This window comes from Curtanaerobium respiraculi, assembly GCF_024609215.1.
Taxonomy (GTDB): domain Bacteria; phylum Actinomycetota; class Coriobacteriia; order Coriobacteriales; family Eggerthellaceae; genus Curtanaerobium; species Curtanaerobium respiraculi.
Window position 1 is genome coordinate 171406 of the sequence record NZ_JANIPD030000012.1, and the last position, 115343, is coordinate 286748.

Sequence of the window (115343 nt, forward strand, 5' to 3'; positions counted from 1 at the left end):
GCCATGCTCATCGCGCTCATCCTGGGCATCGCGTTCGCGCATAGCCTCGTGGAGCCCATCAACCGCATCTCTCGCGCCGCCAAGCGCATCGGCGAGGGGGATTTCGATGCCCGCACCGAATTGCGTGGCGAGGACGAGATCTCCAAGCTCGGGGAGACGTTCGACACGATGGCCGAGGCGGTGCAGAAGAACCAGAAGCTCGAGCGGCGGCTCACCACCGATGTCGCACACGAGCTGCGCACCCCGCTCATGGCCATCCAAAGCACCGTCGAGGCGATGGTGGACGGCGTGTTCGAACCGGACGCCGAACGCCTGGGCACGGTGAATTCCGAGGTCCAGCGCCTTTCGCGCCTGGTGGACGCCATCCTGAAGCTCTCGCGCCTCGAAAGCCGTTCCACTCGGCTGGAGATGCAAGTGGTCAACGTCGGCGATCTGATCCAGAGCATCATCTCCACCCACGAGGCGTTCGTCCGCGATTCCGGGCTCGACTTGGTGTACGGCAAGCAGGACGACGTGTACGTGTACGGCGACCCCGACATGATCCGCCAGGCCACGGCCAACCTCATCAGCAACGCCGTGCGCTATACTCCCGAGGGCACGATTCACGTGACGGTGGGGAAGGGCGATACCATGGCGTATATCGCGGTTGCGGACACCGGCATAGGCTTGTCCGACGAAGAGGCCAAGATGGCGTTTTCGCGGTTCTGGCGCGCCGACTCCGGCCGTAACCGCGCTCAGGGCGGCTTGGGCGTCGGCCTTTCGCTCGTGAAGGAAATCGTCGACCAGCACGACGGCTTCGTGCGGGTGGAAGGCGAGAAGGGCGTGGGCAGCACGTTCACCATCTTCATCCCGCTGTTCTCGGAGGAGCGGGCACGGGCGCAACGGCAGAAGGCGCGTCCCAAGGAGAAGGATCGCCAGATGCGAGATGAGAAGAAGCAAGCGGAGTAATCCGACCGAGGAAGAAGGACGGGCAATGAATCCCATCACCATACAACCGACCTCCCAGGGCAAGGTTCGCGACATATACGATCTGGGCGAGACCATGCTCGTGGTGGCGACCGACCGCATTTCCGCATTCGACTGCATCCTCGAACCAGAGATCCCCCACAAGGGCGAGGTCCTCACGCAGCTTTCGGTATTCTGGTTCAAGCTGTTGGAAGATGTGGTCGAGAACCATCTGATCAGCGCCGACATTTCCGACCTCCCCGCGGACTTCAAGCCGTGGGCGGACTATCTCGATCGCCGCTTCATGCTGGTCCGCAAGGCGGATATGCTCCCCGTGGAATGCATCGTGCGCGGCTATCTGACCGGCAGCGGTCTCGCCAGCTATAGGCAGAACGGCACCGTGTGCGGCATCGATCTGCCGGCGGGCCTAACCGAGGCGAGCAAGCTCCCCGAGGCCCTGTTCACTCCCAGCACAAAGGCCGAGCTCGGGGAGCATGACGAGAACATCAGCTTCGATGCCTGCGCCGACTTGGTGGGGCAGGAGGATGCCGAGCAACTGCGCGACCTTGCGCTCGCCGTGTACACCGAGGCTGCGGACCACGCTGCGAGCCGCGGCATCATTATCGCGGACACGAAGTTCGAATTCGGCCGGGTGGGTGGCAAGGTCATTCTCGCCGACGAGGTTCTCACCCCCGACAGCAGCCGCTTCTGGGCGGCCGACACCTACCGGGTGGGGGAGGCGCAGCCGAGCTTCGACAAGCAGTACGTGCGCAATTGGCTGAACGCCAACTGGGATCGCGCGGGAAATCCTCCCGTTCTGCCGCAAGACGTGGTAGACTCCACCAGCGCGAAGTATATTCAGGCCTACGAGATGATCACCGGCGAATCCTTCGCCTAAAAATATGGCAGAGCGGCGGCGCGCTGCCATGTAAGGAGCTATTTTGACCCAGCGAAACCCGATGAACGACCGCTATTCGCGCGAGGACCTTGGCCAGACGCGCAAGAGCGCTGCGAGTGCCAAGCCCGTGGCGAAGGCGCATGCGAGCGTGCGCGTCGAGGGCGAATCCAGCCTTCACGCCGACAAACCCAAGGGCTTCCTCGCGCGCACCGCCCAGCGTGCCGAGAAGAAGTCTGCGTCCAAGGCCGAGGCCGAGAAGAGGAGCGAGAAGCAGAACAGGCGCCAGCTCGAGGCCGAATACTACAATCCCGACACGCCCGAATACAAGAAGTGGCGCAAGCGCTGGTGGATCACCCTCGTGTCCGCGCTGGTGCTCACCACACTGTCGTTCGTCATCCAGATGAACCTCCCCGAAAGCATGGTCATCGTCAGCTACGTGATGCTGGGCGTGGGGTATGTGCTTCTGTTCGTCGCCATCTACATCGATATGCGCAAGGTGCGCACGATCCGCAGGGAATATACGAACAAGATGATCAATGCCAACACCAAGGCTGCCAAGCGGGAGCGCAGGAAGCTTGAGAAGGCCGCGCTCGAGCAGGAGGCGGCGAATGCCGAGAAGCTCGCGGAGGCCAGGGCGGAACGTGCCTCGAAGCGCGCGAGCATCCCCGTTTTGGGGAAGATGGCAAAGAAGCAGGCGGAAGTTGCGAAGGCTGCCGCTGCAGAGGCGGAGGCAGCCGCAGCCGAGGGCAAGATCAAATAGCGACAGACCTCAATCTGAGTGCACGCGGGCAGGCGTTTGAAGCGTCCGCCCCCGTTCTCTTTCTCGTTCGCTGTGACATTTTCGAACCGGTGCGGTGGATGGGGTTCCCAGGGGCGAGTCCAATCAGGCTATCATCGCAGGGGGGGGCTGCGCTGCCCGTTTGCCGCGCGGACCGGATTCCGCCTGCCCATCCGGATATCCTGGGATATTGCATGGGTTGAATTGCAAACTCACCCGAACACATTGGACTGTTGATGCGTTTTCGCAGGTATCCCTACAACGATAAAAGGCCTTGCGAATTGCGGGAGGTCCTCATCGGGGGATTCGATGAGGGCGGCAAGGTGTTCGGGTGAGTTCGAGAGTATGCTCCGCCCGCCCGTCCAAGCCGCGTTCGAACTCATCCGGACGAGTCATGCGATATCGGGACCATCTGCAAGTCGATATTGCATGCGCCCCCGGGAGGACGGTACGTGGCCGCTCCGCGTCCTTTTCGGATTCGGCGGGTATAATCGTGGGCGCACAACGACGGAAGGAAACACATGAAGCTTGTTTCGTGGAACGTGAACGGACTGAGGGCCGTTGCCAAGAAGGGGTTTTCGGAGGTTTTCGAAGACCTCGATGCCGATTTGTTCGCCCTGCAGGAGACGAAGCTGCAGGAGGGCCAGATCGACCTGGAATTCCCCGGTTATACCAGCTACTGGAGCTATGCTGATAGAAAGGGGTATTCGGGCACGGCGGTGTACGCCAAAAAGGAGCCCCTGCAGGTTCTGCACGGCATGGGCAAGCCCGGGCTCGATGCATCCGGCGAAGGCCGCGTGTGCGCGCTGGAGTATCCCGGGTTCTGGTTCGTGGACGTGTACACGCCGAACGCCAAGAACGGCCTTGCGCGGCTCGACGGCAGGATGGAGTGGGATGATGCCTTCCGCGGCTTCTGCAAGGGCCTGGAGGCGGGTGTGACGCCCGAGGGAGGTTCAGCCGCCACGCCCAAGCCGGTGATCATGTGCGGCGATTTCAACGTTGCCCATAACGAGATCGACTTGAAGAACCCGCAATCCAACCGCGGCAACGCCGGATTCTCCGACGAGGAGCGCGCTAAATTCACCCAGTTGCTCGACGCCGGCTTCGTCGATACGTTCCGCGACCTGAATCCGGGCGTCGAAGGGGCGTACTCCTGGTGGAGCTACCGGTTCCATGCGCGCGACACCAACGCGGGCTGGCGCATCGACTACTTCCTGGTCAGCGAGGCCCTGCGCGGGGGAGTGCGGCGTGCGAGCATCCGCAACGACATCTTCGGCAGCGACCACTGCCCGGTAACATTGGAACTCGACGTGTAGAGGCCTGGCATGAGCAACGATTTAGACGTATCCGGCACCCGGATGGATTTGGGGAAGATCGAGCAGGGCGTGCGCCTGATATTGGAGGGCGTGGGGGAGGACCCCGACCGCGAGGGCCTGCGCAAGACGCCGGAGCGCGTGGCGAAGATGTACGCCGAATGCTTCGCAGGGCTGTACGCAGACCCGGCAGAGTACTTCGAGACCACCTTCGACGAGGGCCATCAGGAGATGGTGCTTGTGCGGGACATCCCGTTCTACAGCATGTGCGAGCACCACCTCGCCCCGTTTTTCGGAAAGGCCCACGTGGCGTACATTCCTTCCGCGGACGGGAGGGTGTGCGGATTGTCGAAGCTCGCACGTCTGGTGGAGGCGTTCGCGAAACGCCCTCAAGTGCAGGAACGGCTTACGAGCCAGATCGCCGATACCTTGGTCGGCCAGCTTCACCCGCAAGGGGCCCTGGTCGTGCTGGAAGCGGAGCATCTGTGCATGAGCATGCGCGGCGTGAAGAAGCCGGGGAGCAAGACAACGACCAGCGCGGTGCGCGGCTCGTTCCGCAGCAACCAGGCGACGCGCGCCGAGGCGCTCTCCCTGATTTTCCGGTAAGATCTACCCGACGGCCCCTGTCGCCTCTGGATGAAAGGACATGCGATGCGTTGCGTAATCTCCGTGCTCGGGAAGGACCAGAGCGGCATTGTCGCCGCGGTATCCAATGTGCTGGCGGAATGCCGGGCGAACATCGACGATATCAGCCAGACCATCTTGGATGGGATCTTCAGCATGACCATGCTGGTCACGCTTGATGTCGACCATGCCGGATTCAACGAGGTCCAGGAAAGGCTTGCCGGGGTCGCGAAGGAGAAGAGCGTCCAAATCACGCTCCAGCGCCAGGACGTGTTCGATTACATGTACTCGATTTAGCGGGATTGCCCGCAGGGCGTGTGCGCAGGCGGCGGCGACAGGCCACTTGTGACGGCCAACCGGTGACGGCCAACCGTATTGTTTGTCACATGAAGCCATGTGACAAACAATACGGTTGGCCGTCACCGGTTGGCCGTCACACCAAGCGCATACATGCCTAGGGCGCGGGCTTGCTATCTGCGATAATGCTTATCTAATCAGCTGTGAACGGTAACACTCCGGTTGCTTATTTCTTCAACCCGCCCAGGATGCCGCGGAGCAGGCTGTTCGTGACCGTTCGGACGCCGCTGGTGGCCACGGAGCGGATCGAGCTTTCGAACGCCCGCTGGCGCTGCTCGGCCTTGCGTTCCTTTGCTCGCTCCTCGCGTTCCTCTGCCTTCTTCAGCTCGCGTTCGAGCCGCTCCTTCTCCTTGGCCTCAGCTTTCGCCGCGGCGGCTTCCGCCTTCGCCCGCTCCTTTGCGGCAAGCTCCTCCGCCTTCGCCTGCTCGGCGGCCTCCGCGTCGGCCTTCGCCTGTGCCGCCGACTGCTCTGCGCGGGCGATCAGCAGCTCGTGCGCGCTTTCCCGATCGACCGCATCACGGTATTTGGGATTCATCGAGCTGTTGTCCACGATGTAGCGTTTGTCGGATTCAGGCGCCGTCCCCATGCTGCAGGCGGGCGCGATAACCATCGCGCGCTGCACGATGGAGGGCTTGCCATCATCGTCGAGGAAGCTGATCAGCGCCTCGCCGGTACCCAGCTCGGTGATGGCATCCTCGGTTTTGAAGGCGGGATTGGCGCGGAAGCTCTCGGCCGCCGCCTTGATGGCTTTTTGCTCGGCAGGGGTGTAGGCGCACAGGGCGTGCTGCACGCGATTACCCAGTTGGGCGAGCACCGAATCGGGGATATCCGCGGGGTTCTGCGTGATGAAGTACACACCGACTCCCTTGCTGCGGATCAACTTGACGATTTGCTCCACCTTATCCAGCAGTGCCTTCGGGGCGTTGTCGAATAGAAGATGCGCCTCGTCGAAGAAGAAGCACATCTTCGGCTTTGCGAGGTCGCCCGCCTCCGGCAGCGTTTCGTACAGCTCGGAAAGCATCCACAGCAGGAAGGTCGAGTACAGCAAGGGCGATTGCGCCAGCTTGACGCAATCAAGGATGTTCACATACCCCTTGCCGTCGGAATCGCAGCAGAGCCAGTCCGCAATGGAGAGCGCCGGCTCGCCGAAGAAGGTGCTGCCGCCGGCGTCTTCCAACTGCAGCAGCGAACGCTGGATCGCCCCCACGCTCTGCTTGGCGATCTGGCCGTACGCGATGGTGAATTCATCGGCGTGCTCGCCGAGGTAACCGATCATCTGGCGGAGATCCTTCAGATCGAGTAGCAAAAGGCCCTGGTCATCCGCCACATGGAAGGCGATGTTCAGCACGCCCTCCTGCACGTCGGTCAGCCCGAGGAGGCGCGCCAGAAGCACCGGACCCATTTCAGAAACGGTCGTCCGCACCGGAGTGCCCTGCTCGCCGTAGACGTCCCAGAAACGCACGGGGCATGCGTGGAAATCGTAGTTCTCCACGCCGATCTTCGCCAGACGAGCTACGAGCTTCTCGCTGGCTTCCCCCGCGATCATCATGCCCGAGACGTCTCCTTTGATATCGGCCAAAAACGTCGGGATCCCGGCATCGCTCATGCTCTGCGCGATGGTTTTCAGCGTGACGGTCTTGCCGGTTCCGGTGGCGCCTGCAATCAGCCCATGGCGATTCGCCATGCTGGGGATCAGGGTGACGTCGGTATTGTCTCCCACGCTTTTGCCTATGACGAGCTTGCCATCAACGTACATTGCCTCACCTTTCATGAGCGGGTTTTCGTTGCCGTCCATCATACTCCGCCGCAGGCGTGCCGTGCGTCTCGATGGTCAGGTTGGGAAGAGGGAGGCGATAGATCTCGTTCGCCCCGGACGGCCGGACGGCTGGCCTCGGCAGGTTGAAAAAATTGAAGAAATTATCCAAATTGCAAATATTATCTTTGACAAAGAATAATAACAATTCTATAATGAAGACACTCATCCCAAGCTTTATTGCTTTCTCGTCTGGTGAAAGGCCCGCCCCGTGCGGGCCTTTCACTGTCTTAGCCCAGGTCGGAGAAGTTTTCAGCCTATCCTTTAGACCGCAAGGCGTTGAGGCGGGGCAAAGTCTTCAACTGTGCCCATGCCTGCTGTTTCAAGCCGGGGGTCTTCATCAGGCTCTCGAAATCCGCGAATGCGCGCACGGTACGGCCGCCGGCGCGGCAGGGTGCCATAAGCGGCAAGGTGGTTCGATAGGCGCGTTCAAGGCATTTCGCGGAGCCCGCATCCGCCGCGATCACGCACAGGGGGTCGAGCCCCTCGATGATCGCGAACAGGTCATCGGTGTCGAGGGGGGTGCTTGAAGCTCGCGCGACGAACGTCACGCCATTGTCTCCATAGCCCAACGCGGCTGCGGTTTTGTCCAGAGCCTCGCGCGCCTGTTCTGGAAAATCCGCTTCGCACAAGACGCAGAACAGCCCATCGCGCGATCCGCTGATGGAATCGGCGTATGCTGCCAGCACATATTCTCGTGCCGAGGCGTAAGAGGCTGTCGCTTGCGCATCCATGACGCGATTGTAGCCTTTTGATCGCCTTGTATTCCGCACGAGGTAGAATTTACCCCGCTTATGTGATTGGGGCGTGAGTTTCCTGTGCAACACTCCATGCCCGTTTTTCCATTATGGGAGAATGATCCACGTTTTACACCCCAATCGAGAAACAAGGTACGTATGAACGCTTCTACTATCGTTCGTGCCGCTAGCACGGTTGCACTTTCCGCCGTGTGCATGTTCGGCTTTGCCGCATGCTCATCCGATGACGCGTCCACTTCGATTGCTCAGGGCGCGGCGGCGACGGTCAATGGCACGGAGGTCTCTGAGCAGACGGTTACGGATTACATCGAGGCCTTCCGCTCCACCCAATCTCTGACCGACGAGGACTCCTGGGGTCAATGGATGGCCAAATACAGCCTCGACCCGACCAAGGTCCGTCAAGAGGTCATCGACTATTACGTGAACAAAGAGCTTGTGAAGCAGGCGGCGAAGGAGAAGAACGTCGAGGTTGCCGATAGCGATGTCGACGAGCAGGTCGCCAAGATGAAGGCGAACTATAGCAGCGACGACGCGTGGAAAGCCGCGCTGACCGCAGCAGGCACGACGGAGGATCTGTACCGCGATAGCGTGCAGTCCGCAATGCTCGAGAGCGCCCTCAAGCAGGCGGTTATCTCGAGTGAGAGCTCCGATCCCTCCGATGATGAGGTGCTCAGCTCCGCGCAAAGCTATCGAAATTCGTTCAATGGGGCGAAGCGCAGTTCCCATGTGCTGTTCAGCAGCAATGACGAGGCAAAAGCCCAGGAGGTGCTCGATCAGATCAACAGCGGGGCGATTTCCTTCGAGGATGCCGCCAAACAGTATTCCACCGATACCGGCTCCGCCGAAAAGGGCGGCGATGTTGGCTGGGATGTGCTGAACTCGTTCGTCACCCCGTACCGCACCGCGTTGCAGGGGCTTGATGCGGGACAGGTCAGCGGTCTCGTCACCAGCGATTACGGTATCCATATCATCAAATGCACCGAGGTTTACAACGCCCCCGATGAGATTACGAGCTTGGATCAGATTCCGAGCGATCTGGCCGATTACATCCGCATGCTGCTGAAGAACAGCAACGCCTCCACGGCATACCAATCCTGGTTCGCGGATTATAAGAACAATGCGAATGTGCAGACTGCCGATATGCCGGATGGCCTGCCCTACGCCATCGACATGAGCAAGTACGAGACGAGCGCTTCATCCGATAGCGCTGCCGCGTCGAGCAGCGCTACCGCGGAATCGTCCACGAGCGAATCCTCCGATTCGGGCGCTTCATCCGATAGCTCCTCGACGAGCTCCCAGACCGCTGCCAACTAACCCCGGGAACTCTCCGGAAACGACTTTTCGATCCGTGCCTGCGGATGCCGCGTTCTCAATCGGTGTGGCATCCCGGCGCGGTTCGTTCTTTCCGGCACGCGCGCATGGCCGGTGCGTGCGGGGGTGGGGCGGGGAAGTCCTCGCAGGAGCGTGCTCGAACGGGTTTCTCGTCATCTTTCGCCTCGGCGGGCATCCCCGTATCTTCAAGCAAAAGAGAGAGGGCATGGTTGGCCGGTCGGGGCGGCAGGTCGAAGGCATTTATGGCTTGCCCGATGCTGTGGCGGCGATGACTCGTGACGGTCGGAGCATCGCTTGAGGGACGACGAAGCAGACAAGTTGATCAGTGCTTCCCCAGATCGATTGGTTTGAGCTGCCGTCGAGCATACAGCGGGTATATCGGATCCTCACCGAGGCTTCGATGGGCTTCGGGCATTCCGCCGCCGCTTTCTTTCTGTTCGTTGTTGTTTGCGGCGGGTAAACCTGTTACCATTCCCGAATGCACTTCGCGGAGGGGTGGCAGAGCGGTTGAATGCGGCGGTCTCGAAAACCGTTTTACCTGCAACCCAGGTAACGGGGGTTCGAATCCCCCCTCCTCCGCCAGAACCGAACGCGCCCCCGACTTGGGGGCGTTTCCCATATCGGGGGCATTCCCCATGTTGGAGAAACCCGCAGGAGTTCGAGTCTCAAGGCCATGACCCCCCGCGCTATGCCAAGCGCCAGCGCATCGCATTTTTCGGCCGCCAATTCTTCTGCGAGCTGAATGGGCGGAAAAGGGGGTTCTTGCGCCAAAAAGCCGGTTGTCAGCTTTTCGACGGGCCGTCTTTTTCGCCCTTTGCTAGCAAGGCATCCATTTCCCCAGGTCGCAGGCCTATCCTGGCAGGCGGGCCTGGTTTTGCAGGTCGGTTGAAAGCTGACAACCGGCTTTTTGGCGCGATGGGACCGGATCCCGGGGTTCCAGGTCGGTGAGGAGCCGGCAATTGGATTGTTCGGCTCGTCCCACTTGGTTCGGTGTGGGATAGCGTGCTCCTCGCGGTTCGAATCCATGGGGATGGCCCCTGCAACGGGAAGCGCCCCCGGGCCGGGGGCGCGTTCGGTTCTGGCGGAGAGATGGGGATTCCCGCGCCGCTGCGCGACGCTCAACCCCTCCCTCGCAAGCTCGGTCGGGCAAAATGCTGCAAACGCTTATCAAGCGTTTGCTTGACGCATTTTCACCTCATCGGTTCGAATCCATGGGGATGGCCCCTGCAACGGGAAGCGCCCCCGGGCCGGGGGCGCGTTCGCTTCTGGCGGAGAGATGGGGATTCGAACCCCAGATACCCTTTTGGGGCATACACGATTTCCAATCGTGCTCCTTCGGCCAGCTCGGACATCTCTCCGCATATGCAATTGTGCGCTGCGTGCTGCAGCAGCTGCAGAGTATAGCGCATGGGGCGACGAGACCGCAAGGCCCGCATGCACCTCGATGTCTTCACAGATTTCCCGGTTGGTTGCAAATGTAACCCCCCACTGTTGCGTTTTGAAATTCAACCTACGCCACAGATTTCCCCCGCGAGGGGCGGTCGGGGAAAATCGCGATGCCGTCCAAACGCCTGCGCCAGCCGCGCGAGCTTCTCCGCCCTCAGCTGGATGCGCCCGCTTCAGCCCGGAATCCCATGCGTAGGGAACGGGCCCTGCCGTCGGACGGTCTGCGTAAGCGAGCCGCCATGGCCGAGGGGAGCCAGCGAGGCTATCCGAACATCCTTGGCGAACCCCCGGTTTTCCAACCGCAGTCGAACGCCCAGGTTCGTGGACGATCTTCAGCCAGGGTACCTGCGAGACGGGCAAGCGGGGAAAGAAGCGGGTGATGAGGGCCTCTCGCCTTGTGCGTCGAAGCGAGGGGAACAAACGGTATACTGAATCTGCACGTGAACTTATTCGCGGGGCGGGCGATCGCCCTCTGCGACTCAGCGAAGGGAGCTATCATGGCCGAATACGATCGCGTCGTAGAAGACGAAGTCAACGAAGTCCCCGAAATTCCCGAGGTGCTGCAGCATGTCCTGCTCGCCGCTCTCAACGAGGCGAAGGGGAAGCTTGAAGCGGGGGAGGATGTGGTCCCGTTCACCGCGCTGGCGATCAAGGACAGCCTCTTCATCGAAACGCATCCTGGCAACGAGACCGAGGAGTGCCTGGCATACGCACGCCATACCGTGCAAAATGCAACGGGCGCCGATTGCTACGCGCTCTGCTACGATGGCTATATCGACACCGACGCCGGCATGGTCGACGCAATCATCGCCGAAGGCGGCGTGCCGGGCGGTCTCGAGGGGTATGCTGTCGGTTACCTGTACGAAGTTGCTGAGGATGGGGATTCGGAAGAGCTTCCGCGGATCACGAGCGATCCGTTCTACGTGGGCCCCGCTCCCAACTTCATGATGCTCACACGCCTGCATGAGGAGAACGAGGTGGCGGATGCGGATGATGAGGCAGATGAGGAGCTCGCCTATCCCGAAGACGAGGGTGCCCCGCTCCCAGAATCTCCCGAGGATATCTAGACGAACCGTCAATGAATTCCGCCAGTCCGAGGACGGCATGCTGGCGCCGGAGCGGCTCGATCCCCGTTCGCGCATGCCTGTGCCCGCTCGGCTTTCGCCGCTTTGGCACTCAGCCTGCCGTCCCCGGCCAAGGCGGAATTCATCAGTGCTTCCCTAAGCGAGAGGGCTGAATCCGCCGCCTTCCGCCCGCAGGGGTGCGGCGCGCGAATGCCGGACGGGGTCGATCCGTTAGACCGCGCGCACTGCTCCGCAACGCTTGAGGTGCGCGAGTGGATGCGGGGAAAGAAGCCATCCGCACCGTTTCCGACTGAAGGTCGGGTGCGCGGTGCGGGCACGTTGACGAGAATCGTCCGCAGACGTCCGACCAGGTTCCGGTTTATTCAGCTCGACTGCGACGTTTCGCGGCGCATGCGCGATGATCCCGCGATACCCGCGAGGCGGCGCCGATGCGCTTGCGGGGATGTAGAGGGGATGTCGGCCCCGTATCCTGCAGTAAAGCGGTATGCCAGGCGATGTACGTGTTGTATGGAGCGGTGTGCGGGCGGTCTTGCCCCGTTTCGCCCCGTTTGATAGGATATCCGGGCTTTAATCCTGCTTCGGGCCTCTAGCTTTCATCACCCGAAGCCGTTTTCAGTCCAGAGGAGGTGAGCTGATGAAGGCTTATGAACTGCTGTATTTCGTCGCTCCGGCGATCGATGAAGAATCCCGCACCGCTGTCGCCACGCGTATCCAGAACGCCATCGCCGAAGGCGAGGGCGTGGTCGACGAGGTCGAAGAATGGGGCAAGCGCAAGCTGGCATTCGAGGCCAACGGTCTGACCGAGGGCGACTACACTCTCGTCAACTTCCATGCGGATCCTGCAAATATCGCTGAGCTGAACCGCGTCCTGCGCATCACGGACGCAGTCGAGCGCCACATGATCGTGTGCCGCACGGATCGTGATTAACGATTAGGTAGGGGGCGAGTGCTCGCCCAAGCGAAGTTAAGGAAGAGGCCATGAGCATCAACCGAGTTGTCATCAGCGGAAACCTCACGCGCGATCCCGAGCTGCGCAAGACCCAGAGCGGCATGGCCGTCATGGGCCTCGGCGTGGCGGTGAACGACAGGCGCCGCGACCCGAGCACGGGCAATTGGGAGGATTACCCCAACTTCATCGATTGCACGATGTTCGGCACGCGCGCCGAAGCGATCAGCCAGTACCTCCATAAGGGCGTCAAAGTCGCCATCGAGGGGAAGCTGCGCTACAGCCAGTGGGAGCGCGACGGCCAGAAGCGGAGTAAGATCGAAGTCATCATCGACGAGATCGAGTTCATGTCTTCCCGCAACGATGGCGGAAGCACCGGCGGCTACCAGGGCGGCGGCTCGTACAACAACGCCAACGCGTACGGTGCAAACGCCGGCTACAACTCCGGTTCGCAGAACTACAGCAACGGCGGCTACGGGGGCAATGCGGCCCCGCAACAGCCTGCTCCGCAGGCGAACCCCGCGGTAGATGCCTCGGTCTACGACGAAGATATCCCGTTCTAGGGATCGAAAGAGGTCACCAATGCCAGAATACGTAAAGCAGCCTCGTCGCAAGTATTGCCAATTCTGCAAGGAAGACACGCAGTACATCGACTACAAGGACACCCAGATGCTGCGCAAGTACGTCACCGATCGCGGGAAGATCAAGCCGCGCCGCGTGACGGGTTGCTGCGTCCAGCACCAGCGCGACGTTGCGAATGCCGTGAAGCGTGCGCGCGAGATGGCGCTCATGCCCTATGCCGTCCCGACGGTAAGCGGTCGTGGCGATCGCCGCAATCGCGGTTGATAGGAGGCTCGCATGAAAGTCATTTTGCTCCAAGAAGTGAAGGGGAAAGGTGTCGAGGGCGACGTCATCGATGTTGCCGGCGGTTTCGCCGACAACTACCTGCTCCCCAACAAGATCGCCGTGAAGGCTACAAAGGGCAACCTGAAGCAGCTCGAGCAGCGTCGCAAGAACATCGAAAAGCGCGAGACGGAGCGCATCGCCAACGCCGAGAAGCTGAAGGCGGCACTCGACGGCGCCACGGTGAAGGTGGAGGCGCGCGTCGGCGAGGAGGGAACCCTGTTCGGCTCCGTCACCAGCCAGATGATCGCCGATGCCGTTGCCAAGCAGCTCGGTGTCGAGATCGATCGGCGCCTCATCGACGCGAAGGGCGTCATCAAGACCGCGGGCGAGCACGAGGCCGTCATTTCGCTGCATCGCGATGTCAAGGCGAACCTGAAGCTGTTCGTCGGCTCCGAGGAGACGTTCGCCGCGGCAACCGCGGCCGAAGAGGCTCCCGAAGAGCAACATGAAGAGGCCCCCGAAGGACAGCCCGAAGAGGCTGCCGAAAAGACCGCCGAATAAGACGCATCGCTTTCTCGGAGAAGCCCTGCCGCACCAGCGTACGGCGGGGCTTTTTTGCGTTACCATGGTTCGACGAACAAGGAGGACCGATGCCCAGCGAAGAGAAAACGAAGCAAATTCCGCAAAATATCGAGGCCGAGCAGAGCGTGCTCGCGGCCTGCATGCTCAACAAGGACGCGATCGACGAGGTGCTCACCAAGCTTCAGCCCGATAATTTCTTCAGGCCGGCGCATCAGATCATCTTCCAGAGCATGAAGGACCTGCACAACCGCAGTATCCCCATCGACCAGATCTCGCTTGCGGAAAACCTCCGTGCGAACGGTCAGCTGGAAGCGGTGGGCGGCAAAGCCTATCTGGTCGATCTTGCGGACAACACCTTCGCGCTGACGAACTGGGTCAGCCATACCGACATCGTCAAGCGCACGAGTATATTGCGCGATTTGATTTACGCGAGCGCGCAGATCACGGCCATGGCCTACGACGCACCCGACGATTTGAACGAGGTGGTCGAGAGCGCGGAGAAGACCCTGTTCAAAGTGACCGAGCGGCGCGTGTCCTCCTCGTTCGAGAGGATCGAGAATCTCCTGGTTGACGCATTCGAGGAGATCACGAAGCTCTCCGAGCAGAAAAGCCATATGGCAGGCGTTCCCACCGGTTTCGTGGATGTCGACAACCTGTTCCACGGGTTCCGCGGCGGCGACCTGATCATCCTTGCCGCCCGACCCGGCGTGGGGAAAACCTCGTTCGCCCTGAATCTGGCGGTGAACGCCGCGAAGGCGGGATGCTCGACGACGTTTTTCAGCCTCGAGATGAGTTCCGGGCAGCTCGTGCAGCGCATCCTCTGCTCCGAGGCGCACATCGGCCTCGAGAAGGTGCGCGGCGGATTTCTCGGCGAGGGGGATTGGCAAGCGCTCGCCGACGCCATCTCGCGCCTCGCCAAATTGGAGCTCTACATCGATGATACGCCGTCCCTTTCGATTCTCGAGGCCCGCGCGAAAGCGCGCCGCGAATTGCGGAATGCCGAGAAGGGCCTTATCATCGTCGACTACCTGCAGCTCATGCAGCCTCCCCAGACGCGCAAAGATGGGAACCGCGCCGTGGAGGTGGGCGAGATCAGCCGCGGCCTGAAGGTTTTGGCGAAGGAGATGGACATGCCCGTCATCGCCCTGTCACAGCTTTCCCGCGCCATTGAGCAGCGCGGCAAGGCGAAGCGCCCTATGCTCTCCGACCTGCGCGAATCGGGATCAATCGAGCAGGATGCCGATATCGTCATGTTCATCGATCGCAGCATGGACGAGATGGAGGCGGAATCGGACGGGCGTCCGGACTACGGCACGGCGAACCTCATCGTCGCCAAGCACCGCAACGGCCCCACGCGCGATATCACGCTGTCATGGGCGCCCGAGAGCACGACGTTCGGCGATTTCATCGATGAATCGCGTTATCCGGGAGCCTATTAAATGGCGAAGAAGCACGTCACGTTCATCCATTCCGGCGACCTGCATCTGGGCGCTCCCTTCCGCGGCCTGCGCTCCCTTTCCGACGCCTGGGCGGACCGCCTGACCGAGGCGATTCCCGAGGCATTCGACCGCCTCATCGAGGCGGCGCTGACCCGGCAGGTCGATTTCGTGGTCTTGGCGGGCGACGTCTTCGATGCCAGCAGGCCCAGCTATCGCGACGTCATCCGTTTCGTGGACGGGATGAAGCGGTTGGGCGAGGCGGGCATCCCCGTGTACTACTGCACCGGGAACCACGACCCCTATACCAGCTGGAAGAGCGATTACGCCGCCCCGCCCGAGAACGTGCACATGTTCTCGGCGGAGGGCCCGAGCTTCTTCGCGCATACCAAGGACGGCAGGGCGCTGGTGCTGCTGGGGGGTCGCGGGTACTACAACCACGTTGTCCCTGCCGATGTGGACATCGCGAAGGGCATCACGCGGGCCGCCGCGGTGAAGGCTCTGGGGACGAGCGCTCCCTTCTCCGTCGGCGTGGTGCACACGGGCTTGAACCTCGATCCGACGAAGGCGCCCACCGATCCCGCACGCCTGCTCTCCAGCGGAATCGACTACTGGGCGTGCGGGCACATCCATCAGCCATGGCTCAACGATCCCCGCGACCCCCGCATCGGCTTCTCGGGGTGCATCCAGGGGCGCGATATCAAGGAGACGGGCGCACGCGGGTGCTTCGCGGTCACATTGCGCGAAAACGCATGCGCGCAGGTGGAGTTCGTCCCCCTGGCAAGCGTGGCGTGGCAAAAACTGCAGATCGACGTCTCCTCGTGCACGACGCTCGCCCAGGCGCACGATGCCATCACGCGAGCCCTCTTCGCGGCTAACGGCACCGCACAGTGCGAGGAGATGGTCGCGCGCGTTTTCCTGGCCGGCAAGACGCCGCTGCACCGCGTTTTGGTGCAGCCCGGCGTCCTGGAGGACCTGCGCCGCGAGGTCAACAACGGGTATCCGGTCTTCTTCGTCGATTCGATCGTCGATCGCACGTCGGCGGATATCAGCCGGTCCGCATTGAAGGAGGAGGGCCTGTTCGAGGCGACGTTGCTGCGCCGCAGCAAGGCCCTGGGGAAGGACAGGGATGCCACGGTGGCGCACCTGCAAGATGAGTTCCTCCAGCACAGCCTGCAGCTGCCCAGCACCTGCGTGAACCGTCTGGACCGGTTGGAGAAGGAGGCCGAGCAGCTTGCGCTCGACCTGCTCGATGGGAGCCGCTCATGAGCGAACGGCCTGCCCATTTCCTGAGGACCATACGGATCGAGCGGTTCGGCGCGATGGAGAACCGCACCGTCGGCCCGTTCGAACCAGGCATCAACGTGGTGTTCGGGCCGAACGAATCGGGCAAGACCACCACGGCGACGTTCATCGGCGGGGTGCTGTTCGGCTGGCCCGATGCCCGCGGCGCGCGCAACGACTACCGTCCGGTCGGGGCGGAGCGCGCCGGAACGCTGGTGTTCGCTCCCACCATCCCCGGGGAAGAGGAGGTTCGGTGCACGCGCGTGCGCAACGCCGAGGGGATCAAGCCAGACCCCGAACCGAGCCTGCTTTCCGATATCGACCGGGAGACGTTCCAAACCGTCTTCTCGCTCGATTCCGACGAGCTCAGGCGCATGGGGCGGACCACCGACGTGACCGCCCACCTGCTGACCGCCGGAAGCGGCACGCAGGTTTCGCCCGCCCAGGCTTCCTCCAAGGTAGACGACGCAATCGCCCGCGCGTTCTCGCGCAGCGCAAATGCCCCGAATTCGATCCCGAACCTGCAGAGGAGCCTTGCAAAGGCACGCGAGGATATGGCCGCGGCATCGGATAAGGCTGCGGAGCTTGAGCGCGAGGACCGCGAATTCTCCCAGCTGAAGGAGGCGAGGGAAAAGCTATCCGCCTCCATCGCCCGCCTGAACGGCCAAATCCGCGCAATCGCCGCGGAGCGCGAGCGGATCGCCCATGCGGGCGCGCAGCGGGAACGTGCACGCGAGGACCTGCGGAAGCTCGACGAGCAGCGCGCGGCGCTCGATGCCGACCGCGATGCCTTGGAGCAGCGGCGGACAGGTCGCTTCCCCCTCCTTGATCCCGTCGAGGAGCGCACGTTGCGCGAGGCGATCGAGGACGCCGCCGACGAGCATCGCCGCCTGGAGCACGCGCTTTCGCTGGCCGATCAGGACCTGCTTGCCTCCCAGGCCCTGCTCGACGCGGTGCGCGAGTCCGGCGCCGAACGGCTGACCCCGTCCCATAAGATGCGCAAGCGCACGGTGCAGTCTGTGCTCTCCGTCGTCCTTCCCCTGCTCTTCGCCGGCATGGGCGCATTCGTCTTCATGCACGGCCGCTCCATCGGGAGCCTTTCGGTGACGGCGTTGGGCGCGATGCTCGTCCTCTTCGCCGTGGCGATGGCGTGCGCCGCGCTGGTGATGCTCATACGGCCGAACAGCGTGGAAGAACGCGTGAGCAACCAGCTCGCCGATGCCGAATTGGTCGTCCAGAAAGACGCCAAGAAGAAAGAGGCATGCGAGGCAGCGCTGCGGGCGCATGCGGACAAGACGGCGCGATTTTTGGAGGACGAGGGGCTCGGCGATGCGCGAGGAAGCCTCCATCGCGCCCGTGCGCTCCTCGACGAGGCGGGGGATGCGCGCGCTGAGGCGACGGTGCTCGACCAGCGAGGCCAGGCGATATCGTCTCAGCGATCGCAACTCCTCCGGTCTATCGAGCGTGCGGAGGAGGAGAAGCGTGAGGCATTGGCCGCGCTGGGGGAATCGGGAGACGTGACAGCCGAGGAGCTCGACGAGCGGCTCGTCCGCCGCACCGAGCAGAGGGATGCTCAGATGCGGGCGAACGAGACGGCGAACCAACGCTACGGGGAGCTCGCCCAGATCCTGTCGAACGCACGCAAGGGGAAGGACTTCGACCTCATCAAACTCGAGCACTCCCAGCTGAAGAGCCGCTATGGGGATGCCCTTGAGGACTTGGCCCGCCTGCTGCTCGCCAAGCGGCTGCTCGAATCCTCCATCACGGCTTGGGAGGGGAAGAGCCAACCCGCCGTGTACCAGCGGGCGAGCGAGCTGTTCGCCGACATGACGGAAGGCGCATGGACGCAGATCCGCCTCACGGCGGCGGGTTCTCTGGTCGTGGTGGATGCCGAAGAGCGCACGCGTGGGCCCGAGCTTCTGTCCCTGGGCACGCTCCAGCAGCTTTACCTGGCGTTGCGCGTCGCGCTTCTGCTGACCGCGACCAATGTCGGCCGCGATGTCCCCGTGCTCTGCGACGATATCCTGGTGAACTTCGACAGCGGCAGGCGGGTCGGCGCCGCCCGGGCGCTCGCCGCTCTCGCGAAGCAACGCCAGGTCATACTGTTCACCTGCCACGAGGAAGTGGTTGACTTGATGCAAACCGCGGACCCCGCAGCCAACGTGGTTCGCCTGTAATATACTTGGGGGGTCTATCCGGCAAAGGAAAGGAAGCTCCGTATGCCCAGCACCGTGCTCGTCGGCGCCCAATGGGGCGATGAAGGCAAGGGCAAGATCACCGATCTTATCTCCCGTGATTTCGACTACGTCGTCCGCTACCAGGGTGGCAACAACGCCGGCCATACGGTCATCCATGGCGATAAGAAGCTCGCTTTGCACCTTATCCCCTCGGGCGTGATGTATCCCGACATCACGCCGGTTATCGGTAACGGGGTCGTGGTGGACCCCCACGTGCTGACCGACGAGATGGCTAAGCTAAAAGCCCAGGGCATCTCATGCGATAAGCTCGTGATCAGCTGCGATGCGCACATCATCATGCCCTACCACATCGACCTCGACGGCGCGGAGGAGAAGCGCCTGGGCAAGAACGAGATCGGCACGACGCGGCGCGGCATCGGCCCCTGTTACCAAGACAAGGCGGCGCGCACCGGCATCCGCATCCAGGACCTGCTCGACGAGCACATCTTCCGCCAGAAGCTGGAAACGGCGCTGTCCTTCAAGAACCCGCTGTTGGAGAAGATCTACGATCTGCCGCCCTATACGGTCGATCAGATCTGCGAAGAATACCTCCCTTATGCGGAGATCATCCGCCCCCATATGGCGGAGACCGCGCAGCTGCTGAACACCGCGTTGGCTCAAGGGAAGAATATCCTGTTCGAGGGTGCGCAGGCCACGCTGCTCGATATCGACCACGGCACCTACCCGTTCGTCACCAGCAGCAGCTGCTGCGCGGGCGGCGCATGCATCGGCACGGGCGTGGGCCCGAAGAAGATCGATCGCGTCATCGGAATCAGCAAGGCGTATATCACGCGCGTGGGCAGCGGTCCGTTCCCCACGGAGCTCTTCGATGAAACGGGCGAGAAGCTCTGCGAGATCGGCGGGGAGTTCGGCGTGACCACCGGGCGCCGCCGCCGCACGGGTTGGTTCGACGCCGTCATCGCGCGATACGCCGCCGACTGCAACAGCCTGACCGACATGGCGCTCACCAAGCTGGACGTGCTGGACTCGTTCGAGACCATCAAGGTGTGCGTCGGGTACGAATCCGGGGGCAAGGTCTACGACCATTTCCCCATGCAGCAAAGCGTCCTGTACCCCAAGCACGTCACGCCGGTCTACGAGGAGCTGCCGGGCTGGAATCAGGACATCACCGGGTGCCGCACGTTCGAGGAGCTGCCTGAAAACGCGCAGAGATACGTCGAGTACCTGGAGGAGAAGGTGGGCGTCCCCATGAGCATCATCGCCGTGGGCCCCGACCGCGACCAGACGATTTTCCGCGGCTGGGATTCTTAGCCCGGCGTTCTAGAGGATGTCGGCAATGCCGATGTGGCCCGACGGGCGGGCCTTTTGGCACTCGCCGGGATCGCCCCCCGTCGACTTCCCTGGGCGAACCAGGGAGCGACCGAATGAAGGAGTGTTTGATGAACATTGCAGTGCTGGGCTCGGGTGGGCGGGAGCATGCGCTGGCATGGTCTCTTGCCAAGTCGCCGAAGTGCGGGAGGCTCTATGCCATTCCCGGCAACGGCGGTACGGCGCAGGTTGCCGAAAACGTTGCCAACTTGGACATATGCAACGGTGAGGCCCTGTGCGGATTCGTGAGGTACCATGATATCGACCTGGTGGTAATCGGCCCCGAAGCCCCCTTGGTTGCCGGCGTCGCCGATGCGCTTCGCTCCGCGGGCGCGCTTGTGTTCGGACCGGGCGCCCAGGGCGCCCAGCTGGAGGGGAGCAAGACCTTCAGCAAGCGTTTCATGGAGCGGGTCGGCATCCCCACGGCGGAGTACGGCACCTTCGACAACGCCGAGGAGGCCAAGGCGTACGCGCGGCGCATGGGAGCCCCCGTGGTCGTGAAGGCAGACGGCTTGGCCGCCGGCAAGGGCGTGATCGTCGCCGATAATCTCGATGACGCCCTCGAGGCCATCGACGAATGCTTCAGCGGCCATTTCGGGGACGCGGGCAGCCGCGTGGTCGTGGAGGAGTGCCTGACCGGACCGGAATGTTCGCTGCTCGCTTTCGTGACCGCCGGAAAGGCGTTCTGCATGACCACCGCCCAGGACCACAAACGCGCCTACGACGGCGACTTGGGCCCCAACACGGGGGGTATGGGTGTGTACTCTCCGGTTCCCATCGTCGAGCCCGAGGAGCTTTCCGCCATGCAAAGGGCCATGCAGCAGGCGGCTGCCGCGACGGCCGAAGCGCCGTTCGAGCATGATTACCGCGGCGTCCTGTACGGCGGTTTCATGCTGACCCCGCAGGGTCCCAAGGTACTGGAATTCAACGCGCGCTTCGGCGATCCCGAAACGCAGGTCATCCTTCCGCGCCTGAAGTCCGATCTGGTGGACGTGATGGTGGCCGTTGCCGCCGGCAAGCCCGAAGACGTGCATCTGGAGTGGCGCGACGAGTGGGCTGTCGCCGTCGTGCTCGCCAGCGAAGGCTATCCAGGCCCCTATGAGAAAGGCAAGGTCATCCTCGGCATCGACGAGGCGGAGGCCGTCGATGACGTGATCGTCTTCCATGCCGGTACGGCGTTGAACCAAGACGAGGAGCTCGTGACCGCGGGAGGCCGCGTGTTGAATGTGGTGGCATTGGGCAAATCGTTCGAGGAGGCCCGCGGGCGCTGCTATGATGCGGTTGAGCGTATCAACTTCGAAGGAAAGCGATTCCGCACCGACATCGGTGCGAAAGCTGCTGCGGGACGAAGCAGCTGGGAATAGAACATCACCAATAAGCGGAATTTCGGCAATGCACGGGAGGGGAGCATTCCGAGATGCGGCAAGGGTGCGCCCTTGCCGCTGCGCTGTTCATCGGACGGGAGAACCGAGTACATGCTAAGTGAACGAATGCTGTCGCGCGCGGTGGGCGTGCTCATGGACTACGAGCTGCGGCTGAAGCCCTGCGAGGCGGCGAGGCTGCCAAAACCCCAGGCGGGGAAACGGTACATGCTGTACATGCACGTGCCGTTCTGCGAGCGCCTATGCCCGTACTGCAGCTTCAACCGCTACCCCTTCAGCGAGGATCGCGCGGTGCCCTATTACGAGAACCTCCGCCGCGAGATGCTCATGCTCGCGGAGCAGGGGTACGACTTCGACAGCCTCTACATCGGCGGCGGCACCCCCACGATCCTGATCGACGAGCTGTGCCGCACCATCGACCTCGCGCGCGAGACGTTTCCCTCGCTCAAAGAGGTCAGCAGCGAGACGAACCCGAACCACCTGATTCCGGAATACCTTGACGAGCTCGATGGGCGCGTGCAGCGCCTTTCCGTGGGCGTGCAGAGCTTCGACAACGGCTTGCTTGCGCAGATGGGCCGCCTGAAGAAATACGGCAGCGCCGAGGAAATCATTTCCCGCATCAAGCTCGCCGCCCCGTATTTCGAGAGCCTGAACGTGGACATGATCTTCAATTTCCCAGCTCAGACCAAAGACATGCTCATCAATGATCTCGCCGCGATCCTGGAATCCGGCACAACGCAGACGACCTTCTACCCGCTCATGGCGTCCCCCTCGGTGGAGCGCAGCTTGGCGGCGACCGTGGGCAAGGTGGATCATGCGCGCGAGGAGGAGTTCTACGACATTATCTGGCGCACGCTCACCGATGCAGGGTTCGAGATGAGCAGCGCATGGACGTTCGACCGCGGCGCCGGTGACATGATCGACGAGTATGTGGTGAACTACGAGGAGTATCCCGCCATCGGCAGCGGCGGCATCACGTATCTCGAGGGCAACCTGTACGTGAACACGTTCAGTGTCACGGAGTACAACGAGGTGATCCCCCAAGGTCGGATGAGCGTGAAGGATGTCACCCATTTCAGCAGGCACAACCTGATGCGCTACCGTCTGATGATGCAGCTGTTCGGCCTGCGGCTTGACAAGCGCGATTTCGAGCGCGACTTCGGCACGAGCATCGAGCGTGCGCTCCCCGTGGAACTCGCGTTCCTGCGCGCGGCGGGCGCCTTCGCCACCGACAACGCCGAGGAACTGACGCTGACTTCCAAAGGCAGGTACCTGTGCGTCGCCATGATGCGCCAGTTCTTCGTGGGCGTGAACAATCTTCGCGACCAGGCTCGTGCGAAGCTGGACGGCTATGAGAAGAAGCTCATCTTCGACGGCATCGACGATGGATGTGAGATGGCCCCGGAAATCAAGCCCGGTTTCCGTCCTATGTAGCCGTTCGTAGAATCGTTATCCACAAACCCTTCACAGATGGTAATCTACCGCAATCTTGTAAACAAGAGAGAAAGGAGCTGGTATGGATGTAGCTGATTTGGCGCGGTTGCAATTCGCATTCACCGCCGCATACCATTTCATGTTCGTGCCGCTATCCGTCGGCGTTGGACTGATCATGGCAATCTTCCAAACCAAGGCCTATCGGGAGAACACTCCCCAGAACGTTGCCGCGGCAACGTTCTGGGCTCGGTTCTTCACGGTCACATTCGCGGTCGGCGTGGCGACTGGGATCACCATGGAATTCAGCTTCGGCACCAACTGGGCCGATTACAGCCGTTTCGTGGGCGATATCTTCGGAGCCCCGCTCGCCGCGGAGGCGCTGTTCGCCTTCTTCCTGGAGAGCACGTTCCTGGGCGTGGTCATCTTCGGGCGCAACCGGGTGAGCAAGAAGTTCTACCTGGCCAGCGCATGGCTGGTATGGGCCGGCAGCTGCCTTTCCGCGCTGTGGATCATCATCGCCAACAGCTGGATGCAGACTCCGGCGGGCTACACGATTTCCGCTGACGGGACGCGTGCCCTCATGACCGATTTCTTCCAGGCCGCCTTCAATCCCAGCACGCTGGCGCGCTATTTCCACACGGTGATCGCGCTCGTGATCATGGGCGCCCTCGTGGCGGTCGCCATCGGCGCCTACCATGCTCGCCACGGCAAGGCCGAATTCGGCCACAAGTCCATTGCGGTGGGCACCATCGTCGCCATTGCGGCGTGCGTCGCCATGCTGCCCGCCATGCACCAGCAGGCGGTCGTCACCTCCGTGCAACAACCCGAGAAGCTCGCCGCCATGGAGGCGCAATACGAGGACGGCCCCGCCGACATGTGGATCCTCGGGTGGGTCGACGAGCAGAACGAAAGCGTCATCGGCATCGCCGTGCCCATCGACGGCATGACGAGCATCCTCATCGCCAACGACCCCGCCTACGAGACCATGGGCCTGCATTCGGTGAAGGCCGAATACGGCGAGACCGCCCCCGTGCAGGTCGTGTTCCAGGCGTACCATCTGATGGTCGCCGGTTTCGGCGGCATCGCGCTGTGGGTGCTTCTGGGCCTGATCGCCATGGTGAAGCACAAGAAGGGCAAGGAAGTCGGCAACGGCCTTCTCAAGGCGCTGTACTTCGGCCCCATCTTCCCGTTCCTCTGCATCGAGAGCGGCTGGTTCGTGGCGGAGATCGGCCGTCAGCCTTGGATCGTATGGGAGCTGCTGCGCACCGACGCCGCCTATAGCCAGTCTGTCGATCCCGTGCAGCTGACCATCACGCTGGTGCTCTTCGCCGCCATCTACCTGTTCATCCTCATCATGTACATCCGCATCGCGCTGCGCGTCATCAAGGAAAGCCCCAAAGACGAATTGCCTGCGGCATCTGCAGAAGGGCAGGTGATGTAGCCATGACGTTCTTGCAAATCCTCTGGTTTGTCCTCATCTTCGTATTGATCACCGGCTATTTCGTGTTGGACGGCTTCGATTTGGGCGTGGGGGTCCTGTATCCGGTCCTCGGCAAGGACGAGGCGGGCAAATCGATCCTGCGCCGCGCCATCGGCCCTGTGTGGGATGGTAACGAGGTTTGGCTGCTTACCGCGGGCGGCGCGCTGTTCGCTGCGTTCGGCCCCGCGTATGCGACCACGTTCAGCGGCTTCTACCTGGCGATCATGCTCGTGTTGTTCGGGCTTATCCTGCGGGCGGTCGCTCTGGAGCTGCGCGCGCACGATGCTGCCAATGCCAAGGTCTGGGATGCCTGCTTCTTCGTGGGCAGCCTGCTTCCCGCCCTCCTCTTCGGCGTTGCCGTGGGCAACGTCATCGAGGGCATACAGCTGAATGCGAACGGCGATTACACCGCCGGGTTCTTCGCACTGCTCAATCCCCTCGCGCTCGTGTGCGGCCTGCTCGGACTCGCCATGATGTGCGCCCATGGGTGCGCTTGGATCGCTGTGAAGACCGAGGGCGACCTGCACGATCGCGCAGCGGCGCTTCGGTCGAAGTTCCAAATCGTCGCTTTGGTCCTGTTCGCCTTGGCGAGCATCCTTCCCACGGCTGCGCCGTATGGCGGCGCGGCTGCCAGTGCCGTATGCTTCGTGTTCGCGATTCTCTATGCGGTTGTCACCGCACTCGGCTTTGCGAAGAAGAATCTGGGCGACATCCCCCAGTTCATCCTCAGTGCGGTCGGGTGCGTGGCTCTGGTCGGCCTGTTCGCCGCCAACCTGTTCCCCTGCATCGTCCCGGCGTCCGATATGGCCTACAGCCTGACCGTGGCGAATTCGTCCGGCAGCGAGGTGGGGCTGGGCGCCATGGCGGTCATCGCGCTCATCGGCGTGCCGCTGGTTTTGCTGTACCACGTGATCATCTACAGGAAGTTCGCGGGCAAGGTGACGGCTGAGGACGAAGGTTACTAGGCGCTTTTCAAACAGTTTGCTGTCATGCGGGGCGTTTCGGCGCCCCGCTTTGCGCATCGGGCTAGAATAATCGAGTCAGACTACGTAAGGGGTCCACCTTGTCGAAAGAGAACATCCTCGCCAAGCATCGGGTGGAATGGGTGCTTGCCGAAGCGGCGGATAACGTCGAGACGCGCCAAGCGGCGTTCTTCGACGACCCCGACGATCCGGAAACGATGCACAAGTTCCGCGTGAGCATCCGCACGCTGCGCAGCCTGTGCCGGTTCATCGCCCCTTGGCAGGATAAGAAGCAGAACCGCGCGGTTGACCGCGCGCTGCGCGATGCGGTGCGCGAGACGAGCCGCCTCCGCGAGCTCGATGTGCTCGAGGAGCAGATCGCGTCGATGGAGCCCGCACCGGCGCCCGATCTGCTCAGCGCATGCTCGAAGGCGGCGCGTGAGGAGCGCCAGCGGGTGCGCGCGGTCTTCTCACGGAAGGAGACGCGACGCCTGCTCTCCATCGGGCGCCGCGGAACCCGCGCCATCGCTTGGCGCGACGGGATAGCGGTCGAGGGGCTTCCCGCCGATCGCATTGCCGAAAGATTCCAGGAGCTCCTCGAAGCGCAGGACGATAGGTACGGCAGCCTCGATAGAGCGGATGCAGAGCGGACCCACATGGTGCGCAAGCGCGCGAAAGAGGTGCGCTATGCCGCCGTGAAGTTCGAGGGCCTGCTCCCCCCGGGTGCCGCGGACGCCGCGGAGCGCATGAAGGATGTGCAGGATGAGCTGGGTGCCCTATGCGACGCCCGCGTGAACGTCGTGTTGCTTTCGAGCCTGCCAACCGACGGCCTGTCTATTCGCGCGCATATCAACATCACGGAAGCGCTGGCGCAGAATTATGCCCGCATCGAGGCAGCATTGGACAAGGAAGGGCATGTGGCGGCGGAAAGCCCCGCCGATTCCACGACGGAGGCCGATGGCGAGCCTCCCACCCAAGGAGAACGTGATGAACAGTAGCCATATGGACCAACCTGCCCGCGAGCAGAATATCCAGGCTTTCGTCGATTATTTCAAATCGGGCATGAAACCCGCTGGGGAGGAGAACCTCGGCGTCGAAGTCGAGCACTTCATCGTGGATGCCCAGGGGAATCCCGTAGGCTATAGCGGCGAGCATGGTGTCGCGTGGATCCTTCAGCGCCTGACGGAAAGATATCCGCGCGTGACAGAGCATGATGGCGATATCCTCGCCGTGGCGGCCTCATCCATGAACGTGACTATCGAACCGGCGGCCCAACTGGAGCTATCCGCCGGCCCCTTCGCCGATATCAAGCGGATGCGCGAAGCGTACGAGAAGTTCGAAGCGGACGTGGCCGAGATCATCGAGCCGCTTGGCATGAAGATGCTCTCCGTGGGGTACGATCCCCGCATGGTGGCCGCCGAGAAGGAGCTGATCCCCAAGGAGCGGTATCGTTGCATGGACGAGTACCTCACCCAGATCTCCCCATACGGCCCCCGGATGATGCGCGGAACCGCGTCGACCCAGGTGTCGGTCGATTTCCACAGCGAGCATGACGCGATGGTGAAGATGCGCCTCGCCAGCATCCTCACGCCGGTGTTCTCGCTGATGATGGATAACTCGCCCTTCTACGAGGGATCGCCGTCGGTGCATCCCCTCATGCGCACCGAAGTATGGCGCCATCTCGACCCGGTGCGCTGCAATACCGTGCCCGGTGCGCTGGACTCCGACTTCAGCTTTAGGAAATATGCCGAGTATCTGCTCGACGTTCCGGCGATCGTCGTGCCCAGCGAAGATTGGGGCGACGTCCTCACCGATAATCGCACGTTCGGGGAGATTTACGCCGACCGCGTGATGACGGAAGACGAGATCTTCCACGCAACGGGGATGGTCTGGCCGGATGCGCGCCTGAAGACGTACGTGGAGATCCGTCCCGCAGACTCGGTTCCCGTGCCCTATGTTATCGCCTACGAGGCGCTTATCAAAGGCTTGTTCTACGGACAGGCGCGCGATATCTTGGACGCGCGGTTCACCGATATCACGATTCCCCAAGTGGAGATGGCGAAGAGCGCGCTCATGGCGGCGGGCTACGATGCGCGTGTATACGATATCCCCGTGGGGCGTCTTGCCGACGAGCTCATCGCGCTTGCCTGCACCGAGCTTTCCGATGAGGAATCCGAGATGCTGAAACCGCTCGCGGAGCTCGTGGCCCAGCGCACGACCCTCGCCAAGCAGGCGATTCGAGGAAAGCGGCCTTTCGGATGATGGTGTGGGGCAGGCCGCAAGCCTGCCTCTTGCGGCCCCGGAGGGGATCGGGGGCCAGCTGAAGCTCGGGCAACTCCGCTGCGCATCTTCCTCTTCCCCGATGCGTGTGCAGGTTCGAAGGCAACGCCGCAAAGGATTTTGCAAGTAACGGCGCATACGGTTCACCGAACTGCCGATAACCGATTCTGCCTCTCCAAGACTGGCAAAATCTTTACGGGCGGCGTTGTGACGGTACGCGCTTCAGATGGTCCCCGATCCCCTCCGGGGCCGCAGGAGCCTCGGTGCTATCGCCGATCGATGATTTCGAGACGGGGGTTCGTTTCTGCTGCGCGTTCCAGAACGGCGATGATGTGATCGAACCAGCGGCGTCCGTCGGGCCGGCTGACGCGGATCACCGTGATGGCCGTGGGTTTGTCGATGTCGCCCGCGCAGTCATCCAGCGCGGAGAGGTTGCGGCCGTAATATGGCGGGAACTGCAGCTTGCGCTGCAAGTATGCATGCAGTTGCTCGGCGTTGCGGAATTCGGATTCGTCAATTGCCACCCTGCGCATACGCACCCCTAGTACAGCTGCTCGAAATTCTCGTAGTGGTCGGCGGTGTAGAAGACCAGGCCGTCGTTCGAGAAGACGATGCGTTTCGCTCCCCGCATGCCGCCATGGTAGTCGATATCGCATTCTTTCCAGCTTCGCCCGTTGGCATCGGGAAGCTTCCCGTCGTCGTTATAAAATCGGCTTCTGCCGATGCTCTTCCCCGGGCATACCTTTTGCAGGTTGCCCTGGCTGGCAATCCAGCCCGCGTCACGTGCTTTCGTTTTCGATATGAAGTTTTCCGGAAGGCGACCGTACCGATGGATATAAGCTGCCACCTCGTATTTGCCTGTGTATTCGCCGTTTTCGGAAACGTTCGACTCGGCGGCCGCCAAGCTGTCCGCCGAAATCGAGGAAGAGCCTGCAACCGATTCTGACGTGCCCGCCGACGGTTCCGAAGTGGATTGAGCTGCAGCCGTATCCGAGCTGCCTGCGCTGCATCCTGTTGCAGAGATGTTTGCGAACGCCGCGATAGCAGCGATCAGCAGGACAAGCGCGAGTTTGGTGAATGCTCTTATCGGTTTCTCCATGCCATCCATTGTACCGTTCCCCGTATCGATGGCGCTATCGCGCTTTCGGTCCAGTTCGATGTCCAAATCGAGATGAAGCTACCGTGCCGCGCCGAACGGGAATGGCTACCCTCGATCCGTGAAAACTCTTACTCACACTCGGCAGGGCTGGATGCTTGGGGCATTCCCCGTCGTTATCGCAGCCGCCTCGCTAGGTGCTCCCTGAAGGGGGAAATGTCTGCCCCGCGAATCCTGACCGCCCGCCTTGCCTCGGCGCCAAGGCGGGCGGTCGGCGCCGCCCTGCCTACCCCGGGTTCGCGGATATGCTCGCGGGGTTCAGGCCGCGGTGGTCTGAACCGGACGTGCTCGCAATTTCGATTTGCGGCTAAAGGGACAGCTCATCCCCGGGCCGTAGCACGATCTTGCCGGGCGCGGCGAACGCATTTGCCTTATCGGGGGCGAACAGCCGGCTCGGGTCTTCCGGGTTGTCCATAGGCACCATATGCACGGGGATGCTGTGTTTCGCCTGCACCAGCTTCGCGCACGCGCCCGCTTCTTCGATGTCCATGTTGTAGAACCCGTCGACGGGGAAGACCGCATAGTCGAGATGAAGGTTCGCCAAGCTCCCGTTGCGCATATCCTCCGTGGTGCTCGTGTCGCCCGATGTGTAGAACAACACGCCGTCGAACCGCAGCACGAATCCGACGCATTCATCTATCGGATGGTTTTTATTGCAGGCCTCTACGGGAAGGATGCTCACGCCCCGGTGCTCGGTTTCGAATCCGTTGCCCGAGAACGGGGCGCCTTCCTGCCGCGCGCGGTGCAGGGCTGCGGCGATCTCCGACCCGCGGACGATGCGGCACCCGGGGCGGTGCGGCATCTTATCCACCTGGTTGTGATCGAAGTGCTCGTGGGTCACCAGGATCAGGTCGGCGGGAAGGCTGTAGCCTCCGCCTGCGAACGGATCGACGTATACCACCGTTCCGCAATCCAGCGTGAATCGGTAGGACCCATGTCCCTGGTAGAGCATTTTCGCCATGATGCGACTCCTTCGATCGTCGTTTGGCAGTGCGGGTTCCGCCCGGGGGCGGTATGCTTCAACGTGGCGGTTCCCAATTTTTCTCGGGGAGATCCGCGGATTCTGCAGTCATCGCATCCGTTCATGGCGTCACCTTCTCCTGATTCGCTTCTCGATCCAACTATACGATACCGTTGCATGCGTGCCTTGCGGAGATGGATTCTGGATTTTGGGCATGCCCGGTGGGCAGGGGACCGCTTGCTGAAGTTTCGATCTGATTCGATCTGATTCCGGCTGCGGCGGATGTGGACTGCCAGTCCACCTCGCGATGACTTCCTAGAGTATAATTAATGCGTCAAGGCGCAACTTGGCAGGATAGGGCGCCGCCCAAGATCCGACCATCTGGATAAGCGGATAGATTGGGACGAAACGCCAACATGTTGTCGATGTCGGCGATAAGGGCGATCAACTTCACCGAGCAGGTCATCTTCCTGGCGGTGTACCTCGTGTTCGTCGTATGGCTCGCGCGTCGGTTGCAGCCGAGTCCGGTGAGCCGGTGGTTCTTGGCGCTCACGGTCGCGCTATGGCTATGGGTGTCGGGGAGATTCATGGAGAGCGTCGTGTACCTCTTCCTGCCATCCAATAACGACGCCTACGTGTTCGCCGCGAACTTCCAGTACCTGGGGTTCGGATACTCCGCGGCATCCTACGTTATCTGGGTGCTTTATGTCTCGGGGCGCTGGCGTGCCACCGAAAACCTGTTCGTGAGAGCGGTGGTCCTCGGCTTTCCGGCGCTCATCGTGCTGATCGTGTTCACGAACCCGCTTCATCACCTGTTCTACACCAAGCTCGCTATGGGGCAGCAGGTGGGACACGGCCCGCTCTTCGCGCCCCTGTTCGTATTCGGGTACGTCATGCTCCTCGCCGGTTGGTGCGTCTCGATGATCGACATCGTCAAGCGCGGCGGCGACAAGGCGAGACGCGCTTTCCTCCTCTCCGCGTTCCCGTTGCTCCCGCCGCTGGCGGCTGCGGCACGGTCCCTGTCGGGCATCGATCTCGTCGACTTCACGCCGGTGGTGATGGCCGTCTCCTGGTGGTGCCTCTATTTGGCGGCTTTCAAGCACGGCTACGTCAACGTCGTCTCCTCGTCGCTCGCGGAAGCGGTCCGGCACGCGCCCAGGCCGGTTGCGGTCTACGACGCCGTACGGGGGGAGTTCGTCTACCGCAACCTGCTCGCCGATGGCGAATACGGCACCGCGTTCTCCAAGCTGCCGAATGCGGTGCCCATGTCTGAGGGCAGCTATGAAGCAAGGCTGCAGGGGCGCGAGCTCTCGGTCTCGGTCACAGTGCTGTCCGGGGGTGAGCTGATGGTGTCCGCCGCCGATCAAACCGAGGTGAACAGCCGTCTTCAGATGCTCGCCGAGCAGGCGGAACGCCTCGAGCAGCTGACAGTGCGGCTTGCGGAAGAGAACAGAAGCATCGAGGCGTATCTTGAATCCCTCGACTTGGCAGGAGATCTCAAGAGGCGCAAGGAGATGGCCGAAGGCATCTACGAGGAGCTTTCGTCCGTATTTGAGCGCATTCGGCAGAACCTGCAAGCGGCGCGTTCCGATCCCGACCGCAGCGCATCCCCGCTGGAGGAGAACCTGCAGATCGGAATTGACAGCATCGCGAAGGTTCGCGCGGTCGTTGCCGAGCTGAGGGGATGAGCGTCGTGCCCGATTGGAAGAGGCTGTTCCAGAGGCTGTCGGACACCGTGATCGTCACGGACGCATACGGCTACATTCTCGACTTCAACCGTAAAGGCCCCTTCCCATCCATGAGGAAGGGTGCAAACATCGAACGCTATGTCCCCGAGGGCATCGTTGCCGGAGAGCTAACCTGCACCGTCGGGGGCAGGGCGTTCCGACGCCAGGTTTCCCCCGTCGCCGAAGGTGGTCGCTGCGTGGGATACGTTGTGATCTTCGAGGACATCACGGAGAAGAAGAGGCTCTGCGAGCTGAACGCGGAGAAGAACAGGCAGCTTGACGAGGCCGCTCAGGAGCAGGAGAAGGCGATCGCCCAGCTGAGGGAGTACACGCACCAGATCGAGGCATTCGCCGACCAGGAGGAACGACACCGGGTCGCATGCAGGATCCATGACGAGGCGGGGCATGCGATCACAGATCTGTTCACGAGGTCGCAGATATGCCTGCTGTTGAAGGACACCGATCCCGAATATTACGCCCGGCTGCTGGACGAGGGCGTGGCGATATGCAACCACGCGCTTGCCATCGGAGAAGGGGAGGACGCCCAGAGCTTGGGCGAGCTGCTGCGACCGTTCGCCGACGAGGCCCTGATCCCCGTGCATGTAACGATTGCGGGCGATGAGCCGGGGTGGGCAGCGCCGCTTCGAGGAATCATCCACGACATATGCGACGAGTGCTACCACAACGTGCTTGCCCACTCGATGGCAGACGAGATGGCGGTGCGGCTGGACGTGGACGAGGCGGACCTCACGCTCATCATAGAGGACAACGGTAGGTTCCGCGGAGAGTTCCGCAAAGGGTTCGGGCTCTCGTTCATGGAGGAGCGCGTGCGCAACGCAGGCGGCAGCGTCGACTTCTGCGCAGTTCCAGGTCAGGGGTTCAAGGTGACGGTGGTTTTTGGGGAGGTGGGCGCGGATGAGCATATTGAAGATTGAACACCAGCGCATACTGCTGGCGGACGACCATCCGCTTCTGACGGAAGGCCTGAAAATGATAATCGACGAGTGGGAGGAATTCTCCGTCGTCGGTATCGCCGCGGATGGGCAGGAGGCTGTGGCGATGTGCGACGAACTCGCCCCCGACATCGTGGTTATGGACATGCAGATGCCCAAGCTCTCAGGGCCCGACGCGATACGCCAGATCAGGGTCGCGCATCCGGACGTGAAGGTGCTCGCGCTCACGACTTTTGACGATGACGAGACCGTTGCGCAAGCTATGGAAGCGGGTTGCGACGGCTTTCTGCTCAAGGTCATCGAAAGGGAGCGGCTTCGAGACACGCTCATCTCCATCACCCGCGGCATGAACGTCTACGACCAAAATGCCGTGCGCAGTTACAGCAGCAAGCTCAAACAAAAGCGCGAGGCTCAGTTCAGTGAGCGCGAGCGGCAGATAATGGCGCTTTTGTGCGAGGGTTTCACGAATGCCGAAATCGCTGGCAGGATCCATCTCAAGACCGGTACCGTCAAGAACCTCGTGTCGCTGCTGTTGAGCAAGACGGGTTGCGTGAGCCGCGCCCAGCTGGTGCGCTACGCCACCGAGAACCACCTCGTGGAATAAGGATGATGCTCCTCGTTGATTCGCAAGTGGAACGCGGCCGGCATCTTCCCCATCGGACAAAGCGGCCAGCAATCCTTCGACTTTATGCAGGCGATCGGTAGACGAGGCGCATGGGGCTATTCTCGGCTGAATGGCATGACCTTCGGCACTTTTCTTCCCGGTGCGCGAGCAATAGCATAAAGCTATGCCCATAGCAGAGGACATATCCCTTACCGCGACGCAGGCAAGTCCCTTCGAAGTTCCTGCCTTTGCGGGCTGCACCAGGGAATGGGCGGTTGTCCTGCAGGCGCCGACTGCATCTGACTGCGCGATGGCGGTGCGACGCGCAGGCGAGCTTCCCCCTTTCAACGTCTATCTTGCGAGGTTGTGCTGCGAGCGTGACATCGCCCCCGAGTGCGCCTTCAAGCGCGGCGGAATCGAACGAACCTATGGTTACCGTATCATGCGCGGCGAGCGCAACCCTTCCCGAAACACGGCCATCATGTTCGCCTTCGGTCTGGGTCTGGCGTTTCCCAAGGTGCAGGATCTGCTCGCAGCCGCGCGTGTGGCTCCGCTCAACCCCGGCGTCAGGCGCGATGCGGTCATCGCGTGGTGTCTGCATAGGCACAAGACGTTCGTCGCGGCCCAAATCGATCTCGATGGGCTTGGCCTGCCGTTACTTTCCAACGTGAGGTGACCTCCCTGCAGGGCGCTGCCCGCGCCCCGCACCTCTCCCGTGTTCCTACATCGAGCCAGAGCCACCGGAAAGCGACTTGGAGCTGGCGTTGCCGTCGCTGCCGGTGTAGCCGCCGAGTGTCATCTCATAGGCGCTGCCGGCGTTGAGGGTGTAGGTGTCGCCGCTGCCGGCAAACGTGATCTGGCGGTAGCGGCCCGCATCGCCGAACAGGTCGATCTCGCCGTACCACTCCTCTCCCGAGGCCACCTTGAAGCTGTGGGTGCCGCCCTCAAGGCGTATCGTCGCGGTGGCGCCAGGGTGCACGAAGACGGTTGCCGCCACGTTGCCCGCCTCGTCGTAGGCCCTGAGGTACTGGTAGCCGTACTCGGTCCCCGCGACCAGCGCGATGGAGGTGGAGCCGCCGCCGGTGTTGAGCGCGCCGTTCTCGGGGATGGGCTGCACGCATGAGGCCGCGCGGCCGGCAGCATCCTTGTAGTTGCGGCGAGCGAGGGTCTCGAACACCTTCTTCGCCTTGTAGAACTCGCCGCTCGCATAATAGCCGTCCGCCTGCTGGTAGGCCGCCTCATACGCCTGCTGCTGTCGCTCGGCTGAGTCGCGGAAGCCGTCGAGGCGCCCGAACTGGTAGGCAGCCTCTGTATAGTCGCCCTTATTGTAGCGCTGCTCGGCGCCCGCGTAGGCGAACCCGTGGCTAGCGTCGGCCCTCAGGGAGCTGATTTCCTCGTCTTCGTTTCCCTCGAAGAGGTCGTCCATCTCTCCGTTCCAAACGGCACCGCCGTTGGCGTAGTAACCGGCGATGTAGTTGAGCATCCCGTCGCCTTCGGCATAGGCAGCGGCGAGCATCTTTTCGGGCTCCGTTCTCGCCTCGGCTTTCTCGGGATCGGTGAGGAAGCCGAGCTCGTAATCGCCTGAGTGCGCCGCATATGCGTAGATGAGAACGTTTGCCCAGTCGTCGGCAGCGTCCGCCGCATGCGCCTTGCACAGGCACCGTTCCCGCGCGGTGTCCTCCCGCAGCAGGCTGAGGTCTTCGAGCAGCCCGACGGCCTCGTTGTAGTCGCCTGCGTCCTTAGCGGCCAGCGCATCGACCACGTCTTGGCATTCGGACGCCCGCTCCTGTGAGTCCTCGAATCTTCCGAGCGACGCGAACGTCGCCTGCGCCGCAGCGTAATCGCCCGCCTCAATCTGGGCGATGCCATTGTCGTATGCGGATTGCTGCATGCTGTGATGTATGGCCAGCCCGGCACCCACCGTGACAGCCACGAGAACTGCCGCAAGCGCCCCGATGATGGTCGTTCGGCGCTTCTTGGGAAGCGCCCTCCATTTCTCGCCGAGCGGTTTGCGATCTTCGGTTTGTTTCTCGGCGGGCTCCGCTCCGCCAAGGGCATCTGCAGGTTCAGGGACGGACCCTTCTTCGTCAGCGACGGGGGTCGTCCCGTCGGGGAGGGATGCGTCGATCGCAGCGTTCTTCTGCGTTGTTTCCCCGCCTTCTACAGGCGCGGTTGCCATGCCGGACGGTAGGGAATGGACATCAGCGGGCATCTCTTGAGGAATCGACGTGTCCTCTGGAGAAGCGCTCTTGTCGGCAGGTCCTACGACAGGGACCATCCCGTCGAGCAGCGCGGTTCCCCCGCCCTGTGAAACGTTGGCACCCTCCGCGTGCTCCAGATCAGCCATGACGACCTACCTTCCACTCGTCCCGGGCATGTCCAGGGTCAAGTGAACCAGATGCCGCCCATCGAAAGGTGGACTTGGTGTCCACCCTCGCGCGGTTCGGAAAGCCTAGCGTAGATGGCCAGAGGATTTGCTCGGCGTGATGTCTGCTATGGATAGGAGTGGCATGGCTGGTACGTTGTACGCGGATTACGAGACCCCGGTGTCCGGGGAGGGCGTATGGGCGGTTCTTACGAATGCAGGGACGTGGGAGAAGTGGTATGGCATCCCGGTCGCATCCACCGACTGGCGCGAGGGTGGGAGCATCACCTTCGCCGACGGTGGCACGTGCGGGATCAAGGGCTATCGGGAAGGCGAGTCGCTCACCATCGAGGATACCTGGACGGACACGACGATAACCTTGCGCTGGAGCGGCAGCGGTACCATCATCTCGCTTGTCGAGGTCGGCAAGGGCGCAACCTGGCTCGATGACAAGGTCGCCGAGGAACGGCAGAAGCGCGTCGACAAGCTTGCGACGCTTGCGAAAGCCGCCGCAAGCTCAAACTTCGCACCCGACGCGCAAGAACCTGTCCAGCCTGCGGTGCAGGATCCGCAATCGAGATCCCCGGCGCCTCCGCAGCTTGCGGCATCATGGACGCCACCATCGAACCAGCAGGTGCCACCATCGAACCAGCAGCCATCATCGCAGCCCGGGGCATGGGCTGTGCAGGCGCATCCGCAGGCGCAGCCAGCGGTGCCCGGGGTCGTGGCCAGTTCCTCCGCCGCCGTCGGCGCGCCGCAGCGCGCCCTGTGGACGGTCGGGTTCCTGATCGGCTTCTGGCTGCTGGAGTTCCTCCTGCTGCAGTTTGCCAGCTTCAACATGAGCTATATGAGGATCCGCTTCTTCACCGGGGCCACGCTCTCCCTCGTCTTCGTCGCCATCGAAGGTACCGCCGCCTACCTCGTCAGCCTGAGTGACCGGAAATGGAACTACTGGGGCATCGGGATGGGCGCGCTCGTCGCCGTCTCAGGTCTCGTGCGCTACCCGGGGATCGCCTACGGTTACGTGGCGCCGACCGCATTCGCCGTGAATACCCTCATCAGCGTGGCCTCGATCGCCCTGACGCTCGCCTCGGCGAAGTTCGCCCGTCGCATTCCGGCGATCGCGGCCAGAGGCGAGTACGCCCCGGCATACGTTGCCGCTGGCGTGTACGGCGTCTTGAGAATTGCGGGATCGCTTGTCTCGGCGGCCGTAAGGCCGGCTCTTTACGGGGAGGGTATCCTGATCGGAACGTCCCTCTTGACCGGAATCGCCTCCGCCGTGATCGCCACCGGCGTCCTTCTCGGTGCCTTCGTACTCGTCTCGCGCCTCTGCGCGCTGCGCGATCTGCGCGTGAGGTTGCACGGTCTCGGCCTCGCATGGGCGTGGCTCGAGGCCGTCATCATGACGCTCGGGTTCGTGGGCATCTTCGTGATGATGGCCAGCTCTAGATACGGGACGAGCATCTACGACTATACCCTCCTCCTTGCCGCGGCCGGATCGGTCGGCTACATCATGTTGCTCGCACACCGGCGCTACGGCATGTACGTGCTTTTCATCGGCTGCGGTGCCGCGGTCCTTGCCCAGCTCTCCGTAGGCGTGAACACCGCCGCCTTCGGTTATGGAGACAACTCGGCGCTCGATGTGGCCTCGTCCCTCTTCGGAGGCGTGGTGAACCTGCTCTTCGCCTGGCTCGCCGTGCGCTCGGCCGACAAAAGGGCGGCACAGCCTCAGATGATGACCTATCAACAATGGCAACAGGTGGCCTCCGGGCAGGCGCCCATCTCGATGCCCCAAACTGGTCAGGCGGTACCTGCGTGTCAGCCCCAGCAAGAGGCACCCGCGCAGCCGGTGCAGACGTCCTTTGCCCAGCCTTACGCCACCTGGGCACCGGCCGGCGCGCAGACCACGGCGGCGCCTCCGCAGCCCCCTGCCGCCCAGCCCCGGGCATGGGGCAACCCACCGTCTTCGGAGCAGGAACCACGGCAGGAGTAGTCGTGCGGGGATGGCACCTCAGAGGGAAGGAACGCTCATGGCAATGCTCGTACCTGTCATCATCGGTTGGATCGTCTGGCAGGCCTCCGGTAGCATCCTGATCGGCGCCATCGTCGGTGTGGTGCTCGAGCCGATCGTCATCGCCGTCTTCGGCGGCGGAAAGAAGTGACTGCCGCATCGCGGCATGCATCGCGGGTGGCATTTTACTCGCCCGCAGGGGACGGAAAGGATAGGTGAGGATATGCGAACAGTTGTACCAAAAGGGGGTAAAGCCATGAAGCGTTTGACAGCGTTGGTACTCGCAGCGGCTATGGTAGCCGTCTTGGCTATCGCCGGGTGCGGTGCCGGGGTGCATAAGATGAGGATCGAGAACGTGAACGCGCGAACCGACACGTTCGACTTCGTCGACAACGCAACGGGGGAAACGATCTCGTACGATACGCTTGTCATCTCCGGGAAAAAGGTAGTCGACCACTCCTGCATGTCATCCATGGACGGGACGGTTGTGTTCGCCTTCGAAGGGGGGCAGATCAAGCGGGACAGCAATACGACTACCTACAACGGTGGCAGGGGGATAACCACTGCGGCAGTGCTGACGTATGAGCTTTCCGACGGCGTGCTGACGGTGACGGACATAGAGTGAACCTCTGCTGGGTTAGTGTCGCGAAATGCGTAAGGCGGAATCGTTCGCGTGTTCGCGTTTCGATGAATTTTATGCCTGCCGGGCCGCGGCGCGAGAAGCGGCAGAAAGAATATCGAGGAGTTTGCCATGATGAGGACAGAGGGCAGGAGGGTTCTGGCACGCGTGTTGCTGTGCTGTGCGTTGGTGATGGCGTGCGCGGTGGCCCTCGTCGGGTGCGGCAAGGGCTACGTTGGCACCTGGGAGGTAACCGAGGTGAATCCTAGCGGTGGTGTGTGGCTCCCAGCAAAAGTCACCAATCTGGACGGTGCGACCCTCGTCCTTAACGAGGACGGCAGCTGCGAGCTGAACTGGTTTGACAAAGTGGACACGGGCACCTGGAAGATGAGTGAGGCGGACCAGGTTGCCGTCACCTTGGATGATGGCAAAGATATGCTGCTAGAGCCGGACGGCGACTCCCTGGTGAGCATCGGCAGCAACGTGCAGGTCCGATGGCGGCCGACATAGAGGCGAAGGGGTCGTATCCGGCCTGGTGCGAGGGGCGAGGAGCTCCATCGGTATGCAGATGGTGTGGGTGTCGAAGTTTCTTTCATGCGCCATTGCGCTCCACTCGGCAAAAGTATATAGTCCCTCAATACCATCTTTCCCGTGAAGCTCCTGGAACCCGTGGGGGACCGGAAGCGGAGGAAACTCTGGAGAATCTCTTTATGGGTGCCGAAGGTGCAAGGCTGCAGGTCAGCTGAATCTCTCAGGCGAAAAGGACAGAGGCATATGGGTTGTTGACTCCAAGAGTCGGCACGCGTAAGGACTTTCTCGATGGCGTATCGCAAGCTAGAGAAAGGCCCTGCATCATGGAAGCGTTCCTGCTCCCGATTGTCCAAACGGTAAACTCCTACCTGTCGAACTACGTGCTGATCATCATGCTGATCGGTGCCGGCTTGTTCTTCACCGTAAAAACGCACGCCGTGCAGATCCGTTGCTTTCGCGAGGGTTGGCACCGCGTGTTCGGCGGATTCAGCCTGAACGGCAAGAAGCACAAGGGCAGCATGAGCTCGTTCCAAGCTCTGGCGACCGCCATTGCCGCGCAGGTCGGCACAGGCAACATCGTCGGGGCATGCGGCGCCATCCTGATCGGCGGGCCCGGCGCCATCTTCTGGATGTGGATCATCGCGCTGCTGGGCATGGCGACGAACTACGCCGAGGCGGTGCTCGCGCAGAAGACGCGCAAGCTCGACGCGGACGGCAACGTGCACGGCGGTCCGGCCTACTACATCACCACCGCTTTCAAGGGCAACGGGGGCAAGTTCCTCGCAGGGTTCTTCGCCATCGCCATCATCCTGGCGCTGGGATTCATGGGCAGCATGGTCCAGAGCAACTCAATTGCCAGCACCATGGACACGGCGTTCGGATTCCCCACGTGGGCGGTCGGCCTGGCAATCGTCGCGGTCGCGGGCTTCATCTTCATCGGCGGCGTCAGCCGCCTGGCAAGCGTCACCGAGAAGCTCGTGCCCGTCATGGCGGTGCTGTACCTGATCGGCGGCCTGGTCGTGCTCATCTTGAACGCGGGGAACGTGATTCCCGCGTTCGCATTGATCTTCCAATGCGCGTTCAACCCGCAGGCGAGCATGGGCGGCGTGACGTTCGGCATCATCGCGGCGCTTTCCCAAGGCGCCAAGCGCGGCCTGTTCAGCAATGAGGCCGGTATGGGCTCGACCCCGCACGCCCACGCGCTGGCAAACGTCAAAGACCCGCATGAGCAGGGCGTTGTAGCCATGGTCGGTGTGTTCGTCGACACGATCATCGTCGTCTCCATGACGGCCCTGGTCGTCATCAGCACGCTGTACGTGGGCGATGGCGCGCTCGCGCAGGCTTTCGCAAGCGCGTCTGCCGGCTCTGATCCCGTCGACATCGCCGCATTGGTCGGTTTGAACAAGACCAATATGGCGCAGGCGGCGTTCAGCCAGTTCTTCGGCTCCGGCTTCGGCAACGCCTTCGTGGCCATCTGCCTGCTGTTCTTCGCTTTCAGCACCATCCTCTCCTGGAACATGTTCTCGCGCCTGAATGTGGAGTACCTTTTCGGCAAGCGTTTCGGCCGCGCCGCCAACTACGTGTTCTTCGTGATCGCGCTGGTTTTCATCTTCCTGGGCAGCATCCTCTCCAACGACCTGGTGTGGGAGCTCGCCGATATGTTCAACCAGCTGATGGTCATCCCCAACGTCATCGCCCTCATCGCGCTGTCCGGTGCGGTCAGCACCTGCGCGCTCTCCCATCACGGCGGGAAGCAGGGTCGCGATTTCGAGGACAGGATGCAGCAGGAGGAATACGAGGAAGAGCTCGCCTGCGAGGCTGCGGCAGCCGAATAGGAAGCGAGCTTCCAGTTCCCTCGTTTTACACAATGTCCGAATGGTTCGGAATTGCAGGGAACGGAGCGGCTTCTAACGAACGCGGCGGGAACGCCCGCGCAAGAGCTGCAGGCAAATCCGATAAGGGGCGCCGATACAGCAGGTCGGCGCCCCTTTTGTGGATGCTTGCAGCAGGGTTCTGAGAGGAAACGAAAAACGGGTCCCGATAGGACCCGTTCGATTCATGGTGGTCGGGAAGGGACTTGAACCCCTGACACGGGGATTTTCAATCCCCTGCTCTACCAACTGAGCTACCCGACCGGATGCGCTTCAAAACGCGTGTACGAACTTTACTGGTTGTCGCGGGTTCCGTCAAGCGGAATCGTTCGATGAATTCCCCGCCCCATCAAATCGGCGCACCTCGGCGCACCGCTGTACCTGCTAAAAAGCCCCGTCCTTCAACGGGTAGGCAACGTACGCTGCGGGGGAGGTCGCTTTCGGTATACTTGCGGCAACAATCTCAACCGATAGGAGTTGAAATGCAACAGCGGTACTTCGCCACAGCATGGGCGGACATCAAAAGCACCCCAGGGTGGTTCGGCAAGATCTGCCTGCTCGCACTCATTCTTTTCATCCCCGTCTTCGGCGCGATCGCGTTCTTCGGCTACGCTTGGGGCTGGGCACGCGATATCGCCTGGAACGTCCGCCAGCCGATGCCGGCGCGGATCTTCGGCAATGAAGATGGCAAGCTGTATCGCCGCGGATGGTTCGCGCTGGTGATCGTCGTGGCGCTGGCACTCATCGTCTACCTGATCGATATGGTGCTCACCGGGGGCTTGGCTGCATGCACGGCAAGTACGGTGCCCCAGCATGGCTATTACGACTCCTCCCCGTACGGGTTCAACCCCGCTGCTGCGGCTGCATTGGGAATTGGGGGAGTGCTGGTATCTTTGGTTTACTTCGTGCTCTCGCTCGCCGCTTCCGTGTTCGGCTGGGTGGGGGCCATCCGGATGGCGATCTACGATCGCTTGAGCGCCGGCTTCCAGTTCGGGAAAATCTGGAAGATGATCACGCATGACCTCAACGGCATGGCCCGCATCATCGGCATGGTCCTTCTCTTGTCGCTTATCCTCGGAGCAATCGCCGGCGTTGTTTTGACCATCGTTTTCTTCATGTACTTCGGATACGCCATTTCCGTAGCCGGGCCTGCGCTTTCGCATATCGGCGACTCGAGCGTCCCATTCAATTCGAGCCTTGTGGCAACCCAGCTGGGGTCGTCCACCCTCGTTTTCGTCCTCGTTCTTCTCGTGGTCTTGTACTTCTTGGTCGTCGCGGGCGTCTTCATCGACTTGATGGCATTCCGCGCGGTCGGATATTGGGCGCGCGGTTTCAACGTGCCGGAATGGCGCGGGCAGAACGACCCCCTTCCTTTCGAGGTGCAGCCGCCCCAACAGCCGTCTCCTGCGTACTATCAGCCTCAGCAAGTGGCGCAGCAGCAGGTGGCGCAGCAGCCCCAGCAGCAGGCGGCGCCCGCCGTGCAGGCGCAGCAACCTGCGTATCAGGCGGACCAAGCTCTTGTTGCACCGGCGGCCTCGCAAGCGTTCCCGTCCGCTGCGGCTTCCGCCGTCGGAGCTCAACCTGCTGCTTCCGCTCCGCCCGTCGCGGCACCGCCGGCAGGCGCGCAAGGTCAACCGAGCGCCGCGCCGGTGCCTGAACCCGGCGCCGGCGCTCCTGAGCCGGCAAGTCCTGATCAGCCCGGGGCCGTCGCGCCCGCTTCCCAGCCGATTCCCGCACCCGCGGCCGTGCCTGAGGGCGCTGCTCCCGCCCCCGCTCCGCTTTCCGCACCTGCCGCCGAGCCTGCGGCGGCGCCGTCGGAGCCTGCTGTTGCCGGCAAGGATGCTGATCCCTCCCAAACGGGCGAGCAGGGCGGAACGCCTTCCGTGTAAATTGCACGCCGAATGCCGACCGGCTGCGGGTGTTGGAGGGCGATCGCGAGGGAAAGCGGTCGCCTCTCCGGATCGCAGGGATCGATAGCATGCGATTCGGAGGGAGGCTAGCATCCTCCCGACAACGGCCTCTCCGCTGGGAGGTAGGGTTCTTGCACATCTCGGTGCAACACCGCATAGCGTGCAGATTCGTATGAGGGTTAGAAAATGGAATCGGACTGGAGGAGAGGTCTTCCAGCCCGATTCTCCTTCAGGGGCCTTCAACCCTGTCCTCTGCGCTAAGCGCGAGCCCGCTATGCGGGAGGAGGACAATAGGCGTTATGCGAACGCTCCTCTCCCTGCAATAATTTCGGGCTTCCGACAGTCGCGGCGGGAGGAACCCCGCACACGCCGCCCCCCGAACACCTTTTGCTTTTTCACGATGGAGCGTTCTCGCTTGGGCTATTATAGGCGGACTGCCGCATATCCCTCTAAGGAGCAATCGAAATGGAATTCGTGGGCACATTCTGGTCGTTGGTGCCTCCTATCGTGGCCATCGTCTTGGCCCTCATCACCAAGGAAACGTATACAAGCCTGTTCGTGGGCATTCTGGTAGGCGCGCTGCTGCTCGCTCAATTCGATCCCATCGATACCATGAATTACATGATCCTCGGCCAAATCGGCGAAGGCGAGGATGCGGCGGGCGTCGGGTTCATCAACGCCATCAGCGATCCCTGGAACGCCGGCATATTCATCTTCCTCGTTGTGCTGGGCATCATCGTCGCCCTCATCAACACCGCGGGCGGCAGCGCTGCCTTCGGCGCATGGGCGGCGCGGCATGTGAAGAGCCGCATGGGCGCCATGCTCGCCACGTTCTTGATGGGCTGCCTCATTTTCGTCGATGACTACTTCAACTGCCTCACGGTAGGTGCCGTCATGCGCCCCGTCACCGACGCGGAGAAGATCAGCCGCGCGAAGCTGTCCTACATCATCGATGCGACCGCCGCTCCCATCTGCATGATCGCTCCTATTTCCAGCTGGGCTGCCGCCGTATCCGCCACCGCAGCGGACCTGAATACCGGCATCACGGGAATCCAGCTGTTCATACAGGCTATCTCGTACAACTTCTACAGCCTGCTCACCATCGTTTTCGTGGTCGGGTTGGCCCTCATGCAGTTTGACTACGGCCCCATGGCGAAGGCCGAGCTGGCCGCGTATCGCGATGGCGAGTTGGGCAGCCTGGGCTTGGATGAAGGCATTCAGAACGAGCGTGCCAGCCTGTGGGACATGCTGCTGCCCGTCATCATGCTGGTGGCGTTCTGCATCATCGGCATGATGTACGTCGGCGGTTTCTGGGACCCCGAGGCTGAAGGATTCAACGACATCGCGCTTGCCTTCGCCAACACCGACGCGTCGGTCGGCCTGCCCTGGGGTTCGCTCATCGCCCTGGTGTTGAGCTTCATCTACTTGCTTGCCCGCCGCGTCATCACGTTCGAGAAGGCGACCGCCTGCTTCGTCGATGGCTTCCGCGCCATGATTCCCGCCATGCTCATACTCACTTTCGCGCTTACGCTCAAATTGGCGACCACCGCGTTGGGCGCCAACGTGTTCGTCGCCGGCTTGATGGAAGGCAGCGCCCAGAGCTTGTACAGCATGCTTCCCGCCATCATCTTCCTCGTGGGTCTGGGGCTTGCGTTCAGCACGGGCACGAGCTGGGGCACGTTCGGAATCCTCATCCCCATCGTGGTGCCCATTTTCGCCAACCAGCCGGAGCTGCTGACAATCGGCATCTCGGCCTGCCTGGCAGGTGCGGTGTGCGGCGACCACTGCTCGCCGATTTCCGACACGACCATCATGGCGAGCGCAGGGGCGAACGTCCACCATATCGACCACGTGAACACGCAGCTGCCCTATGCGCTCACCGTTGCTGGCATCAGCTTCTTCATGTTCATCCTCGCCGGCTTCGTGCAGAATTGGATGATCTGCCTGCCGATCGGCATCGCGCTGACCCTCATCGTCCTGCTCGTGCTCAAGCGCACCATCGGCATCAGCGTCGTGCAGATGGGCTCCGGCAAGGCGAGTGCATAACGCATATGGTTTGATTTCAACGTGCGGCCGCTTCTCCCACGATGGGGGGGGAGCGGCTGCACGCATTACAATGGGGAAGGCCTCGAAGAAGGAGTCGAATATGGCAGAGACGAAGCCCCTGGTGGGCATTATCATGGGCAGCCCCAGCGACTTGCCCGCAATGGAAGCATGTGGGAAGCAGCTGGAAGAATTCGGCATCCCGTATGAGGTGAAAGTCGCCAGCGCCCATCGTAAGCCGCTTGAGGTCCAGGCCTGGGCGGAATCCGCGGAGAAGCGCGGCCTGCGCGTGATCATCGCCGCCGCGGGGAAGGCCGCGCATCTGGGCGGCGTCGTGGCGGCGTATACCCCGCTACCTGTGATCTGCGTTCCGATGAAGACCGGCGATTTGGGCGGCCTTGACAGCCTGCTTTCCATGGTGCAGATGCCGAGTGGTGTGCCCGTTGCCTGCGTCGCCATCAACGGAGCGAAGAACGCGGCGATCCTGGCGCTTCAGATGCTGGGCACGGGCGATGATGGGCGCCGTGCGCAAGCCGCCGCGTACAAGAAGCAGATGGCGGAAGCATAGCTCCTGCCGCGAATCCGCATCCGGCCTGTTCGGCGGAAGGGAATCTCATGCCAAGAAAACTGCTGATGGGAAATCAGGCATTCGCTTGGGCTGCTTTGCAGGCGGGCGTCAACGTTGTCGCGGGGTATCCGGGGACGCCATCGAGCGAAGTCGTGGAAACCGTTGCCCAGCTGCATGCGGCGGGAATCGCCCAAGGCGTGCATGTGGAATGGTCGACGAACGAGAAGGCGGCACTCGAGCTGTTGCACGGCGCGAGCGCGAGCGGGGCGCGCTGCCTGTTCACCTGCAAGCAGATGGGCATGAACGTTGCCAGCGATGCGCTGATGAGCTTGAACTACGTAGGCGTGCGCGGCGGCTTGGTCCTGTTCGTGTGCGACGACCCCGGTCCCATCTCCAGCCAAACGGAGCAGGACACGCGCCGGTTCGCCTCGTTCGCGAAAGTGCCTGTCCTGGATCCCGCGACCCCTGAGCAGGGCTTCGCGATGATGCGGCACGCATTTGACCTGTCGGAGGAATACGGCACGCCGGTGATCGTGCGGCCCACCACCCGCATCGACCATGCGAGCACATATTTCGATGTTCCGGATACCACAGTCGCGCGGAAGCTCCCCGAGCGGGGGTTCGTCCGCGATGATAGATGGATCATCTTCCCGCGGCGTGCGTACCAGGCGCATGGCGAGATTTGGGAACGCCTCTCCCGGATCGCCGCGGAGGGCGCGAAAGGGCCCTTCAACCCCTGCGAGCAGGTGGGGGAGGCGCCGGTCCATGGGGTTGTCTGCGGCGGTGTGAGCACTCAGTATGTCCGCGAGGCGCTGGCGATGCTGCCGGAGAAGGCGTGCGTTCCGTATCGTCTGCTCCAGATAGGCACGCCGTATCCCTTTCCCGAAGATGCCGCCGCGCGATTTGCGGAGGGCCTCGACGACATCATCGTGTTCGAGGAACTCGACCACGTGCTCGAGGATGAGTTCGCGAAGTTGGCGGGCAGGCGCCATCTCCCCTATGCTGTCCATGGCAAGCTCGACGGCGCGACGCTGCTCCGGGGCGAGAACAGCGTCGAAGATGCGTACGAGCGCCTCGCCGCCTTCCTTGCCCTTTCCGCAGAGTTCCCGGCTGCCGGGCAAGCGGCAGAGCCGAGTCCACGGGAAAGCACGGTCGAGTGCCGTGCGGCGGATCCGGCTGCCGAGCCGCCTGCGCGTCCGCCCATGCTGTGCCCCGGCTGCCCCCATCGCGGGGCGTTCTACGCGGTCAAGCGCGCGGTCGGCCATCGGCGGCACATCTTCTGCGGCGATATCGGCTGCTACACGTTGGGCAACGCCAAACCGCTGGAGGCTATCGACACGTGCCTGTGCATGGGCGCCGGGATCACGATGGCGCAAGGGGCCGCGGTCGCGGACCCCGACCGAGCATGCATCGCGTTCGTGGGCGATAGCACCTTCTTCGCAAGCGGAATGACCGGTGTCGCAAACGCCACGTACAATCAGCACAACATCACGATCTGCGTGCTGGACAACGCGACCACCGCGATGACGGGGAAGCAGCCCCATCCGGGGACCGGCGTAACCCTCATGGGGCCTCTGAGCATACCCCTCTCCATCGAAGAGGTGCTGACCTCGCTGGGCGTTCGGTGCATCGAGCATGCCAACCCCCTGTACCTTGCGGAGAGCCAAGCGGCAGCGCGGCGCGTCATCGATTTCGACGGACCGTCTGCCATCATCTTCCGCAGCCCGTGCACGCAGCTTGTGAAGCCGGAACCTTCCGCGACCGTCGACCTCGATGCCTGCACCGCCTGCCATGCGTGCATCAACCGCTTGGGGTGCCCGGCGATGGCGATCGGCCGTGATGGGAAGATGTCCATCGATCCGTCATCCTGCTACGGATGCGGCCTCTGCGTGGATGCGTGCCCCTTCGACGCCATCAGCGCCCCCGTGCGCTTGGAAAACAGGATCCCCTATTCCGATCAGGAGGCGAACTGATGTTGAACGTGGTGATCGCCGGTGTCGGCGGGCAGGGGAGCGTGCTGGCAGCGAAGATTCTGGCTCAGGCGGCGCAATGCAAGGGATGGCATGTCCGTACGGCGGAAACGATCGGCATGGCCCAGCGAGGCGGGAGCGTCACCAGCCATGTGCGCATCGGCTCTGCGGGAGAGCAGGTGGAGGCGCCGTTGGTCCCCCGTGGAAAAGCGGATTTGATCATCGCGCTGGAGCCGGGCGAGGGGGTGCGCGCGCTTTCCTTCCTCTCTTCCGACGGGCTGCTGGTAAGCGCGAGTGCCGTGGTGCCTTCGGTGACGGCGAACTTGGCGGGCAGCGTGTACGAGGCGAGGCCGATGCTGGACCGTCTTGCCGATGACGCGCCGCATTTCCACGGCGTCGACGAAGGGGCCGTATGCGATCGGGTTGGAAGCCGCAAAGTCGCCAACGTGGCAATGCTTGCGGCTGCCGTGTTGATAGGACAGCGGACGGGCTTCGGCCTGGGGGACGCAATCACGATGGACGAGATGGCGGAGGCGCTCAAGGCATGCGTGAAACCCCGCTTCGTCGATTTGAACCTTGCGGCAGTGTCTGCCGTGCAAGAGCAGCTTTCCTAAATTGAGAGCGAGGGACATCGAAACGCTTCGCAAGTAATCGACCCGTTCTTCTGCATGGAATTGTAACTTTCAGGTATAGATCGACCCCGCAACATCCGGTGAAAAAGCCGGAAGAGCGGTTTTGCATGAAATCGAAAATTCGCGGCATGCTTGTCGCAGATCATGAATTTCCTCTTGCGGTATCTCGTCCTGCTTGCATACCTAAGTCGCAATCCCTTGCAAATTCTGAATGTTTTCTCTGCAAAGGACGATCGTTTCATCTTCGATTGTGCTTCAGATGCAAAACCGTTCCAGACCGTTTATTCAACCGATGCTGTAAACCTGCTCGTAGGTTGAATTTCTAAACGCCCCCTGTGGGCGCAGTTACATTTGCAACCAACCCTGTAAACCAGGAGGGACCGTCTCCGTCGCGATTGTTTTGTGTTGCAGTTACATTTGCAACCGACCCTGTAAACCCGCTTCGCTCCTTTTGCCAGGTGGTCGTTGCGTTTGCCGAGGGGTTGTCCTAAAATGCGACGCATGATATCGATTGCCTACATTTCCAGCCGGTACGCTGCCGTTTCGGCAGGTCGATGGCTCTAGCTTCAAGACTCTACGAGCTTGAGGCCGCTTTTCGCGCAGTCGCATTTCGGAATCCCCCCGCTTGATAGAGGCTTGAAGCACCCTTAGCAGGGGCGCAAACGCCCTCGTATTCACACCAGAACACGAAAGGTGTCTCTCATGGAAATGAAGCCGCAGCAATTCGAGGCAATCAAAAAGCAACTCTCCGGTCTGAAAGCCCGTTCCCCCTTCTATGCGAAGAAGTTCGAGGGAATCGATCTCGATGATGTCCGGACCCAGGCGGATTTCGAAAAACTTCCCTTCTCCGACAAGGCGGACTTGCGCCATGCGTACCCGCTTGGACTTGCCGCCGTGCCCGAGGAGAAGATCGTGCGCATCCATAGCTCGTCGGGCACGACGGGCACGCCGGTCATCATCCCCTACACGAAGAAGGACGTCGACGACTGGGCGGTGCAGTTTGCCCGTTGCTACGAATTCGCAGGCGTCACCGACCGCGATCGCGTGCACATCACGCCTGGTTACGGCCTCTGGACTGCGGGAATCGGTTTCCAGACCGGATGCGAGCTCCTCGGCGCCATGGCGGTTCCGCTGGGGCCGGGCAACACCGAAAAGCAGCTGCAGATGATGCAGGATATGCAGAGCACGGTCCTATGCGCCACCAGCTCGTATGCGCTGCTGCTTGCGGAGGAAATCGAGCGACGCGGCATTCAGGATAAGATCAAGCTGCGCAAGCTTATCTTCGGCAGCGAGCGTTCCGGCGAGAAGACGCGCAAACGCATCCGCGATATACTCGGCGTCGAGATGTACGACATCTTCGGCCTCACCGAGGTGTATGGCCCCGGAATCGGGATCAGCTGCAAATACAACACCGGCATGCACATCTGGAGCGACTACATCTATGTCGAGGTCATCGACCCGGAAACGGGCGAAACGGTTCCGGATGGCACTTCCGGCGAAATCGTGTTGACCACGCTGCGAAAGGAGGGGGCACCGCTCATCCGCTTCCGCACCCACGATCTTTCGCGTCTTATCCCTGGCGAATGCGCCTGCGGGCACAACGAGCATCCGCGTATCGACACGGTGACCGGCCGTTCCGATGACATGATGAAGATTCACGGGGTCAACGTGTTCCCCAGCCAGATCGAGGAGATTCTGGCGGCGTTCGATGGCGCCTCGAGCGAATATCAGATCCGGCTTTCCCATTTCGACGGGCGCGACACCATGCGCCTGTACGTGGAGGCCGTGGACGGCTCGGTCGATTTCCATAACCTCGGGCTCGATATCGCGCGCGAGGTGAAGGGGCGCATCGGATTCACGCCGCTGGTCAAGGTGGTCGAATACGGTTTGCTGCCGCGCAGCGAGAAGAAGAGCAAGCGCGTGTTCGACGAGCGCTGCGAATAGCTCGCGCGGAGAGGGGCTCCGTCGCAGAAGTTAAGGGTTATCCGCGTTGGGTGGGCTCCCTTCCCCTCTGCCGGTTTCGAAGAAAAATCGTCGGGATGTTCTGATTGGGATGGAACCGTCCGGGACATCGCGTCCGTTGAAGCGAATGCCTGCGAAGAAAAGTGATTCTCATCACGGGATTGCGGTCGAGCGTCGCCCTGAGCGGGGCTATTTCGGAGCATCGAATCGAGTTCAATGATCGGGTCGGGGAAGGGCCCCGGCCCGACGAATAGCACCCGCGGTCCCAATTTATCTGATTGTTGGTACCGCGGGTGCTTATCAGCCCGATGTGAATTAGCTGCACGATTCGACGGGTAGCGTCAATCCGGTGCCATATTTCGAGTCAAATCGCATTTTGGAATAGCGATTTCGAGCTTCGGGGCCGATAAAGCGGAAGAATCGTATTTCCCCATGGCGTTCTCTTCGTGCCGACCGCTTCAGAAGCTCTTGATCTGGGATTATCGCAGGATCGTTTTCGAGTGCCCGCATACGAAAGGGCAAGAACTGCGATTATCCGATTAATTTGGCCCTTGAAGCAATGCCAACGCGAGGAAAACGCGATTATTCAGTATATATGGCACTGCGCTTCTTACATGGAAAGGGGCGCTCGCCTTCGTCTTTCGGGCGTGGCGAGCACGTGCATATGCAGTGGGCGCACGTGCATATGCAGTGGGCACATGCATCCTCCAGCGCTATCCTTTCCATCAACGTGCTCATCAACGTGCGATCCTCCCGTATTCCGCCATTGAAGCACGGATTAATATCATGCCTGCTCAAATGCGTGCAATATATCAGAGGGTAAGCTCGATGCATATTTTCCCGAGAGAGCGGCATGCCTTCTATGCTGTATCCTCCATCTATGATCGTCGTGCTGAACCACATATCCGCGTTGGAGTTTTGGCGCTACTTTGGCATTGAGACATCAACATACTTCGCAGGCCGTGTTGCCGTCCCATGCAATTTGACTTCGCTTGACCGAGCCGCATGGCGCGTACGGGATATCACGTCATCGCCTAGCCTCGAGAAACTTGTGCGCACGATGCCTATCCATGTGCTCGTCAAGGGCACTGCGCCGACGCATGCATGCCCCCGTCTCGTTTCCCATCGATTTACAGGCAGGCTTCCCGATGGGGCAGTTCGGAGCCTCGGTGACGGAATATACGTTTCGTCACCGGAATTCTGCATCGTCCAGCTTGCCCGGGATCTCGATTCCATTGCGCTCGTGCGCCTTATGCACGAGCTGTGCGGCACCTATGCGCGGCAGCGCGGGGCGAAACGCGGCTTCATTCCTCGACCTAAATTGGCAACGGTGGAGGGCATCAGGGAGTTTGCGGAAAGCTGTCCTCGGGGCACGGCTCGACGTAAAGTGCTAATGTGCCTCAAGTGGGTAGTCGAGGATTCCGCCTCGCCCCTGGAAACAGCCGTGGGAATGCTGCTCTCTTTCCCCATGCACGTTGGCGGGTTCGGGTTGCCGAGGCATCGATTTAACCATGAAGTGAAATTGTCGAGCCCTGCAGCGGGGATCGCAAGGCGAGGGCTGTGCCGTCTTGATATCAGCTGGTCGGATGTTTTGCTTGATGTGGAAGTCCACGGCAGCGATCATGAGAGCGAGGGCGCCGTGGATCGTGACGCCCTGCGTTCGGAAGGCCTTGCCTATGATGGATACTCGCAGTTGGTCATCACGAAATCGATTGCCACGGATCCATTTGCCATCCAGCAGATCGCGAGAGAATGCGCGCGCAGAATCGGCGTGAAACGGCATTGGGAGCGTCTAGGCAGATATTCGGCGAAACAGGCGAATCTGTTCAACAGCCTATTTCCTTGGAATGCCCCCTATGATGCGCTATTCGAGAGTACGCTAGGGCAGTACGGCAGAGATGCGGGGTGAGGAGAGCTTCCGGAGCAGCTTCCGGAGCAAGTGCCGATCAATCATGCGAGGGCGTTGCTTCGGTGGGCATTGCGTTTCACCGGAAAATATCGATTCCGTCCGAAGTTCGCGTCCAGTCTTGCCATGTTGCTTCAGCGTGCCGAGATGATTCGGCCCCGTCTATCCTCTGGTTTCAACATACAAAGGGTACGGTGAAGACCCCGGATGGAGGGGCGTCCTCAGTTGTAAGACGTCTCCGTCGCCCTTCTCGAAGTGAAGACCCCAGACGGAGGGCGCGCCCCTCTAGCCTCATCTTGAAGTGAACGTATGCCTGCGGGCGCGATGCAAGCGATCGTTCCGATTCCCGTCTGCAAAGAGCAACTTCTCGAAAAATCGAGCCTCTGCGAACCCATTACAGTTCAAATGGGCCTTGATTGGGTGTTGTTTGATGCGTCTCCAAGAAGGGGCTAGCATCAGCTTCAGCCCTGAAGGGCCGCCGACCGGCCGCCCCGCACGGCCTTTTTCCCCTGCCCGCACGAGGGCCGGGGGGTGTTGCCAGCGGGAGCGGTCGCCACCCCCCAGGCTCCTTTCTCCGATAGAGAGCCGATGTTCTCATCCGGTCGGTTCCTTGTTGCCGCCATTCCCCTATCTGAATCCAATGAGAAGGGCCAACAGACGAATCAAATCGCATTTTCTAAGTCGATGAGGGTTGCGGGGCGCCAATTATGCGGCATGATAGCAGTTGAAGATGGATCGCATCGAAGGGCCTGGAGTCTTGCTCTGTGTTGACCTGGTATTTCATCACCGAGAAGAAGATTCTAGACGGTATGCGATCGACTTCGCTGCGATTTTCCTCAAAATTTGGCACTTGCGGCCAACGGGGTAAGCTGATAATGCGATTTGCTCGCATAATTGGCGCCCCGCTTGAAGAGGGCGGGTTCGAGGCAGAGCATACGGCACGGAGGAGCGCGGATGGAGAGCGCTCCAGCGCAAGCAGGGCAAACCGAGGGCAAACCGAGGGCAAACCATCCTTTACCGAGCGGCAGGCTGAAAGAAGTTTACTGAGGAGTTCTTGCGATCTTCCACGAACCGTCGCAAGCAAATGAAACCATCCTGCAGCTCTCCTTCGTGCAGGTGCAAAAGACGACATGAGCAGAACATCGAAGTCCCTTCTGCATGTCGTCTCGTGAGTCATGGCCGATAATGGTCGTTGTCTTCGCGAACCGTGGCGACCGGGTTGCCACACATATAGAAGGGCCTTCACTGTTCTGTTCATTGTAAAGGACCGGTCCGAAACCCCGAATCAGGCAAAGGCGGGGAGGACCAGCGAAATCGCAGGGGCAGTGCGCAGGATGGATGCTAGAGATGCTCTAGCGGCTCGGCGCTGTCGAATGCTGGCCGTCCCTCCTCTTCCAGTTCATGCGCATACTCGCGATCGATGGCGGCGCTTGCGCGGGGAGGCTCGACCTCGAATGGCACGGCCGGCGTGAAGAGGCTGACAAGGGGGATGATCGCAATCGAGATCAGCATCGCCACTGCACCCGATACAATAGATGAGCCCAGAAACGGCACGATCATATTACCGACCGTAAGCCCCACGCCTGACGCGAAGCTCGTCCATACGGCCGCTTTGCTGACGCGCTTGCTGAAAAGACCCCACAGCAACGGCCCCAAGAACGCTCCGGCGAGCGCGCCCCATGAGATGCCCATGAGCTGGGCGATCCACGTGATCGTGCTGTGATACTGGATCAGCGCGATGGCAGCGGAGGCTGCGACGAACGCCACGATAAGCACACGCATGCAGGTAAGCGTGCGTTTTTCGGGCATGTCCTTCGCAAAGTTGCCCTTGATCAGATCGAGCGTGAGCACCGAGGAGCTGGTGAGCACGAGCGAGCTCAGCGTCGACATGCTTGCGGAAAGAACCAGCACGATGATAAGGCCGATCAGCACATCGGGCAGGCTAGACAACATGGTGGGCATGATGGAATCGTAGATGGGCGTGCCGTTTGCCGCGTATGCGATGCGATCGGAGTACAGCCGTCCGAAGCCGCCGACAAAGTAGCTCCCGCCGGCTACGACCACGGCGAATAGCGTGCTGATGATGGCTCCCTGCTTCACCGCGGGCCCGCTTTTGATGGCGTAGAACTTTTGCACCATCTGCGGCAGCCCCCACGTTCCCAAGCTCGTCAGGATGATCACGCACATAAGATTGAACAGGTCGGGTCCGAACATGCTGATGAACGCGCCCTGCAGGCCGCTGCCTTCCGCAGGCACCTGTGATAGGCTTGCAATCGCCTCCGAGAAGCCGCCGTTCGCACCGAGGACGGCGCCTACAACCGCGAGGATCCCGACGAGCATGATGATCCCCTGCACGAAGTCGTTCACCACGGTTGCCATGTACCCGCCAAGGACTACGTAGATGCAGGTCGCCGCCGCCATGCCGATCACACACCATTCGTAGGGGATGCCGAAGGCCATGGTGAACAGACGCGAGAGCCCGTTGAACACAGAGGCGGAGTAAGGGATGAGGAAAAGGAAGATTATCAGCGCGCTGGCAACGCGCAGGCCGCGGCTCCGGTAGCGTTTCCCGAAAAATTCGGGCATGGTCGCGGCACGCAACCGTTGCGTCATCTCGCGTGTGCGGGGACCGAGCACCCACCATGCGAGCAGGCTGCCCAGCACGGCGTTCCCCAACCCGATCCAGAATGCGGAGATGCCGAACTTCCAGCCGAACTGCCCCGCGTAGCCGACGAAGATGACAGCGCTGAAATAGCTGGTCCCGTAGGCGAACGCAGAGAGCCAAGGGCCGACGTTGCGGCCTCCGAGCACGAATCCATCAACGCTGCGTGCCTGCTTACGCGTGTATATGCCGATTCCGATCACCGTCGCGGCAAAAGCGATGATCATGGCCGATTTGGCGAACATGGAGTTCCTTTCGAAAGACGAGTGCGGGGCGAGAGCTTCCGACGGGCGCAGGATCTCTTGCGCTGCCGGCGGAATGCTGAACGGGGCGGCGCTTGAGAAATCGGAAACGCACCGCCGTATGGGGGCGCGTACGACTCTCCGACCTAGCTATGGAAGCAAAAGACGCGAGACCCGCACGCTACAGATATCGAAAGGAATAAGCATAATAGTACGCGCCGGCGAAAGCGTGATCGTAAGAAGCGATATGTCCGTGCGCGTTATGCATGAAGGGTACTTTACCACAATGGAGCGCTTTGCGCTGCGAAATCTGCCGAAGGAGGCCAACTCGGAGAAAAGAAGCGATTTTGTGAGCGGATTTTGGACTTAGGAGTCAAAAAACGGATACAGTCTTGTGAGTTCATTTTTCCGACCTGGAAAAACGGAACCGCAGCATGTTTTGGTCCCCGATATGCCCGTCATTCCGGTCGCTTGCAAGCCGCTATTGACTCCTAAGTTCGAAAAGCGCGCATAAATTCGGGAAATATGTACGAGTTATCGTGCCCCGTCGCCGTTATCGAGGTCTCGCAGCTGGTCGAACATGCGCGTGCGGGCGATGCGCTCATATGCGCTGCCGGGTTGCGCATAGTTGGCGAACGGGTAGATGCTGATGCCGCCGCGCGGGTAGAACATGCCGCGCACCTCCAGATATTTGGGTTCCATCAGTTTCACCAGGTCATCGCGGATGACATTCACCACGTCCTCATGGAAGTCCCCGTGGTTGCGGAACCTGAACAGATACAGCTTCAGGCTTTTGCTCTCCACCATGGTTTGGCCGGGAACGTAGTTGATATAGAGTGTGGCGAAATCGGGCTGCCCGGTGATGGGGCACAGCGTAGTGAATTCCGGGCAGCGGAACGTGACCATATAGTCGGCGTCCGGGTGCTTGTTCTCGAATGTTTCCAGCAGGCTGGGATCGTAGTCAACTGCGTAGGCGGTTTCCTGGTTTCCCAGCAAGGTCAATTTTTCGTTTTCACGCGACATATTTTCCTCCGTCCGGAAGACTGCGGAACATAGGCACTGTGCCACACCTCGTCGCGGAAGGCAAGCGGGCGGCGGATCCCGACTCCGAGGTCGCAACCTGCTTCAAGGTTCCGGACGATAGCGGGGACCACCTGCTCTTCCTGAAAGCCGAGACATCGGCCGCGGAGCCGTACCCCGGCGACGCGTCGAGGTTCCTCCTGCACTCGACGGCAGAGCTCAGCGAGATAGCGTCGCAGGCTTGCCACCCGGCGGTGATCCGCGAGCTCGCGAGGGCCTTCGAACGCGAGGCAGACGCCATGGAAAAGAAGCTCGGGGACCCGGACTGATACGGGGAGCGAGAGGGAAAACGGTCCACGAAAACCGCCGCAGTCCCAAGAGCGAGAGGTGAAAGCAGAGAGACGGTCCAAGAAAACCGCCGCAGTCCCGGGCTGCGGCGGAAAGTCCTTACCGGTAAAACACCCTACCGTCCCCAACGGTCGATCCGGTAGCGCTGAGGCCGCGTTGGGGGGCAACGTGCGCATTATCCACCAGCGTATTTATATGCGAGTGGAGTGCACGAAGAGGAACAATTGCCCGCTGCCCCTCTGGGCAGCGGAGCGCTCGCTCCAAAGGGGATGCTGCCTGCAGCTTGTCATCGGGGATGCAGAAGCGAGATGCTGGATCTTCTTTTGCGCTGGCCCGAGAGAAGACGATGCAGGTCGCTTGGTTGTCAGGCGAGTCCGAGGGCCTGCATCGCCAGCAAGGCAACGGTGAGCAATGCGACGATGCCGACGGTCAGCCAGAGCAATATGCGAGTGAAGCGTCCGGCGGTGTATTTCTTCATGATGTGCTTGTCGCAGGCGATGATCGCCATGAATGCCAGCAGGATGGGCAGGATCACGCCGTTGATGAACTGTGCCAGTATCATCACGAACATGAGGTCGAGGTCGGGGATGAGCACGATAAGTGCGGAAAACGCGATGATCCCCGTGATGAGTCCCTTGAAGATGGGCGCTTCCTTGAAGCTGAACTCCACGCCCGCTTCCCAACCGAACGCCTCGCAGATGACGAACGAGCTGGTCAGCGGCAGCACGCAGGCGGCCAAAAAGCTGGCTCCCACCAGGCCGACCGCGAACAGCGCCTGGGCGTATTCGCCCGCGAAGGGGACGAGCGCGCTTGCCGCATCGGCGGCGCTGTCCACATGCACGCCAGCGGGGAAGAGCACGGCGCCCGTGGTGACGATGATGAACCACGCGACGACCAAGGCGGCAACCGACCCGCTGATCGCATCCACCTTGATGGCCAGACGGTCGTCGTCATCGGTGCCGGTGCCCTTTTCCACGATATTGCTCTGCGCGTAGAACATCATCCATGGGGCAATGGTGGTGCCGATGGTGGAGATGGTGAGGCTGACGAAGCTCTGCGACTGCACGAATTGCGGCGTCACCGTGGAAAGTAGGGCGCTGGGCCAGTCGGGGTCGGCCATGAACGCAGCGATGATGTATGTGACGAACACGAGCGAGATGATGAGGAAGATGCGCTCGACGCGGCGATAGTTTCCCCCTGAAACCAAAAGCCACACGGCAACCGCGGATACGAGCACCGAAACCCAGGTGGGGATGCCGAACATACCGCAACCTGCGGCGATGCCGGCAAACTGGGAGAATGTCGTGGCGATGTTGCCCACGAGCAGGGCGAGCATCGCGATGGCGGTCGGACGTATTCCGAAGCGCTCGCGGATGAGGGCGGCGAACCCCTTGCCCGTGACGGCGCCCATGCGGCCCGCGGTGAGCTGCACCACAACCAGCAAAACGCACATGATGGGAAGGATCCACAGCGCTTGGAAGCCGAATTCGGCGCCCACCGTGCTGTACGTTGCGATGCCGCCGGCATCATTGCCCGCCATCGCAGTGATGATGCCCGGGCCCATGGCGGCAAGCACCACGGCGGCCCGGCTCTTCCTCCTGTGCCCCACTGCGGGTGCGGAGGGGTCGCGCAGGATTTGCTCTCCCCGCTCGGCGCGCTTGGTCAGCACTTCCTCGGTCGTTTTCTGCGGTGCCATGGCTACCCCGCATATCCGGCGATTTGCAGCACGATGAACGTGTAGACGATCAATACGATGATTCCGATGACCGACAGCAAGGCTGCCCGTGTGAAATTGTCGCCCTTCGTCTCCTCCGCGTCGTCCTCGATGACGTCGAAGGCGTCATCGAACGTGACGATGCCCAATAGTTGCTCACGCTCATCGACGACGGGTAGCGCCCACAGATTGTATTTGGATATGTTCTCCGCGACCTCTTCCTCAGGATCGTCGGGAAGCGCCTTGATCAGATCCTCGGAGAACATGATGTCGCGCAGGAGCGTTCCAGGTTGCGACAGAACCAGGTTGCGCAGCGAAAGCACGCCGGCAAGCTTGCCGTATTCGTCGTTGACATACAGGTAGTGGATGCTCGGCCAGTCATCGGAAAGATGGCGCAGCGCGTCGATGGCATCGCTGACGGTGTCGTCGTCGTTCATCACCAGCACCTGCGTGGTCATCATCCCGCCAGCGGTTTCGTCGCGGTATCCGAGCAGCTTGCGGATATCCGCCGCGTCCTCCACGCCCATGAGGCGCAGCAGGCGTTCGGCCTTTTCGTATGGGAGGTCGCGTACGATGTCCGCAGCATCGTCGGGTTCCATATCCCCCAGCAGCTTGGAGGCGCGCGCATCGTCGAGGTCATCGATCGTGTCCGCCTGGAACTCGTCCTCCATCTCGGAGATCGCGTCGCTGGCGCGCTCGTCATCCAGATGCTCGAATACCGCTGCGCGTTGGGCCGGGTCGAGCTGCTCCAAGATGTCGGCGACATCGGCGGGGTGCAGTTCGTTCAAGCGCGTGTGCGTGACGGAGAGCTGGACCTTCGAGAGGTCGCGATCGAGCAGATCCATATAGTTCCATGCGATGATCTGCTCGTCGATTTTCTTGCCGAAAACCTTGGCGATGGCGACGGTCGCACGCTCCACCCAGCGGGCCAGGCCGCGCAGTATGCCGCGGACACCGACTTCGGCGCCGAGGAGCCGCAGCTGAGTGCCGCTTTCGGACAGCTTCAAGTCGTTCACGCGGACTACTTTCATGCCCTGCGTATCGACGATTTGCCGATCCATCAAGTCGCGAGCGAGCAGCACTTCCTGCGGTTGCAGGTAGCTGAAGCGGATGCCGGTGGCGGGGACGGCGAGCCGCACCGATTCGCCGTCGTATTCGCCGACGTACTTGCGCCAGCTGATCATAAAGGGCACATTGCCCGGCCCCTTGAAGGCCAAGCTGGTCACACGAGGGAATACCTCGCCGGTTTGAATCGCGAGGTCGGAAATCGAGCCGATTTTCTCGCCCATCTCGTCGAAGACGGGCTGGCCTAGCATTTGAGAAAGATAGAGCAAACTTCCCCCTTGAGCTCTCGAGCAGCCTTATGCCGGTACCCGAGGCGGGGAAGCCGGCAAGGCTACATACTGTGAGGTTTGGGTTTTCGAACCTTCAAGTACGAACCTTTCAGTTGGTGGTATTCCGCGCGCGATGAGGCGTGCCCATGTACTTTACCAGATGAGGATGACTTTTCAAGGGAGATGGGTCGCGGGGCGGCTGCAAGGGGCGTGATCCCATGGCCTTCATCCGCCTTGCGGATGGCTCTGATTGGCCGGCGAATCCCCACGCGGACCAAAATCGCAATCATCGAACGGGCAAGTGCAACGAAATCGACCGCTTCTCGACGGGATTTACAGGGGAGACGGCAATTGTTGCGCTTACACGTGCATTGTTGCGCTTAAGTCCTCAACCAACCAACCACCAACCACCAACCACCAAGTTACGCCGTTATGGAGCGTCGGAGTATTTCGAGAAATCTGTTGACTCGCCAATCTTGGCTGCTAATATTACTTCTGCTGTCCAAGTGCGCCCTTACCTCAGCTGGATAGAGGGACTGACTACGAATCAGTACGTCGGGGGTTCGAATCCCTCAGGGCGCACCACTTCGAACCGATGAGCCTCCCAACCGGGAGGCTCTTTCATGTTCGGGACGGCCTCGGACCTGCACGGTGCGCACTGGGGGATTCGAAGGATCCCTCAGGCCGAACGGCCCGGTGGGCCGTTCGGAACGCGGAGGGCGCGAGCGCAGCGAGCCCGGCGGCGGCGCCGCCGGCAGGAAACCGCACCGCTTCGAACCGATGAGCCTCCCAACCGGGAGGCTCTGGGTTAAAGGACATAAATCTCTCCTGCAGAACAATTTATGTTCATGAAGGAGGCGGCAAGGCTCTTGCGGCAGATGCTCATGAGCGTCGACGCCATTACCGAAGCTCTGGGGTTCAAGAACAGGACCCACTCCAACATACATTCAATAGCTGTTACGGTCATACCCCAAAGCAGTTCGGGGAAAGGTACGATAGCGTGGCAAGAGTCTGGGGCATGGTTATTATATGGAACAGGTTCGCGATGAGTCCGTAGCCATCGCCTGGTCGTTTCCAACCCATCTCGCTTTTGGGGTGATGCGGTATAGTTATCGAAAGTTCGTCGAAGGGAGACCAGCTATGGCAATCATGCCCAAGGAAGTGCAGGAAGCGTTCAAGAACGTGAAGACATTCGTGTTCGCGACGGCGAGCGCGCAGGGTCAGCCGAACGGCAACATCATCGGTATCAAGCGTATCGTCGATGACGAGACGGTGTACGTTTCCGACCAATTCTTCAACAAGTCGCTCGCAAACCTGAAGGAAAACGACAAGGTTGCGATCATCATCACCGACGGGGATGCCGGCTACGAGTTGTATGGTACCGCGCGCTACGTCGACGAAGGTCCCGAATTCGAAGCTGAGAAGAAGTGGGTCGACGAGTATTTCGCCAGCAAAGGCAAGGCGGTCGTGGCCAAGGGAGGGTGCTTCGTCCACGTTGATGCGGTGTACAATCAAACGTCTGGGCCCGATTCCGGCGCCCAGATAGCCTAGTCTCATCTGCCTGTGCTTTCGAAGCGTCTTCCGTATCCCGGGAGGCGCTTCTTCACTTTTTGGGACAAGGGTTGCAGTCCGGTGCCCTATTATCCCGCAACCAATCCGGCTTCTCAGCAAACCTCAATCCGCCCTTTAATGGCGTCCGTGAATGTGGTGTAAGAGCCCGCCTTCGAGGCGAGGGCCGCAGGCCCTCCCGATGAAGGCGGGCCATCAGTGGGCGCAGGGGCTATTTTCTGCAGGCTTGTTCGCTCCTTGCTGTTTGGCTCGCCAATACCCTGGGGGATACTGCTTCCCGTCAGTGTTGCTTTGTGCGTCAGGACCCACTCATGAACTTCGATGCTGTTCGTCTCCCGTTTTTTGCATAATGCGATCATTCCGGAGCCAATTTCAGGGGTTTCCAGCTTTCCCGAAAGCTGAAATACGTTATATCGTCTTCCACGGGCCAACTTTGCCAGTTTCCAGCCTTTTTGAAGTCAGCTTCACCTGGGATGCGAGAAGCAATATCATTATTTTCCCAGTTCATGAACATGTTCTTGAATCGTTGCCGTATTCTGCAACTCTTGAAAAGACTGGAAACCCCCGAAGTTGGCTCCGGAATGCCGTTTTTCGAGCCGTCAGCTTCAATGAAAGCTGGAAACCCCCGAAGTTGGCGCCAAGCTGCTGCAAGTCCCCATTCGTACCGTGCATCGATGCAGACGAATGTGGCAACCGATGGTACACTGATGCGCGATTTTTATTCCCACAGAAAGGACGATGCAATGCCCGTCGAGCGTACCCCGGAGAACTTGGAGCAGGCGCTGAAGGATTTCGAAGCGGAGAATGGAACCCTCGGTCTGGAGGTCGGTGCCCCCATCGATGATGAGATGCGCCAGCGCCGTCGCCGCTATATGCAAGAGGTTCTCGGTTTTCAATTCACCACCGAAGCGGAAGAGGAGAAGCAGGCCAACGCCGAAGGAAGCAACTGGGTCGAGTTCGGCCCAGACGCCGAGGCTGCCGAGTAATTTGGATTCCTCCTACGAAACTGTCTAGAATCTCATCTTAATTTGTCTAACATACAACATATATTGTCTAAATGCTTTTCAAAACACTATATATTGTATGAACAGCCACCTCAGAAGGAGTTTCTAAACAACCTTCCACGTCCGTTGAGACGGATGTTGCGGAATCCGTATTGCCAACCCGCTTACCTGTAGCTCGCAATCAGGGAAGCGGGTTTTTATGGCGGCCCCCTTAAAATAAGATTCGGCGGACATGCAGATGAGGTTGCCGATAGGCAAAGAGGCGTCGGCCTCCTTTTTTCGGGAAGTCGGCACTTCTTCTCTACCCAACCCCGTGTCCGCAGCCGCCTTTTGGCATGTCTGCTTCGATGCACGACCGCTCTCCATATTGGCTAGAATGATCCCGCTCGTTTCCGGCCCCACGTTTCCGGCCCCATGTTTCCGACTCCGCTCGTTTACGGTCCTGCGTTTCGGGGTGCAATCCGAAATTTAACGTGAGGTGCCAATGGGCTGCGGATCGTTTCCGATTCCACGTTCCGGGGTTCAATCCGAACGTCTTTCGGCGATAGATACAGGTTTGCAATCTGTTTTGTCCTCGCGTCTTGGATACGATCGGGGATCGCATCGACCGCATGTCTCAGAGCTTTGCAGTGCGGGAAAGCATAGACATGCCTCGCGGTGCCAGCATGCTGCATCGGTGGAAGCCGGCGTATCATACGGCGTGCGAAAGCCATCTCTCAGGGTGGTTTTTTGCACTCTGCCATTGGAGACCCCTAACTCCCGTTTTGCGGCACGGCTCGCTGTCGCACCCGTTGCCATGGGCAGCGCACCAGCCCGGCCCGCGCTCAAACGGAAAGGGGTCTCCAATAGACCTTGGTCGAATGGGGCGGCAGGATTGGTGTGGGGCATATCGTCTAACGGTAGGTAGCCCTTGCCGTTCGCAGCGCATCTGATATCGAAATCAATAATCCATACATCAAATAAAGCGATTCCCACCCTACCTCCGAACTGGCCAAACAGAATTACACCCACCATGGGCGTTGTACTTCCACCTCGAGGAACACAAATTGACCACATTGCGTTTCCCGAGGAGGAAGGAAATAGGAAATGGCAACAGACTCTGCGCTGAAGCGAGCGACCGCCGAAGCCAAAGCCGCTGCGAAACCGAAAGACAAAGGGGGCTTCAAATGGATCCCCGCATTGATCACGGTGCTCGTCGGCGTTGTTCTTTGGTTCTGCCCGATGCCGGCGAATTTGGTGGATTTCGTTCCCACCGACGGTGCCTACGCCAAAATCGATCCGATGATCACCGCTGTCAACTGCTGGCATCTCTTCGCCATCTTCGTAGCGACGATCGTCGGCCTGATTTTGAAGCCGCTGCCCATGGGGGCGGTTTCGATCATAGGCATCACGGTCATCATGCTGACGAAGATCCTGTCGACCGGGGCGAGCAGCACCGCGTATATCACCAATGCGCTGTCCGGCTTCCATAACACGACGATCTGGCTGATCGTCATCGCGTTCTTCATCAGCCGCGGCTTCATCAAGACGGGCTTGGGCAACCGCGTCGCCTACCTGTTCATGAGCAAATTCGGCAAGAAGACGCTGGGGCTCAGCTACTCCTTGGCGGTTACCGACCTCATCCTCTCGCCCGCGATGCCCTCGAATACCGCGCGTGCCGGTGGCGTCGTGTACCCCATCGTCTCGTCCCTGTCCCGCGTGTTCGGCAGCCGTCCCGATGACGGCACCGAGCGCAAGATCGGCTCGTACCTGCACGTGACGGCTTTCCAGGCCGATATGATCACGTCCGGCATGTTCATGACGTCCATGGCCGCCAACCCCCTGGCGGTCACTCTGGCTGCCAGCACCGCCGGCATCAACATCGACTGGGTCGGTTGGGCCGTTGCCGCGTTCGTCCCCTCGCTGATCTGCCTGATCGTCATCCCCTTTGTCATCTACAAGATATTCCCGCCCGAGGTCAAGCAAACCCCCGAGGCTGCCCAGATGGCGAAGTCCAAGCTGGATGAAATGGGTTCGGTCAAGACGTCCGAGAAGCTCATGATCGGCGTGTTCCTGCTCATCCTGATCCTGTGGATCGCCGGCAGCAGCATCGGTCTGAACGCCACCGTCACCGCCTTCATCGGCCTATCCGTCCTGCTCATCGTGGGTGTGCTCGATTGGAACGACATCAAGAACGAGAAGGGCGCCTGGGATACCTTGGTTTGGTTCGCCGCGCTGGTCATGATGGCCACGTACCTGAACTCCATGGGCCTCATCCCCTGGTTCAGCAACCTGATGACCGGTGTCGTGGCCGGCATGCCGTGGCTCATCGCCATCATCCTGCTTGCCGTCGTGTACTTCCTCAGCCATTACGCGTTCGCGAGCGCAACCGCCCACGTGTCCGCCATGTATGCTGCTTTCCTGAGCGTGGCCGTAGCCGCCGGTGCTCCGGCGATGCTCTCCGCCATGATCCTGGGCATCTTCGGCAACACCATGGGCTGCCTGACCCACTACGGCTCGGGCCCGGCTCCTGTCTTCTTCGGCAGCGGCTATGTGTCCCAAGGCAAATGGTGGACCATCGGCATCGTCTGCGCCGTTGTTTCCATGCTCATCTTCTTCACCATCGGTTTCGGTTGGTGGAAGGTGATCGGCCTCTGGTAGTAGGCCAACCGGCGTGCCCCCTCGAATCCCTCTACAATGGGGGGCACGCCACCCTCGTTCATCTGACGCAAGGCGGAGAAGCACCTTGCCAACAAGGAGGTACCCATGAAGGAAATCAGCGTCGAGACCATCACCCAGGAAATTGCCCGCCTGTGCATCGAGGCGGCGTGCGATCTCCCGATCGACGTGGAGAAGGTCATCAACGAGGCGGCGGAGAAAGAGGAGAGCGAGTACGGCAAGTACGCGCTCCAGAAGATCTGCCGCAACATCAAGATCGCTCGCGAGGACACGGTTCCCATGTGCCAGGATACGGGCATGGTCATCGTGTTCGCGGAGCTCGGCCAGGACGTCCACATCGTCGGAGGCGATTTCGAAGATGCGGTCAACGCCGGCGTTGCCAAGGGCTATATCGACGGCTACCTGCGTAAATCGACCGTTATCGACCCCGTTTTGAACCGCAAGAACGCGGGTGACAACACACCGGCGATCATCTACACCTCGATCGTTCCCGGCGACACCCTCACGCTCACGGTCATGCCCAAGGGCGCCGGCTCCGAGAATATGAGCAAGCTCGCCATGCTCAAGCCCGCCCAGGGTTTGGAAGGCATCAAGCAGTTCATCATCGATTCCGTGGTGAACGCCGGCGGCAATCCGTGCCCTCCGACCATCGTCGGCGTGGGTATCGGAGGCAATGCGGACAAGGCCATGCAGCTTTCCAAGGTCGCCCTGCGCCGCGAGGCGGGGGCTCCCAACCCCAATCCGGAATACGCCGCTCTCGAACAGGAGCTGCTTGAGAAGATCAACAAGTCGGGCGTCGGCCCCATGGGATTCGGCGGCCGCGTGACGGCTTTGGCTGTGCACATCGAGACGTACCCCACCCATATCGCCACGATGCCCGTGGGCGTGACGCTCAACTGCCATGCCGCACGCCATAAGCAGGTCGTTCTCTAGACGTTCCCGAAGCCATCTCCTGAGAGGATTCACCATGGCAGAAACCAAGAATATCACCACCCCGCTCACCGACGAGGTTATCAACTCCATCAACTGCGGCGACATGGTCAACATCTCCGGCGTCATCTACACCGGACGCGATGCCGCTCACAAGATCATGGTCGACAAGATCGCCGCCGGCGAAGAGCTGCCGGTGGACTTCCGCGGCCAGATCATCTACTACGCCGGCCCCACCCCCGCGAAGCCCGGCCATGTGATCGGCAGCTGCGGTCCCACCACCAGCGGTCGCATGGACGCTTTCACCCCCACCATGATCGAAAAGACCGGTTTGAAGGGCATGATCGGCAAGGGCCCGCGTGACAAGGCCGTTGTCGACTCCATGGTCAAGAACAACGTGGTTTACTTCAGCGCGGTCGGCGGAGCGGCTGCCCTCATCGCAGCCTCCGTGAAGGAATGCGATGTCGTCGCCTATGACGACCTGGGCCCCGAGGCGATCCGTCGTCTGGTTGTGGAGAACTACCCGTGCGTCTGCGTGATCGATTCGCGCGGGAACAACCTCTTCGAGTCCGGTCCTGCGCAATACCGCATCGCCGATTAGCAAGGGGCAGCCATGCAGACATATGATGTTTTGATTGTCGGCGCCGGCGGCGCCGGGATGTCGGCTGCGCTCAACGCCAGCAAGAACCCCGACCTTTCCGTGTGCGTCATCTCGAAAGTGTTCCCCACGCGGTCTCATACCGGTGCGGCGCAGGGCGGAATGAACGCCGTGCTGAAGAACCGCGACGCCGAAGATACCATCGAGAGCCACTTTTTCGATACGGTGAAGGGTTCCGACTACCTGGGCGACCAGGACGCCATCGAGTTCTTCGTCAACGGGATGCCCGGCCTGGTGAGCGAGCTCGAGCACATGGGCGTGCCCTATTCCCGCGACGAGCAGGGGCGCATCGCCCAGCGCCCGTTCGGCGGGGCAAGCCACCCGCGCTGCTGCTACAGCGCGGACAAGACCGGCCACGTGGTGCTGCACGCACTGTTCGAGAACTGCTTGAAACAGGGCGTGAAGTTCCTGGACGAGTACAACCTGCTCGATATCGCGACAGGCGAGAACGGCGTCGAAGGGGTCGTGGCGATCGATCTGCGTCGTGGCGAGATCGTCACGTTCCAGGTGAAGGTCGTCGTCATCGCATCCGGCGGGTTCGGACGCGTGTACTGGACGCGCACGACCAACGCGGTGAACATGACCGGCGACGGCACCGCCGCGTGCCTGCGCGCCGGCGTTCCCATCAAGGACGCCGAGATGGTGCAGTTCCATCCCACCGGCCTTGCCGGCACCGGCACCCTGCTCTCCGAGGCGTGCCGCGGCGAGGGCGGCTACCTGATCAACAACAAGGGGGAGCGCTTCATGGAGCGCTATGCTCCCAGCAAGATGGAACTCGGTCCCCGCGACCTGGTCGCCCGTTCCATTGAGACCGAGATCAAAGAGGGCCGCGGCTTCGGCGAGGGTATGAAATCCTACGTGTACCTCGACATGCGCCATCTGGGCGCCGATAAGATCCTGGAACGCCTTCCCCAGGTGCGCGAGCTCGCCCTGAAGTTCGAGGGCGTTGATATGATCACCGACCCCGTGCCCATCCGCCCCTCCAATCATTACATGATGGGCGGAATCGACGTCATCGATTACAGAACCTGCGCCACCAAGATCCCCGGCCTGCATGCGGCGGGGGAATGCAGCTGCATCAGCGTGCACGGAGCCAACCGCCTGGGCGGCAACAGCGTCTCCGAGGTGGTCTTCTTCGGAACGCAGGCCGGAAAGGCGGCGGCTGCGGAAGCTCCCACGCGCCAATTAGGCGGCACCCAACGACTCGACGACCTGCAGAAGCAGTGGGCGGCGGAGTTCGACCGCATGCGCAAGAAGACCAGCGGCACGTCCATCTTCGCGATTCGCGACAAGATGGCCGAGACCATGTGGAACGACGTGGGCATTTTCCGCACCGGCGAGAAAATGGAGGAAGCCGAGAAGATCGTCGACGAATGCCTGGAGGCGTACAAGGACGCCTACATCGGCGATGACTCGAAGATCTACAACGAGGCGTTCATGAACTACGTGGAGGTGGGCAATGTGCTCGCCATCGCAAAATGCGTATGCATGGGAGCCATCGCCCGCAAGGAGAGCCGCGGTTCCCATTCGCGCCAGGATTACCCCGAACGCGATGACAAGAACTTCCTCGCTCATTCCCTCGTGAGCCTCGAGGACGGTGCGTTCAAGTTGGATTGGCGTCCCGTGGTCGTGACCAAATTCCAGCCGGAAGCGAGGACCTACTAATGGAGACGATCGTTTTCAACATCAAGCGCTTCGACGGGAAACGCTCCTGGACGCAGCGCTACACCTTCCCCTATGAGACGAACACCCTGTTGGGGTGCCTGACGAAGATTCGCGAGGAGCAAGATCCCACGCTCAACTTCATGAGCGCATGCCGCCACGGCATCTGCGGCAGCTGCGCCATCCAAGTGAACGGCAGCGCCTACCTCGCGTGCGAGACGCAGCTGGACGACCTGCGCAAGACTTACGAGACCGACGAGTTCGTAATCGAACCGTTGAACAACTTCACCGTCACGCGCGATCTGGTGGTCCAATTCGAGGACAAGGCCGAGCAGATGAAGAAGATCATGCCCTGGATGTGCGAGCGCGAGGGTCGCGCCGACAACACCCAGAGCCCCCGAGATTTCGCGAAGTACTCCAAGGCAACCGACTGCGTGCTGTGCGGTAGCTGCGCCTCCGAGTGCCGCGAGCTCGCCTTCGACGATGGCACGTACCTGGCTCCGTTCATGATGAACAAAGCCTACCGCTTCATCGCGGACAGCCGCGACGGCGCCTCGGAAGAGCGCGTCATGGCGGTGTTGGACAACAATCTGTGGAAATGCATCCACTGCCAGCAATGCACGAGCAAGTGCCCCAAGGAAATCCCCATCGCGGAGGAGATCTCGTTCATCCGCCGCATGGTGCTGGAAATGGGCGAAACCAAGAGCCTGGGCGCGAAGCACGCGTACGTCTTCTATAACAACGCCCATGACAAGGGCATGCTCGACGAGATGCAGCTCGCCGTCAAGACCGAGGGCCTCATGGCGAACGCGAAGAACCGCGTTCCCTTCGCGGTGCGCATGGTCACGTCCGGGAAGCTCAACCCGTTCCACCATGTGAAGGCCGTGAATGGGATCGAGGGCGTGCGCACGCTGTTCGAATACGCGAAAACGATGAAGGAGGACTAGCCATGGCAGGGAAGCAACTCCGTTACGCTTTCTTCCCCGGGTGCACGTTGGAATCGGCGGTGGCGGAACTGAAGGTCGCCACTGAACTGACCTGCAAGAAGCTGGGCATCGAATTGGTGGAGATCGATGGCTGGACGTGCTGCGGCGCCTCCCAGATCCAGGACATCGATGCCAACGTCGGCCTGTTGATCAACGCCCGCAACATCGCGCTCGCCGAGAAGCAGGGGTTCGACAAGATCCTGACCGTGTGCAACACCTGCACGCTCATGCTGCGCAACGCGAAGAGGCAACTTGACGAGAACCCCGAGCTGAAGGCGAAGGTCAACGAGGGTCTCGCGAAGATCGGCCTGGAGTACCGAGGCACCGCCGAGATCACGCATTATCTATGGGTGCTCGTCGAGGATTACGGCTTGGAGAAGCTGGCATCGAAGGTCAGCCGCCCGCTTCGCGATATGAAGGTTGCCAACTTCTACGGCTGCCATATCCTGCTCCCCCCGAAGATCATGGGGTTCGAGGACGAGCGCAACCCCCGCAGCATGGAGATGCTCGCGGAGGCGTGCGGCGCGCGGAGCATCGACTTCGAGCAGCGGTTGGGGTGCTGCGGCTTCCATTCCATCTACCCGGCGGAAGTGGAGGCGGAGAAATCGTGCGGAGCCATCGAGTTGGTTGCGCGCAAGCAGGGCGCCGATTGCGTCGTAACCCCCTGCCCGCTGTGCCATATGGCGCTCGACATGTGGCAGGCCGACTCCCAGAAGTACTACAAGGAAGACATCACCATGCCGATCATCCATGTGCCTCAGCTCGTGGGTCTGGCGCTGGGTTTCAGCCCGCAGGAGATGTCGATCAACCATCATATCGTCAGCGCGATGCCGATGCTGAAGAAGAAGCTTGCATAAGGCGATCGGGGCCGCCACGCTTCTCGCGATGCGGCGGCCCCGCCGAACATTCGCAAGGGGATGATATCCATGGCCGATATGCACGACAAAGAGGCGTTTCGGGAAACCGTCGATGAGCTGCGCCAGCATATGGAAGAGGAAGGCGAGCTGGATGAGCCGTTTTCCGGGGAGGCCATCGAGGCGTTCATGAGCTTGCCGGTGAAGCTGACGCGGAAACCGGGCGATACGCGCTATTTCGCGGTCCCATCGAACGAGGATTGGATTCACGATGCGCTTGACGAGGTGCAGATCATCCCGGGCGTGCTTTACGCCTCGGACGAGCCGTTCATCGCCGAATCGCTCGATTTGACCGGGTATTTCCAGGCGGACGATACCGGTGCCTGGGTGGCGGTGGTATCGGGCGAGGTGCCTGTGGATGCGGACGCCGACGATGCGGACTGGCAATCCGACCTGCTCGGGTTCCCGGAAATCGTCCGGCAATACGAGGAGGCCCTGGTCGATCCCCGCTATCGGCACCTGATCGAGCAAGCGGCCATGGAACGCGCTGCGAGAGGCGCGATGTAATTCGGGGAAATGTACAGTACAATACCTGGAGGAGCAGTCCATGAAGATAGAAGTTGGATACGACAATACCGTGCAAACCTGCGAGATCGCAGGCAAGAACCTCATGGGGATCATGAAGGCCAATGATGTCGTGTACGATCTCGTCGGTACGGAGGAGGTCGAGCGCGCTCTGGCCGACCCCATCGAAAGCGCACGCCTGAGCCGGATCGTCAAACCCGGCGAGAAGGTCGCCATCATCTCGAGCGATATCACCCGCCCCATCCCCACATGGGAGGTTCTTCCCCCCGTGCTTGACGAGCTGTATGCCGCTGGCGTCGCGAAAGAGGACGTGTCCCTGGTGTTGGCGCTGGGCAGCCATCGCAAGCATACCGAGGACGAGAAGAAGCGCCTTGCCGGCGCGCGCGCCTATGGCGAGATCCTCGTCATCGATTCCCTCGACGAGGAGATGGTATCGTTCGGGAAGACCAAGGCGGGCACCCCCATCGACATCAACAAAACCGTGGCCGAGGCGGACCGCCGCATTCTCTTGGGGAACGTCGAATACCATTATTTCGCCGGATATTCGGGCGGCGTGAAAGCGATCATGCCGGGTGTGTCCACGCCCGATGCCATCGCATGCAACCATTCGCTCATGGTCGACCCCTTGGCGTGCGCGGGCAACCTTGAGACCAATCCCGTGCGCATCGACATCGAGGAGGCCGGCGCACGCGTGGGGGCCGATTTCATCGTCAACGTCGTGTTGGACGAAGAGAAGCGCATCATCCGGGCGTGCGCCGGGCATCCCGTGGCGGCGCATCGCGCGGCTTGCAGATTCCTCGATACGCTGTACCGCATCGACATCCCGCACCGCGCCGATATCGTCATCGATTCGCAGGGCGGCTCGCCGAAGGACCTCAACCTCTATCAAACGCAGAAAGCACTGGACAATTCGAAATACGCGGTGAAGACCGGCGGCGTCGTCATACTCGTGGGCTGCTGCAAAGAGGGTCTGGGCAACAAGAACTTCCAGGATTGGATGCACGAGGCCGAGCAGCCGCAGGATGTGATCGACCATCTGAAGCGCGAATTCAAGCTGGGCGGCCACAAGGCCAGCGCGGTCGCGAAGATCCAGGTGCTCGCCGATGTGTATCTGGTCAGCGACCTCGATCCCGAGCTCGCACGGGACTGCTTCTTCACCCCGTTCGCGAATCTGCAGGACGCCTACGACGCCGCACTTGGTAAGATGGATGCCGATGCACAGGTGCTTGTGATGCCGCACGGCGGGTCGACCGTCCCCCACGTCGCCGGGGAATAACCCGCCATGCCGACATACACTCCGGCGGGAGCCGCGCATTCACGCGGCGCGGGGGCGCTTGCCTGGGGAAGGAGCTTCTTGCTTCGAAAGACCGGTCTGAATGAGCGTTCCCTTACATTCGTCTGCGCGAGTTTGGGGCTGGCCCTGATGTTCTCGGGCATATGGCTGGGCGATGCCCAATTCGTGAAGGCGATCAACGTCGACCAGCCCGTACTGGCGATGCGTCTCTTCTCCGCGGCCATCTACGGCATATTCCTGCTCTCCGTGAGCATGCGCCTGAGAAAGCGCACCATGGTGCTGCTGACGTTCTTCGGCGGGGCTTCGCTTATCGGCTTGGTGGGCTATCTTGCCGCGCTGCTCATCGTGTTCGCATGGCACCCCGACGATTCCGGTATGCTCCTCTTCGGTTTCGGCCTGTCGAAGCTGATGGGGGCTCCCTTGTCCGTGGGGCTCGTGTGCGTCTTCTCGCAGCTGGACCGCGCGGATGGGTTCAGGGCTTCCGTCATCGGCATGCTCGGCGCGTTCCTCTGCTATTCGGGTTTGGAAGAGTTCGCTTTGGTCGGGCGCCTCCCGATGAATGTCGATGCCTCAATCGCCATGCTGTTGCTGATGGTCGCCTGCGCCTTGGGCATGCTGGGGATGAACGACACCGTGAAGAATTCGGTGGATCCCGACGAGGCGGGCGTGGTGACCGGCAACGTCGTGCGGCGCCCCCTGCGCCAAGTGGTCACGCCGGGCGTGATCATCATGATGCTCGTCTCGGCGATGATGCTCGGGTATTTGCGAAGCGCCTTCGCCGGGCTGGACGTTCATATGCAGCCGTCGGCGGTGGCGGGCATCGTAACGCTGCTCGTCGTCGCATTCCTCTGGCGCGGCATGCGCTTGTCCCATGTGTTCAACACCGCGATCGTGCTGGTGGGCGTGGGGGTGCTTCTATCTCCGGTGATCAATGCGATTTCTCCCAACGCGGATGCGATCATATGCAATCTTGCCACCGCGCTGTTCGAAGTGGTCACGTGGTCGCTTGTCGTATGGACGGCCCATAACAGCATCGAGTTGCTCTCGGCGGCAACCGGGATGAGGTTCCTGACCACCACGGCCACCTTCTGGGCATGATCGCGGTGTTCGTGGGAGGCGTCGTGGGGCCGGGGGATTCCGTTCCGCTGACCGCGGGGATGATCCTCATATTCATATACATCGCAACGCTGCTGTATTTCCTGAGCAACCCCCTGAAGGCCGCTCCGCTGATGAGCGATTACGAAACCGAAGCCCGTTTGAGCCAAATGCCGCCCGCAATCGGCGCCACGGCGAGGGAGGAACCTGCCGGGGATGCGCCGGAAGATGTATCCGAAGGCGATGCGGTTCCCGCCGAGCACGAGTCCGCCGAGGCGGAGGTCGTCGCCCGGTATTGGGACCAACCCTGCCAAACGATCGCCGATACCTATAAGCTCACCCCGCGCGAGCTGGATGTTCTGAAGGAGATCGCCCGCGGATACACGCTGGCGACCATGGAGGAGCACCTGTTCATTTCCCGCAACACCATGAAGATGCATATGCGGCATATCTACACCAAGCTTGACACCCACAACCGGCAGGATGTCATCGATATGGTGGAGACGATGGGCCAGCTTCGGGGGTTTCCGGCTTTTCCGCCCACAACCGGCAGGATGTCATCGATATGGTGGAGACGGTCCGATCGCAGCAGCAGAAGTGAGCGGTCGCACGCCTCTCGGTTGATTTCCCATCGAGCGGCAGGTCCCGTTCTCGTGTCCCCAAGGGTGTTTTTTACGTTTCTCCAGTTCAAATCATAAAACACCCTTCCGGTGCGTTTCGAAGTCCTGCCCCGTTGCCTAGCATGTTCCCATATCGAAGGAGGGCATATGCGACATTCGATGCGGGAGATGGGGCCCGGCGCGCAAGAGGCGTTCGACCGGAAGAGGAAATCCTTGGGCATCGTGCTGGGCCCGCTCCTCGCCCTCGCCATCTTGGCCTGCCCCATTGCCGGGCTCCAGCGGGATGCGCATATGCTGCTTGCGATAATGGCCCTGGTCTGCACATGGTGGATCACCGAGCCGATCCCCATTCCCGTGACGTCGCTGCTCGGCCCCGTGCTGTGCGTGGTCTCAGGCGTGTCCAGCGCCCCCTCGGCGCTCGCGTCCTTCGCGAATCCCATGATCTTCCTGTTCATGGGCGGTTTCATGTTGGCGGCCGCCATGACAAGGCACGGGCTCGATCGACGGTTCGCCTACGCGCTGCTTTCCACCAAATGGGTGGGTTCGAACCCGCGGCGCATCTTCCTGACGATCGGCGTGGCGACCGCGCTCTGCTCGGGGTGGATTTCGAATACCGCGACGGCTGCGATGATGCTCCCCATCGCGCTCGGGCTGCTCGACGCCCTGCGGGAGATGTTCGCGGCGAACGGACGCGCCATCGATTTGAAGACGTATAAATATGCAACCGGTCTGATGCTGATCACCGCGTATTCCGCCTCCATTGGCGGCGTCCTCACGCCCATAGGCACCCCGCCGAACCTGATCATGGTCGGCTTCTTGGAAACGATGGCGAACGTCCACATCTCGTTCTTCGAATGGATGGTGTGGGGATTTGCCGCCATGGCCGCCTATTTCGCCATCGCGGTGTTCGTGGTGTACCGCATGTTCCCCGCAGATGTCACTTCGATCGAGGGCGCCGATGCGATTATCGCCCGCCGCCGCGCGGAACTGGGCCCGTGGACCCAGGGCCAGCGGAACGCACTGCTCGCCTTCGCGGTGGCGGTCGCCCTCTGGATCGCCCCCGGGCTTCTCAGCCTGATATTCGGGTCTGAGAGCAGCCAGGTGAGCATATGCAACGCCCTCTTCCCCGAATCCGTCGCCGCCCTCATCGCCGCCCTCATGCTGTTCTTCCTGCCGACGAAGGACGAGCGGGGCGCGCGCGTTCCCACGCTGCCTTGGAAGGACGCGGTGGAAGGGGTCGATTGGGGCACGTTGATCCTGTTCGGCGGCGGCCTTTCGCTGGGGAGCATGATGTATGCGACGGGCTTGTCGGAATGGGTGGGCGCGAGCATCGTCGGCATGCTGGGCGGAGCGCCGACCGAAGTGGCCATCAGGCGACCTTCTGCGTGCTCGCGTTGCTGATGAGCGAGTTGACGTCCCATACGGCGGCGACGAACATGGTTGGGCCGCTTGCCATCACCACGGCGATTGCCGCGGGAATGAGCCCCGTGCCCGTCGCGGTAGGGGTGGCGCTTTCCGCGTCGCTGGGGTTCATGCTCCCGGTTTCGACGCCGCCGAACGCCATCGTGTACGCGAGCGGCTACATCCCGATCACCAAGATGATCAAGGCGGGATTCGTGATCGACCTCGTCGGCATTGCCGCCGTGACCATCCCGCTCGTGCTTTTGGTGGTCAGCGTAGTCGTCGCTTTGTGACGGGCGGTTGGCTGGGCGATACGGTCCCGCCGCGTTCCGCGTGGCTTCCCCGCATGCTCATCGGGGCGGAAGGATGAGTTCCCGATCGGCCAAAAGGCCCATGCCGCGCGTTCTCCCCGAGCTCCTGTCGCAGCGGGCCGTTAATCGCCGGTGCGTTGCGCGATGGGCACGTAGGCCAATTGGGACTGACGCGTGCTCTTGTAAGCGGGGCGGATGATGCGCTTCCCGGTCGAGATCTCCTCGAAGCGATGCGCGGCCCATCCCGCGAAGCGGGCGCAGGCAAACAGCGGCGTGAACATATCGCCGGGGATGCCCAGCATGTTGTACACGAAGCCGGAGTACATGTCCACATTGGCGCACATGTCCTTCTTCGTGCCCTTCTCGCGCAGGATCACCTCGGGCGAAAGCCGCTCGATGCTTTCGAGCAGCTTGAACTCGGGTTCGAATTCCGTTCCTGCGGCGAGCTTGCTGGCATACTGCTTCAATATGACGGCGCGCGGATCGCTTTTCGTATAGACCGCGTGTCCCATGCCGTATACCAGGCCTGAGTGGTCATAAGCCTGCTTGTTCACGATCTTCGCCAGGTAGTCGGCTACCTCGTCATCGTTGCTCCAGTCCTTCACATGCTCTTTGATGTCCGTCTGCATGGCGCGCACCTGGTGGTTTGCCCCGCCGTGCTTGCGGCCCTTCAGCGAGCCGATCGCCGCCGAGTAGGCGGAATACGGGTCGGTGTCGGAGGATGAGAGCACGCGGCAGGTGAACGTGGAGTTGTTGCCGCCGCCGTGTTCCGCGTGCAGGCACAGGATGATGTCGAGTATGCGGGCCTCTTCGGGCGTGAACTGGCGATCCGGGCGGAGCATGGAGAGGATCGTCTCCGCGGTCGACTGCCCCTTGATGTACGGATGGATGATCATGCTGCCGCCGAAGTAGCGGGATTGGAGCGCGTAGTATGCCAGAACCGCCGCGCGGGGCACGCGGGAGATCAGGGAGATCGCCGTATGGATCTCGTGCTCGATCGAGCGGTCCTCCGGATGCTCGTCGTAAGCGTACAGCAGCAGGATGCACCGCTGTAGCACGTTCATGATGTCGAGCGGCGTCTGCTTCATGATGATGCTCGCCGTGAAGCCGTCGGGCAGGTCGCGCTCGGATTCGAGCACCTCGTTGAAGCGGTCGAGCTGATCCTGCGTGGGCAGGTGCCCCGCCAAAAGCAGGAACACGACTTCCTCGAAGTTGTAGCGCCGTTCCGGCCCCTCGGTGCCGATGAGATCGTAGATGTCGTACCCGCGGAAGGTGAGCCTGCCCTCGTCGGGGATCTTGTCGGATTCGCTGACGACGTAGCCGTGCACGTTGGAGATGTTCGTGATGCCGGCGATGACGCCCGATCCATTCGAGTTGCGCAGTCCTCGTTTGACGTTGTAGCGCTGGTACCAGGAAGGGTCGATGTGATTGACCGTATCGAACGTCCGGTACAGTTCGAGTCTTTTCTCTTCTTCCGTTTGCATGGGCTGCACGTCCTTTCAGATGGGGTTCGCGCAAGTGTAGCGCATGGGGGCCGGTGCCGGACAGCGAAGTGCGAGTTGTTAACCTACTCGAAAACTTGCCGGAGACGATGCCGTGGCCGGACGGGGCGCCTGCGATGGGCGGGGAGGCCCTGCGCTCTCCGGCCGAGCCCGCCCCGGGCGCAGGAACCGCGGTTTCCGCGTATCACCGCATGGGCGTCCTCAGCTGCTGTCGGGGCGTTCTCCGAGGCGGCCAGCCTCAGCTCCCCGAAACCTCGATGCTGGACCCGACGGCAGAGCATCGTCCGGCTCGTTTGCATGCGGTCGATTCCGGCTGCGACGAGGCCGCCCGTTATTTGGTGCGAGTGTATCCGAAAAGCCGCAGCACGGCATCGACGATCTTGCGCCACGGCTTCGGGTTGATGACGGTGGCGCGTACCGGGCCGATGGCGAACTCCGGGTTGTGCCTGAGGAACACGGAGCGGCAGATCAGCGTGATCGCCAGCCCCACCAGGCCGGGCACCAGGAAGGTGAAGGCGAATTCGACGGCAACCCAGTTCTGCTCCAGCGCCGCATACAGCATTGCCAGCACGAAGAAGCCGCTGAAAACCGAGCACAGCACGAGGAAGGCCTTGATGAGGACCTCCTTGGCGCGGTTCGCGGAACTCAGCCACGAGATGATGAAATATGCGAGCACTGCCGCGATGATGACGACGGCGAAAATCGGCAGCAGGCGTGTAAGGCGGGCGACCATGGTCACTTCTTTTCTGGAAGCTTCGCCGCGCGTATGGACGAGAACGATGTCGTGCGCGCCCACCAGCCCTTTTGCCGGGCTGCCGCCGAGAGCGCCTGGGCGGTTTTCATATCTTTGCAGACGGCGAGGGTGCCGCTGCCGCTGCCGCATAGCAGCACATCGGTGACGCCGTCGATTGCGCGGGCGAATGCGCGGATGTCGGCGAGCTCCGGGAGGATCTTTTCGGCGGGAGCCGCGAGATTGTTCGAGAGGGCCACCTCGGATGCTGCTGTGTGGGCGAGGATCGCCTCCGTTTCCCCCGGGGTGGGGAAGGCGGGGTCGTTATCGAACGTTGCGTAGGCTTGAGCGGTCGACACCCCTCCTTCGGGGCGGATGATGACGACCGAATCGTGGCGCGGTGTCAATGTGCCCGCGAATTCGTCGCCGCGGCCGCCCAGGGCGGCGCATCCTCCTTTCAGGAAGAACAGCACGTCCGCCCCGAGCGCCCTCGCCGCTTCCGCGAGCATGGGATCGGTTGCGGGGATGCCCCATAGGTCGGCCGCGCCCAGCAAAGCCGCCGCCGCATCGGCGCTTCCGCCGCCCAAGCCGGTTTGGTGCGGGATGTGCTTCTCGATCGTGATGCGCATGAGCTCGTCCTCGTGGCGGCCGAGCGCTTCCGCCAAGGCGCGGACAGCGCGGCAGGCGAGGTTGTCCTCGTCGGAGATGTTTTCACCTGCGATACCCGTGCGCCATACGGTATTCGCCGAGACGGCGAGCCCGCTATGGGGATCGACCGCCGCTTCGAATTGGCGTAGCGGCTGCGCGGCGTCGCACGGCTCGAAGAGCACGGTCCGTTCCCCCGAGCCGAGCAGCGTCATATGGAGCTTGTCGTGCATCGAGAGCGCGTGCATGACCGTGGTCGCATCGTGGTAGCCGTCATCGCGCTTGCGGCCGATCCCCAGATAGAGGTTCACCTTCGCCGGAGCGATGAGGTCGATAGATTTCATGGCGCTCCTTCCGAGCGTTTCGAAGCGGATCAAGCGCTATTGTGACGCAATTCTACCGCGGTTTCCCGAATTGCCGCCAATGTGTCACGAACGGCGTTTCCGTCGGAAGAAGTCGCGCAGGAGCGCAGCGCATTCGTCGGCGCGCACGCCGGGTGTCACCTCGAAGGTGTGGTTGAGCCGCTCGTCCTCGTTGATGCGGTACAGCGAGCCCAATGCGCCTGCCTTGGGATCGGGTGCCCCGTACACGCAGCGTCTGATGCGGGCTTGATGCATGAGCCCCGCGCACATGATGCATGGTTCCAACGTCACGTAGACGGTGCAATCGGAGAGCCTCCACGCGTCGAGCTCGCGGGCTGCGGCGAGCATCGCGGCGAATTCCGCATGGCCCGCGGGATCGCGGTCCGTCTCGCGGCGGTTGCAGGCCGAAGCGATCACCCGCGGCTCGGCGAGCGGTTTGCGCGTTCCCCGGTCGAAGGGCTGGTGCACCACGATGGCGCCGATGGGCACTTCCCCCTGCCGTCCGGCCAGCCGTGCCTGCTCGAGGGCAAGCCCCATGTATGTGAAATCGAGTTCATCCATACGTGCGAGTATATGCTATCCTCGACGCCGACGGAGGAATGGCCGAGTGGTTGAAGGCGGCAGTCTTGAAAACTGTTGAGCCGAAAGGTTCCGCGGGTTCGAATCCTGCTTCCTCCGCCAGGTTTTTCCCTTGCCGCGCTACAGCGAAACGCCCAGACGGTAGGCTTGCGCGGGGTAGTCCGTGGTGCGCGTCATGTCGGGAGTGCCGCAGCCGATTCCCACCACGCGGCCGCAGTCTTGGAAGTGCATGTAGGAGCAGATGCGGTCGTAGTAGGCTTCCACGATCTCGAAGCTCTCCGGCGTGCTGTCCCACGCAACCGTAAGCATGATCGCCTTCTTTCGCATGCCGGTCAGCTCGTAGGTGAAACTGTAGAAGCGGTCGATGACGGCCTTGGCCTGGCTGGGCCAGCTGTAGTAATACACGGGGAAGGCGAACACGAGCATGTCAGTGGTGCGGATGAGGCCCTTGAGCTCGTCCTCGTAGTCGTCCTTCTGCACGCAGGCGCCCGCCATGCCGCAGCGTCCGCAGCCGATGCAGTCGCCGATCTTCTTGCCGATCAGGTTGTACTCGGTCACGGTGTGCCCGGCGTCCCGGGCGCCGCGCGCGAACTCGTCCGCGAGCATTGCCGAGGATCCCCTGCGGTTTCCGCTTGCCTTCAGGATAAGAATGTTCATGCCTGCTTCTCCATTCTAGTCTTTCTTGCGCTGTCGCATCTGGGAGGGATTGTAAGCTAGACGATTTCGAAGTCCATGCCGCGGGTCCAGTCGACCACCTCGCTGGCGTTCTGCAGGTTTTCGTGTAGACCGCCTTGCGCGATCTGGGAATCGGCGCGAACATTCAGCACTACAACCCGATAATCGACGATGCGGTCCGCGAGCTGGTCGATCTGCCTGCCAACCGAAAGCTGATTGTCCGGATGCCCCTTCGGTGGGATCAGCGCGGAGACCGACCCCAAGCTTGCGGAGGACATGGACAAGCGTGTGACCGTGTTGGGGAAGAGCCCCTGCGGCGAAACTCGGTTCATATCGAAGTGCTCGAGTTTTCGAGGAGAAATGGCGGAAAAGAACTCTGCTGCAACCGTATCGCGGCGTAGCAGTCCGAGATCTTACGCGATCGGTTCCGCTCATGGCGCCTCGTCGATGCACGGCGGCAACGAAGACGCCACTTCTTACGAGTCTTTTAGAAGGCGCTTTGGCGGCCGTATTGGCGAGTCCGTGCTCGTGCATCCGAAGACGCTGGCCCTGGACGAACGGAGGCTGCGCGTTCCAACGTATATATTCTTCTGCGTTGCCGAATCATTGGGCTATTAATCCCGGCAAGGGGTGGCCGTTCCTCGCTATGCCTCCAGGTCCAGCGTCGGCTGGAACGGCACGGCGTCCTTCGACAGGAAGGTCTTCTGCACGCCCTGCTTCACGGTGTCCGTTTCCTTCGGATGGCCCAGCAGCAAGGGCGAATTGGGGTCGTGCACCTTGAAGTTTTCCGCCGCCTTGCCGTGGTCCTTGTTGGCGTAGCAGTAGCGGCACCCGGCCAGGCAGGTGTCGTAGGCGCCGATGTCGCGGCTCTCGATGCAGTGGCAGCCGACGCGGGCGCCCTTGTGCTTGAGCTTGCGGAACTGCAGGCCGTTGGCCGCGCCCATGATGTTGAGCGTCATGCAGCCGCTGGAGTGGATGCCGTACTGGCTGTAGTCGCGGTCGGTGCCGCAGGTCTGCAGCCACAGGCCGTTTTCCTGGGCGATCTCCCCCAGTCCCGCCGCCAGGCGGTCTTTGTCGTCTTGTGTGAAAGGGATGAGTTCGGGCATGTTGCGGTCGAGCTTCTTGTACAGCTCCACGAAGCTGAAGATGCAGCGGTCCACGTAGGGCGTGAGCTTCTGTGCCATACGGGCGAAGGTTTCCATGTGCGTGCCGTAGTTGTAGGCGGGCGTGTACAATACGGGATCGTAGCGCCAGGCGATGCGCTGCGGGCCGACGATGTTTGCCAGATCGATCAGCGTTTCCATGCTCTCGTCGATGCTGGGTACGCCAGGTTCCACATCGCGCCCGTACGCGGTGATGGTGTAGTGAAAGTAGGCGGGAAAACGGTCGGTGATTTCGTGTAGACGCGGCAGGATGGGCCGGTAGTCCTTCGAACAGAATTGCACGGCGTCCACCTTGTCCGGTATGAGCTCGTAGCGCGTGACCGTGTTGGGGAACAGCGGGTTGCGGGCCAGAACGTAGCCTTCAGAAAAGCGGTTTAGGAGCCATTCGGGGAAATACTTCACCGTGTCTGTGCGCGCGCCCGTGTTGATAATCATGCCGTGCCCCTTGCCTCTTGGTCCTTGCTCATGTGTTGCGTTCGCCCATCATGCGCGGGTCGGGCAAGTTATCAATAACTTGACGGTTTCTTCCACAGTCTCTGCAAGTAGTCAAGCACTTGGCCAAAGTTCGGTCCGGTGGGCGTTCCCGCCGCCGTTCGGCCCGGCGTGCCGCCGCGCCGCCGTTCGGCCCGGTGCACCGCCCCGTCACCGCGTAGCCCGTCAGGCGTTCCCGCCGATAGCGCCAGCTTGCTGCGTGCAAACATGCCCGCTTCGGCCCGGCGCGTTGCCCCGTCACCGCGTAGCCCGGCGCGCCGCCCCGCCAATAGCGCCAGTCTGCTGCGAGCCAACATGCTCGCCTTTCTAATTCCCGCCACAACGGCAGGTTTGCTGCGGCTTTGCGTGCGTGCGGGATGGTGAACAGGGAAGGTCGGCTACCGTTTCCGCTTGTTTTCGCAGTTCGGGGGAATTCCGAATTGGGAAAGTCGGAAGAAAGAGGTTAGCTGCCATGCGCGGGCTCAGCAAACTTCTCATTTTGGCGGAAACCCGTCGAATTTGCCTGCAACACTGCAGCAGATCCGTGATTCTGGCGGATTGGGGCGCTGGGGCGTTGGGAGTCCAGCGGAAGGGTGATTTCCCATCGCATAATGTGTTGGAGATCTCGAAGTTGCCCACTGGAGGTGGATTGTCGTGCGGTGATCCAGTAGTCGTGGTTATGACTTTGATGGCGAGCCGGGACAAGGCGGCTCTTGTGGCGAGCCAGGATGAGGGTGGCTCTTTCCTCAGCCGATTGCTGCAGCGCTGCTTTTCGATACATGCTATCGAAACGTTTTCGACCGCGAATGCGGCTTCGAATAGGGACGATATCGATCTGCGACTGATGTGGGGCTCGGCTGGGATCGAGACATGACTTTTCGTGGACTCGGACGATATCCCTGTGATGTGGATTCTGGACCAGTGGCGTGACTTCCGCCCGCTACCGTGAAGCCCATGAAACTCGTGCTTTCCCACATATCTGCAATCGGGTACTGGCGCTACGCGGCGCCGAAGGCATCGCAATACCACGATGACCGTGCGTCCGAAAGGACCCGTTCAGCTAAACTCGAAGATGCGTGTGGATCCTGGAGCACGATCAGCTCGTACCCGAATATCCGACATCTTATTCACAGCGAGAAGATTCACGTGCTGGCGGGAGCTCACGGGACCTGCAGGTCGGGACCGCATCATGTCGCTCATACGTGCGAACACGACCTGCCGCAGGGCTCGTTCGTGTCGTTGGGCCATGGGGTTTTTGTTTCGAGTCCCGAGCTCTGCTTTCTCCATGCCGCCGAAGTGCTCGGCTTCAATCGCCTGGTGGCTTACGGGCACGAGATTTGCGGCACGTATGCGTTGCAGCCTGAAGCGGATCGAGGGTTCGTGACGGCCAAACGGTTGACCTCGGTTGCTAAACTGCGGGCGTTCATCTCCCGCTTTCCAGATGCCTATGCGCGAGCGAAAGCATTGCGCGCCCTTGCTTGGGTGGCCGACGGGGCCGCGTCTCCCCTGGAAACCGCGACGGGCATGATCCTTCACCTGCCCATGAAATACGGAGGCTATGGACTTCCCGTTCATGCGTTCAACAGGAAAGTGCCCCTATCGAAGGAAGCACGGTGCTTGGCGGGCAGGATGTATTGCAAGCTCGACTTGAGCTGGGGTGATGTGAAGAACGATTTGGAAGTCCAGGGGAAGTACGACCATTCCAACCAGCTGGATAGCGACTCAAAGCGGGAATTGGCTTTGAAGCATGACGGGTATCGCTATGATCCGATTACGTATGCGCAGATTACAAGTCCTTTCGACATGGCGGCTATTGCTAAGCGCGTTGCTCGGGAAATTGGAGCCGAGCGCCATTGGCCGCGCATGGCGAAGTACAAGGAAAAGCAGGTCAAGCTGTACGACGATCTGTTTCCCGAGTTGGCGCCCTTTGAGAAATACTTTCAATAGAGAACCCGTTTCTTCCCGGCTCCGCTGTGCGGATAGCACTTGCCTGAGCGTCGCCACTCTAGCATGCCAGCGGCGGCCTGGCACTCCCGCTGGTCCAGTCATGATTGGAGGCGCCATGACGGCCGCGGGTCAGGCTAGGGCAGAAACTCCCGCCGGCCAGCCACGATCAGGAGCCGCTATATCATTTCGTTTGCTGCGGCCGAAACTCTCGCTGGTGCAGTCATAATTCGAGGCCGCCACAACGGCGTATCTGCTGCGGCCCAGTATGTCAGACTCTCTTGTTTCCGCCATTACGGTGGGTTTGCTGCGCCCCCGCGTCCGTGCGGGGTTGCTAATAGAGAAGGTCGGTGGCAGACTTCGCTTGTTTTCGCAGGTCGGTATTTGTGTCCTTGGGAAAGCTGATAGGGACTACCCTGGAACGCTATGCACGTTCGCAGTAAACTGCTCTGTTTGGCTGAAATCGGAGGTTCGTGCATACGGAAGCGCAGCAGAGCTGTGATTTTGGCCGCAGGGGATGGGATGAACTGATCGGGCGTAATCGGTAAGTACCGATTACGCCCGATCAGTTCATGATCTGGACGGACGACCCTGACGGCGGCTCTCGGGCGAATTCGTTCGTGAACCCGATAAAGATGGCGTTTTCATCACGAACAGCTCGGATTCGAGTGGCCAAGGTGCCGCTACTCGGCCCGACTCAGATCGATGTAGCGGTAGCCGTTGGGGGTGGTCCCGATTACATCAGCAGCTTCCGCGAGTTCATTAAGAAAGGAATCCGCCGCGTGTACATGCTTCTGGGGCATGGTGCGCCATGGGGCATAGGTATTTGCTTTGACGTGGTGCGCGGTGCACAATGGCTGAAGCAGACAGCTTTGATTGAACAGGAGAACCTCATGCTCGGCAACTTCACCTACCATAACCCCACCATCGTGCACTTCGGGCCGCAGGCCATCGACCAGCTGGCCGGCGAGCTGGAAAAGTACGGTCCTACCGTCATGCTCACGTACGGCGGCGGCTCCATCAAGCGCGCCCCGGAAGGACAGAAAAGCCTGTACGACCAAGTGATCGACATCCTGGTCCAGACAGGCAAGACGGTTGTGGAAGAGCCCGGCGTGATGAGCAATCCCACCAGCGACAAGCTGATCGAGGGCGCCCAGCTGGCCCGCGAAAACGACGTAGACCTGATCCTGGCCGTGGGCGGCGGCAGCGTGATCGACTACGCCAAAGGCGTGGCGGTTTCCGCCTGGTGCGACGAAGACCCCTGGGAGAAGTACTACAAGCGCATGGAGTCCCCGGCCAACCGCATCATCCCCGTGGGCGACATCCTAACCATGAGCGGCACCGGCGGCGAGATGAACGGCGGCTCGGTGATCACCAACCACGAGCAGAAGCTCAAGATCGGCCACGTGTTCGGACCTGAGAACATGCCCAAGTTCGCCATCATGAACCCGGAGTGGACCTTCACCGTGCCCCCGTACCAGATGCGCGCCGGCATCTTCGACGCCTTCAACCACATTACCGAGACCTATTTCTGCGGCACCGACGACAACACGAGCGACTACGTGATGGAAGGGCTCATGCGCTCCCTGATCCATTCCAGCCGCATCGCCATGCAGGACGCGGAGGACTACGAGGCGCGCAGCAACATCAGCTGGGTTTCTACCTGGGCGCTGAACACGTTCGTGGGCTGCGGCAAGAACGGAGGCGATTGGGAAGTGCACATGATCGGCCAGGCCATCGGCGCCTTCACCGACGCTACGCACGGCATGACCCTATCCGCTGTGGCGCTGCCGTATTACCGCCGCGTGATGCCCTACGGCCTGCCCAAGTTCGCCCGCTTCGCCACCGCGGTGTGGGGCGTGGACCCCGCGGGCAAGACCGAAGAGGAGCTGGCACAGGTGGGCCTGGACACCATGAGCGACTGGATGGACGAGATCGGGGCGGTCAAGCATGCCAGCGAGCTGGGCGTGACGCCCGACATGTTCGACGGGATCGCCGACGCCACCTTCCTGTTGACCGGTGGCTACAAGCGGCTCACCCATGAAGACGTGGTGGATATCCTGCGTGAGAGCGAATAGAACCGTTAAGTTTTCAGCGCGGAGCACGTGGACAGGCCGATACCCCTTTTGCGGGCGTCGGCCTGTTTCTTGAGTGGCTCAGCTAGGAAGGTGGCCGCATAAGTCATAGAGACTGCCTACGATCTCTTCCTAATGATCCAGCGGGACTACGGCCTATCCGATGTCGGCAAGGGCTTGCTGCGCAGCTTCCTCTAGCGAGCGGGCCTATTCGAACAGGTCGAGCAGCTCTTGGCGCGAGTGCACATCGAGTTTTTGGTAGATGTGCTTCACATGAGTGGCTACGGTGTTTTTGGAAAGCACCAGCTCGTCGCGAATATAGGGCTGCGAGCGGCCGCGTGCGAGGAAGGCAAGGATCTCGCTTTCTCGATGGGATAGGGCGCTTGATTCTGCAAGCTCCGTGCAGCGCTGGTCGATGTGCGATTCGCGGGGATCGGTTTGAACGGGCTCGGCATTTGCGGGCTGGGTGCCTACCGGGCATGCCTTTTCTGGAATGCGGGGTAGAAGGAGCACGGCGAAGGAAACCAAGCAGATGCGCATACGACCATGACGGCGGATGCAAAAAGGGCCTTCCTGGAAACCTGCGAGCGCCAGAACACTAACTTCGACGCTCAGGTTGATCCCGACTTCGGTAAGGAGGCTTTCCGCCTGTCCGCGCTGCGCGCCCCCCCTCCTTTCTACGCGAGCGTGAAGAACTGCGGCCTTACGCTGGCCACGATCGACGGCATTACCGTGAATCACGACCTGCAGCCCGTGATGGCAGACGGCACCGTGATCGAAGGTGTTCGCGTGGTGGGCAACGACCAGGGCGGCTTCTACGCCGGCACGTACCCGAACCTTGCTGCTGGCCTGAATGCCGGCCGTTGCGCCACGTTCGGCCGCATGGCGGGCAAAGCGCTGGCAACCGCGTAGGCGCGTCTTTCCCCAACGATTTCCCCTCCCATTCGGTGGCATTCCCTGCAAAGGAGAGTGCCGCCGTTTTAATTCATAGGTCTCTTCAACCCTGCCCTCTACACGAAGCGCGAGAGGAAAAAACTACCCGCTATGTGGGCGGTCCTGCAATCGGGAGGGGCCAGTTCGGGGACTTTCCAGCTTTGACGGGACCTGAGGGCGCGATATGGGGGGATCCCGGGCCAACTTCGGGGGTTTCCAGCCTTTTCTCCAGCTGGCCCGACCCTGCGATTTTGCGCATGCCGAGCGGAAGCCCTTTTTACGCCTCGTTGACCTGGCCGAATGCCGGAATGGATGTTTCCCTGCGAGGGAGGGGGAGGGCACTTCAGCTTCCGAGAAGGCTGGAAACCCCCGAAGTTGGCCCATGGAGCGGCTTTTCCAGGCATCCAGGTCCGGAAAAGGTTGGAAACCTCCGATGTTGGCCCCTGCGGTGCGCGTCCAGATCGCGACGGGGGACGAGGTCTTCGCTCGAAAAAGCATATGGCCCGCGATCCCGGACTTCTGGTAGTGTTACATGCACTCGGAAGCGCCGCTGCGCGACGCTCAACCCCTCCCTCGCAAGCTCGGTCGGGCAGAATGCTGCAAATGCTTATCGAGCGTTTGCTTGACGCATTTCCACCTCATCGGTTCGAATCCACGGGGATGGCCCCTGCAACGGGAAGCGCCCCCGGGCCGGGGGCGCGTTCGGTTCTGGCGGAGAGATGGGGATTCGAACCCCAGAAGCTCTTGTGGAGCTTACTCGCTTAGCAGGCGAGCACCTTCGGCCTCTCGGTCATCTCTCCGCGTTATGCCGCATCTTGAAAGATGCGTTCCGGTATGGTACCGCCAACCTTGGTGCTTTGCAAGCATCGTTTTCGCCTATAATCGAGCCATGTGTGCGAAAAGCTCGATACGGCATCCGGCGTTGGCGGTTCTTCTGCTTGCGGCAGCGTGCCTGTGCATATGCGCGTTTCCACGACCCGCGCTGGCGAAAACCTATACCAGCCCGCAGACCGCCATCACGGCGGATGCCCAAAGCGATGGCAGCTTGCGCGTGGTCGAGCGACGTACGTTCCAGTTCGATGGATCGTTCACCCGTGTGTGGTGGGAGATCAAAAACGACTTTACCGTCAACGACGTGCAAATCGGCGAAGTGGATGAAAATGGGGAAGTCCAGTTCCGCACGCTTCCCGAGGCGGCGTTCGACACCGACTGGCGCGAGCAGGGCGGTCCAGGCGGGTTTTGCTGGTCGCACGACAAAGGATGGAATTCCCTGTACGTGTTCTTCCAGGAATCCGACACCACCGCGGTCATCAGCATCGACTACACAGTTAAGGACGCCGTGACTGCTTATAAGGATTGCGCCGATCTGTATTGGACGATCGTAGGGGACGGATGGAACGTTGATTCCGATAACGTGACCTGCACGATAACGATGCCCGTCCCCGCCGGCGTGCATCCGGTGCCCAGCAGCACCGTGTACGCATGGGGCCACGGGCCGGAAAACGGGACGCTTGCGTTCAACGAGTCCGCCACCGCGGTCACGTACAACATCGAAAGCGTTCGGGCGGGAACGTACAACGACGCTCGCGTGGTCTTCCCGCGCAGCTGGCTGACCAGCATCAAGGCTGATCAGTTGAAGGCGCACGGCAACGATTCCAATCTGGAGCACATCATCTCCGGCGAAAAGGAATGGGCGGACGAATTCAACTGGCAAAGCAGATGGCGGGCCGTGTTCCTCATCGTAGCGGGAACGATCTCGCTCGCGCTGATCGTTTGGGCGTTCCTCATGTGGCTGCGGCACGGGCGCGATCGCAAGCCCCGCTTCGCTGACGAATATTGGCAAACCGATCCCGGCGAGGGCATCCATCCATGCATCGCCGTGCGCATCTCGCGGTACGGCGGCGCGGAGTCCGGTCGCGACGCGCGTGGGGCATTGCTGAGGCTGGTGGAAAAAGGCGCGGTCCGCATGGCGGGCCCATGGTCGGAAGACCCGGTTTTCGTTCGCGAAACTTCGGCCGGCGGTCACGTGTTAGACGCACTCGACCGTGCGACCCTCGATTTCGCCTTCGGCGACGTCGTGCGGGGAGGGGACGCCGTCCACCTGAGCGAGATCGAAGGGAGGATCGCGCGGGCGAAGCGGAGCGCAAGCGATGGGAAGGCCCCGTGGGAGAGGGCTCTCGACGCCGAGATTGCTTCTAAGGGGTATTTCGATCCGGAGGCCGCCGCTTGGCAGACGCGTTTGGCTATTACCGGGCTCATCGTGCTCGCGATGGCTCTGGGGATCGACTTCGTATCCGGCGGGCATTGGTGCGTGCTCCTGTGGGCACCGGCGAGCATCGCCCTGCTGTTGCTCTCCACGATCATGCCCCGCCGGTCGGCCGAGGCGACTGAAATCTGCGCGCGCACCCAGGCGCTGCGTCGATGGATGACATCCCGTGCTGCATCCGGCGTGCCCCCCTGCGAGGGGGAAAGCTGGCCGGACTGCCCCGTTTACGCATATCTCTTCGGCATCGCATCGGCGAGCTAGCGGGAGGAATCCATGGCCGGAACCGACAACATCATCCTCATCGGCATGCCTGGATCGGGCAAGAGCACGCTGGGCGTCGTCTTGGCGAAGATCATCGGGTACGATTTCCTCGATGTCGACATCCTCATGCAGAACCAGTGCGGCACGACGCTCCCGAAGCTGATCGAGGAGAAGGGTGCCGAGGGGTTCATCGAGGTGGAGGGCGACGTGGCGCACGGCATCGAAGCGGAACGCACGGTGATCAGCCCGGGCGGGTCGATCGTGTATTCCGATGCGGCGATGAGGCACCTCGCCGAAATCGGAACCATCGTCTACTTGAGGATCTCGCTCGAAGAGTTGGAGATCCGGCTCGGCGGACTTCACGAGCGCGGCGTCGTCATGCGCGAGGGCATGGGCGAGCTCATGGATATCTATCGGGAGCGCCTGCCCCTGTACGAGCGCTATGCGGAGGTAACCCTCGACGTCGACGGTCTGACCGTCCGCGATGCAGCGGCCGAACTTGTGGAAAGGCTTTCCCTGACCGCGCTTCGATAAGCGGGGCGCTTGTCGGCAAGCGCCCCGCAAACGGGCATGGCGCCCCCAGGCGGACGACGATCGCGCCGCATGCAGCCGGCCCATCCCCCGCGAGGCTGTCTAGAAACTCTTATCAATCTGTTCAAACATACATACATAATATAGTATCTATATGTTTCTTAAAATACTATATATCGTATAAGCAGAAGTCTCAGAGGGAGTTTTTAGACAGCCTCGCGGGGGTTCAGCCGGGCGAATTGTCCGAAACGGCTATCAACGACCATCAGCCATTTCCGCTTCGGATGCGCCCATGCCGGCATCCCATCCAGGTTCGATTCGCCTGCAAGCAGATCTCAAGGAAGAAAAGAAAAGTGGTGCCCCCGGACGGAATCGAACCGCCGACACTCGGTTTAGGAAACCGATGCTCTATCCCCTGAGCTACGAGGGCGCACGGGGATTCTAGCATAACGGTGCCGAATCAGCACAAGCAAGGCCAAGACAGCCAGGCTCGCGACCGAAATCTTCGCACCTTCTCGCAGGCCGGGCGTCTCATACTCCAAGCGCACGTCGTGATGCCCCTCGTCCAGCATGATCCCCATGAACGCGGTGTTCACCTCGTGCACCGGGGCCTCTTCGCCGTCCACGTACGCCTTCCAGCCTTTGGAATACGGCACGGACAGGTAGAGCATCTTCCGGCTGGAAACATCGATCGATCCGCTCAGCTGGTCGGTGCCACGCTCGACGTTCTGCAGCGTTTCCTCCCCCAGTTTGGAGATCATCTTGTTCACGTTGTTCATCGGCTGGCATATCACGCGCAACTCGTCGAGCGAATAGTCGCCCGGGTTGGGGAAGGTGATGGTGATCTTGCTTTGCGCATCCTCCGAGTACCCGAGATTCGCAAGCCACGTGCTCTTGCCGCCGTACATGTGGTTCGTGATGGTCCCGTTGGTGATGCGCCGCCCCTCGCCGCCCTTGTCGGCCTGCAGGTTGATCGCGTAGTTGTCGATCGTGGACGTGGTGACGTCCTGCAGTGTCAAAACCGCCTGCTGCCATAAGGGATAGCGCTGGAATGCGGCCGATGAGACCTTCTGGGAAGGCAGCTGGGGGGAGAATTGCAGATTCTGCATGTACACGTACGTTTCCGAGTTGGGGAGGGCGTCTTTCAAATTGAGCGTTATCCAGGCATCTTTGGAGGAAACGCGGATAGTGTCCCCCAGCAGGGATACACCCGACGAGTACGTGGGCGTGTACTTGATGGTTTCCGCCGCCAGGCCCGCCTGCTCGGCGGACGCCGCTGGCGGCAGATCGACCGCATCCGCGTCCTCATCGTCCACCACGGCTCCTAACAGGAGGGCCTGCTGCCGTTCGGCGGGCGTCATCTCCAAGTAGTCGCTGCGCATGATCATGGAATGGTAGGTGTAGCCGATGGGCAGCGGATGGTCGCCCTGCGCGACCGCATAGGTGGTGTTGCCGAATTTCCCCGAGGTCACCGCGTCGCTTGAGTTGTAGTTGTACGGCAGGGTCTCCTTGTTGTCCTTAGGGTACAGGTAGTATTTCACGCCCGCGATCTCCTCGAGAATCGTGCGCGCGCCCAGCGATTTGTACGAGAAATTGACGTTGTCTTCCACGATGCCCATCTCGGTGTGGAAGCGGTCCACGTCGTCGTTGTAGAGGCTCGTGTAGAAGTCGATGCCCGAAATGCCCAGGACCAGGCTGTCGTTCGTGCTGCGCGAGCTCATGGGGGAGGCGTCGTAGCGCCAGTACCCATCGGAGTCGTCGACCTTCGCAATCAGCGAGTTGGGCGATTCGGAGGTGAGCATATCGTACGACGTTCCAAAGGCCGTCGAGTGCTTCGCCCAACCCCCTTCACCGCCATCGATGAAATAGAAGCCGTTGATCCCGACGCTCAACGCGATGCACATGAGGAGCGCCATGCCGCGTTTTTTCCGATGCAGATTCGGGGTGAAGAGGATGCCGCAGAAGATGAGGGTCACGAGCAGGGCCGCCATCGTGCGCTCGGTGCGCGCTTCGGGGAGCAGGAATACGATGACGGTGTACACTATCAGGCCGGTGAGGACGAATTTCACCTGGCGCCTGCTTGCGTTCAGCAGCGTGGGGAGCTCCATCACCACGATGGAGCAGACGAGCAGCGCATACGCCCACGACCAGCGATTCGTCGCGTAGTTGAAGCCGTTCATGATGCTGCCGGCGAGCGGGATGAAGAACGCCGCGGTCATCACGAGGAAGCTGATCTTGAGCGTTCTACGCCGGTCATGCTCGCTGAACAGGAGCAGGCAGGCGATGAGGACGATACCGCCGTACCCGATTTGGCAGTCGCTCCCGACGCTCGCGTTCGAGATGAAGCCGGAGATGAGCCCCTGGTAGTACTGCGGGGTGTACAGCAGCGGGATCTCCACCTCGCGCTTGGTGACGCGGTCCATCCCCATCAGGGCTTGGATTTCTGGCACTAAGATCCACGCGGCAAGACCGGCGGCAAGCACGAGGTATGCGGCGAAGGTCAGTGTCCATTTGACCAGGGAGAGGACGGTTTGACGGCCATAGGTCTGGTATACGCGAACGATGCAGAAGGGCACAAGGAGGATGCACGCCATGTACGAGAAATAGTACGAAACGGTGAAGAATAGGAACGCGATGGCGAGGAAGAGGTAGGGGCGTTCGTGTACGATGATCTTCTCCGCCCCCAACAGCAGCAAGGGGAAGAGCACCAACGGAGCGCAGCCGCCCGGCCAGATGCAGGCGTACAGGCTCGTCACCGACAGGCTGTACAGCAGTGCCCCGCAGAGGATGGGGAATCGCGCCGCCACGTAGCGGCGGACGAAGAGCGAGAACGCGACCCCGGCAAGGTACATGCGCAGGATGATGGTGAACTGGTACATCCACTGCGTCGCCTCGCCCACGGCGAAGGCGGACAGCAGGTTGACGGGATCGAGCACCACGTCCAGGGAAAGCAGGACGTCCGATCCGTATCCCAAGTTCCATTCCCATAAGGCGAATTGCAGTCCCTGCCCCTGCAACAGGGAATCCCAGGCGCTGCGCAGCCATTCGCCTTCGTATATGAAGAAGGGGTAGTACTGCCCTAAGCCGTCCACGGTCCACATGATCGATTTCCCGTTGAAAGGGTACGCGATCACCGTGAACGCGCAGCAGACGAGGAAGAGCACCGTGTAGACGATCCAGTACGAGGCACGCTGCCGTTTCGGGGTCGCGGAACCCCAGTCGCGCAGGGCGTCGGCGCGAGCTACCAGCCAGTTGGAAACGTCGTCTAAAACCATGCGGCAGATTATAGCAAGCGATGCGCCTGAAAGAACAGTACGCCAAGTGGTGCATGTAACGCGTGTTTCGTATGGTTTGACAAGGCATTCTGCTCCGGCACGGTAGAATAGCAGGGCCTGCAACCGATTCGGAGGAGCGCACATGGGCCAACCGTCAATCTACTTCAACGTGCCGCCTTGCGTCGATACAGCTTTCGACTACATACGGCAGGCGGTCGATTCTGGAACCATCAGCGGCGACGGCATGTTCACGGAAAAGTGCGACGCATGGATGGAAGAGCGCTTTGGCACGCAGAAGGCGATGCTCACCACAAGCGGCACCAGCGCGCTGGAGATGGCGGCATGGTTGTGCGGCATGCAGCCCGGTGACGAGGTCATCCTCCCCAGCTACACGTTCAGCTCGACCGCCAACGCGTTTGCCCTCGTAGGCGCAAAGCTCGTCTTCGTGGACGTGCGCCCCGATACGATGAATATCGACGAGAGCAAGATCGAGGCGGCCATCACCGACCGCACGCGCGCGATCTGCGTTGTCCATTATGCGGGCGTCTCCTGCGAAATGGACGACATCATGGATATCGCCGCGCGCCACAACCTGAAGGTGGTGGAGGACGCCGCCCAGGGGGTGTGCAGCACGTACAAAGGCCGCGCGCTGGGAACTATTGGCGATTTCGGTTGCTACAGCTTCCACGAGACGAAGAACTTCAGCATGGGCGAAGGCGGCGCCATCGTCATCCGCGATCCGAAGGACAACCTGGCGGCCGAGATCCTGCGCGAGAAGGGGACGAACCGGTCGCAGTTCTTCCGCGGGCAGGTGGATAAGTACACGTGGCAGTCGTGGGGGAGCAGCTACCTTCCCAGCGATTTGAACGCGGCTTACCTGTGGGCTCAGCTGGAGGTCGCCGATCGCATCACAGCTGACCGCATGGCAACCTGGGATGCTTACTTCGAGGCGTTCTCGCCGCTCGCTGCCGCGGGCAAGCTCGAGCTCCCCACGGTTCCCGTGCATTGCGAGCAGAACGCGCACATGTTCTACATGAAACTTTCCGATTTGGAGGCGCGCACGGCGTTCATCGCGCACTGCAAGGGCCACGGGGTCATGTGCGTGTTCCACTACGTGCCGCTCCACTCCGCGCCGGCGGGCTTGAAGTTCGGCCGGTTCGCGGGCGAGGACGAATTCACCACGAGGGAGAGCGAGCGTTTGGTGCGCCTGCCTCTGTACTACCGCATGGATCCCGCCGATCGCGCGCACGTGATCGAGACGGTGCTCGATTTCTTCGGGGGAGCACGTGGCTGAATCTCCCATGCTGATCTCCGTCGTCATCCCGTGCTATAAGTCGGCCGCGACCGTCGGCGGGGTGGTCGACGAGCTTTCCGCAGCGCTTTCCCTTCGTTCGGTCGACTATGAGATCATCCTCGTGAACGACGGCTCGCCCGACGGGGGGGCGACCATCGCCCGCCTGCGCGACATCGCGGCGGCGGACCGGCATGTCGTGGTGGTGAACCTGGCGCGCAACTTCGGCCAGCACCGGGCGATCATGGCCGGCTTCCACCAGGTGCGCGGCGATGTCGTCGTCGTGCTCGATGACGACGGGCAAACCCCGGGAGACCAGATATACCGCCTGGTCGACAAAATCGCCGAGGGGCACGATATCGTGTACGCGCGCTACCCGCAGAAGAAGCATTCCGCATATCGGAACCTGGGAAGCCGCTTCAACGCGTGGTGCAACCACAGATTCATGGGGATCCCCAAGGACCTGTGGGCGACCAGCTATTTCGCCTGCCGCCGCTTCGTCGTGGACCATGCCATCAAATACGAGAACCCCTACCCCTACGTCGACGGGTTGCTGTTCGAGGCGACCAGATCGTACGCTACGGTGGATATGGAGCACCGGAGTCGGGAAGCGGGGTCTTCCGGCTACAGTCTGCGCAGGCTGTTGAGCCTGTGGCTCGACGGGTTCACGGCGTTTTCCGTCAAGCCGCTGCGCGTCGCCACCATCGTCGGGTCGCTGCTCGCCCTGTGCGGGTTCATCGGCATCGTCATGCTGGTCTTGGGACGCCTCTTCGAGCGCATCACGGTGGAGGGCTGGACGTCGCTCATGGTCCTCGTGCTGTTCATCGGAGGGCTCACGATGCTCATGCTCGGCCTGGTGGGGGAGTATGTCGGCCGCATCTACCTGTCGCTGAACAACAAGCCCCAATTCGTCGTGCGCGAGACGTTCGACCGTCGCGGGGATGCTGGCCGTGCGGAATAGCCGCGTCCTCACGCTGCTCGGTCTCCATGTCCTTCTGGGCATCTACGCGTTGGGCGACGTGTTCAGCAAGCTGGCGGCGGGGGCGGAATTCCCCAGCCTCGCGTTTGTGGTCCTGTATGGGCTGATTCTGGCAACGCTGGCGGTCTACGCGCTCGGGTGGCAGCAGGTCATCAAGCGCATGCCGCTGTCGAGCGCCTACGCGAACCGGGCGATCACCATCGTATGGGGCATCTTCTGGGGAGCGCTCCTCTTCGCGGAGCCGGTGACGCCGGGGAAGATCGTCGGCGCGCTGATCATCGCCGCCGGCATCGCGCTGTACGCCCGCGCCGACGCAGAGGACGTGCGCGCGGGAGGGGCGGGTGCCGATGGATAGCACCGTCCTCGCTTACGCCGCCGTGCTCTTGGTGAGCGTGTTCGTGAGCGCGGTCAGCCAGGTCATGCTCAAGAAGGCGGCGTTGCGCTCGTACGGATCGCGGTTCAAGGAATACGCGAATCTGCTGGTCATTTTCGCGTATGCCCTGTTTTTGGGATGCACGTTCCTGACCATCATCGCCTACCAGGGCATTCCGTTGAGCTTGGGTCCCGTGCTCGAGGCGACGAGCTACGTGTACGTGACCGTCTTCGGCGTCGTGTTCTTCAAGGAGCATGTCGGCGCGAAGAAAATCGCGGCGCTCGCGCTCATCCTCGTCGGCATCGCCGTCTTCGCGTTGTTCGGCTAGCTTCCCAACCCATCCGTCGGCGCGCTGGGGCTGGCAAGGGGGCGCAGCAGCCGGCATGCGCCCCTCTCGTCGCGCGCGTACACCGCGGGCGCATGCTGTATGAAGAATCCCGGCGTGAAGCTCATCGAGTACGCGCCTGCGAAGTCGATGATCAGCGTGTCGCCGGGCAGCAGCTCGTCTCGATCCCGCAGGACGCACAGGCGATCGCTCTCCATGCAGGTGAAACCGCACAGCGTTTGGGCTTCCAGCGTCTTGCGCGGCGCGGGGTCGCCGGGCAGCACGTGCAGCGGGTACGACGTCTTCTTCATCTCGTGGTCGATGTTCACGCGCGAGAGCTCGCAGGTGACGAACCGCCCCTTCGCCATGTCTTTGGCGTCGACCACCTTGCCCACGTAGCGTCCGGGGGTGCAGACGACCGCACCGCCTGGCTCCACGTACAGGGCGCACCGAAGGGGGTCGACCGCATTTCGCAACTCGTGCGCGATGGTTTCCGCATAGCGCTCGTAGGCGCCGTCGTTGCGCATGCCGCCGCCGTAGAAGCCGCCGCCCATGTCGATCCAGGAGGGCTGGATCCCCTCTTCCTCCACGATGCGAGCCGCGTGCTGCGCGAGCACTCGGTAGGCGCGCTGCGAGCGGCTGAGGGTGGTCACGTGCATGTGGAGGCCGGCGATGGCCGCGCCGGCGCCGCGCAGGCGCGCGATCGCGCGGGAGAGCTCCCCGTTTTCATAGCAGAAGCCGAACCGTCCGCCGGTGGGTCCCGTGATGGTTTCACCGGGGCAGAAATGGTCCAAATCGATATTCACGCGGATGCCGACCTGCGCCCGTCCGCGCTCCCGGGCGTACTCGCATGTCCATGCTAGCTCCCGCTCGGAGTCGAGGTTGACGATGGAGGCGTGGTCGAGCGCGTAGAAGAGCCAGTCCTTGGGCTTGATGGGGCCGTTGAACACCACTTGGTCGGCGGTGAAGCCGCAATCGAGGGCAAGGGCGAACTCGTCGGCGGAAACCACCTCCGCCAGTGCGCCCTCCTCGCGCGCGACGTCGAGGATCCAGGGGAAGGGGTTGGTCTTCACTGAATAGGCTGCTTTCGCGAGCGGCGACCATGCTTGCTCGAGCGCGGCGCCGAAATCGGCGAAGTTGGCGCGCAGCTCGGGCTCGTCGAAGACGTAGCAGGGGGTTTCGAGCGCGGCCCAGTCGGTCAGCTCGCTTGCAATGGGTTCGATCATAGGGGTCCTTCCGGTCGTGCCGCCGCGGTTACCGCAGCGTCTGTGCGCAGCAGAGCTCGTTGCCGTCCTCATCGGGCAGCGTGAATTCTTCGAAAAGCGCTTCGGTCAGGTCATCTGCCTGCTTGCGGGTGCCGACATGGCAGAACAGGCGGGCTAGATAGGGCTTGGCCCCCTTGCCGTGCCCCACGCGCTCGCCGGAGCCATAGTGGAGCATGCTCGGCGGGATGACCCCGGGATGGGAGAGCAGGCGCTCGGCGGACGAGGTATCGCCTACGCACCCCCCGGCGCCGGGCTTCGCGTGGAAGTTGCAGACGAAGCTGATGCCGGAGAAGTCGTCCAAGGAGTGCGCCTCGACCTTGCGCCTCATGGCGTCGCGGTCGTAGGCAAGGTCGAGCAGCGCCTCGTCGATGGAGAAGCCCGCCCCGATCTCGGTGAGCTCGTGCTCGTAGCCCAGCACGCGCCCCGCGACCTCGCACACGACGGGCTCCTGCGTGTCCTCGTGCCAGAAGAACTGCATGGAGAGCGGCCCGTCCTGCATGCCGGTGCGCTCGGCGACCTTCTGCAGCACGTCGACCGCGGGCGCTGCGGCATCGGGGGCGTAGCGGCTGGGATAGACGATGCGCACCACATCGGGAACGCCACCTGGGACCAATTGGCATTTCTCCCGGTCCGCCAGGCTGATGGGGTGAACCTTCCCGCCTGCGACCCAGGAGATCATGTTGATCTCGGGGCGGCGGTCGTACTCCTGTGCCAGCACCACGTCGGCCTCCGACGAGACGGACGCGGTTTCCTGGAAATGGACGGCCAGCTCCCGCGCGTCCTCCACGACGAATATGCCGTAGCTCCCGTATCCGTTCACGGGTTTCATGACGCAGGGGAACCGCAATCCGCGGCAGTCCTCTTCGACGGCACCGCGGTGCACGATCCTCGATTGCGGTCGGCGCGCCCCAGCCTCGGCGAGCATGCGGTCCATCTTGCGCTTGTCCCGCAGGGCGGCCATGCCGTCGAGCGGGCAGTACGAGTAGATGCCCAGCCGGTGGGTCAGCTTGCAGGCGCTCTCGAACAGGATGTCGGAATAGCTCGAGACCACGCCGTCGATGCCGAGCTTCCGTCCGAGCTCCTCGAGCTTGCCGGTGTCGCGGATGTCGATATCGAACGATTCGTCGGCGTACGCCTTGGCGGGGCCGTCGGCGTACCCGTCGGCGACGAAGATCCGGTATCCGCGCGCCTTCGCCATCTTCACAAGGCCCACGAACTCATCCATCGACCCGAGCACTAGCAGGCGATGGCCCTCAACGGTTGCCATGCGGCCTCATCCCCTCACACATTTTCGATCTGCGGATATCGCTCGATTGTATCAAACGTGCGGCTCGCATGAACCTGCTGATGGATTCGGGATACTTGGTATAATCGACCGCATGGTTATCGATCGGATCACACTTTGGGCTGCGAAGCGCGAGCGGAATCTGCGCACGTGGGAGGCAGCCGCCCCCGGGCGCGAGCGCGTCACGTACTGGCGCGCGTTTGCCTTGGCGTTCGTCATATGCTGCTTCTTCACGCTGATCGCCTATCCGCTCAACGGCAGGTCGATCCTCTGGTCTGCCGATGGGCTGGGCGTGTACTACCCGCATTTCATCTACGAGGGCGAATGGATTCGCGGCGCGATCGTGGGCCTGCTGTCCGGCACGGGCGTGCCGCTGTGGGAATGGAACCTCGGCTACGGCGCCGATGTGCTTCTGACCATCGATGCGATCCTCGACCCCATCAACCTGCTCTCCGTTCTCGCCCCGGGCGCGGCATCCGAATGGATGTACCAGTTCGCCATCGTGCTGCGGATCTTCCTCAGCGGGTGCGCGTTCTCTCTGTACGCACTCCATCGCGGGCAGGGCAGGTTCGCCACGCTGTGCGGTGCGCTTTTGTACTGCCTCTGCATCACCACCATCTTCATCTGCATCTGGCCCGGTTTCGGGGTTGCCACCATACTGTTCCCCCTCCTGCTGCTGGGAGTCGAGAATATGCTCGAGGGCGGGCGCCCCTACCTGTTCATCGGGATCGGCTTCCTGTTCTTCACGGCATCGTACTACTTCAGCTACATGGCGTGCATTCTGCTGGTCGCGTACTGCACGGTCCGCGTGTTCCAGACGCAGGGCACGGTGACGGTCGCATCGTTCGCGGGCTGGGTGGTGAAGTTCGCCGGCTGCCTTGCGCTCGCCATCGCCTTGGCGGCGTGGATCCTCGTTCCCGAGATCCAACAGCTCATGAGCATGGATCGCGTCACCTCGGGCAGCACGGAGGTCCCTCTCTTCTACTCCCTGCTGTATTACACTGATCTCTTCCCCGGTTTCCTCTCGCACACGGGGGCGGGTAGCGATTGCTACATCGGCTACGGCGCCATCGCGCTGTTCGCCTGCCTGCTGATGTTCAGCCAGAAGCGCCGGCACACCGCTTTGAAAGCCGCTTTCATCGCCATGACCGCGGTGCTGCTGGTCCCGGCGGCGGGAAGCATCATGAACGGGTTCAACTACGCGACCAACCGTTGGATCTGGGCCTACGCCTTCCTTCTTGCGTTCATCGTCACCGTCGAGGTTCCGACGCTGCTCTCGCTCGGCAAGCGCGAGATGAAGTTCCTGCTGTCGGGCACACTCGTGTACGCGCTCGCCATCGTCGCCATGCCCTCGTCGCGCACGGAGGCCGCGATGGCGGCGCTGTTCGTGTGCGCGATCACGTGCAGCGTGCTGTTCTTCCAGGGCATCGGCCGGCATGCGCGCCGCCTGGGTCTGGCTGCCTGCCTGGCGCTGTCGCTCGCGGTGAACGGGTTCTACTTCATCGATGCGGGGGAAGGCGGCTGGGCGTACCATGCGCTCCCCGTGGGCACGATGTATTCCAAGCTGACCCACGATTCCCCGAATTCCCTGGTCAAGCAAGTGCAAGACGACGGCTATTGGCGCTATGACGCCTCACCGGTAAGCACCAACAACCTGGGGACCGGCTTCCTGCGCACCTACAACGACAGCCTGGTCCAAGGTGTGGCGGGCATCGACTTCTACTACAGCATCTACAACGGCAATATCGACCGGTTCCACACTGAGATGGCAATCGCGGAGGACAACATCAACTTCATGTACCGCTCGCTGGGTGCACGCACCATCCTCGAGGAGGTGTGCGGCGTGAAGTACTACCTGTATCCCCTGGACGGCGTGGAAACGACCCCGTATAACTACGGGGCGGACAATACCGTGGTGACGGGGGAGGCGAGCATGGCGGCTTGCGCTGTGGTGCGAAGCGCGAACCCTCTGCCCATCGGGTATACGTACGGAACGGTCATCCCGCGCAGCGCCTACCTTGCGATGACGCCCGCGCAAAGGCAGCAGGCGCTCCTGCTCGGCGCGGTGGTCGACGATGACGACGTCGCGGGGACGGGCCTCGCGCAGGCTCCGACGGCGGATCAGGCGGGCATCGCCGAGCAGACGGTCCCCTATACCGTTGCAGGCGCATCCGGTTTGACGATCGAGGACGGCACCATCCGCGTCACCTCCCCCAACGCGTCGCTCACGCTCCAGCTCGACGGGGCCGCCGCGAATGCGGAGACGTACCTGTACTTCGACAATCTGTCGTTCAAGGGCATGGCGCCCTCGCAGTCCGTCGCCCCCGACGTGTACGAGCGCTTCCCATGGTACCGCAAGGCGCACCTGCTCGTGCAGGACCTGAACTACCGTGCTCCGAACGACTATTCCGTGAACGCGCAGGCGGACAAGGGCGCCGAATGCCGCCATATCGTGAACAGCATACCCTCGTGGCACATGTACGGCGGGAAGAGCACGTGGCTGCTGAACCTGGGATATTCGCAGGAAGCGCAGTCGACGGTCACCATCAGCTTCCCCTCGACCGGCGAATACAGCTACAGCGGCTTGCAGATCATCTGCCAGCCGATGGACAATGTGAACGCCGCTATCGATAAGCTCGGAGCCGAAACCATGCAGGGCATCCGGCGCGGTGCGAACACGCTTTCCGGCAGCATCGACATTTCCCAGCGCAAGATGCTCTACCTGTCCGTGCCCTATTCCAAAGGGTGGACTGCCTACGTCGACGGGCAGAAGGCTGATATCCAGAAGGTGAACACCGCATTCATGGGAATCATGCTGGATGAGGGCCACCATGATGTCGAGCTGGTCTACGAAACCCCCGGTCTGCGCATGGGTGCGCTCGTTTCCCTCGGGGCGCTGGTAGTGCTTGCGGGGCTCGTTGTGGTGCTGCGTAAGCGCAAGTAGCGTGTCGTAGCGCTATGCTTGCATGCGTGTCCGTGCGTCGTGCCGGCATCCGCGTGTCCGTGTCAGGCAACCCGTGTCAGGCAACCGTATTGTTTGTCACGTTCATGTGACAAACAATACGGTTGCCTGACACGGGTTGCCTGACAGGGTTGCCTGACACGCGGTTGGCGGCACGCGGTCATGAGGTTGGCTGTGAACCAAATTCCCTCCGCCTTCCGCCGGCAATCTTCGCCCCTGCGCATTCTTTGGAGGCGCGTGCGTGTGCCCGGGTTCTGTGGCACAATCCATAGGTTAGAACACACATGACCTATCGCGGATGCAAAGGAGCATACATGGGCATCTTCTCGCGATTCGAGGGGCGTATGGAGGATGGGATCGAAGGGGCGGCGAACAAGATGTTCGATGCGCCCATCTCGCCCGTGCAGATATCCAAGAAGGCGGAAAAAGCCATGCGGCGGGAAAAGATGGTGGGCGCCGGTCGGCAGTACGCCCCCACGCTTTACACCGTACTCGTCAACCCCGACGATGACCAGCGCCTGTTCGGCTATTACCCCACGCTGGCGGGGGAGACCGAGACCTACCTGATCGCCAAGGCCCAGGAAGACGGTTTGGCGATGGACGGGCAGCCGCTCGTGCGCTTCATCGTCGACGATGAGTTGCGCCGGGGTAAGTTCGACATCATCGCCGAGATGGTGAGCGCGCCCATCATCGCGCAGCTGCGGCAGGAGGAGATGGATCGGTACGGCTTGGCCGCTCCGCAGCAGCGTCCTCGGCCTCAGCAGGATTTCGGGGGGATGCGTTCCCAAGCCGCGCCTGTGCAGCAGGCTCCGTACGCGCAGGACGCCCACGTTCCCGCCGATGATCCGCAGACGCGCGATCACGGGCGGGCCGCCGCCCCAGCCGACCACCACCAGCCGCTCCCGTACGTGCCCGAAGAGGAGATCGACCGATCCATCGATTATGGCGAGTACACGTTCAACAGCCAAGATTGGGATGGCTACAACGAGAGCGGGCAGGCCGGCAGCTATGCGGCGACGGACGATGCCCGCGCAGCGTACGGGCAGCGCAACAGCCAGCCTTTCGGTGCGGATTATGCGCCCGCCGATCAGGGCGGTTATGCTCCCGGCGCACAAGGCGGCGTGACCGCCCAGGCTTCCCCGGCATATTACCGAGGCGACCGGCCCGAGGCGGCTCCGCAGGTGCTCTTCGTGCCCGCGCAGCTCATCGACACGGCGACCAATCGCACCTACCAGCTGGACAAACCTCGTCTGATCCTAGGGCGTAGCAGCGCCAGCGACGTGGTGGTGGACGATATCAACGCCAGCCGCAGCCATGCGGAGATCAGGTTCGACTCGCAGGGGTACTGGGCCATCACCGACCTCGGTTCCACCAACGGCACGTACGTCAACGGCCAACGCATCACGAAGGTCCTCCTGAACGAGGGCGACCAGATCAGCGCCGGCATGACCAACCTGGTCTTCTCGCTCCGCTAGGTGCAGGGCGGTAAGGAAGCTCCATGGTAGACATTACGCTGCTGGTCGGACGGCTGCTGTTCGTCGCGCTGCTGTACCTGTTCCTGTTCGCCATCATGAAGACCGGGATCGGCCTTGTGCGCGGCCAACGCAAAAAGGAGAAGAGTTGGACCATCGCCGTCGAGCGGGGTCCCAAGGAGCTGCGCGGCGTGCAGATCGCCGTACACGGCCCGGTGATCGTCGGGCGCAATCCCGGCGCGGACATCGTCATCGGAGCCGGCTACGTATCCGGGCGGCATGCACGGTTCACGTTGATGGGGCAGAATTTGTTCGTTGAGGATCTGGGTTCCACCAACGGGACCACGGTGAACGGCCAGCGCATCTTCGAGCCCACGGCGCTGCGCAACAAGGATGTCGTCACCATCGGCGACGTGGCGATTCGCGTGAGGTTCGCATAATGGCAGGACGACCGAGCGCGCAGACCGGCCGCCGGCGCTCACCGGTGCGGTTCGGCAGCCGTACCGACATCGGATGCGTGCGCGACCATAACGAAGACAGCCTCGTCGTCGCACCGCCGCTATACGCGGTGGCGGATGGAATGGGGGGCCATGCCGCGGGCGAAGTCGCCAGCGAGATCGCGGTTCGCACGCTAGCGGCGCTCGCGCCCGCCACCGCCGACACGAAGGCGCTGGGGGATGCCGTCGTTCGCGCGAACTACGACGTGATCAACGCCGCGCAGGAAGAGGGTCGCGGCGGCATGGGCACCACCATGACGGCGGCGGTCCTCGAAGGCGAGCGTCTCGCCCTCGCCCAGGTGGGCGACAGCCGCGCCTACCTGCTGCACCAAGGCGCCATGCAGCAGATCACCCGCGATCACAGCCTGATGGCTGACATGATCGAGGCGGGCGAGCTCACGCACGAGGAAGCCCGCGTCCACCCGCAGCGATCGGTGATCACCCGCGCTCTGGGCAGCGACCCCGACATGCAGCCCGATCTGTACGAGATCAACGTCAGCGCCGGGGATCGGCTGCTGCTGTGCTCCGACGGCCTGACGACCATGCTCGAGGACGATCGGATCGAATCGATCTTGAACCGCACGCGCGATCCGCAGCGGGCGGCGAGCATCCTGGTGAACGAGGCGATCGCGGCGGGGGGTCTTGATAACGTGACCGTCGTGGTGGCGGACGTGGAGGGCAACACCGAAGAACGCGTGAAGAAGGAGCGCCGCCACGGCCGCGCATGGGCGGCGATCATCGCCCTCGCCCTGGTGGCGGTCGTGTTCGGGATTATCGGCGGCGTGTACAACTACACGCAGGGGATGGCCTACCTCAAGGCGGAGAACGGCTACGTGGCGGTGTACCGCGGCGTGGACAGCCGGGTGTTCGGAAAAGAGCTTTCGAAGCTCGACCATATCACCACGGTGAGGGTGGACGATTTGCAGCCGGGCGTCGCGAACCGACTGAAGCAGGGCGTCATCATGTGCGACAGCATGGAGCAGGCCGACGGTCTGATCTCCGATTACCAGACTCAAATCGCCGAGGAGGCGGCTTCCGCCTCCTCGGCAGCGGCAAGCTCCTCTTCGTCGAGCGCCTCAACGGGCGCGAGATCGAATTCGTCATCCTCCGCGTTGCCGGGCGGCGCCCGATGACCCGCCGCAACACCGAACTGCTTCTCCTGCTGGCGGCCGCCCCGGTGGTCGTGCTGCTGTATGCGATGATCGTCATGAACAAGGGGGCGGCGCTCTCGGTGGAGACGCTGGGAGTCCCCCTGGGGATTTTCGCCACGTTCACCGTGGCCCACCTCGCCGTGCGCAGATGGGCGCCGGCGGCCGACCCCGCCATCCTCCCGATCGCGTTCGCGCTTTCGGGCATCGGCATCGCCTACGTCACGCGCCTGGCCCCCGCCTCGGCGGTCAACCAGGTCATGTGGCTGTTCCTTTCGGTCATGTGCATGATCGCGGTGATGGTGTTCCTCCGCGGCATCGATCGCGCCTCCGACTACAAATACACGCTCATGCTCGTGGGCATCCTCTTTCTGCTCTCCCCGCTGCTGCCGGTGATCGGCAACGAGCAGTACGGCAGCCGCATATGGCTCCATCTGGGGTCGTTCTCGTTCCAGCCGGGCGAGCTGGCGAAGATATTCATCGTGCTGTTCCTGGCGGGTTATCTCGCCTCGAACCGCGAGATGCTCTCCATATTCACATGGAAAGTCGGCCCCGTGCATGTCCCCGACTTGCGCACGCTGCTCCCCATCGTGCTCATGTGGGGCCTGTCCATGCTCGTGGTCATATTCGAGAAGGACCTTGGCAGCGCGCTCGTGGTGTTCTTCGTGTTCCTCTCGATGCTCTACGTGGCGACGGGCAAGAAGAGCTACGTGGTGGTCGGCATGGTCCTCGCCGCCATCGGCGCCGTCATCGCCTGGTCGGCGTTCTCCCACGTGCAGGTGCGCGTTTCCACGTGGCTCGATCCCTTTGCCGACGTCGCGGGAACCGGATACCAGCTGTGCCAGGCGATTTACAGCATGGCGGACGGCGGGCTGTTCGGCGTGGGCATCGGCCGCGGCATGTGCGATAAGATCCCCGTGGTCGAGAGCGATTACATCTTCGCCGCCATCGCGGAGGAATCGGGCCTTCTGGGCGCGGCGGGACTGCTCCTTCTGTACGTGTGCTTCGCCGTGCGCGGCATCGTCACCGCGGCGCGTGCGAAAAGCGATGTGAGCTCGCTCATCGCCACAGGTCTTACATGCTCTATCGTCTTGCAGGCGTTCATCATCGCGGGCGGCGTCACCCGCCTCATCCCGCTCACCGGCCTCACGCTCCCCTTCGTCAGCCAAGGCGGCAGCAGCCTGTTGGCGAGCTTCATATCGGTGGGCATGCTGCTTGCCTGCGGCAACCAGGCCACCGGCGTGGAATCCGAGGTCGCGGGGGCCACGTCCCATGTGCATTCCAACAGCGTGCTCGGGCGCGTGGCGTTGGGCAAGCGGCTCACGGGCCTGGTGGTGTTCATCAGCATCCTGTACGCGGTCCTGATCGCCAACACCACCATGCTCATGGTGGTGGATGCGGACTACTATCACAACCTGCCCACCAACAACCACACGGCCGCGCGTTCGGAGCAGAGCGAACGCGGCACCATCTCCACCAAGGATGGCACGGTGCTCGCCAAGAGCGTCCAGAACAGCGACGGCACCTACTCGCGGGTATACCCGGCAGGCCCCCTCGCGGCCCATGTGATCGGATACTATTCGGCGGTATACGGCACGGCGGGCATCGAATCCGCGTATAACGACACGCTCACCGGATCCACCGGCTTCGCCACGTTCCTGGATGCGATCAACAGCTATGCGGGCGTTTCGGTGCCGGGCAACGACGTTAAGCTCACCATCGACTCCGACGTCCAGCAAGCTGCGCAGGATGCGCTCGACGGCTATTCGGGGGCGTGCGTGGTGCTGAATTCGGAGACGGGTGCGGTTCTCGCGCTCGCCAGCAGCCCGACCTATGATGCCGGCGATTTCGCGGACATACTGGCGAACGGGTCGGAGGAGGATGCGCTGTACAACCGAGCCACCCAAGCGCTGTATGCCCCCGGCTCCACCTTCAAGATGGTTTCGCTTGCCACGGCGCTGCAGAACGGCATCGCCAGCGAGGACACGGTGTATTCGAGTCCCGCCAGCATCGATATAGGCAACGCGCCCATCACCAACTTCAACAACACCGCCTACGGCAACCTGACGTTGCGTCGGGCGACGGAGCTCTCGTCGAATACGGTGTACGGCCAGGTTGGCCAGCAAATCGGATCGGATTTGCTGGTGCGCAGCGCCGCAGCGTTCGGCTTCAACGCCCAGATCTCGTTCGACCTCCCCCTCTCCACATCGCTCATGCCGGCGGCTAACGAGATGACCGTGTGGGAAACCGCGTGGGCCGCGTGCGGGCAGCCGGTGGGCGAGCATGCAAGTCCCGCCGGTCCCCAGACAAGCGTGCTGCAGATGGCCATGGTGGGCCAAGCCATCGCCAACGACGGCGAGCTGCTGCAACCGTACCTGGTGGACAGCATCTACAATGCCACGGGCGAGCGTGTGAGCACGACGAGCCCGACATCGCTGGGTAACGCGATATCCATCGAGACGGCCCGCCGCACGCGCGACGTGCTGCAGGGCGTTGTCGATCAGGGGACGGGCACCGGTGCGGCGATTGCGGGCATGGACATCGCCGGCAAGACCGGTACCGCGCAGACCGGCAAAGCCCATGATGACAGCTGGTTCGTGGGCATGGGACCGACCGACGATTGCAAGGTCGTGATCGCGATCGTCCTGGAGCAGGCCGGCGATACGGGAACGAACGCGGCAACGCGAGCGAATAATGTGTTGAAGACCGCTTTGAGCGTGCAAGGCGTACGGTAAATAGGTTATGCTACGGGGCAACCCCAATTCCCGCTAGCATGTATCCAAAAGGAGCATATACGTGAACGGAAACATGATCGGCAGGGTATTAAATAACCGCTACAAGATCACCGAGCGCATAGGCATCGGCGGCATGGCGGAAGTTTACCGTGCGCAAGACCAAGTTCTCGGCCGCATCGTGGCTGTCAAGGTGATGCTGCCGCAATATGCCGCCGATTCGGAATTCACCCTCCGCTTCCGCCAAGAAGCGGCCTCTGCCGCCAACCTGCAAAGCCCCTTCATCGTGAACGTGTACGACTGGGGGCAGGACGAGGGCACGTATTACATCGTCATGGAGTATGTGCGCGGTTCCGATTTGAAGACGGCCATCCAAACGCGCGGTGCGATTACCCAGCGGAAGGCCGCCGAAATCGGCGCGCAGGTGTGCAAGGCGCTGTCCGTGGCGCATCATCAGGATATCATCCACCGCGACATCAAGCCGCAGAACATCATGGTCCAGCCCGATGGCAACGTTAAGGTGATGGACTTCGGCATCGCCCGTGCGAAGAACTCGGTGAAATCCCAGACCAGCGCCGTTCTCGGCACTGCGCATTACATCTCTCCCGAGCAGGCGCAGGGCAAGGAGCTCACCGCCTCGAGCGATATCTACTCGCTGGGCGTCGTGCTGTACGAGGCGGTGACGGGCCAGCTGCCCTTCGACGGGCCCGACAGCGTCAGCGTCGCCATGAAGCAGGTGAGCGAGTACCCGGTGCCGCCCAGCCAGGTCAAGCCGGATATCGACCCGGGCCTGGAAGCCATCATCATGCGCGCGCTGGAGAAGGACCCCTTGGCGCGCTTCGCCACGGTGAACGACATGAAGACCGCCCTGACCGACTACCTGGCGGGACGTCCGGTCAATGTCGAGCCCGACGGCACGCGGATGATGGATGCAGGGTATGCGGCCCCGCATCCCGCGCCCAGCAGCACCTCGGTCATGCCCGCGATCGAGGGGGGCGCATCGTCGCAATCGCACACCATGGTCGCCGATGCCTCCAAGGCATCGGGGGAAAAGAAAAAGAAGGGCGCCATCATCGCCATCATCGCCGCGGTCGCCCTCGTGCTGATCGCCATCGCGGCGTTTGCCTCCGGGATGGCGGCGAGCAAGACGGTGCCCGATGTCAAGGGGAAGACGGTTCCCGAGGCGACCGTGCTCCTGCAATCGAGCGGTTACGTGCTGGGAACCACCACCGAGGTGTACGATGCCAACGTCGAGTCGGGAAGGGTCATCAGCTCCGATCCCGCCGCCGGATCGAATCTCGAAGCAGGCAGCCCGGTCAATCTGACGGTGAGCAAGGGCAAGGACCAGGTGGCCGTCCCCGATGTGTCGGGCATGACGGCGCGCGAGGTGCAGCAGGCGCTTTCCCGCGTGGGCCTTACGGGCAAGGAGGGAGCTAGCGAGTATTCCAACACCATCGCCGAGGGCGAGGCCATCCGCACCGAACCTTCGAGCGGCACGAAGGTGGATGCCGGAAGCACGGTCACCTTCATCCTGTCCAAGGGCTCCGAGACCACCGAGGTGCCGAATCTGTCCGGCATGACCGAGGAGGAAGCCTCCGAAGCGCTCGAGGAAGCCGGCTTCGCCCTGGGCAAGGTGTCCGAGCAAGCGTCCACCTCCGTTTCGAAGGGCAAGGTGGTCTCTCAGAACCCGTCGAGCGGCACGAAGGTTGCGAAGGGGACCACGGTCGCCATCGTGGTCAGCTCTGGCTCGCCGGAAGCCCCCGATGTGATCGGCCAGAGCCAGTCGCGGGCGACGGCGAACCTGCAATCCGCCGGTTTCACCGTGAAGGTCGCCGAGGCTGCCAGCAGCACGGTGGAGCAGGGGTACGTGATCGACCAGTACACGTCGGGCTCAACGGTCACCATCACGGTGAGCACCGGGCCGGCCAAGAGCACGTCGACCTCCGGGTCGTCGAAGAGCGGCACGTCGAATTCGGCGTCATCCGGCTCCAGTTAAAGCCGCTCCCTGAAGCGGTGTGGCAGCACGCAGGTGGGGACCTCCCGTTTCCCGGGTTCGGGGAGCGGGAGGTTTTTCATGTGGCAGCGAGAATCGGGGCATCGCGCCGGGGGCGGAGGGCCGGGGCGCAGCCATCTCCCATCGGGATCCAGCCCCGTCAAAAGGGCCTTGCGCTCGGGCCGCCGGCGGCGGGGGGCAGGCGAGCGGGGGTGGGGGTGGTAGGTTGTATTCGCAACAAACCGAGGGCGGGCGGGTGTGCTCAAACTGTGGCGCATCTCCCGACCGGGCTTGTGGGATGCGAGGTGGCGGCGTATCATACGCATGTTTCTTATCACACATGCGCATCGGGACTCGCTCCTGCTAGTGGCCACTTGGAAAAGGCTGCGGGACGGGGAAGAACGATCGCAGAGGACTAACGAATGGAGCGAACCATGGAGAAGATCTCTATCCAGACCCTGCTGGAAGCAGGCGCGCACTTCGGGCATCAGACCCGTCGCTGGAACCCGAAAATGAAGCCGTACATCTTCGGCCATCGCGGGGACATCTACATCATCGATCTGAAGAAGACGCTGGTCGGCATGGACCAAGCGTACACCTTCGTGCGCAATATCGCCGCGAACGGCGGCACGGTGCTGTTCGTGGGCACCAAGAAGCAGGCCCAGGAGAGCATCGCCGAGGCTGCCAACAGCTGCGGCATGCCCTACGTGAACGCCCGTTGGCTCGGCGGCATGCTCACGAACTTCGTCACCATCCGCAGCCGTGTGCAGCGCATGGAGGAGCTCGAGGCCATGGATGCCGACGGCCGCATGGAGCTTCTGCCGAAAAAGGAGCAGATCCTGCTGCACAAGGAGCTGACCAAGCTGCAGACCAACCTCAACGGCATCCGCAACATGAAGAAGATCCCCGATGCGATCTTCGTCGTGGATACCAACCGCGAGCTCATCGCCCTGGCCGAGGCCCACAAGCTGCGCATCCCCATCATCGGCACCATCGACACCAACTGCGATCCCGACGAAGTCGATTACGGCATCCCCGCAAACGATGACGCGATCCGCTCCGTCAAACTGTTCTGCGAGTTCGTCGCCGATGCGGTGATCGCGGGCATCGGCGCCCCGGTCACGCTCGAGGAAATGACCGAAGGCGAAGCCGTCGCCGAGACCGCCCCGGTCGCCGAGACCGCCCCGGCCGTCGATGCCGCCCCGGCCGCCGAGGAGGCGGCTCCCGAGGTTCCCGCAGCCGAATAGCAACCGTCTTCCACGCAAACCGCATGCGGGTTTCCCGCTGACAGAAAGGAAAAAACATGGCACAGATCACCGCCGCCCTGGTCAAGCAGCTTCGCGAGATGACTGGCGCGGGCATGATGGAATGCAAGAAGGCCCTCGTCGAAACCGATGGCAACTTGGACGCCGCCGTAGACGAGCTGCGCAAGCGCGGTCTTGCCGCAGCCGCCAAGAAGGCCGGTCGCGCCACCAACGAAGGCCGCGTCAACTCGGTGGTGGAGGGCGCCGTCGGCGCCGTCTGCCAGATCAACTGCGAGACGGACTTCGTCGCGCTCACCGACAAGTTCCAGAGCTACGTCGAGTTCTTCACCAACGCCGTCGTGGAAAACGACCCCGCCGACGTGGAAGCGCTGCTCGCCAGCGAGTACAAAGGCGCGAAGGTTCAGGACGAGCTTACCGAGGCCATCCACGTGATCGGCGAGAACATGCAGATCGCCAACTTCAAGCGACTCACGGTCGAGGGCACGGGCGCCCTGGTCCCCTACATCCACATGAACGGCAAGATCGGCGTCCTGGTGTCCTTCAAGTTCGGCGATGAGGCCACCGCTGCCGACGAGCGCTTCCTCGCCATGGGCAAGGATGTTGCCATGCAGATCGCCGCCCTCAATCCGGTCTCCATCGACTCCGAGAGCGTCCCTGCTGAGATCCGCGAGCATGAGATGGCGATCTACGTTGCTCAGGCCGCCGAGTCCGGCAAGCCCGAGAACATCCAGCAGAAGATCGCGGAAGGCCGCATGCACAAGTTCTACAAGGAGTCCTGCCTCCTGGAGCAGGATTTCGTGAAGGATAGCGACCTGTCCGTGGGCGCGTACGTGAAGAAGGTCGCCAAAGACCTGGGCGACGAGATCTCCGTCGTCGACTTCGCGCGCATCGCTCTTGGCGACTAGGCGCTGACCTGCCACGTCTGCACGTTGGAGCGGCCGTCCGATGCGGGCGGTCGCTCTGTGTATAATCAAGTAAAAGCAAGAAGGGGGAGGATGCATGGCTGAAGAGGTCATCATCGCGCGCGAGACGCCTCGGATCTCCGGTGTTGTCAACATATCGGGCGCGAAGAATTCCGCCTTGAAACTGATGTGCGCCTCCATTTTGGGTCAGGGCAAGACGGTGCTGCACAATGTGCCGAACATCTCCGACATCGAGCTCATGGGCGAGGTGCTGGAGGCCCTGGGCGCCACCGTGCAGCGCGATGGGCACGACATGATCGTGGACACCGGCACGGTGAACAAGTACGACGCTCCGTACGAGCTGGTCAGCCGCATGCGTGCGAGCATCTCCTCCCTGGGGCCGCTGGTCGGGCGCTTCGGCAGGGCCCATGTGGCCATGCCGGGCGGTTGCCAGATCGGCGCGCGCCAGATCGACATGCACCTGGTGGGCCTTCAGCAGCTGGGCGTGTCCTTCGAGATGGACCACGGCTACCTGGTCGCCACCACCCCGAACGGTTTGCATGGCGGGAGCATCGTCCTGGAATTCCCCAGCGTGGGCGCCACGGAGAACACCATGATGGCGTCCGTGGTTGCGAAGGGCTCCACCACCATCGACAACGCCGCCTGCGAGCCCGAGATCGAGGATTTGGCCAACATGCTCAACGCCATGGGCGCGCATGTGGAGGGCGCCGGCACCTCCTCCATCCGCATCGAGGGTGTCGCGCTCGAGGACATGCATCCGTGTGAGCACACCACGGTGGGCGACCGCATCGAGGCGGGTACGTACCTGGTGGGCGGTGCGCTCTTGGGCGGCCCCATCACGGTTTTGGGCATCAAACCAGCCTATCTGCGCATGGCGTTGGTCAAGCTCCGCGCCATGGGGTGCGAGATCGAGACGGGCGACAACCTGATCACGCTGCGCCGGACCGGCCCGCTGCAGGCGGTCGACATCCAGACGCTGCCCCATCCGGGATTTCCCACCGATTTGCAGGCCCAGTTCATGCTGCTATGCGCGCTCGCGGAGGGCAATTCCGTCATCACCGAGAACGTGTTCGAGAACCGCTTCATGTTCGCGGCGGAGATCGCCCGCATGGGCGCGGATATCACCATAGACGACCACCATGCCCTCGTGCGCGGTGTGAAGCGGCTTCAAGGCGCCCCGGTGGTGTCCACCGACCTGCGCGCCGGGGCGGCGCTCGTGCTGGCGGGCCTTGCCGCCGAAGGGGAGACCGTCGTGCGGAAGATCGCGCACATCGATCGCGGATACGAGGACTACGTCGGCAAGTTGTCGGGAGTCGGCGCGAACGTCGAGCGCCGGGTCGTGGAGAGCGTGTAGGAAGATCCCATGTCCGACCGTCAGCAGCGCCGGAAATCGAATGCCCGCAGCCGGCAGATCCGCCAGCAAACCATCGGCAGCCACGTGCAGCGCGAAAGCCTGCGCGCCAAGCGCACGAAGGTGCGGTTCGGCGACCAGAGACGGCAGGCTCGCGCCCTCCATGGGGAGATTTCGCACGTGATCCCCCGCACCTCGACCCGCGAAAGCGCTGCCGACTTCTCGCGCAGGTCGCATATACGCGATCACGCAAAGGCGGAGCGGCGCAAGCGCAAGCGCAACCGGGCCATCCTCGCCATCGCCGTCGCCGCCATCGCCGCGCTCCTGGTCTTCGGTGTGGCATCCTTCGTGTACGGGCATTCCGTCGACAGCAAGATGGCCCTCAACGACGGGGATGCCATCGCCCAGCTTGCTGAGGCCAAGAACGAGACCGACCCGTACTGGGTCCTGTTCGCGGGGGAGTACGATGCCCCGGGGGTCGCCTACGACGGGCCGCATCTGCTTGAGCTCATGCGCGTCGATCCCGCGAGCGCGCAGGTCACATTCGTGTGGGTTCCCCCGAATGCGCTTGTGTCGCTTTCCGACGGGAAGAACCACCACCTCAGCGAAGCGCAGACCGTCGGCGGCGACGCCGAGCTCATCAAGGCGGTGCAGGATCTCGCCGGCGTGAAGATCGCGCATTACGCGAAGATAGACAAGGACGGTTTCGTCGCCCTTGTCGATGCGCTCGGCGGGGTTACGGTCACGCTGCCGGAGGAGATCGACGATCCGCGCGCTGGAACCGCGTACATGCCGGCGGGCGAGCAGCCTCTCGATGGAAAGGGCGCGCTCGAGGCGGTCCGGGCGACCAACTACGCCACGCCCGAGGCGACGCAGGCTGCCGTGCAGGCGGGCGTTGCCCAGTCTCTGCTCCGGAAGCTGCTCGATACCGGCGGCCTGGGCTCCGCCGCCACCTTCGATGCCATCGCCGGATACTTCAAAACGGACCTGACGTATGCGGGCATCTCGTCGCTCCTCGCGCCCTTCGGCAAGGCGGAGGGCATCACCGTGCGTTCCACGTTTATACCGGGGACGCTCACGACTGACCGGGGCGTGCAATACTACCGGGTTTCATCGAAAGAGCTTTCCGCGCTCATGGATACGGTGAACTCCGGCGGCGAGCTGGATGTTGCCGCGACCGTTCCCGACGTGGATGCGGGCAAGGTCTCGGTCACCGTGCGCAACGGCTCATCTATCGTCGGAGCCGCCGCCGCGGCAGCCTCGACGCTTTCCGACGCCGGCTACCGGGTTGGCGAGCCGAGCAATACCGAAACCGCCGTGTACACGGAAACGCTCATCATATACCGGTCCTCCGATGAAAAGGTTGCGGCCGAGGCCGTTGCGGCGGCATTGGGGCAGGGCCGCGTGTCGAACGCTGGGACCTATTATTCATTCGACACCGATGTGCTGGTGGTCATCGGATCGGATTGGATCTCCTCATAGCATAGGAAAGGGGCCCGCGGCTGCGAACCCCTTTCGCGTATCGCTCGATGTGCGTGAACCTGCTTACTCGGCGGGCACGACGCGCGTCACGCCGGGGACGCGCTCCTTCAAGATGCGCTCGATGCCGTTGGCGAGCGTCATCTGGCTCATGGGGCAGCCCTGGCAGGCACCCTGCAGCTCGACGGACACGACACCGCCTTCGTTCACGTCGACGAACCTCACGTCGCCGCCGTCTGCCTGCAGGCTGGGGCGGATGAGCTCGAGCACTGCCACTACATCATCACGATTGACCATGGTGTTTCCCTTCTGTCGGTATTCGTATGCGCGCAAGTTTAGCACACGTCGATGGCAGCCGGAGAGCATGTTTCCGTGCCGATAGAATGATGGCGGCCCGCCGGAGATCCCCGCCGTTGGACTTCGTAAGCCGGATGGCTTGACATGAACTGCTACAATGCGATTCATCTGCACTTTGCCGCACTCAAGGAAAGAAGGGGACGCATGTCTTCGCCAGTCGTATGCACCGCGTGCGGATCAACCGATTTCGATTTGGCCGATTACGAGTCGCTCTTGTCCCTCTCTGCCACCGGCGCGCTCTTTACGCTGCGCTGCCCCCGTTGCGGCGCGCAAGTGACCGCGGTATGCGCGATCCCCGAGGAGCTGCGCGCGGAGGTCGAGGCTGCTGCCGATAAAGTCGGGGCGGGCATGGGCGGAAAACGCCCCGCCGGCTGCTAAGATTCCCCGCGATCCCAAGGAATTCCATGCTCAACTCTATCTACCACGCCATAGACCCGGTCGCGCTGTCGCTGGGGCCCCTGACGGTGCGCTGGTACGGTATCGCCTATATCCTGGGGTTTTCGTTCGCTGCGCTTATCGTATGGAAAACCGCCAAACGATGGCGCATCAACCTGGACGAGGATGCCCTGCTCACCATCATCATCTGCGTGATCGTCGGGGTCATTCTGGGCGCTCGCCTGGGCTACGTTGTATTCTACGGGGATGGCTACTACCTGAACCACCCGTGGGATATCTTCGCGTTCAGCCAGGGCGGCATGAGCTTCCACGGGGGGCTGGCGGGTGCGCTGGTCTCGGGGTGCGTCGCTGCGCGCCTGTGCCACGTCCCCTTCGCAACGCTTGCCGACCTGGGTGCCATCGCCGCGCCGGTGGGCCTATTTTTCGGGCGGTGCGCCAATTTCATCAACGGGGAGCTGTGGGGCGCCCCGACCGACCTTCCCTGGGGGGTCGTGTTCGGGGGCGCGGCGGGCAGCGTTGCGCGTCATCCTTCGCAATTGTACGAGGCTCTGCTCGAGGGCGCGCTCATATTCATCGTGATGCTCGCCCTGTCGCGCCGGGTGCCGGCGCGCCCGCGGGGTACGTTCATAGGGGCATTCCTGGTGCTATACGGCATCTGCCGCTTCAGCATCGAATTCGTCCGCCTTCCCGATAGCCAACTGGGGTACCTGTTGGGCACCGATTGGCTGACCATGGGGCAAGTGCTCTCCGTGCCCCTCGTCCTTGCGGGGATATGCGTGATCGCGTGGGCGCGCCGCGCGAAGCTGCCGCAGCAGGGCGCGCCGATGGAAGGCGGGCCGGCCCCGGGAGCCCCGCGCGAAGGATAAGCGCTGCTGGCATGGCGTTTCGCGCCACTTGCTCCCACATCGCCGTGCGGGGGCTGGCTTCGTGCGAATTGAGGTATCATGGGCAGACGGTTAGCGTTCTATGAAGGAGGACCAATGACTCTGGAATTCTATAAGTGCCTGCATTGCGGCAACGTTGCAATCAAGGTGTACGACAAGAAGCCCCCTCTGTCCTGCTGCGGCGAGAAGATGGCGAAGCTCGAGGCCAATACCACCGATGCCGCCCAGGAAAAACATGTTCCCGTCGTCACCGTCGAGGGCAACGTCGTGAAGGCCGTCGTGGGCAGCGTCGCGCATCCCATGACCGAAGAGCACCTGATCGCGTTCATCGTGCTGGAAACCAAGAAGGGCTACCAGGTTGTCAACCTGTCTGCCGGCGAAGCCCCCGAGGCCACGTTCGCCGTCGCCGAAGGCGACGCGCCGGTTGCCGTGTACGAATACTGCAACCTGCACGGTCTATGGAAGGCCGAGATCTAACACGGGCACGATCGCGTGCTTGGGGCCGCTCTTTGGAGCGGCCTTTTTTCGGTCGCGATTCCCGCATCCGCAGGCGGTCGGGATCTTGCGGCATTCGCCGGCATAGGGATGCGGAGCATCGCCGGAGAACCGGGTTGCCGTCCCAGTGGTTCGTCAGACGGTTTTCGTGCTAATGTGGGCGCCATGGCTACTAC

The 115343-nt window shown here is 61.9% G+C and carries 99 protein-coding genes, 7 tRNA genes and 1 riboswitch (2 of these 107 only partly in view); of the genes, 79 read left to right on the forward strand and 27 right to left on the reverse strand.

What is annotated here, in order from left to right; translation table 11 throughout:
* From NOV21_RS05210 to NOV21_RS05235, 6 genes are all read left to right on the forward strand, one after another.
* A protein-coding gene (locus tag NOV21_RS05210) for a sensor histidine kinase (protein ID WP_283170140.1) crosses the window boundary here: on the forward strand, positions 1-948 show its 3' portion. 516 nt of this gene lie to the left of the window's left edge; 948 of the gene's 1464 nt are visible here — the last part of the coding sequence; its start codon lies off the left edge, out of view; it ends in the stop codon at positions 946-948.
* A 25-nt stretch (positions 949-973) separates the two neighbouring features.
* The gene (locus tag NOV21_RS05215; protein ID WP_283170141.1) at positions 974-1843 is read left to right on the forward strand and encodes a phosphoribosylaminoimidazolesuccinocarboxamide synthase; all 870 of its coding nucleotides are present in this window, start codon (positions 974-976) and stop codon (positions 1841-1843) included.
* Between the two features lie 43 nt (positions 1844-1886).
* Positions 1887-2603 carry a hypothetical protein gene (locus tag NOV21_RS05220; protein ID WP_283170142.1) on the forward strand — a complete coding sequence of 239 codons (717 nt, stop codon included), beginning with the start codon at positions 1887-1889 and terminating at the stop codon, positions 2601-2603.
* A 539-nt stretch (positions 2604-3142) separates the two neighbouring features.
* Positions 3143-3937, forward strand: coding sequence for an exodeoxyribonuclease III (locus NOV21_RS05225; protein WP_283170143.1), 795 nt, complete (start codon positions 3143-3145; stop codon positions 3935-3937).
* A 42-nt stretch (positions 3938-3979) separates the two neighbouring features.
* On the forward strand, positions 3980-4540 hold the full coding sequence (folE, locus tag NOV21_RS05230) for a GTP cyclohydrolase I FolE (protein WP_283170254.1): 561 nt from the start codon (positions 3980-3982) through the stop codon (positions 4538-4540).
* Positions 4541-4585: 45 nt separating this feature from the next.
* Positions 4586-4855 (forward strand): ACT domain-containing protein, encoded by a 270-nt coding sequence (locus NOV21_RS05235; RefSeq protein ID WP_283170144.1) that lies wholly within the window; start codon positions 4586-4588, stop codon positions 4853-4855.
* A 226-nt stretch (positions 4856-5081) separates the two neighbouring features.
* Here NOV21_RS05235 and NOV21_RS05240 read toward each other — a convergent pair whose 3' ends face one another.
* A complete protein-coding gene (locus NOV21_RS05240; RefSeq protein ID WP_283171775.1) occupies positions 5082-6671 on the reverse strand; it encodes a helicase HerA-like domain-containing protein in 1590 nt (529 codons plus the stop codon).
* A gap of 314 nt (positions 6672-6985) precedes the next feature.
* A complete protein-coding gene (locus NOV21_RS05245; protein ID WP_283170146.1) occupies positions 6986-7462 on the reverse strand; it encodes a hypothetical protein in 477 nt (158 codons plus the stop codon).
* A gap of 162 nt (positions 7463-7624) precedes the next feature.
* On the opposite strand from NOV21_RS05245, the gene NOV21_RS05250 reads away from it, so the two are divergent.
* Positions 7625-8800, forward strand: coding sequence for a peptidylprolyl isomerase (locus NOV21_RS05250; protein WP_283170147.1), 1176 nt, complete (start codon positions 7625-7627; stop codon positions 8798-8800).
* 507 nt (positions 8801-9307) lie between these two features.
* Positions 9308-9400: transfer RNA gene (locus NOV21_RS05255), tRNA-Ser, on the forward strand.
* A 684-nt stretch (positions 9401-10084) separates the two neighbouring features.
* Here NOV21_RS05255 and NOV21_RS05260 read toward each other — a convergent pair.
* Positions 10085-10176 (reverse strand) — tRNA-Ser (locus NOV21_RS05260).
* A gap of 585 nt (positions 10177-10761) precedes the next feature.
* On the opposite strand from NOV21_RS05260, the gene NOV21_RS05265 reads away from it, so the two are divergent.
* The 15 genes from NOV21_RS05265 to NOV21_RS05335 all read left to right on the forward strand — a co-directional run bounded on the left by NOV21_RS05265 (position 10762) and on the right by NOV21_RS05335 (position 27529).
* Positions 10762-11331, forward strand: a complete 570-nt coding sequence (locus NOV21_RS05265; RefSeq protein ID WP_283170148.1) for a hypothetical protein — start codon at positions 10762-10764, stop codon at positions 11329-11331.
* A gap of 652 nt (positions 11332-11983) precedes the next feature.
* Positions 11984-12277: a 30S ribosomal protein S6 gene (gene rpsF / locus NOV21_RS05270; protein WP_283170149.1), complete on the forward strand. Its 294-nt coding sequence runs from the start codon at positions 11984-11986 to the stop codon at positions 12275-12277.
* Between the two features lie 50 nt (positions 12278-12327).
* A complete protein-coding gene (locus NOV21_RS05275) occupies positions 12328-12858 on the forward strand; it encodes a single-stranded DNA-binding protein (RefSeq protein ID WP_283170150.1) in 531 nt (176 codons plus the stop codon).
* A 19-nt stretch (positions 12859-12877) separates the two neighbouring features.
* Positions 12878-13141, forward strand: a complete 264-nt coding sequence (gene rpsR / locus NOV21_RS05280) for a 30S ribosomal protein S18 (protein ID WP_283170151.1) — start codon at positions 12878-12880, stop codon at positions 13139-13141.
* A gap of 12 nt (positions 13142-13153) precedes the next feature.
* Entirely contained in the window at positions 13154-13702 is a 549-nt protein-coding gene (rplI, locus tag NOV21_RS05285; RefSeq protein WP_283170152.1) for a 50S ribosomal protein L9, read from the forward strand.
* Between the two features lie 89 nt (positions 13703-13791).
* Positions 13792-15162 carry a replicative DNA helicase gene (dnaB, locus tag NOV21_RS05290; protein ID WP_283170153.1) on the forward strand — a complete coding sequence of 457 codons (1371 nt, stop codon included), beginning with the start codon at positions 13792-13794 and terminating at the stop codon, positions 15160-15162.
* Positions 15163-16428, forward strand: a complete 1266-nt coding sequence (locus NOV21_RS05295; protein WP_283170154.1) for a metallophosphoesterase family protein — start codon at positions 15163-15165, stop codon at positions 16426-16428. It abuts the gene before it with no gap.
* On the forward strand, positions 16425-18620 hold the full coding sequence (locus tag NOV21_RS05300; RefSeq protein ID WP_283170155.1) for an ATP-binding protein: 2196 nt from the start codon (positions 16425-16427) through the stop codon (positions 18618-18620). Before NOV21_RS05295 ends, NOV21_RS05300 begins: the two co-directional genes overlap by 4 nt.
* 42 nt (positions 18621-18662) lie before the next feature.
* Positions 18663-19952: an adenylosuccinate synthase gene (locus NOV21_RS05305; RefSeq protein WP_283170156.1), complete on the forward strand. Its 1290-nt coding sequence runs from the start codon at positions 18663-18665 to the stop codon at positions 19950-19952.
* A gap of 128 nt (positions 19953-20080) precedes the next feature.
* On the forward strand, positions 20081-21373 hold the full coding sequence (purD, locus tag NOV21_RS05310) for a phosphoribosylamine--glycine ligase (RefSeq protein ID WP_283170157.1): 1293 nt from the start codon (positions 20081-20083) through the stop codon (positions 21371-21373).
* 111 nt (positions 21374-21484) lie between these two features.
* Positions 21485-22825: a coproporphyrinogen III oxidase family protein gene (locus tag NOV21_RS05315; RefSeq protein ID WP_283170158.1), complete on the forward strand. Its 1341-nt coding sequence runs from the start codon at positions 21485-21487 to the stop codon at positions 22823-22825.
* 82 nt (positions 22826-22907) lie between these two features.
* Positions 22908-24266, forward strand: a complete 1359-nt coding sequence (locus NOV21_RS05320; RefSeq protein WP_283170159.1) for a cytochrome ubiquinol oxidase subunit I — start codon at positions 22908-22910, stop codon at positions 24264-24266.
* A 2-nt stretch (positions 24267-24268) separates the two neighbouring features.
* The gene (gene cydB / locus NOV21_RS05325) at positions 24269-25270 is read left to right on the forward strand and encodes a cytochrome d ubiquinol oxidase subunit II (protein WP_283170160.1); all 1002 of its coding nucleotides are present in this window, start codon (positions 24269-24271) and stop codon (positions 25268-25270) included.
* Positions 25271-25368: 98 nt separating this feature from the next.
* Entirely contained in the window at positions 25369-26265 is an 897-nt protein-coding gene (locus tag NOV21_RS05330; protein ID WP_283170161.1) for a CHAD domain-containing protein, read from the forward strand.
* Positions 26255-27529 (forward strand): glutamate-cysteine ligase family protein, encoded by a 1275-nt coding sequence (locus NOV21_RS05335; protein ID WP_283170162.1) that lies wholly within the window; start codon positions 26255-26257, stop codon positions 27527-27529. Before NOV21_RS05330 ends, NOV21_RS05335 begins: the two co-directional genes overlap by 11 nt.
* 284 nt (positions 27530-27813) lie before the next feature.
* Here the strand turns inward: NOV21_RS05335 and NOV21_RS05340 are convergent, their stop codons facing one another.
* From NOV21_RS05340 to NOV21_RS05350, 3 genes are all read right to left on the reverse strand, one after another.
* A complete protein-coding gene (locus NOV21_RS05340) occupies positions 27814-28080 on the reverse strand; it encodes a barstar family protein (RefSeq protein WP_283170163.1) in 267 nt (88 codons plus the stop codon).
* 8 nt (positions 28081-28088) lie between these two features.
* Entirely contained in the window at positions 28089-28646 is a 558-nt protein-coding gene (locus NOV21_RS05345) for a ribonuclease domain-containing protein (RefSeq protein WP_283170164.1), read from the reverse strand.
* Positions 28647-29010: 364 nt separating this feature from the next.
* Complete coding sequence (locus NOV21_RS05350; RefSeq protein WP_283170165.1) at positions 29011-29664, reverse strand: MBL fold metallo-hydrolase; 654 nt, start codon at positions 29662-29664, stop codon at positions 29011-29013.
* A 416-nt stretch (positions 29665-30080) separates the two neighbouring features.
* On the opposite strand from NOV21_RS05350, the gene NOV21_RS05355 reads away from it, so the two are divergent.
* From NOV21_RS05355 to NOV21_RS05370, 4 genes are all read left to right on the forward strand, one after another.
* Positions 30081-31352, forward strand: coding sequence for a histidine kinase N-terminal 7TM domain-containing protein (locus NOV21_RS05355; RefSeq protein WP_283170166.1), 1272 nt, complete (start codon positions 30081-30083; stop codon positions 31350-31352).
* A gap of 5 nt (positions 31353-31357) precedes the next feature.
* On the forward strand, positions 31358-32326 hold the full coding sequence (locus NOV21_RS05360) for a sensor histidine kinase (protein WP_283170167.1): 969 nt from the start codon (positions 31358-31360) through the stop codon (positions 32324-32326).
* Complete coding sequence (locus NOV21_RS05365; RefSeq protein ID WP_283170168.1) at positions 32307-32948, forward strand: response regulator transcription factor; 642 nt, start codon at positions 32307-32309, stop codon at positions 32946-32948. The genes NOV21_RS05360 and NOV21_RS05365 overlap by 20 nt, the downstream gene beginning before the upstream one ends.
* Before the next feature lie 184 nt (positions 32949-33132).
* Entirely contained in the window at positions 33133-33624 is a 492-nt protein-coding gene (locus tag NOV21_RS05370) for a hypothetical protein (protein WP_283170169.1), read from the forward strand.
* 45 nt (positions 33625-33669) lie between these two features.
* Here NOV21_RS05370 and NOV21_RS05375 read toward each other — a convergent pair whose 3' ends face one another.
* Positions 33670-35295 (reverse strand): outer membrane protein assembly factor BamD, encoded by a 1626-nt coding sequence (locus NOV21_RS05375; RefSeq protein WP_283170170.1) that lies wholly within the window; start codon positions 35293-35295, stop codon positions 33670-33672.
* Between the two features lie 163 nt (positions 35296-35458).
* Here NOV21_RS05375 and NOV21_RS05380 point away from each other — a divergent pair, with 163 nt between their 5' ends.
* The 5 genes from NOV21_RS05380 (at position 35459) to NOV21_RS05400 (ending at position 40309) form a co-directional block, all read left to right on the forward strand.
* Positions 35459-37306 carry an SRPBCC domain-containing protein gene (locus tag NOV21_RS05380; protein WP_283170171.1) on the forward strand — a complete coding sequence of 616 codons (1848 nt, stop codon included), beginning with the start codon at positions 35459-35461 and terminating at the stop codon, positions 37304-37306.
* Between the two features lie 37 nt (positions 37307-37343).
* Positions 37344-37475 (forward strand): hypothetical protein, encoded by a 132-nt coding sequence (locus tag NOV21_RS05385; protein WP_283170172.1) that lies wholly within the window; start codon positions 37344-37346, stop codon positions 37473-37475.
* Between the two features lie 105 nt (positions 37476-37580).
* Positions 37581-37949 carry a hypothetical protein gene (locus NOV21_RS05390; protein ID WP_283170173.1) on the forward strand — a complete coding sequence of 123 codons (369 nt, stop codon included), beginning with the start codon at positions 37581-37583 and terminating at the stop codon, positions 37947-37949.
* 126 nt (positions 37950-38075) lie between these two features.
* Complete coding sequence (locus NOV21_RS05395; protein ID WP_283170174.1) at positions 38076-38453, forward strand: hypothetical protein; 378 nt, start codon at positions 38076-38078, stop codon at positions 38451-38453.
* 175 nt (positions 38454-38628) lie between these two features.
* A riboswitch (glycine riboswitch) is annotated at positions 38629-38721 on the forward strand.
* A 76-nt stretch (positions 38722-38797) separates the two neighbouring features.
* Positions 38798-40309 carry an alanine/glycine:cation symporter family protein gene (locus NOV21_RS05400; RefSeq protein WP_283170175.1) on the forward strand — a complete coding sequence of 504 codons (1512 nt, stop codon included), beginning with the start codon at positions 38798-38800 and terminating at the stop codon, positions 40307-40309.
* 224 nt (positions 40310-40533) lie between these two features.
* On the opposite strand, the gene NOV21_RS05405 is transcribed toward NOV21_RS05400, so the two are convergent.
* A tRNA-Phe gene (locus tag NOV21_RS05405) sits at positions 40534-40609 on the reverse strand.
* A gap of 218 nt (positions 40610-40827) precedes the next feature.
* Here NOV21_RS05405 and NOV21_RS05410 point away from each other — a divergent pair.
* From NOV21_RS05410 to NOV21_RS05440, 7 genes are all read left to right on the forward strand, one after another.
* Positions 40828-42234, forward strand: a complete 1407-nt coding sequence (locus NOV21_RS05410; RefSeq protein WP_283170176.1) for a DUF4013 domain-containing protein — start codon at positions 40828-40830, stop codon at positions 42232-42234.
* Positions 42235-42720: 486 nt separating this feature from the next.
* Positions 42721-44301, forward strand: a complete 1581-nt coding sequence (locus NOV21_RS05415) for a Na+/H+ antiporter NhaC family protein (RefSeq protein WP_283170177.1) — start codon at positions 42721-42723, stop codon at positions 44299-44301.
* A gap of 100 nt (positions 44302-44401) precedes the next feature.
* The gene (gene purE / locus NOV21_RS05420) at positions 44402-44866 is read left to right on the forward strand and encodes a 5-(carboxyamino)imidazole ribonucleotide mutase (protein ID WP_283170178.1); all 465 of its coding nucleotides are present in this window, start codon (positions 44402-44404) and stop codon (positions 44864-44866) included.
* Positions 44867-44913: 47 nt separating this feature from the next.
* A complete protein-coding gene (locus tag NOV21_RS05425) occupies positions 44914-46839 on the forward strand; it encodes a thiamine pyrophosphate-dependent enzyme (RefSeq protein ID WP_283170179.1) in 1926 nt (641 codons plus the stop codon).
* Positions 46839-47450 (forward strand): 2-oxoacid:acceptor oxidoreductase family protein, encoded by a 612-nt coding sequence (locus tag NOV21_RS05430; RefSeq protein ID WP_283170180.1) that lies wholly within the window; start codon positions 46839-46841, stop codon positions 47448-47450. Before NOV21_RS05425 ends, NOV21_RS05430 begins: the two co-directional genes overlap by 1 nt.
* Before the next feature lie 720 nt (positions 47451-48170).
* Positions 48171-49412: a phenylacetate--CoA ligase family protein gene (locus NOV21_RS05435; protein ID WP_283170181.1), complete on the forward strand. Its 1242-nt coding sequence runs from the start codon at positions 48171-48173 to the stop codon at positions 49410-49412.
* 871 nt (positions 49413-50283) lie between these two features.
* Positions 50284-51339 carry a hypothetical protein gene (locus NOV21_RS05440; RefSeq protein ID WP_283170182.1) on the forward strand — a complete coding sequence of 352 codons (1056 nt, stop codon included), beginning with the start codon at positions 50284-50286 and terminating at the stop codon, positions 51337-51339.
* A gap of 1338 nt (positions 51340-52677) precedes the next feature.
* Here NOV21_RS05440 and NOV21_RS05445 read toward each other — a convergent pair.
* Positions 52678-54243 (reverse strand): sodium:solute symporter family protein, encoded by a 1566-nt coding sequence (locus tag NOV21_RS05445; protein ID WP_283170183.1) that lies wholly within the window; start codon positions 54241-54243, stop codon positions 52678-52680.
* Positions 54244-54774: 531 nt separating this feature from the next.
* Positions 54775-55263: a preQ(1) synthase gene (gene queF / locus NOV21_RS05450; protein ID WP_283170184.1), complete on the reverse strand. Its 489-nt coding sequence runs from the start codon at positions 55261-55263 to the stop codon at positions 54775-54777.
* A gap of 38 nt (positions 55264-55301) precedes the next feature.
* Here queF and NOV21_RS05455 point away from each other — a divergent pair, with 38 nt between their 5' ends.
* On the forward strand, positions 55302-55589 hold the full coding sequence (locus tag NOV21_RS05455; protein ID WP_283170185.1) for a hypothetical protein: 288 nt from the start codon (positions 55302-55304) through the stop codon (positions 55587-55589).
* Between the two features lie 383 nt (positions 55590-55972).
* Here NOV21_RS05455 and NOV21_RS05460 read toward each other — a convergent pair whose 3' ends face one another.
* On the reverse strand, positions 55973-57304 hold the full coding sequence (locus tag NOV21_RS05460; RefSeq protein WP_283170186.1) for an Nramp family divalent metal transporter: 1332 nt from the start codon (positions 57302-57304) through the stop codon (positions 55973-55975).
* Positions 57305-57306: 2 nt separating this feature from the next.
* Positions 57307-58656: a magnesium transporter gene (locus tag NOV21_RS05465; RefSeq protein ID WP_283170187.1), complete on the reverse strand. Its 1350-nt coding sequence runs from the start codon at positions 58654-58656 to the stop codon at positions 57307-57309.
* 508 nt (positions 58657-59164) lie between these two features.
* On the opposite strand from NOV21_RS05465, the gene NOV21_RS05470 reads away from it, so the two are divergent.
* Together NOV21_RS05470 and NOV21_RS05475 are read left to right on the forward strand one after the other, a co-directional pair.
* A tRNA-Arg gene (locus NOV21_RS05470) sits at positions 59165-59241 on the forward strand.
* Positions 59242-59796: 555 nt separating this feature from the next.
* A complete protein-coding gene (locus NOV21_RS05475) occupies positions 59797-60207 on the forward strand; it encodes a pyridoxamine 5'-phosphate oxidase family protein (RefSeq protein ID WP_283170188.1) in 411 nt (136 codons plus the stop codon).
* A 373-nt stretch (positions 60208-60580) separates the two neighbouring features.
* On the opposite strand, the gene NOV21_RS05480 is transcribed toward NOV21_RS05475, so the two are convergent.
* Positions 60581-60733: a hypothetical protein gene (locus NOV21_RS05480; protein WP_283170189.1), complete on the reverse strand. Its 153-nt coding sequence runs from the start codon at positions 60731-60733 to the stop codon at positions 60581-60583.
* 235 nt (positions 60734-60968) lie between these two features.
* Here NOV21_RS05480 and NOV21_RS05485 point away from each other — a divergent pair, with 235 nt between their 5' ends.
* The 13 genes from NOV21_RS05485 to NOV21_RS05545 all read left to right on the forward strand — a co-directional run bounded on the left by NOV21_RS05485 (position 60969) and on the right by NOV21_RS05545 (position 74265).
* Positions 60969-61211, forward strand: a complete 243-nt coding sequence (locus tag NOV21_RS05485) for a hypothetical protein (RefSeq protein WP_283170190.1) — start codon at positions 60969-60971, stop codon at positions 61209-61211.
* Positions 61212-62315: 1104 nt separating this feature from the next.
* Entirely contained in the window at positions 62316-63869 is a 1554-nt protein-coding gene (locus tag NOV21_RS05490; protein ID WP_283170191.1) for an anion permease, read from the forward strand.
* 105 nt (positions 63870-63974) lie between these two features.
* Positions 63975-64820, forward strand: a complete 846-nt coding sequence (locus NOV21_RS05495) for a fumarate hydratase (protein WP_283170192.1) — start codon at positions 63975-63977, stop codon at positions 64818-64820.
* Between the two features lie 34 nt (positions 64821-64854).
* Complete coding sequence (locus NOV21_RS05500) at positions 64855-65418, forward strand: Fe-S-containing hydro-lyase (protein WP_283170193.1); 564 nt, start codon at positions 64855-64857, stop codon at positions 65416-65418.
* A gap of 12 nt (positions 65419-65430) precedes the next feature.
* Entirely contained in the window at positions 65431-67140 is a 1710-nt protein-coding gene (locus tag NOV21_RS05505; RefSeq protein WP_283170194.1) for an FAD-dependent oxidoreductase, read from the forward strand.
* A complete protein-coding gene (locus tag NOV21_RS05510) occupies positions 67140-68084 on the forward strand; it encodes a succinate dehydrogenase/fumarate reductase iron-sulfur subunit (RefSeq protein WP_283170195.1) in 945 nt (314 codons plus the stop codon). Before NOV21_RS05505 ends, NOV21_RS05510 begins: the two co-directional genes overlap by 1 nt.
* A 2-nt stretch (positions 68085-68086) precedes the next feature.
* Entirely contained in the window at positions 68087-68980 is an 894-nt protein-coding gene (locus NOV21_RS05515) for a CoB--CoM heterodisulfide reductase iron-sulfur subunit B family protein (protein WP_283170196.1), read from the forward strand.
* 69 nt (positions 68981-69049) lie between these two features.
* Positions 69050-69544: a hypothetical protein gene (locus NOV21_RS05520; protein ID WP_283170197.1), complete on the forward strand. Its 495-nt coding sequence runs from the start codon at positions 69050-69052 to the stop codon at positions 69542-69544.
* 40 nt (positions 69545-69584) lie between these two features.
* Positions 69585-70838 (forward strand): nickel-dependent malate racemase, LarAH6 family, encoded by a 1254-nt coding sequence (gene larAH6, locus NOV21_RS05525; protein WP_283170198.1) that lies wholly within the window; start codon positions 69585-69587, stop codon positions 70836-70838.
* A gap of 78 nt (positions 70839-70916) precedes the next feature.
* A complete protein-coding gene (locus tag NOV21_RS05530; RefSeq protein WP_283170199.1) occupies positions 70917-71954 on the forward strand; it encodes a hypothetical protein in 1038 nt (345 codons plus the stop codon).
* Positions 71951-72649 carry a helix-turn-helix transcriptional regulator gene (locus NOV21_RS05535; protein WP_283170200.1) on the forward strand — a complete coding sequence of 233 codons (699 nt, stop codon included), beginning with the start codon at positions 71951-71953 and terminating at the stop codon, positions 72647-72649. Before NOV21_RS05530 ends, NOV21_RS05535 begins: the two co-directional genes overlap by 4 nt.
* 69 nt (positions 72650-72718) lie before the next feature.
* On the forward strand, positions 72719-73972 hold the full coding sequence (locus NOV21_RS05540; protein ID WP_283170201.1) for an SLC13 family permease: 1254 nt from the start codon (positions 72719-72721) through the stop codon (positions 73970-73972).
* Complete coding sequence (locus tag NOV21_RS05545; protein WP_283170202.1) at positions 73957-74265, forward strand: anion permease; 309 nt, start codon at positions 73957-73959, stop codon at positions 74263-74265. Before NOV21_RS05540 ends, NOV21_RS05545 begins: the two co-directional genes overlap by 16 nt.
* Positions 74266-74405: 140 nt before the next feature.
* Here NOV21_RS05545 and NOV21_RS05550 read toward each other — a convergent pair whose 3' ends face one another.
* The 4 genes from NOV21_RS05550 to NOV21_RS05565 form a co-directional block, all read right to left on the reverse strand.
* Positions 74406-75767: a citrate/2-methylcitrate synthase gene (locus tag NOV21_RS05550; RefSeq protein WP_283170203.1), complete on the reverse strand. Its 1362-nt coding sequence runs from the start codon at positions 75765-75767 to the stop codon at positions 74406-74408.
* A gap of 349 nt (positions 75768-76116) precedes the next feature.
* Entirely contained in the window at positions 76117-76518 is a 402-nt protein-coding gene (locus NOV21_RS05555; protein WP_283170204.1) for a guanylate cyclase, read from the reverse strand.
* Between the two features lie 2 nt (positions 76519-76520).
* A complete protein-coding gene (locus NOV21_RS05560) occupies positions 76521-77504 on the reverse strand; it encodes a 4-(cytidine 5'-diphospho)-2-C-methyl-D-erythritol kinase (protein WP_283170205.1) in 984 nt (327 codons plus the stop codon).
* 84 nt (positions 77505-77588) lie between these two features.
* Entirely contained in the window at positions 77589-78083 is a 495-nt protein-coding gene (locus tag NOV21_RS05565) for a nucleoside deaminase (protein ID WP_283170206.1), read from the reverse strand.
* 32 nt (positions 78084-78115) lie between these two features.
* On the opposite strand from NOV21_RS05565, the gene NOV21_RS05570 reads away from it, so the two are divergent.
* A tRNA-Ser gene (locus NOV21_RS05570) sits at positions 78116-78203 on the forward strand.
* A gap of 18 nt (positions 78204-78221) precedes the next feature.
* Here the strand turns inward: NOV21_RS05570 and NOV21_RS05575 are convergent.
* From NOV21_RS05575 to NOV21_RS05585, 3 genes are all read right to left on the reverse strand, one after another.
* Complete coding sequence (locus NOV21_RS05575) at positions 78222-78758, reverse strand: flavodoxin family protein (protein ID WP_283170207.1); 537 nt, start codon at positions 78756-78758, stop codon at positions 78222-78224.
* Between the two features lie 56 nt (positions 78759-78814).
* A complete protein-coding gene (locus tag NOV21_RS05580) occupies positions 78815-79108 on the reverse strand; it encodes a hypothetical protein (protein WP_283170208.1) in 294 nt (97 codons plus the stop codon).
* 312 nt (positions 79109-79420) lie between these two features.
* The gene (locus NOV21_RS05585) at positions 79421-80374 is read right to left on the reverse strand and encodes a DUF1848 domain-containing protein (RefSeq protein ID WP_283170210.1); all 954 of its coding nucleotides are present in this window, start codon (positions 80372-80374) and stop codon (positions 79421-79423) included.
* Positions 80375-81649: 1275 nt separating this feature from the next.
* Here NOV21_RS05585 and NOV21_RS05590 point away from each other — a divergent pair.
* Together NOV21_RS05590 and NOV21_RS05595 are read left to right on the forward strand one after the other, a co-directional pair.
* Complete coding sequence (locus NOV21_RS05590; RefSeq protein WP_283171776.1) at positions 81650-82357, forward strand: hypothetical protein; 708 nt, start codon at positions 81650-81652, stop codon at positions 82355-82357.
* Between the two features lie 869 nt (positions 82358-83226).
* Positions 83227-84432, forward strand: coding sequence for an iron-containing alcohol dehydrogenase (locus NOV21_RS05595; RefSeq protein ID WP_283170212.1), 1206 nt, complete (start codon positions 83227-83229; stop codon positions 84430-84432).
* Between the two features lie 204 nt (positions 84433-84636).
* Here NOV21_RS05595 and NOV21_RS11345 read toward each other — a convergent pair whose 3' ends face one another.
* The gene (locus NOV21_RS11345) at positions 84637-84969 is read right to left on the reverse strand and encodes a helix-turn-helix transcriptional regulator (RefSeq protein WP_428978384.1); all 333 of its coding nucleotides are present in this window, start codon (positions 84967-84969) and stop codon (positions 84637-84639) included.
* Between the two features lie 6 nt (positions 84970-84975).
* On the opposite strand from NOV21_RS11345, the gene NOV21_RS05605 reads away from it, so the two are divergent.
* A complete protein-coding gene (locus NOV21_RS05605; RefSeq protein ID WP_283170213.1) occupies positions 84976-85341 on the forward strand; it encodes an FAD-binding protein in 366 nt (121 codons plus the stop codon).
* Positions 85342-86071: 730 nt separating this feature from the next.
* Here NOV21_RS05605 and NOV21_RS05610 read toward each other — a convergent pair.
* Positions 86072-86162: transfer RNA gene (locus NOV21_RS05610), tRNA-Ser, on the reverse strand.
* Positions 86163-86284: 122 nt separating this feature from the next.
* On the opposite strand from NOV21_RS05610, the gene NOV21_RS05615 reads away from it, so the two are divergent.
* Both NOV21_RS05615 and NOV21_RS05620 read left to right on the forward strand, forming a co-directional pair.
* Positions 86285-87889: a DUF2207 domain-containing protein gene (locus NOV21_RS05615; RefSeq protein WP_283170214.1), complete on the forward strand. Its 1605-nt coding sequence runs from the start codon at positions 86285-86287 to the stop codon at positions 87887-87889.
* A 12-nt stretch (positions 87890-87901) separates the two neighbouring features.
* Positions 87902-88423: a shikimate kinase gene (locus NOV21_RS05620; protein WP_283170215.1), complete on the forward strand. Its 522-nt coding sequence runs from the start codon at positions 87902-87904 to the stop codon at positions 88421-88423.
* Between the two features lie 351 nt (positions 88424-88774).
* Here the strand turns inward: NOV21_RS05620 and NOV21_RS05625 are convergent.
* A tRNA-Arg gene (locus NOV21_RS05625) sits at positions 88775-88850 on the reverse strand.
* Positions 88813-91839: a YfhO family protein gene (locus NOV21_RS11350; protein ID WP_428978385.1), complete on the reverse strand. Its 3027-nt coding sequence runs from the start codon at positions 91837-91839 to the stop codon at positions 88813-88815. The genes NOV21_RS05625 and NOV21_RS11350 overlap by 38 nt, the downstream gene beginning before the upstream one ends.
* Here NOV21_RS11350 and rffA point away from each other — a divergent pair.
* The 4 genes from rffA to NOV21_RS05665 are packed head-to-tail and all read left to right on the forward strand — an operon-like array spanning position 91838 to position 94666.
* Positions 91838-92989, forward strand: coding sequence for a dTDP-4-amino-4,6-dideoxygalactose transaminase (gene rffA, locus NOV21_RS05650; RefSeq protein ID WP_283170220.1), 1152 nt, complete (start codon positions 91838-91840; stop codon positions 92987-92989). The genes NOV21_RS11350 and rffA overlap by 2 nt on opposite strands.
* A complete protein-coding gene (locus NOV21_RS05655; protein ID WP_283170221.1) occupies positions 92982-93947 on the forward strand; it encodes a glycosyltransferase family 2 protein in 966 nt (321 codons plus the stop codon). Before rffA ends, NOV21_RS05655 begins: the two co-directional genes overlap by 8 nt.
* Positions 93937-94320 (forward strand): DMT family transporter, encoded by a 384-nt coding sequence (locus NOV21_RS05660; protein WP_283170222.1) that lies wholly within the window; start codon positions 93937-93939, stop codon positions 94318-94320. The genes NOV21_RS05655 and NOV21_RS05660 overlap by 11 nt, the downstream gene beginning before the upstream one ends.
* Positions 94313-94666 (forward strand): DMT family transporter, encoded by a 354-nt coding sequence (locus NOV21_RS05665; protein WP_283170223.1) that lies wholly within the window; start codon positions 94313-94315, stop codon positions 94664-94666. The genes NOV21_RS05660 and NOV21_RS05665 overlap by 8 nt, the downstream gene beginning before the upstream one ends.
* Here the strand turns inward: NOV21_RS05665 and NOV21_RS05670 are convergent.
* Together NOV21_RS05670 and NOV21_RS05675 are read right to left on the reverse strand one after the other, a co-directional pair.
* Entirely contained in the window at positions 94663-95889 is a 1227-nt protein-coding gene (locus NOV21_RS05670; protein ID WP_283170224.1) for a type III PLP-dependent enzyme domain-containing protein, read from the reverse strand. The genes NOV21_RS05665 and NOV21_RS05670 overlap by 4 nt on opposite strands.
* A 28-nt stretch (positions 95890-95917) precedes the next feature.
* Positions 95918-97195: an ATP-grasp domain-containing protein gene (locus NOV21_RS05675; RefSeq protein ID WP_283170225.1), complete on the reverse strand. Its 1278-nt coding sequence runs from the start codon at positions 97193-97195 to the stop codon at positions 95918-95920.
* A 112-nt stretch (positions 97196-97307) separates the two neighbouring features.
* Between NOV21_RS05675 and NOV21_RS05680 the strand changes: the two genes are divergently transcribed.
* The 10 genes from NOV21_RS05680 (at position 97308) to NOV21_RS05725 (ending at position 113038) form a co-directional block, all read left to right on the forward strand.
* Positions 97308-100157 carry a YfhO family protein gene (locus NOV21_RS05680; RefSeq protein ID WP_283170226.1) on the forward strand — a complete coding sequence of 950 codons (2850 nt, stop codon included), beginning with the start codon at positions 97308-97310 and terminating at the stop codon, positions 100155-100157.
* 332 nt (positions 100158-100489) lie between these two features.
* Complete coding sequence (locus NOV21_RS05685; protein ID WP_283170227.1) at positions 100490-101650, forward strand: FHA domain-containing protein; 1161 nt, start codon at positions 100490-100492, stop codon at positions 101648-101650.
* A 23-nt stretch (positions 101651-101673) separates the two neighbouring features.
* Positions 101674-102087, forward strand: coding sequence for an FHA domain-containing protein (locus NOV21_RS05690; RefSeq protein ID WP_283170228.1), 414 nt, complete (start codon positions 101674-101676; stop codon positions 102085-102087).
* On the forward strand, positions 102087-103277 hold the full coding sequence (locus tag NOV21_RS05695) for a Stp1/IreP family PP2C-type Ser/Thr phosphatase (RefSeq protein WP_283170229.1): 1191 nt from the start codon (positions 102087-102089) through the stop codon (positions 103275-103277). The genes NOV21_RS05690 and NOV21_RS05695 overlap by 1 nt, the downstream gene beginning before the upstream one ends.
* Positions 103274-106027, forward strand: a complete 2754-nt coding sequence (locus NOV21_RS05700; RefSeq protein WP_283170230.1) for an FtsW/RodA/SpoVE family cell cycle protein — start codon at positions 103274-103276, stop codon at positions 106025-106027. Before NOV21_RS05695 ends, NOV21_RS05700 begins: the two co-directional genes overlap by 4 nt.
* Before the next feature lie 73 nt (positions 106028-106100).
* Positions 106101-108020, forward strand: a complete 1920-nt coding sequence (pknB, locus tag NOV21_RS05705) for a Stk1 family PASTA domain-containing Ser/Thr kinase (protein ID WP_428978386.1) — start codon at positions 106101-106103, stop codon at positions 108018-108020.
* Between the two features lie 431 nt (positions 108021-108451).
* A complete protein-coding gene (gene rpsB / locus NOV21_RS05710; RefSeq protein ID WP_283170232.1) occupies positions 108452-109264 on the forward strand; it encodes a 30S ribosomal protein S2 in 813 nt (270 codons plus the stop codon).
* A 56-nt stretch (positions 109265-109320) separates the two neighbouring features.
* Positions 109321-110187 carry a translation elongation factor Ts gene (gene tsf, locus NOV21_RS05715; RefSeq protein WP_283170233.1) on the forward strand — a complete coding sequence of 289 codons (867 nt, stop codon included), beginning with the start codon at positions 109321-109323 and terminating at the stop codon, positions 110185-110187.
* A gap of 94 nt (positions 110188-110281) precedes the next feature.
* On the forward strand, positions 110282-111559 hold the full coding sequence (murA, locus tag NOV21_RS05720; protein WP_283170234.1) for a UDP-N-acetylglucosamine 1-carboxyvinyltransferase: 1278 nt from the start codon (positions 110282-110284) through the stop codon (positions 111557-111559).
* Positions 111560-111568: 9 nt separating this feature from the next.
* Positions 111569-113038, forward strand: coding sequence for an LCP family protein (locus tag NOV21_RS05725; RefSeq protein ID WP_283170235.1), 1470 nt, complete (start codon positions 111569-111571; stop codon positions 113036-113038).
* Between the two features lie 63 nt (positions 113039-113101).
* On the opposite strand, the gene NOV21_RS05730 is transcribed toward NOV21_RS05725, so the two are convergent.
* On the reverse strand, positions 113102-113332 hold the full coding sequence (locus NOV21_RS05730; protein WP_283170236.1) for a NifU family protein: 231 nt from the start codon (positions 113330-113332) through the stop codon (positions 113102-113104).
* Between the two features lie 204 nt (positions 113333-113536).
* Here NOV21_RS05730 and NOV21_RS05735 point away from each other — a divergent pair, with 204 nt between their 5' ends.
* The 4 genes from NOV21_RS05735 to NOV21_RS05750 all read left to right on the forward strand — a co-directional run.
* Positions 113537-113770 (forward strand): UDP-N-acetylmuramoylalanyl-D-glutamate--2,6-diaminopimelate ligase, encoded by a 234-nt coding sequence (locus NOV21_RS05735; RefSeq protein ID WP_283170237.1) that lies wholly within the window; start codon positions 113537-113539, stop codon positions 113768-113770.
* Positions 113771-113796: 26 nt separating this feature from the next.
* Positions 113797-114654, forward strand: coding sequence for a prolipoprotein diacylglyceryl transferase (gene lgt, locus NOV21_RS05740; RefSeq protein ID WP_283170238.1), 858 nt, complete (start codon positions 113797-113799; stop codon positions 114652-114654).
* A gap of 114 nt (positions 114655-114768) precedes the next feature.
* On the forward strand, positions 114769-115149 hold the full coding sequence (locus NOV21_RS05745; protein WP_283170239.1) for a desulfoferrodoxin family protein: 381 nt from the start codon (positions 114769-114771) through the stop codon (positions 115147-115149).
* A 183-nt stretch (positions 115150-115332) separates the two neighbouring features.
* Positions 115333-115343, forward strand: the 5' end (the start) of a protein-coding gene (locus NOV21_RS05750; protein ID WP_283170240.1) for an aminoacetone oxidase family FAD-binding enzyme. 1339 nt of this gene lie beyond the right edge of the window; only the first 11 of its 1350 coding nucleotides appear in the window; it begins with the start codon at positions 115333-115335; its stop codon lies off the right edge, out of view.

Coding starts and splice junctions, on each gene's coding strand:
- NOV21_RS05215 (WP_283170141.1), top strand. CDS start 974: ATGAATCCCATCACCATACAACCGACCTCCCAGGGCAAGGTTCGCGAC.
- NOV21_RS05225 (WP_283170143.1), top strand. CDS start 3,143: ATGAAGCTTGTTTCGTGGAACGTGAACGGACTGAGGGCCGTTGCCAAG.
- folE (WP_283170254.1), top strand. CDS start 3,980: ATGGATTTGGGGAAGATCGAGCAGGGCGTGCGCCTGATATTGGAGGGC.
- NOV21_RS05235 (WP_283170144.1), top strand. CDS start 4,586: ATGCGTTGCGTAATCTCCGTGCTCGGGAAGGACCAGAGCGGCATTGTC.
- NOV21_RS05240 (WP_283171775.1), bottom strand. CDS start 6,671: ATGTACGTTGATGGCAAGCTCGTCATAGGCAAAAGCGTGGGAGACAAT.
- NOV21_RS05245 (WP_283170146.1), bottom strand. CDS start 7,462: ATGGATGCGCAAGCGACAGCCTCTTACGCCTCGGCACGAGAATATGTG.
- NOV21_RS05250 (WP_283170147.1), top strand. CDS start 7,625: ATGAACGCTTCTACTATCGTTCGTGCCGCTAGCACGGTTGCACTTTCC.
- NOV21_RS05265 (WP_283170148.1), top strand. CDS start 10,762: ATGGCCGAATACGATCGCGTCGTAGAAGACGAAGTCAACGAAGTCCCC.
- rpsF (WP_283170149.1), top strand. CDS start 11,984: ATGAAGGCTTATGAACTGCTGTATTTCGTCGCTCCGGCGATCGATGAA.
- NOV21_RS05275 (WP_283170150.1), top strand. CDS start 12,328: ATGAGCATCAACCGAGTTGTCATCAGCGGAAACCTCACGCGCGATCCC.
- rpsR (WP_283170151.1), top strand. CDS start 12,878: ATGCCAGAATACGTAAAGCAGCCTCGTCGCAAGTATTGCCAATTCTGC.
- rplI (WP_283170152.1), top strand. CDS start 13,154: ATGAAAGTCATTTTGCTCCAAGAAGTGAAGGGGAAAGGTGTCGAGGGC.
- dnaB (WP_283170153.1), top strand. CDS start 13,792: ATGCCCAGCGAAGAGAAAACGAAGCAAATTCCGCAAAATATCGAGGCC.
- NOV21_RS05295 (WP_283170154.1), top strand. CDS start 15,163: ATGGCGAAGAAGCACGTCACGTTCATCCATTCCGGCGACCTGCATCTG.
- NOV21_RS05300 (WP_283170155.1), top strand. CDS start 16,425: ATGAGCGAACGGCCTGCCCATTTCCTGAGGACCATACGGATCGAGCGG.
- NOV21_RS05305 (WP_283170156.1), top strand. CDS start 18,663: ATGCCCAGCACCGTGCTCGTCGGCGCCCAATGGGGCGATGAAGGCAAG.
- purD (WP_283170157.1), top strand. CDS start 20,081: ATGAACATTGCAGTGCTGGGCTCGGGTGGGCGGGAGCATGCGCTGGCA.
- NOV21_RS05315 (WP_283170158.1), top strand. CDS start 21,485: ATGCTAAGTGAACGAATGCTGTCGCGCGCGGTGGGCGTGCTCATGGAC.
- NOV21_RS05320 (WP_283170159.1), top strand. CDS start 22,908: ATGGATGTAGCTGATTTGGCGCGGTTGCAATTCGCATTCACCGCCGCA.
- cydB (WP_283170160.1), top strand. CDS start 24,269: ATGACGTTCTTGCAAATCCTCTGGTTTGTCCTCATCTTCGTATTGATC.
- NOV21_RS05335 (WP_283170162.1), top strand. CDS start 26,255: ATGAACAGTAGCCATATGGACCAACCTGCCCGCGAGCAGAATATCCAG.
- NOV21_RS05340 (WP_283170163.1), bottom strand. CDS start 28,080: ATGCGCAGGGTGGCAATTGACGAATCCGAATTCCGCAACGCCGAGCAA.
- NOV21_RS05345 (WP_283170164.1), bottom strand. CDS start 28,646: ATGGAGAAACCGATAAGAGCATTCACCAAACTCGCGCTTGTCCTGCTG.
- NOV21_RS05350 (WP_283170165.1), bottom strand. CDS start 29,664: ATGGCGAAAATGCTCTACCAGGGACATGGGTCCTACCGATTCACGCTG.
- NOV21_RS05355 (WP_283170166.1), top strand. CDS start 30,081: ATGTTGTCGATGTCGGCGATAAGGGCGATCAACTTCACCGAGCAGGTC.
- NOV21_RS05365 (WP_283170168.1), top strand. CDS start 32,307: ATGAGCATATTGAAGATTGAACACCAGCGCATACTGCTGGCGGACGAC.
- NOV21_RS05370 (WP_283170169.1), top strand. CDS start 33,133: ATGCCCATAGCAGAGGACATATCCCTTACCGCGACGCAGGCAAGTCCC.
- NOV21_RS05375 (WP_283170170.1), bottom strand. CDS start 35,295: ATGGCTGATCTGGAGCACGCGGAGGGTGCCAACGTTTCACAGGGCGGG.
- NOV21_RS05380 (WP_283170171.1), top strand. CDS start 35,459: ATGGCTGGTACGTTGTACGCGGATTACGAGACCCCGGTGTCCGGGGAG.
- NOV21_RS05385 (WP_283170172.1), top strand. CDS start 37,344: ATGGCAATGCTCGTACCTGTCATCATCGGTTGGATCGTCTGGCAGGCC.
- NOV21_RS05390 (WP_283170173.1), top strand. CDS start 37,581: ATGAAGCGTTTGACAGCGTTGGTACTCGCAGCGGCTATGGTAGCCGTC.
- NOV21_RS05395 (WP_283170174.1), top strand. CDS start 38,076: ATGATGAGGACAGAGGGCAGGAGGGTTCTGGCACGCGTGTTGCTGTGC.
- NOV21_RS05400 (WP_283170175.1), top strand. CDS start 38,798: ATGGAAGCGTTCCTGCTCCCGATTGTCCAAACGGTAAACTCCTACCTG.
- NOV21_RS05410 (WP_283170176.1), top strand. CDS start 40,828: ATGCAACAGCGGTACTTCGCCACAGCATGGGCGGACATCAAAAGCACC.
- NOV21_RS05415 (WP_283170177.1), top strand. CDS start 42,721: ATGGAATTCGTGGGCACATTCTGGTCGTTGGTGCCTCCTATCGTGGCC.
- purE (WP_283170178.1), top strand. CDS start 44,402: ATGGCAGAGACGAAGCCCCTGGTGGGCATTATCATGGGCAGCCCCAGC.
- NOV21_RS05425 (WP_283170179.1), top strand. CDS start 44,914: ATGCCAAGAAAACTGCTGATGGGAAATCAGGCATTCGCTTGGGCTGCT.
- NOV21_RS05430 (WP_283170180.1), top strand. CDS start 46,839: ATGTTGAACGTGGTGATCGCCGGTGTCGGCGGGCAGGGGAGCGTGCTG.
- NOV21_RS05435 (WP_283170181.1), top strand. CDS start 48,171: ATGGAAATGAAGCCGCAGCAATTCGAGGCAATCAAAAAGCAACTCTCC.
- NOV21_RS05440 (WP_283170182.1), top strand. CDS start 50,284: ATGCCTTCTATGCTGTATCCTCCATCTATGATCGTCGTGCTGAACCAC.
- NOV21_RS05445 (WP_283170183.1), bottom strand. CDS start 54,243: ATGTTCGCCAAATCGGCCATGATCATCGCTTTTGCCGCGACGGTGATC.
- queF (WP_283170184.1), bottom strand. CDS start 55,263: ATGTCGCGTGAAAACGAAAAATTGACCTTGCTGGGAAACCAGGAAACC.
- NOV21_RS05460 (WP_283170186.1), bottom strand. CDS start 57,304: ATGGCACCGCAGAAAACGACCGAGGAAGTGCTGACCAAGCGCGCCGAG.
- NOV21_RS05475 (WP_283170188.1), top strand. CDS start 59,797: ATGGCAATCATGCCCAAGGAAGTGCAGGAAGCGTTCAAGAACGTGAAG.
- NOV21_RS05480 (WP_283170189.1), bottom strand. CDS start 60,733: ATGAACTGGGAAAATAATGATATTGCTTCTCGCATCCCAGGTGAAGCT.
- NOV21_RS05485 (WP_283170190.1), top strand. CDS start 60,969: ATGCCCGTCGAGCGTACCCCGGAGAACTTGGAGCAGGCGCTGAAGGAT.
- NOV21_RS05490 (WP_283170191.1), top strand. CDS start 62,316: ATGGCAACAGACTCTGCGCTGAAGCGAGCGACCGCCGAAGCCAAAGCC.
- NOV21_RS05495 (WP_283170192.1), top strand. CDS start 63,975: ATGAAGGAAATCAGCGTCGAGACCATCACCCAGGAAATTGCCCGCCTG.
- NOV21_RS05500 (WP_283170193.1), top strand. CDS start 64,855: ATGGCAGAAACCAAGAATATCACCACCCCGCTCACCGACGAGGTTATC.
- NOV21_RS05505 (WP_283170194.1), top strand. CDS start 65,431: ATGCAGACATATGATGTTTTGATTGTCGGCGCCGGCGGCGCCGGGATG.
- NOV21_RS05510 (WP_283170195.1), top strand. CDS start 67,140: ATGGAGACGATCGTTTTCAACATCAAGCGCTTCGACGGGAAACGCTCC.
- NOV21_RS05515 (WP_283170196.1), top strand. CDS start 68,087: ATGGCAGGGAAGCAACTCCGTTACGCTTTCTTCCCCGGGTGCACGTTG.
- NOV21_RS05520 (WP_283170197.1), top strand. CDS start 69,050: ATGGCCGATATGCACGACAAAGAGGCGTTTCGGGAAACCGTCGATGAG.
- larAH6 (WP_283170198.1), top strand. CDS start 69,585: ATGAAGATAGAAGTTGGATACGACAATACCGTGCAAACCTGCGAGATC.
- NOV21_RS05535 (WP_283170200.1), top strand. CDS start 71,951: ATGATCGCGGTGTTCGTGGGAGGCGTCGTGGGGCCGGGGGATTCCGTT.
- NOV21_RS05540 (WP_283170201.1), top strand. CDS start 72,719: ATGCGACATTCGATGCGGGAGATGGGGCCCGGCGCGCAAGAGGCGTTC.
- NOV21_RS05550 (WP_283170203.1), bottom strand. CDS start 75,767: ATGCAAACGGAAGAAGAGAAAAGACTCGAACTGTACCGGACGTTCGAT.
- NOV21_RS05555 (WP_283170204.1), bottom strand. CDS start 76,518: ATGGTCGCCCGCCTTACACGCCTGCTGCCGATTTTCGCCGTCGTCATC.
- NOV21_RS05560 (WP_283170205.1), bottom strand. CDS start 77,504: ATGAAATCTATCGACCTCATCGCTCCGGCGAAGGTGAACCTCTATCTG.
- NOV21_RS05565 (WP_283170206.1), bottom strand. CDS start 78,083: ATGGATGAACTCGATTTCACATACATGGGGCTTGCCCTCGAGCAGGCA.
- NOV21_RS05575 (WP_283170207.1), bottom strand. CDS start 78,758: ATGAACATTCTTATCCTGAAGGCAAGCGGAAACCGCAGGGGATCCTCG.
- NOV21_RS05580 (WP_283170208.1), bottom strand. CDS start 79,108: ATGAACCGAGTTTCGCCGCAGGGGCTCTTCCCCAACACGGTCACACGC.
- NOV21_RS05585 (WP_283170210.1), bottom strand. CDS start 80,374: ATGATTATCAACACGGGCGCGCGCACAGACACGGTGAAGTATTTCCCC.
- NOV21_RS11345 (WP_428978384.1), bottom strand. CDS start 84,969: ATGCGCATCTGCTTGGTTTCCTTCGCCGTGCTCCTTCTACCCCGCATT.
- NOV21_RS05605 (WP_283170213.1), top strand. CDS start 84,976: ATGACGGCGGATGCAAAAAGGGCCTTCCTGGAAACCTGCGAGCGCCAG.
- NOV21_RS05620 (WP_283170215.1), top strand. CDS start 87,902: ATGGCCGGAACCGACAACATCATCCTCATCGGCATGCCTGGATCGGGC.
- rffA (WP_283170220.1), top strand. CDS start 91,838: ATGGGCCAACCGTCAATCTACTTCAACGTGCCGCCTTGCGTCGATACA.
- NOV21_RS11350 (WP_428978385.1), bottom strand. CDS start 91,839: ATGTGCGCTCCTCCGAATCGGTTGCAGGCCCTGCTATTCTACCGTGCC.
- NOV21_RS05665 (WP_283170223.1), top strand. CDS start 94,313: ATGGATAGCACCGTCCTCGCTTACGCCGCCGTGCTCTTGGTGAGCGTG.
- NOV21_RS05670 (WP_283170224.1), bottom strand. CDS start 95,889: ATGATCGAACCCATTGCAAGCGAGCTGACCGACTGGGCCGCGCTCGAA.
- NOV21_RS05675 (WP_283170225.1), bottom strand. CDS start 97,195: ATGGCAACCGTTGAGGGCCATCGCCTGCTAGTGCTCGGGTCGATGGAT.
- NOV21_RS05680 (WP_283170226.1), top strand. CDS start 97,308: ATGGTTATCGATCGGATCACACTTTGGGCTGCGAAGCGCGAGCGGAAT.
- NOV21_RS05685 (WP_283170227.1), top strand. CDS start 100,490: ATGGGCATCTTCTCGCGATTCGAGGGGCGTATGGAGGATGGGATCGAA.
- NOV21_RS05690 (WP_283170228.1), top strand. CDS start 101,674: ATGGTAGACATTACGCTGCTGGTCGGACGGCTGCTGTTCGTCGCGCTG.
- NOV21_RS05695 (WP_283170229.1), top strand. CDS start 102,087: ATGGCAGGACGACCGAGCGCGCAGACCGGCCGCCGGCGCTCACCGGTG.
- NOV21_RS05700 (WP_283170230.1), top strand. CDS start 103,274: ATGACCCGCCGCAACACCGAACTGCTTCTCCTGCTGGCGGCCGCCCCG.
- pknB (WP_428978386.1), top strand. CDS start 106,101: ATGATCGGCAGGGTATTAAATAACCGCTACAAGATCACCGAGCGCATA.
- rpsB (WP_283170232.1), top strand. CDS start 108,452: ATGGAGAAGATCTCTATCCAGACCCTGCTGGAAGCAGGCGCGCACTTC.
- tsf (WP_283170233.1), top strand. CDS start 109,321: ATGGCACAGATCACCGCCGCCCTGGTCAAGCAGCTTCGCGAGATGACT.
- murA (WP_283170234.1), top strand. CDS start 110,282: ATGGCTGAAGAGGTCATCATCGCGCGCGAGACGCCTCGGATCTCCGGT.
- NOV21_RS05725 (WP_283170235.1), top strand. CDS start 111,569: ATGTCCGACCGTCAGCAGCGCCGGAAATCGAATGCCCGCAGCCGGCAG.
- NOV21_RS05730 (WP_283170236.1), bottom strand. CDS start 113,332: ATGGTCAATCGTGATGATGTAGTGGCAGTGCTCGAGCTCATCCGCCCC.
- NOV21_RS05735 (WP_283170237.1), top strand. CDS start 113,537: ATGTCTTCGCCAGTCGTATGCACCGCGTGCGGATCAACCGATTTCGAT.
- lgt (WP_283170238.1), top strand. CDS start 113,797: ATGCTCAACTCTATCTACCACGCCATAGACCCGGTCGCGCTGTCGCTG.
- NOV21_RS05745 (WP_283170239.1), top strand. CDS start 114,769: ATGACTCTGGAATTCTATAAGTGCCTGCATTGCGGCAACGTTGCAATC.